The organism is Haladaptatus sp. DYF46, assembly GCF_021083305.1.
GTDB lineage: Archaea > Halobacteriota > Halobacteria > Halobacteriales > Haladaptataceae > Haladaptatus.
On record NZ_JAJFAY010000002.1, the window covers coordinates 166,721 to 277,439 of the forward strand.

115 protein-coding genes, 4 tRNA genes and 1 pseudogene (1 of these 120 only partly in view) are annotated in these 110,719 nt (G+C 61.6%); 53 read left to right on the forward strand and 67 right to left on the reverse strand.

Annotated features, from left to right (window positions below; genetic code table 11):
- The first annotated feature begins 673 nt into the window (after positions 1-673).
- From LJF34_RS11945 to LJF34_RS11980, 8 genes are all read left to right on the forward strand, one after another.
- A tRNA-Gly gene (locus LJF34_RS11945) sits at positions 674-744 on the forward strand.
- Positions 745-953: 209 nt separating this feature from the next.
- Positions 954-1,403, forward strand: a complete 450-nt coding sequence (locus LJF34_RS11950; RefSeq protein ID WP_231185239.1) for a pyridoxamine 5'-phosphate oxidase family protein — start codon at positions 954-956, stop codon at positions 1,401-1,403.
- Between the two features lie 74 nt (positions 1,404-1,477).
- Entirely contained in the window at positions 1,478-2,110 is a 633-nt protein-coding gene (gene dps, locus LJF34_RS11955; protein ID WP_231185240.1) for a DNA starvation/stationary phase protection protein Dps, read from the forward strand.
- A gap of 88 nt (positions 2,111-2,198) precedes the next feature.
- A complete protein-coding gene (locus tag LJF34_RS11960) occupies positions 2,199-2,510 on the forward strand; it encodes an MTH1187 family thiamine-binding protein (RefSeq protein WP_231185241.1) in 312 nt (103 codons plus the stop codon).
- Between the two features lie 50 nt (positions 2,511-2,560).
- Positions 2,561-3,493, forward strand: a complete 933-nt coding sequence (mch, locus tag LJF34_RS11965) for a methenyltetrahydromethanopterin cyclohydrolase (RefSeq protein ID WP_231185242.1) — start codon at positions 2,561-2,563, stop codon at positions 3,491-3,493.
- A complete protein-coding gene (locus LJF34_RS11970) occupies positions 3,490-3,975 on the forward strand; it encodes a hypothetical protein (RefSeq protein WP_231185243.1) in 486 nt (161 codons plus the stop codon). Before mch ends, LJF34_RS11970 begins: the two co-directional genes overlap by 4 nt.
- A 333-nt stretch (positions 3,976-4,308) precedes the next feature.
- Positions 4,309-5,088, forward strand: a complete 780-nt coding sequence (locus LJF34_RS11975) for an NAD(P)-binding protein (protein WP_231185244.1) — start codon at positions 4,309-4,311, stop codon at positions 5,086-5,088.
- Positions 5,089-5,180: 92 nt separating this feature from the next.
- On the forward strand, positions 5,181-5,858 hold the full coding sequence (locus LJF34_RS11980) for an HAD-IA family hydrolase (protein WP_231185245.1): 678 nt from the start codon (positions 5,181-5,183) through the stop codon (positions 5,856-5,858).
- 221 nt (positions 5,859-6,079) lie between these two features.
- Here LJF34_RS11980 and LJF34_RS11985 read toward each other — a convergent pair whose 3' ends face one another.
- The 6 genes from LJF34_RS11985 to LJF34_RS12010 form a co-directional block, all read right to left on the reverse strand.
- A complete protein-coding gene (locus LJF34_RS11985) occupies positions 6,080-6,637 on the reverse strand; it encodes a dihydrofolate reductase family protein (protein WP_231185246.1) in 558 nt (185 codons plus the stop codon).
- A 102-nt stretch (positions 6,638-6,739) separates the two neighbouring features.
- Positions 6,740-8,386 carry a GTPBP1 family GTP-binding protein gene (locus LJF34_RS11990; RefSeq protein ID WP_231185247.1) on the reverse strand — a complete coding sequence of 549 codons (1,647 nt, stop codon included), beginning with the start codon at positions 8,384-8,386 and terminating at the stop codon, positions 6,740-6,742.
- Between the two features lie 90 nt (positions 8,387-8,476).
- The gene (locus tag LJF34_RS11995; RefSeq protein ID WP_231185248.1) at positions 8,477-9,460 is read right to left on the reverse strand and encodes a restriction endonuclease; all 984 of its coding nucleotides are present in this window, start codon (positions 9,458-9,460) and stop codon (positions 8,477-8,479) included.
- A gap of 67 nt (positions 9,461-9,527) precedes the next feature.
- Positions 9,528-10,940, reverse strand: a complete 1,413-nt coding sequence (locus tag LJF34_RS12000; protein WP_231185249.1) for a BGTF surface domain-containing protein — start codon at positions 10,938-10,940, stop codon at positions 9,528-9,530.
- Positions 10,941-11,104: 164 nt separating this feature from the next.
- The gene (locus LJF34_RS12005; protein WP_231185250.1) at positions 11,105-11,632 is read right to left on the reverse strand and encodes a DnaJ domain-containing protein; all 528 of its coding nucleotides are present in this window, start codon (positions 11,630-11,632) and stop codon (positions 11,105-11,107) included.
- A gap of 80 nt (positions 11,633-11,712) precedes the next feature.
- Positions 11,713-12,219, reverse strand: a complete 507-nt coding sequence (locus LJF34_RS12010) for a GNAT family N-acetyltransferase (RefSeq protein ID WP_231185251.1) — start codon at positions 12,217-12,219, stop codon at positions 11,713-11,715.
- Positions 12,220-12,353: 134 nt separating this feature from the next.
- Here LJF34_RS12010 and hmgA point away from each other — a divergent pair, with 134 nt between their 5' ends.
- The gene (gene hmgA, locus LJF34_RS12015; RefSeq protein WP_231185252.1) at positions 12,354-13,565 is read left to right on the forward strand and encodes a hydroxymethylglutaryl-CoA reductase (NADPH); all 1,212 of its coding nucleotides are present in this window, start codon (positions 12,354-12,356) and stop codon (positions 13,563-13,565) included.
- 115 nt (positions 13,566-13,680) lie between these two features.
- Entirely contained in the window at positions 13,681-13,821 is a 141-nt protein-coding gene (locus tag LJF34_RS12020; protein ID WP_231185253.1) for a hypothetical protein, read from the forward strand.
- 42 nt (positions 13,822-13,863) lie between these two features.
- On the opposite strand, the gene LJF34_RS12025 is transcribed toward LJF34_RS12020, so the two are convergent.
- Positions 13,864-14,385, reverse strand: a complete 522-nt coding sequence (locus LJF34_RS12025) for a DUF5817 domain-containing protein (protein WP_231185254.1) — start codon at positions 14,383-14,385, stop codon at positions 13,864-13,866.
- A gap of 25 nt (positions 14,386-14,410) precedes the next feature.
- A complete protein-coding gene (locus LJF34_RS12030) occupies positions 14,411-14,992 on the reverse strand; it encodes an NUDIX hydrolase (RefSeq protein WP_231185255.1) in 582 nt (193 codons plus the stop codon).
- 170 nt (positions 14,993-15,162) lie between these two features.
- On the opposite strand from LJF34_RS12030, the gene LJF34_RS12035 reads away from it, so the two are divergent.
- On the forward strand, positions 15,163-16,884 hold the full coding sequence (locus tag LJF34_RS12035; protein ID WP_231185256.1) for a hypothetical protein: 1,722 nt from the start codon (positions 15,163-15,165) through the stop codon (positions 16,882-16,884).
- Between the two features lie 32 nt (positions 16,885-16,916).
- On the opposite strand, the gene LJF34_RS12040 is transcribed toward LJF34_RS12035, so the two are convergent.
- Positions 16,917-17,621, reverse strand: coding sequence for an SDR family oxidoreductase (locus LJF34_RS12040; RefSeq protein WP_231185257.1), 705 nt, complete (start codon positions 17,619-17,621; stop codon positions 16,917-16,919).
- Positions 17,622-17,685: 64 nt separating this feature from the next.
- Positions 17,686-18,408 carry a hypothetical protein gene (locus tag LJF34_RS12045; RefSeq protein ID WP_231185258.1) on the reverse strand — a complete coding sequence of 241 codons (723 nt, stop codon included), beginning with the start codon at positions 18,406-18,408 and terminating at the stop codon, positions 17,686-17,688.
- A gap of 147 nt (positions 18,409-18,555) precedes the next feature.
- Here LJF34_RS12045 and LJF34_RS12050 point away from each other — a divergent pair, with 147 nt between their 5' ends.
- Positions 18,556-19,272, forward strand: a complete 717-nt coding sequence (locus LJF34_RS12050) for a class I SAM-dependent methyltransferase (protein ID WP_231185259.1) — start codon at positions 18,556-18,558, stop codon at positions 19,270-19,272.
- Positions 19,273-19,508: 236 nt separating this feature from the next.
- Here LJF34_RS12050 and LJF34_RS12055 read toward each other — a convergent pair.
- Both LJF34_RS12055 and trmY read right to left on the reverse strand, forming a co-directional pair.
- Positions 19,509-19,581 (reverse strand) — tRNA-Pro (locus tag LJF34_RS12055).
- Between the two features lie 50 nt (positions 19,582-19,631).
- Positions 19,632-20,228 carry a tRNA (pseudouridine(54)-N(1))-methyltransferase TrmY gene (gene trmY, locus LJF34_RS12060; RefSeq protein WP_231185260.1) on the reverse strand — a complete coding sequence of 199 codons (597 nt, stop codon included), beginning with the start codon at positions 20,226-20,228 and terminating at the stop codon, positions 19,632-19,634.
- A gap of 137 nt (positions 20,229-20,365) precedes the next feature.
- Between trmY and LJF34_RS12065 the strand changes: the two genes are divergently transcribed.
- Positions 20,366-21,019 carry a hypothetical protein gene (locus LJF34_RS12065; protein ID WP_231185261.1) on the forward strand — a complete coding sequence of 218 codons (654 nt, stop codon included), beginning with the start codon at positions 20,366-20,368 and terminating at the stop codon, positions 21,017-21,019.
- On the opposite strand, the gene LJF34_RS12070 is transcribed toward LJF34_RS12065, so the two are convergent.
- Positions 21,020-21,928 (reverse strand): glycosyltransferase, encoded by a 909-nt coding sequence (locus tag LJF34_RS12070; RefSeq protein WP_255666006.1) that lies wholly within the window; start codon positions 21,926-21,928, stop codon positions 21,020-21,022.
- Positions 21,929-22,166: 238 nt separating this feature from the next.
- Between LJF34_RS12070 and LJF34_RS12075 the strand changes: the two genes are divergently transcribed.
- The 3 genes from LJF34_RS12075 (at position 22,167) to rnhB (ending at position 24,585) form a co-directional block, all read left to right on the forward strand.
- Positions 22,167-23,462 carry a tRNA pseudouridine(54/55) synthase Pus10 gene (locus LJF34_RS12075; protein WP_231185263.1) on the forward strand — a complete coding sequence of 432 codons (1,296 nt, stop codon included), beginning with the start codon at positions 22,167-22,169 and terminating at the stop codon, positions 23,460-23,462.
- A 164-nt stretch (positions 23,463-23,626) separates the two neighbouring features.
- Positions 23,627-23,836, forward strand: a complete 210-nt coding sequence (locus LJF34_RS12080) for a hypothetical protein (RefSeq protein WP_231185264.1) — start codon at positions 23,627-23,629, stop codon at positions 23,834-23,836.
- An 83-nt stretch (positions 23,837-23,919) separates the two neighbouring features.
- Positions 23,920-24,585 (forward strand): ribonuclease HII, encoded by a 666-nt coding sequence (rnhB, locus tag LJF34_RS12085; RefSeq protein ID WP_231185265.1) that lies wholly within the window; start codon positions 23,920-23,922, stop codon positions 24,583-24,585.
- Position 24,586: 1 nt separating this feature from the next.
- Here rnhB and LJF34_RS12090 read toward each other — a convergent pair whose 3' ends face one another.
- The 4 genes from LJF34_RS12090 to secF all read right to left on the reverse strand — a co-directional run bounded on the left by LJF34_RS12090 (position 24,587) and on the right by secF (position 28,881).
- Positions 24,587-25,780: an ATP-grasp domain-containing protein gene (locus LJF34_RS12090; RefSeq protein WP_231185266.1), complete on the reverse strand. Its 1,194-nt coding sequence runs from the start codon at positions 25,778-25,780 to the stop codon at positions 24,587-24,589.
- Positions 25,777-26,349: a low molecular weight protein-tyrosine-phosphatase gene (locus LJF34_RS12095; RefSeq protein ID WP_231185267.1), complete on the reverse strand. Its 573-nt coding sequence runs from the start codon at positions 26,347-26,349 to the stop codon at positions 25,777-25,779. The genes LJF34_RS12090 and LJF34_RS12095 overlap by 4 nt, the downstream gene beginning before the upstream one ends.
- A 121-nt stretch (positions 26,350-26,470) precedes the next feature.
- Positions 26,471-28,024: a preprotein translocase subunit SecD gene (locus LJF34_RS12100; RefSeq protein ID WP_231185268.1), complete on the reverse strand. Its 1,554-nt coding sequence runs from the start codon at positions 28,022-28,024 to the stop codon at positions 26,471-26,473.
- The gene (gene secF, locus LJF34_RS12105; protein ID WP_231185269.1) at positions 28,021-28,881 is read right to left on the reverse strand and encodes a protein translocase subunit SecF; all 861 of its coding nucleotides are present in this window, start codon (positions 28,879-28,881) and stop codon (positions 28,021-28,023) included. Before secF ends, LJF34_RS12100 begins: the two co-directional genes overlap by 4 nt.
- 131 nt (positions 28,882-29,012) lie before the next feature.
- Here secF and LJF34_RS12110 point away from each other — a divergent pair, with 131 nt between their 5' ends.
- Entirely contained in the window at positions 29,013-29,366 is a 354-nt protein-coding gene (locus LJF34_RS12110) for a hypothetical protein (RefSeq protein WP_231185270.1), read from the forward strand.
- On the opposite strand, the gene LJF34_RS12115 is transcribed toward LJF34_RS12110, so the two are convergent.
- The 3 genes from LJF34_RS12115 to LJF34_RS12125 form a co-directional block, all read right to left on the reverse strand.
- Positions 29,363-30,250 carry a carbohydrate kinase family protein gene (locus LJF34_RS12115; RefSeq protein ID WP_231185271.1) on the reverse strand — a complete coding sequence of 296 codons (888 nt, stop codon included), beginning with the start codon at positions 30,248-30,250 and terminating at the stop codon, positions 29,363-29,365. The two genes, LJF34_RS12110 and LJF34_RS12115, sit on opposite strands and share 4 nt — an antisense overlap.
- Positions 30,251-30,323: 73 nt before the next feature.
- Positions 30,324-31,142 carry a DUF63 family protein gene (locus LJF34_RS12120; protein ID WP_231185272.1) on the reverse strand — a complete coding sequence of 273 codons (819 nt, stop codon included), beginning with the start codon at positions 31,140-31,142 and terminating at the stop codon, positions 30,324-30,326.
- A gap of 99 nt (positions 31,143-31,241) precedes the next feature.
- Positions 31,242-32,201: a ribose 1,5-bisphosphate isomerase gene (locus tag LJF34_RS12125; protein WP_231185273.1), complete on the reverse strand. Its 960-nt coding sequence runs from the start codon at positions 32,199-32,201 to the stop codon at positions 31,242-31,244.
- On the opposite strand from LJF34_RS12125, the gene LJF34_RS12130 reads away from it, so the two are divergent.
- A complete protein-coding gene (locus LJF34_RS12130) occupies positions 32,200-32,352 on the forward strand; it encodes a hypothetical protein (RefSeq protein ID WP_231185274.1) in 153 nt (50 codons plus the stop codon). The two genes, LJF34_RS12125 and LJF34_RS12130, sit on opposite strands and share 2 nt — an antisense overlap.
- 63 nt (positions 32,353-32,415) lie before the next feature.
- Positions 32,416-33,051 carry a deoxyribose-phosphate aldolase gene (gene deoC / locus LJF34_RS12135; protein ID WP_231185275.1) on the forward strand — a complete coding sequence of 212 codons (636 nt, stop codon included), beginning with the start codon at positions 32,416-32,418 and terminating at the stop codon, positions 33,049-33,051.
- A gap of 31 nt (positions 33,052-33,082) precedes the next feature.
- Here the strand turns inward: deoC and LJF34_RS12140 are convergent, their stop codons facing one another.
- Positions 33,083-33,814, reverse strand: coding sequence for a hypothetical protein (locus LJF34_RS12140; RefSeq protein WP_231185276.1), 732 nt, complete (start codon positions 33,812-33,814; stop codon positions 33,083-33,085).
- Positions 33,815-34,117: 303 nt separating this feature from the next.
- Complete coding sequence (locus tag LJF34_RS12145) at positions 34,118-35,329, reverse strand: PQQ-binding-like beta-propeller repeat protein (RefSeq protein WP_231185277.1); 1,212 nt, start codon at positions 35,327-35,329, stop codon at positions 34,118-34,120.
- 117 nt (positions 35,330-35,446) lie between these two features.
- Between LJF34_RS12145 and LJF34_RS12150 the strand changes: the two genes are divergently transcribed.
- Together LJF34_RS12150 and LJF34_RS12155 are read left to right on the forward strand one after the other, a co-directional pair.
- Positions 35,447-36,700, forward strand: a complete 1,254-nt coding sequence (locus LJF34_RS12150; protein WP_231185278.1) for a tRNA (N(6)-L-threonylcarbamoyladenosine(37)-C(2))-methylthiotransferase — start codon at positions 35,447-35,449, stop codon at positions 36,698-36,700.
- A 528-nt stretch (positions 36,701-37,228) separates the two neighbouring features.
- A complete protein-coding gene (locus LJF34_RS12155; RefSeq protein ID WP_231185279.1) occupies positions 37,229-38,191 on the forward strand; it encodes a hypothetical protein in 963 nt (320 codons plus the stop codon).
- 67 nt (positions 38,192-38,258) lie between these two features.
- On the opposite strand, the gene LJF34_RS12160 is transcribed toward LJF34_RS12155, so the two are convergent.
- The 3 genes from LJF34_RS12160 to LJF34_RS12170 form a co-directional block, all read right to left on the reverse strand.
- A complete protein-coding gene (locus tag LJF34_RS12160) occupies positions 38,259-38,723 on the reverse strand; it encodes a plastocyanin/azurin family copper-binding protein (protein ID WP_231185280.1) in 465 nt (154 codons plus the stop codon).
- Between the two features lie 83 nt (positions 38,724-38,806).
- The gene (locus LJF34_RS12165; protein WP_231185281.1) at positions 38,807-39,760 is read right to left on the reverse strand and encodes a cation diffusion facilitator family transporter; all 954 of its coding nucleotides are present in this window, start codon (positions 39,758-39,760) and stop codon (positions 38,807-38,809) included.
- Positions 39,761-39,815: 55 nt separating this feature from the next.
- Positions 39,816-40,352, reverse strand: coding sequence for an HIT domain-containing protein (locus LJF34_RS12170; RefSeq protein WP_231185282.1), 537 nt, complete (start codon positions 40,350-40,352; stop codon positions 39,816-39,818).
- A gap of 51 nt (positions 40,353-40,403) precedes the next feature.
- Here LJF34_RS12170 and LJF34_RS28960 point away from each other — a divergent pair, with 51 nt between their 5' ends.
- From LJF34_RS28960 to LJF34_RS12185, 4 genes are all read left to right on the forward strand, one after another.
- Positions 40,404-40,529, forward strand: a complete 126-nt coding sequence (locus tag LJF34_RS28960; RefSeq protein WP_255666007.1) for a hypothetical protein — start codon at positions 40,404-40,406, stop codon at positions 40,527-40,529.
- A gap of 79 nt (positions 40,530-40,608) precedes the next feature.
- Positions 40,609-41,286, forward strand: a complete 678-nt coding sequence (locus tag LJF34_RS12175) for a TrkA family potassium uptake protein (protein ID WP_231185283.1) — start codon at positions 40,609-40,611, stop codon at positions 41,284-41,286.
- A gap of 1 nt (position 41,287) precedes the next feature.
- On the forward strand, positions 41,288-42,961 hold the full coding sequence (locus LJF34_RS12180) for a potassium transporter TrkG (RefSeq protein ID WP_231185284.1): 1,674 nt from the start codon (positions 41,288-41,290) through the stop codon (positions 42,959-42,961).
- Between the two features lie 205 nt (positions 42,962-43,166).
- Positions 43,167-43,367: a hypothetical protein gene (locus LJF34_RS12185; protein ID WP_231185285.1), complete on the forward strand. Its 201-nt coding sequence runs from the start codon at positions 43,167-43,169 to the stop codon at positions 43,365-43,367.
- A gap of 95 nt (positions 43,368-43,462) precedes the next feature.
- Here the strand turns inward: LJF34_RS12185 and map are convergent, their stop codons facing one another.
- Together map and LJF34_RS12195 are read right to left on the reverse strand one after the other, a co-directional pair.
- Positions 43,463-44,359 carry a type II methionyl aminopeptidase gene (map, locus tag LJF34_RS12190; protein WP_231185286.1) on the reverse strand — a complete coding sequence of 299 codons (897 nt, stop codon included), beginning with the start codon at positions 44,357-44,359 and terminating at the stop codon, positions 43,463-43,465.
- A 65-nt stretch (positions 44,360-44,424) separates the two neighbouring features.
- The gene (locus LJF34_RS12195) at positions 44,425-45,309 is read right to left on the reverse strand and encodes an isoaspartyl peptidase/L-asparaginase family protein (RefSeq protein WP_231185287.1); all 885 of its coding nucleotides are present in this window, start codon (positions 45,307-45,309) and stop codon (positions 44,425-44,427) included.
- Positions 45,310-45,584: 275 nt separating this feature from the next.
- On the opposite strand from LJF34_RS12195, the gene icd reads away from it, so the two are divergent.
- Entirely contained in the window at positions 45,585-46,850 is a 1,266-nt protein-coding gene (gene icd / locus LJF34_RS12200) for an isocitrate dehydrogenase (NADP(+)) (RefSeq protein ID WP_231185288.1), read from the forward strand.
- 199 nt (positions 46,851-47,049) lie between these two features.
- Here icd and LJF34_RS12205 read toward each other — a convergent pair whose 3' ends face one another.
- The 5 genes from LJF34_RS12205 to LJF34_RS12225 all read right to left on the reverse strand — a co-directional run bounded on the left by LJF34_RS12205 (position 47,050) and on the right by LJF34_RS12225 (position 50,282).
- Positions 47,050-47,517, reverse strand: coding sequence for a hypothetical protein (locus LJF34_RS12205; protein WP_231185289.1), 468 nt, complete (start codon positions 47,515-47,517; stop codon positions 47,050-47,052).
- Positions 47,518-47,580: 63 nt separating this feature from the next.
- On the reverse strand, positions 47,581-47,844 hold the full coding sequence (locus LJF34_RS12210; protein WP_231185290.1) for a lipoyl domain-containing protein: 264 nt from the start codon (positions 47,842-47,844) through the stop codon (positions 47,581-47,583).
- On the reverse strand, positions 47,837-48,856 hold the full coding sequence (locus LJF34_RS12215; protein ID WP_231185291.1) for an alpha-ketoacid dehydrogenase subunit beta: 1,020 nt from the start codon (positions 48,854-48,856) through the stop codon (positions 47,837-47,839). The genes LJF34_RS12210 and LJF34_RS12215 overlap by 8 nt, the downstream gene beginning before the upstream one ends.
- The gene (locus LJF34_RS12220) at positions 48,856-49,878 is read right to left on the reverse strand and encodes a thiamine pyrophosphate-dependent dehydrogenase E1 component subunit alpha (RefSeq protein ID WP_231185292.1); all 1,023 of its coding nucleotides are present in this window, start codon (positions 49,876-49,878) and stop codon (positions 48,856-48,858) included. The genes LJF34_RS12215 and LJF34_RS12220 overlap by 1 nt, the downstream gene beginning before the upstream one ends.
- Positions 49,879-49,946: 68 nt before the next feature.
- A complete protein-coding gene (locus LJF34_RS12225; protein ID WP_231185293.1) occupies positions 49,947-50,282 on the reverse strand; it encodes a cupin domain-containing protein in 336 nt (111 codons plus the stop codon).
- A 188-nt stretch (positions 50,283-50,470) separates the two neighbouring features.
- Between LJF34_RS12225 and tgtA the strand changes: the two genes are divergently transcribed.
- From tgtA to LJF34_RS12245, 4 genes are all read left to right on the forward strand, one after another.
- Positions 50,471-51,943 (forward strand): tRNA guanosine(15) transglycosylase TgtA, encoded by a 1,473-nt coding sequence (tgtA, locus tag LJF34_RS12230; RefSeq protein WP_231185294.1) that lies wholly within the window; start codon positions 50,471-50,473, stop codon positions 51,941-51,943.
- Positions 51,944-52,443: 500 nt separating this feature from the next.
- Positions 52,444-52,869 carry an SPW repeat protein gene (locus LJF34_RS12235; protein WP_231185295.1) on the forward strand — a complete coding sequence of 142 codons (426 nt, stop codon included), beginning with the start codon at positions 52,444-52,446 and terminating at the stop codon, positions 52,867-52,869.
- A 123-nt stretch (positions 52,870-52,992) separates the two neighbouring features.
- The gene (gene arcS / locus LJF34_RS12240) at positions 52,993-54,744 is read left to right on the forward strand and encodes an archaeosine synthase subunit alpha (protein WP_231185296.1); all 1,752 of its coding nucleotides are present in this window, start codon (positions 52,993-52,995) and stop codon (positions 54,742-54,744) included.
- A gap of 84 nt (positions 54,745-54,828) precedes the next feature.
- A complete protein-coding gene (locus LJF34_RS12245; protein WP_231185297.1) occupies positions 54,829-55,632 on the forward strand; it encodes a GNAT family N-acetyltransferase in 804 nt (267 codons plus the stop codon).
- 185 nt (positions 55,633-55,817) lie between these two features.
- Here the strand turns inward: LJF34_RS12245 and LJF34_RS28965 are convergent, their stop codons facing one another.
- From LJF34_RS28965 to LJF34_RS12260, 4 genes are all read right to left on the reverse strand, one after another.
- Positions 55,818-55,940, reverse strand: coding sequence for a hypothetical protein (locus LJF34_RS28965; protein ID WP_255666008.1), 123 nt, complete (start codon positions 55,938-55,940; stop codon positions 55,818-55,820).
- A 90-nt stretch (positions 55,941-56,030) separates the two neighbouring features.
- Positions 56,031-57,101 (reverse strand): archaeosine biosynthesis radical SAM protein RaSEA, encoded by a 1,071-nt coding sequence (locus tag LJF34_RS12250; protein ID WP_231185298.1) that lies wholly within the window; start codon positions 57,099-57,101, stop codon positions 56,031-56,033.
- Between the two features lie 15 nt (positions 57,102-57,116).
- Entirely contained in the window at positions 57,117-57,536 is a 420-nt protein-coding gene (locus tag LJF34_RS12255) for a VanZ family protein (protein ID WP_231185299.1), read from the reverse strand.
- Between the two features lie 159 nt (positions 57,537-57,695).
- Positions 57,696-58,148 (reverse strand): hypothetical protein, encoded by a 453-nt coding sequence (locus LJF34_RS12260; protein WP_231185300.1) that lies wholly within the window; start codon positions 58,146-58,148, stop codon positions 57,696-57,698.
- A gap of 348 nt (positions 58,149-58,496) precedes the next feature.
- Between LJF34_RS12260 and LJF34_RS12265 the strand changes: the two genes are divergently transcribed.
- On the forward strand, positions 58,497-59,672 hold the full coding sequence (locus tag LJF34_RS12265; protein ID WP_231186318.1) for a PLP-dependent aspartate aminotransferase family protein: 1,176 nt from the start codon (positions 58,497-58,499) through the stop codon (positions 59,670-59,672).
- A gap of 3 nt (positions 59,673-59,675) precedes the next feature.
- Here LJF34_RS12265 and LJF34_RS12270 read toward each other — a convergent pair whose 3' ends face one another.
- From LJF34_RS12270 to LJF34_RS12300, 7 genes are all read right to left on the reverse strand, one after another.
- Positions 59,676-59,945 carry a hypothetical protein gene (locus tag LJF34_RS12270; RefSeq protein WP_231185301.1) on the reverse strand — a complete coding sequence of 90 codons (270 nt, stop codon included), beginning with the start codon at positions 59,943-59,945 and terminating at the stop codon, positions 59,676-59,678.
- A 57-nt stretch (positions 59,946-60,002) separates the two neighbouring features.
- Complete coding sequence (locus tag LJF34_RS12275; protein WP_231185302.1) at positions 60,003-60,467, reverse strand: hypothetical protein; 465 nt, start codon at positions 60,465-60,467, stop codon at positions 60,003-60,005.
- A gap of 215 nt (positions 60,468-60,682) precedes the next feature.
- A complete protein-coding gene (locus LJF34_RS12280) occupies positions 60,683-61,648 on the reverse strand; it encodes an aldo/keto reductase (protein ID WP_231185303.1) in 966 nt (321 codons plus the stop codon).
- A gap of 115 nt (positions 61,649-61,763) precedes the next feature.
- Positions 61,764-62,030: a hypothetical protein gene (locus tag LJF34_RS12285; protein ID WP_231185304.1), complete on the reverse strand. Its 267-nt coding sequence runs from the start codon at positions 62,028-62,030 to the stop codon at positions 61,764-61,766.
- Positions 62,031-62,241: 211 nt separating this feature from the next.
- Positions 62,242-63,048 carry a ZIP family metal transporter gene (locus LJF34_RS12290; RefSeq protein ID WP_231185305.1) on the reverse strand — a complete coding sequence of 269 codons (807 nt, stop codon included), beginning with the start codon at positions 63,046-63,048 and terminating at the stop codon, positions 62,242-62,244.
- 344 nt (positions 63,049-63,392) lie between these two features.
- Complete coding sequence (locus tag LJF34_RS12295) at positions 63,393-63,650, reverse strand: hypothetical protein (RefSeq protein WP_231185306.1); 258 nt, start codon at positions 63,648-63,650, stop codon at positions 63,393-63,395.
- Positions 63,651-63,995: 345 nt separating this feature from the next.
- A complete protein-coding gene (locus LJF34_RS12300; protein WP_231185307.1) occupies positions 63,996-64,751 on the reverse strand; it encodes a helix-turn-helix domain-containing protein in 756 nt (251 codons plus the stop codon).
- Positions 64,752-64,988: 237 nt separating this feature from the next.
- On the opposite strand from LJF34_RS12300, the gene LJF34_RS12305 reads away from it, so the two are divergent.
- A complete protein-coding gene (locus tag LJF34_RS12305; protein WP_231185308.1) occupies positions 64,989-69,863 on the forward strand; it encodes a S8 family serine peptidase in 4,875 nt (1,624 codons plus the stop codon).
- A gap of 36 nt (positions 69,864-69,899) precedes the next feature.
- Positions 69,900-70,037: a hypothetical protein gene (locus LJF34_RS12310; protein ID WP_231185309.1), complete on the forward strand. Its 138-nt coding sequence runs from the start codon at positions 69,900-69,902 to the stop codon at positions 70,035-70,037.
- A 395-nt stretch (positions 70,038-70,432) separates the two neighbouring features.
- Here the strand turns inward: LJF34_RS12310 and LJF34_RS12315 are convergent, their stop codons facing one another.
- Positions 70,433-71,230, reverse strand: coding sequence for a lamin tail domain-containing protein (locus tag LJF34_RS12315; RefSeq protein ID WP_231185310.1), 798 nt, complete (start codon positions 71,228-71,230; stop codon positions 70,433-70,435).
- Positions 71,231-72,528: 1,298 nt separating this feature from the next.
- Between LJF34_RS12315 and LJF34_RS12320 the strand changes: the two genes are divergently transcribed.
- The 4 genes and pseudogenes from LJF34_RS12320 to LJF34_RS12335 all read left to right on the forward strand — a co-directional run bounded on the left by LJF34_RS12320 (position 72,529) and on the right by LJF34_RS12335 (position 75,476).
- Positions 72,529-72,840, forward strand: a complete 312-nt coding sequence (locus LJF34_RS12320; RefSeq protein ID WP_231185311.1) for a hypothetical protein — start codon at positions 72,529-72,531, stop codon at positions 72,838-72,840.
- On the forward strand, positions 72,837-73,340 hold the full coding sequence (locus LJF34_RS12325) for a hypothetical protein (RefSeq protein ID WP_231185312.1): 504 nt from the start codon (positions 72,837-72,839) through the stop codon (positions 73,338-73,340). Before LJF34_RS12320 ends, LJF34_RS12325 begins: the two co-directional genes overlap by 4 nt.
- A 238-nt stretch (positions 73,341-73,578) precedes the next feature.
- Positions 73,579-73,866, forward strand: coding sequence for a hypothetical protein (locus tag LJF34_RS12330; RefSeq protein ID WP_231185313.1), 288 nt, complete (start codon positions 73,579-73,581; stop codon positions 73,864-73,866).
- Positions 73,867-74,684: 818 nt separating this feature from the next.
- Positions 74,685-75,476: pseudogene (locus LJF34_RS12335) on the forward strand (IS6 family transposase).
- Positions 75,477-75,923: 447 nt separating this feature from the next.
- Here LJF34_RS12335 and LJF34_RS12340 read toward each other — a convergent pair.
- Entirely contained in the window at positions 75,924-76,196 is a 273-nt protein-coding gene (locus LJF34_RS12340; protein ID WP_231185314.1) for a hypothetical protein, read from the reverse strand.
- A gap of 1,793 nt (positions 76,197-77,989) precedes the next feature.
- Here LJF34_RS12340 and LJF34_RS12345 point away from each other — a divergent pair.
- A complete protein-coding gene (locus LJF34_RS12345; RefSeq protein ID WP_231185315.1) occupies positions 77,990-78,352 on the forward strand; it encodes a hypothetical protein in 363 nt (120 codons plus the stop codon).
- Between the two features lie 257 nt (positions 78,353-78,609).
- On the opposite strand, the gene LJF34_RS12350 is transcribed toward LJF34_RS12345, so the two are convergent.
- Positions 78,610-78,761 (reverse strand) — tRNA-Met (locus LJF34_RS12350).
- Positions 78,762-78,963: 202 nt separating this feature from the next.
- Between LJF34_RS12350 and LJF34_RS12355 the strand changes: the two genes are divergently transcribed.
- Positions 78,964-80,085 (forward strand): hypothetical protein, encoded by a 1,122-nt coding sequence (locus tag LJF34_RS12355; protein ID WP_231185316.1) that lies wholly within the window; start codon positions 78,964-78,966, stop codon positions 80,083-80,085.
- 11 nt (positions 80,086-80,096) lie between these two features.
- Here the strand turns inward: LJF34_RS12355 and LJF34_RS12360 are convergent, their stop codons facing one another.
- Complete coding sequence (locus LJF34_RS12360; RefSeq protein ID WP_231185317.1) at positions 80,097-80,459, reverse strand: DUF5830 family protein; 363 nt, start codon at positions 80,457-80,459, stop codon at positions 80,097-80,099.
- An 85-nt stretch (positions 80,460-80,544) separates the two neighbouring features.
- On the opposite strand from LJF34_RS12360, the gene LJF34_RS12365 reads away from it, so the two are divergent.
- On the forward strand, positions 80,545-81,189 hold the full coding sequence (locus LJF34_RS12365) for a VTT domain-containing protein (protein ID WP_231185318.1): 645 nt from the start codon (positions 80,545-80,547) through the stop codon (positions 81,187-81,189).
- On the opposite strand, the gene LJF34_RS12370 is transcribed toward LJF34_RS12365, so the two are convergent.
- Positions 81,186-81,308 carry an HVO_2523 family zinc finger protein gene (locus LJF34_RS12370; protein WP_256388496.1) on the reverse strand — a complete coding sequence of 41 codons (123 nt, stop codon included), beginning with the start codon at positions 81,306-81,308 and terminating at the stop codon, positions 81,186-81,188. The genes LJF34_RS12365 and LJF34_RS12370 overlap by 4 nt on opposite strands.
- Before the next feature lie 196 nt (positions 81,309-81,504).
- On the opposite strand from LJF34_RS12370, the gene LJF34_RS12375 reads away from it, so the two are divergent.
- From LJF34_RS12375 to LJF34_RS12390, 4 genes are read left to right on the forward strand one after another with little or no spacing between them, the layout of a single operon-like run.
- On the forward strand, positions 81,505-81,966 hold the full coding sequence (locus LJF34_RS12375; RefSeq protein ID WP_231185319.1) for a PGF-CTERM sorting domain-containing protein: 462 nt from the start codon (positions 81,505-81,507) through the stop codon (positions 81,964-81,966).
- A gap of 3 nt (positions 81,967-81,969) precedes the next feature.
- On the forward strand, positions 81,970-83,445 hold the full coding sequence (locus tag LJF34_RS12380) for a molybdopterin-dependent oxidoreductase (RefSeq protein WP_231185320.1): 1,476 nt from the start codon (positions 81,970-81,972) through the stop codon (positions 83,443-83,445).
- Between the two features lie 40 nt (positions 83,446-83,485).
- Positions 83,486-83,761: a winged helix-turn-helix domain-containing protein gene (locus LJF34_RS12385; RefSeq protein ID WP_231185321.1), complete on the forward strand. Its 276-nt coding sequence runs from the start codon at positions 83,486-83,488 to the stop codon at positions 83,759-83,761.
- The gene (locus LJF34_RS12390) at positions 83,758-84,045 is read left to right on the forward strand and encodes a hypothetical protein (RefSeq protein ID WP_231185322.1); all 288 of its coding nucleotides are present in this window, start codon (positions 83,758-83,760) and stop codon (positions 84,043-84,045) included. The genes LJF34_RS12385 and LJF34_RS12390 overlap by 4 nt, the downstream gene beginning before the upstream one ends.
- A gap of 81 nt (positions 84,046-84,126) precedes the next feature.
- Here LJF34_RS12390 and LJF34_RS12395 read toward each other — a convergent pair whose 3' ends face one another.
- Positions 84,127-87,210: an adenosylcobalamin-dependent ribonucleoside-diphosphate reductase gene (locus LJF34_RS12395; protein ID WP_231185323.1), complete on the reverse strand. Its 3,084-nt coding sequence runs from the start codon at positions 87,208-87,210 to the stop codon at positions 84,127-84,129.
- A 348-nt stretch (positions 87,211-87,558) separates the two neighbouring features.
- Here LJF34_RS12395 and LJF34_RS12400 point away from each other — a divergent pair, with 348 nt between their 5' ends.
- Entirely contained in the window at positions 87,559-87,723 is a 165-nt protein-coding gene (locus tag LJF34_RS12400; protein ID WP_231185324.1) for a hypothetical protein, read from the forward strand.
- Here the strand turns inward: LJF34_RS12400 and trpG are convergent.
- From trpG to trpD, 4 genes are read right to left on the reverse strand one after another with little or no spacing between them, the layout of a single operon-like run.
- Positions 87,696-88,316 (reverse strand): anthranilate synthase component II, encoded by a 621-nt coding sequence (gene trpG, locus LJF34_RS12405; RefSeq protein ID WP_231185325.1) that lies wholly within the window; start codon positions 88,314-88,316, stop codon positions 87,696-87,698. The genes LJF34_RS12400 and trpG overlap by 28 nt on opposite strands.
- Positions 88,313-89,914, reverse strand: a complete 1,602-nt coding sequence (gene trpE, locus LJF34_RS12410; RefSeq protein WP_231185326.1) for an anthranilate synthase component I — start codon at positions 89,912-89,914, stop codon at positions 88,313-88,315. Before trpE ends, trpG begins: the two co-directional genes overlap by 4 nt.
- The gene (locus LJF34_RS12415) at positions 89,911-90,549 is read right to left on the reverse strand and encodes a phosphoribosylanthranilate isomerase (RefSeq protein WP_231185327.1); all 639 of its coding nucleotides are present in this window, start codon (positions 90,547-90,549) and stop codon (positions 89,911-89,913) included. Before LJF34_RS12415 ends, trpE begins: the two co-directional genes overlap by 4 nt.
- Positions 90,546-91,550, reverse strand: a complete 1,005-nt coding sequence (gene trpD, locus LJF34_RS12420; RefSeq protein ID WP_231185328.1) for an anthranilate phosphoribosyltransferase — start codon at positions 91,548-91,550, stop codon at positions 90,546-90,548. The genes LJF34_RS12415 and trpD overlap by 4 nt, the downstream gene beginning before the upstream one ends.
- 165 nt (positions 91,551-91,715) lie before the next feature.
- On the opposite strand from trpD, the gene LJF34_RS12425 reads away from it, so the two are divergent.
- Positions 91,716-91,789, forward strand: a tRNA-Val gene (locus tag LJF34_RS12425).
- A 530-nt stretch (positions 91,790-92,319) separates the two neighbouring features.
- A complete protein-coding gene (locus tag LJF34_RS12430) occupies positions 92,320-92,631 on the forward strand; it encodes a helix-turn-helix domain-containing protein (RefSeq protein WP_231185329.1) in 312 nt (103 codons plus the stop codon).
- A 50-nt stretch (positions 92,632-92,681) separates the two neighbouring features.
- Here the strand turns inward: LJF34_RS12430 and LJF34_RS12435 are convergent, their stop codons facing one another.
- From LJF34_RS12435 to LJF34_RS12455, 5 genes are all read right to left on the reverse strand, one after another.
- The gene (locus tag LJF34_RS12435; protein WP_231185330.1) at positions 92,682-92,834 is read right to left on the reverse strand and encodes a hypothetical protein; all 153 of its coding nucleotides are present in this window, start codon (positions 92,832-92,834) and stop codon (positions 92,682-92,684) included.
- A gap of 165 nt (positions 92,835-92,999) precedes the next feature.
- Positions 93,000-93,182, reverse strand: coding sequence for a hypothetical protein (locus LJF34_RS12440; protein WP_231185331.1), 183 nt, complete (start codon positions 93,180-93,182; stop codon positions 93,000-93,002).
- A 1-nt stretch (position 93,183) separates the two neighbouring features.
- On the reverse strand, positions 93,184-93,807 hold the full coding sequence (locus LJF34_RS12445; protein ID WP_231185332.1) for a hypothetical protein: 624 nt from the start codon (positions 93,805-93,807) through the stop codon (positions 93,184-93,186).
- Positions 93,808-94,035: 228 nt separating this feature from the next.
- Positions 94,036-94,704, reverse strand: a complete 669-nt coding sequence (locus tag LJF34_RS12450; protein ID WP_231185333.1) for a hypothetical protein — start codon at positions 94,702-94,704, stop codon at positions 94,036-94,038.
- A 174-nt stretch (positions 94,705-94,878) separates the two neighbouring features.
- Positions 94,879-95,181: a lycopene cyclase domain-containing protein gene (locus LJF34_RS12455; RefSeq protein ID WP_231186319.1), complete on the reverse strand. Its 303-nt coding sequence runs from the start codon at positions 95,179-95,181 to the stop codon at positions 94,879-94,881.
- A gap of 95 nt (positions 95,182-95,276) precedes the next feature.
- Here LJF34_RS12455 and LJF34_RS12460 point away from each other — a divergent pair, with 95 nt between their 5' ends.
- Positions 95,277-96,419: a CBS domain-containing protein gene (locus LJF34_RS12460; protein ID WP_231185334.1), complete on the forward strand. Its 1,143-nt coding sequence runs from the start codon at positions 95,277-95,279 to the stop codon at positions 96,417-96,419.
- Positions 96,420-96,538: 119 nt separating this feature from the next.
- Here the strand turns inward: LJF34_RS12460 and radB are convergent, their stop codons facing one another.
- The gene (gene radB, locus LJF34_RS12465) at positions 96,539-97,237 is read right to left on the reverse strand and encodes a DNA repair and recombination protein RadB (protein WP_231185335.1); all 699 of its coding nucleotides are present in this window, start codon (positions 97,235-97,237) and stop codon (positions 96,539-96,541) included.
- 87 nt (positions 97,238-97,324) lie between these two features.
- Here radB and LJF34_RS12470 point away from each other — a divergent pair, with 87 nt between their 5' ends.
- Entirely contained in the window at positions 97,325-98,053 is a 729-nt protein-coding gene (locus LJF34_RS12470; RefSeq protein ID WP_231185336.1) for a hypothetical protein, read from the forward strand.
- 62 nt (positions 98,054-98,115) lie between these two features.
- Here LJF34_RS12470 and LJF34_RS12475 read toward each other — a convergent pair whose 3' ends face one another.
- Both LJF34_RS12475 and larC read right to left on the reverse strand, forming a co-directional pair.
- The gene (locus LJF34_RS12475; protein WP_231185337.1) at positions 98,116-98,340 is read right to left on the reverse strand and encodes a hypothetical protein; all 225 of its coding nucleotides are present in this window, start codon (positions 98,338-98,340) and stop codon (positions 98,116-98,118) included.
- Between the two features lie 24 nt (positions 98,341-98,364).
- Positions 98,365-99,744 (reverse strand): nickel pincer cofactor biosynthesis protein LarC, encoded by a 1,380-nt coding sequence (larC, locus tag LJF34_RS12480; protein ID WP_231185338.1) that lies wholly within the window; start codon positions 99,742-99,744, stop codon positions 98,365-98,367.
- A gap of 198 nt (positions 99,745-99,942) precedes the next feature.
- Here larC and LJF34_RS12485 point away from each other — a divergent pair, with 198 nt between their 5' ends.
- Both LJF34_RS12485 and LJF34_RS12490 read left to right on the forward strand, forming a co-directional pair.
- Positions 99,943-102,165 (forward strand): CDC48 family AAA ATPase, encoded by a 2,223-nt coding sequence (locus LJF34_RS12485; RefSeq protein ID WP_231185339.1) that lies wholly within the window; start codon positions 99,943-99,945, stop codon positions 102,163-102,165.
- 305 nt (positions 102,166-102,470) lie between these two features.
- Positions 102,471-102,923, forward strand: a complete 453-nt coding sequence (locus LJF34_RS12490; RefSeq protein ID WP_231185340.1) for a hypothetical protein — start codon at positions 102,471-102,473, stop codon at positions 102,921-102,923.
- 242 nt (positions 102,924-103,165) lie between these two features.
- Here LJF34_RS12490 and phoU read toward each other — a convergent pair whose 3' ends face one another.
- The 5 genes from phoU to LJF34_RS12515 form a co-directional block, all read right to left on the reverse strand.
- Positions 103,166-103,843: a phosphate signaling complex protein PhoU gene (phoU, locus tag LJF34_RS12495; RefSeq protein ID WP_231185341.1), complete on the reverse strand. Its 678-nt coding sequence runs from the start codon at positions 103,841-103,843 to the stop codon at positions 103,166-103,168.
- A gap of 48 nt (positions 103,844-103,891) precedes the next feature.
- Positions 103,892-104,692 (reverse strand): phosphate ABC transporter ATP-binding protein PstB, encoded by an 801-nt coding sequence (pstB, locus tag LJF34_RS12500; protein WP_231186320.1) that lies wholly within the window; start codon positions 104,690-104,692, stop codon positions 103,892-103,894.
- An 84-nt stretch (positions 104,693-104,776) separates the two neighbouring features.
- Positions 104,777-106,459, reverse strand: coding sequence for a phosphate ABC transporter permease PstA (pstA, locus tag LJF34_RS12505; protein WP_231185342.1), 1,683 nt, complete (start codon positions 106,457-106,459; stop codon positions 104,777-104,779).
- A gap of 1 nt (position 106,460) precedes the next feature.
- The gene (pstC, locus tag LJF34_RS12510) at positions 106,461-107,417 is read right to left on the reverse strand and encodes a phosphate ABC transporter permease subunit PstC (RefSeq protein ID WP_231185343.1); all 957 of its coding nucleotides are present in this window, start codon (positions 107,415-107,417) and stop codon (positions 106,461-106,463) included.
- Positions 107,418-107,472: 55 nt separating this feature from the next.
- The gene (locus LJF34_RS12515; protein ID WP_231185344.1) at positions 107,473-108,474 is read right to left on the reverse strand and encodes a PstS family phosphate ABC transporter substrate-binding protein; all 1,002 of its coding nucleotides are present in this window, start codon (positions 108,472-108,474) and stop codon (positions 107,473-107,475) included.
- Between the two features lie 322 nt (positions 108,475-108,796).
- Between LJF34_RS12515 and LJF34_RS12520 the strand changes: the two genes are divergently transcribed.
- On the forward strand, positions 108,797-109,792 hold the full coding sequence (locus tag LJF34_RS12520; protein WP_231185345.1) for a phosphate uptake regulator PhoU: 996 nt from the start codon (positions 108,797-108,799) through the stop codon (positions 109,790-109,792).
- 110 nt (positions 109,793-109,902) lie between these two features.
- On the opposite strand, the gene LJF34_RS12525 is transcribed toward LJF34_RS12520, so the two are convergent.
- Complete coding sequence (locus LJF34_RS12525; protein WP_231185346.1) at positions 109,903-110,280, reverse strand: 30S ribosomal protein S8e; 378 nt, start codon at positions 110,278-110,280, stop codon at positions 109,903-109,905.
- 91 nt (positions 110,281-110,371) lie between these two features.
- Here LJF34_RS12525 and LJF34_RS12530 point away from each other — a divergent pair, with 91 nt between their 5' ends.
- Positions 110,372-110,719 carry the 5' portion of a DUF2240 family protein gene (locus LJF34_RS12530; protein ID WP_231185347.1) on the forward strand. The gene runs 99 nt beyond the window's last position, so only the first 348 of its 447 coding nucleotides appear in the window; its start codon is at positions 110,372-110,374; its stop codon lies beyond the right edge, outside the window.

The window sequence follows — 110,719 nt, forward strand, 5'->3', positions numbered from 1 at the left end:
CGCTGGCAGCAACCACAATACCGTAGCTATCAGTGCGAACGCAATAATTCCATTCCCGGCCCGGACGGTCCACCAGTATGCATCCGTTGTGTGTTTGAGCATGGCTGAAGGATCGTCCCCGCGTAGACCACCGAACAAGGTGGTTCGGGGCTATCGCCCCGTTCTACGCTTCTACCATATTCCAGCGAGCTTCAGGACGAACGCTGCGATGGCAGCGAGTTGAGCGAGGAGTTTCGCCCATCCCTGAATTTCGTTGGGGGGACTTGGTGGAGTCATTCCGACTCCACCTAATACTATACACTATATTCTATTAAAACATATCATTGTGTTGTCTGGAAAGCGGGCGATACATTTTCAAACGTTGCCCGCGAAAAGCGAAACGGACTTGGTGGAGTCAATCGGGGAGGCTTCCCCGGTTTACCCATCACTCAACATCCTCAGAGAGGTTTCTCGGTTGGGCTGCTAACCCGTATGAGCAAGACTTCTATAACCGCTCTCTTGTCACCGGAGAGACGTACGACACCGCTTGTGTTGCCCACGTCTGAGTACGATTACCGCAACCTACCGCGTCGAAATCATGTCGCCTCGAAACCACCCTGTCACCTCGCTTGCGTAATGCATTTATACCCACGCGTGGCAAGATGGTAATGTCGCAACAAGCGACGAACGAAACGCGCTGGTAGTGTAGTGGTATCACGTGACCTTGCCATGGTCACAACCTGGGTTCAAATCCCAGCCAGCGCATTTTTCGAACTCACGACGGCGAGCACCGCGAGTCGTCGGTGAGAAAGATGTGCACTGGATTCGAATGAGACCAGACGCAGGCCTGTGAACGAACGCTAGTGAGTGAGCAGGGCCGTCTGGGCGTAGTTCACAATCCCAGCCAGCGCACTTCTCCCGTTCACGCATTGGACCCGCCAACAATTTTCTACCAGTGAGTAGTACCCACACCCATGCAGGGGCTTCGGTGGGTGCAGATGACGGACGAAGAGCTGAACGACTTCCTCGGAATCGGCGGAACCGGTGTCGTCTCGTTTTCGACGCCCGACTCGGACCCGCCGTTCACGTTACCGATATCGTACGGCTACTACGCCGAGACGGGTGATTTCTACTTCCGGTTCTCGTTTCCCCCGAACAGCGAAAAGGAGGCGTTGCTCGACGACCCGATTTCGTTCGTCACGTACGAGAAGACGGACGGGGGATATCGGAGCGTCGTCGCGAGCGGGTATCTGGAGGAGGTGGCCGACCTGCCGTACGATTCGGCCGTCGCCCAGCGCATGTGGGAGGTGGATATTCCGCTGGTGGACATCTTCGAACGACCGCCCGAGGACGTGACGTTTCGTCACTTCCATCTCGACCCGGACGATTTGACTGGACGCAAGGAAGTGAGCTCGAAGGAGTGACAGTACAAACGTCACAAAACTGCCCACAATACTCTTGCCCGAATCCGTCCTTCTGAGTATCGAGGTGGGGGAGAATGAGTGACACACAAGACGAACGGCCAGCGCGGATGTTCTTCACACAAAACGACATCGCGGACGACGAGCGACGGGCGCTCGTGGAACTGCTGAATCAGACGCTCGCGGACACGACGGACCTGCTGACGCAGACGAAGTACGCCCACTGGAACGTGAAGGGACAGAACTTCTACCAACTCCACCTGCTGTTCGACGAGTTGGCGGACGAACTGTTCGAACACGGCGACGATATCGCGGAGCGGGCGACCGCACTCGGCGGCGAGGCGCGGGGAACGGTTCGGATGGCGGCGACGAACTCGCGGATCCCCGAGATACGGACGAACGCCGTGACCGGTTTGGAGTACGTCGAAGCGCTGGCAAACAACCTCGCGCTTCACGCCGCGAACCTCCGGGGTGGCATCGATGCCGCGATTTCACATGGGGATCAGGATACCGCCGACCTGCTGACCGAACTCTCGCGCGAGGTGGACAAATACCTCTGGTTCCTCGAAGCGCACCTCCAGCGGGAGCCGATACAGTCGACCAACGGGCGGAGGGAACCGGAAGCACCGCCGCAAAACCAAAATCAAAATCCGGAAGCACCGCAACCGGAACCGCGGCGATACGAACAGGGACCGCAATCGACGCGATAGCGGTTCGGTCACGGGTTATTTTTCGCACGTCGTCCGAAGCTCCGGTGCAACCCACACGTTCAGGGAGATCGGGAACGAGGGGGAACGTATGACGGTAATCGCACTGCTGTCGGTCGCACCGGTCACGGAGGGAAGCATGGCGAGCGAAGTCGCGAAGGCGGTCGACGCGCTCGACGAGTTCGACGTGTCCTACGAGACGAATCCCATGGGAACCGTCATCGAAGCCGATTCGGCGGACGAACTGTTCGCGGCGGCACAAGCCGCCCACGAGGCCGTCGACGGCGACCGCGTGAGTACGGTCCTCAAGATCGACGACAAGCGAGCGCGTGACCAACGGGCGCGCGAAAAAGTCGACGCGGTCGAAGCCGAATTGGGGCGGGAAGCGAAACGGGAGCGCTGACGCGGCCGCGAACCCGGAACGGTTTACCGGATGACCACCAATCCCGAGACATGGAGAGTCTCAACCGGATGGCGCTCGAACTCGTGGACGAGACCATCGACTTCGCGGACGAACTGAACGTCGCCGCGTACGAACTGGACAACGAGGCGACCGTTCTCGACTTCGGCGTCGAAGCGACCGGCGGGATGGAGGCTGGACTGCTCCTCGCCGAACTCCAGACGGCCGGACTGGCGACAATACAGACGCGGATGGACGACGTCGCGGGCGCGCCGATACCGCACGTCGAACTCACGACGGACCACCCGGCGGTCGCCCTGCTCTGCTCGCAGAAGGCGGGATGGGAACTGACGGTGGAGGACTTCGAAGGACTCGGAAGCGGTCCCGCACGCGCGTTGGTCGCGGAGGAGGACGAGTACCGCCGCGTGGGTTACACGGACGCGTTCGACTTCGCCGTCCTCGCCGTCGAATCCGACACACTTCCGGCGGAGGACGTGGCGGAACACGTCGCCGACCTCGCGGAGGTAGAACCGAACTCGGTCTACCTGCCCACGTTCGCCACCGGGAGCATGGCGGGAAGCGTCACCGTCGCGTCCCGTGCCGCCGAACTCGCAGTCTTCCGCCTGACCGAACTCGGCTACGACCCGCTCGACGTCCGCTCGGCGATGGGGTCCGCGCCGGTCGCACCCATCAGCTACGACGAGGAGACGGCCATCGGCCGGACGAACGACGCGCTCGCGTACGGCGGAAAGGTCCACCTCACCGTGGACGAGGAGTTCGACCGCTTCGACGAACTGCCATCGACGGCGGGTGACGAGTACGGCACGACGTTCGAGACGTTCTTCGACGAGGAGGGGTGGGACTTCGAGGAGATTCCCGAGAGCGTCTTCGCCCCTGCGCAGGTGACGGTGAACGTGGTAAACGGACCGACGCACGTCCTCGGTGAGACGAACGACGACCTGCTGGCGGAGAGCTTCGACCTGTGAAGTTCAAACCCGTCCCGGAAGCGCCCGAGGACCTCGATTTCGTGAGCGACGTCCAGCGTGCGGTGCCGCTGGTCCCCGGCACGGAGGACGACTGCTGTGCGCGGTTGATGCGACGAATCGGCTTCCAAAGCCGGGACACCGCGCGGACGTGGCTCACGTTTCTGCGGGCGCTCGAATTGGCCGAGGAAACGGAAAGCGGGTTCGTTCGCCTGCGCCGTGACCCGGACGAGGAGAAACTCGCCGAAGCGTTCCGAACGCGCGTGTACGGCGTCTCAACTGTCCTTGGCGCGCTGCCGGAAGACGAACCGCTCGACAGCGACGCCGTCTTCGAGGAGTTCGGCGAGGAGATTCCGACGTGGGAACGCCACAAGGACCCGACGCGGGTGGAAGAAGTCTGGCGCGAACGCGTCGGCAATATGCTGGAGTGGGCGGTGCTGTTGGGTCTCGCGGAGCGGTCCGACGACGGCTATCGGCGTAAGTAGACGGGACGGGAAATCGACGCGAGAGCGGTTCCGCTCGAACGCACCCCAGTGCACCCCGCGTTTCGCGTCCCCCGTCGGGTGTGCACTCCTCATTATACAGTATAATCGGCGTTATAAAATACTGTTTTTGCAGTGAGTACCGTTATACGTGCCCGGTGTAGTCAAACAGTACGTGAATAACAATGCAAATAGGAAGGAATATGGATTAAAAGCAACGACTTGCACGATTTCTGTGAGTCGGATCCTCGATGCCATCGTGACACGATTCCGTCACGTGGGGGGAAGCGGGGAAGAATCGACGAACCAGTCGGAAAAAGACGATAGCACGGCACCATGAAACCCGCATCCATCCCCCTCGGTGCGTTCGTCCGCCGAACGTTGTTACGCCGACTGTTGCGGCCGGTGGCGGCGTTCGCGTTTCTCGTAGTGGCGGGTGTGGCGGGGTTCAGCACGGTTCACGGCGTCGGCGTCGTGGACGCGCTGTTTTGGCTGATAGACCCGACGAGTATCGAACTGCACTTCCAGACGCACGAAGGCCCCGCGACGCTCGTCAAATCTTACGCCATCGTCATCCTCTCCGGCCTCGTCGTCGTCGGACTCTGGATCGGCGAGACGTTCGTTTCGGCGGCGTTCGGTGGGCAGATACACGAGGAATTACGATACATGCAAACCCAACGCGAAATCGACAGCCTCGAAGACCACGTCATCATCTGCGGATACGGGACGTTTGGAAAGACCATCGCCGCCCGACTCGACGCGGACCGCGACGTGGTGGTGATAGAGACGAAGGAGACGGGATACCGGCGGGCCATCGACGACGGGTTTCTCGCGGTCAACGGCGATGCACGGCGCGAGAACGTTCTCGCCGATGCGGGCGTCGAGCGGGCGGAGACGGTTATCGGCGCGATAGACGACTCCAACGTCAACATCCAGATCATCATCGCCACGACCCAACTCGAACCGGGAGCGAAACTCATCGTCCGGGCCGGTGACGAGACGTACGAATCGCTCGCTCGGCAGGCCGGTGCCGACGAGGTGATAATCCCCGAAGTGGTGAGCGGAGAACAGGTATCGATGAGCCTCTCGCGTCGGGAGGAAAAACGGATCCCGTAACATCGACGTCCGCGAGGGATTCCGAGTCCAGACACGAGGCGAGACGAATGCGGCGTCCCCATTTTTACCGACCCGTCGCGTACGTATGGAGCGTGCCTATCGACACGCTGCTCTTCGACTTGGACGATACGCTGTTGGAGTACGAACAACGTTCGGAGGACGTACTCGCAACGTCGTTCGACCGCGTCGGAGTCGACCCGTTTTTCGACGTTCCGACGTACCACGCCCGTTACGACGAGTTTCTCGAAGCGGGACTGAGCGTGGACGAACAGCGAGCAGACTGTTTCGCGGCAATCGCGCGGGAAAACGGCCACGATGACGAGACGGGACGCCGGGTCGCGGCCGCGTTCGCGGATGTTCGAGACCACTCTCGGGTTCGGTATCTGCCGGATGCGTCGGAAACGCTCGACGCGCTGGCCGAGGAGCACGCAATCGGCATCGTTACGAACGGTGCCCCGGAGATGCAACGGACGAAGATGACCGCGCTCGGTATCGAACGGTACGCGGATACTGTCGTGTTTGCGGGCCACGATACGCCGGCAAAACCGAACTCCGACCCGTTCGAGCGTGCGCTCTCCGAACTCGATACCGTACCCGAACGAGCCCTGCACGTCGGAAACTCGCTCGACACCGATATCCCCGGCGCGAAAGCCGCGGGAATCGGCGCGGTGTGGGTTCCAGCGACCCCCGACGTGACGCCCGATCCGGTCCCCGATTTCGCGTTCGAGACGCTTCATCCGCTCGCGGAACGGCCGTGGCGGATGCCGTAGATACGGAGGGTGGCACGGCCCCGATTCGGGGGGTCCGACGGAATTCCAAACAATTTCTCGGCTCGCCCTGTAACGTGATATCGAGCGGTTTCTCGGCCATGTATCGACGGTTCCGTGACCGATCCGTTTTCATGGACCTCGACTCCTCGGACCGAGCGTCATCCTCTCCGGTTATCGGATTCCGAGAGAAGGCGGGACGCCTGACCAAGTAGCTCATCGAGTTACTGCACTTCGTAGGTCAAAACCGCAAAGATGTCACCGTATTGTTCTACGTTCGTCAGTCTCAACGGCGGGTCGGTAATCCTGCGCGGCAGTAGCGGTGCGCCCGAACCGAGCGTGACGGGTGCGACGGTGAGAATGATTTCGTCGAGGAGACCGTTCTCGTGGAACTGTCCGACGAGATCACCCCCGCCGACGAGCCAGACGTTCTTTCCGGCCGCCGCCTCCACCATTTCCGCATGGACGGGGGCAACATCCCCCTGCACGAAGTGAATATTTGCGCCGTCGATCTCCGGCAGTTCCCGACTACTAAACACCCAAGCCGGAACCTCATACGGCCACTGTTCCGGATTCTCCAGTAGATTTTCGTGTTCAATGAGCCACTCGTACGTCACCGAGCCCATCGCCAAGGACCCAACCTGTTCTATGAATTCCGGGTAGTCGTCCTTCGCACCCTCTATCTCATCGATCTCCCCGAACTGGAAGAGCCAGTCGAGTGACCCGTTCTCGTCGGCGAGATACCCGTCGATACTCGTCGATGTGTAGTATTGCGTCTTCATCCTTTCAACCTCCGTTTAAAAGCCGTTCTGACGTATGAAGGCTGCGCTACCGGTGTACCACGTGCTATCGTAAAAACTCCAGAAACTCGACTATGCGTTCGATCACTCGTTCGGATTCACGTTCGTCACGGTGCCGACGCCCTTGCTCTGTCCTTCACGGAAGACGAACCGCTGTCCCTCCTCGACGAGGTAAGGTCGGAACTTGAATCGGACCCGCGTCGTGCCCTTGTCGCCGGGAAGGAGGTGGCCTCCCTCGGGTTCGAAGACGGCGGTTTCGCTGACCGTTTCCAAGTGGACGACGGGTTCGTAGCCCGTTCCGATTCGGGTCGGATGGTTGAGCACCATCACTTCGGCTTCGAACTCGCGGACGGGGTCGGGGTCGGAATCCGGCGGGAGCAGGACCATCCCGCGTTCGATCTCCGGTTCCCGGACGCCCTTCAGCGCGATGCCGACGATTCGACCCGCCTTGGCCTCGTCCACGCGGTGATAGTGCATTTCGATGGAACGGACTTCGACGGTCCTGAACTGCCCGTCCGACATGGGACCGAGGAGCAGTTCGTCGCCCGTCTCGACTGACCCGGAGTTGATGGTTCCGCTGGCGACCGCGCCGACGCCGGTCACGCTGTAGCTTCGGTCGATGTACATCTTGAACTCGCCGCTGTCGGCCGTCGTCTTCGGCAGTCGCTCGAACATCGTATCGAGCGCGTCGAGTCCATCCATCGTGACCGCGCTGGTCAGCAGAATCGGGACGACGTTCTCGTCCACCTCCTCGATTGCGACGTCGACGCCGTGACGTTCGACGCGGAGCGGCACTTTGCCGACCTCTCGGAGCAGGTGTTCGACCTCGCGTTCGACCTCCGTGGCGCGCTCCTCGCTCACCGCGTCGGTCTTCGTGATGGCGACGATGGTCGGGAGTTCGGTCGCGAGCAGGATGCCGAGGTGCTCGCGCGTCGTCTTCGTCGGACCGTCGTCCGCCGCGACGGTCAGCAACCCGTAGTCGAGTTTTTGCCCGACGAGGCCGCGGATGGTGGTGCGAAGCCACGGTTCGTGGCCCACGGTGTCCACGAAGGAGACGAGGCGGTCGCTCTCCTCGACCACCCGCGCGCGGTCGGATTTGCGATGCGGGTTGTCCATGCGGACCGGTCCGTCCTCGTCGTCGAAGCCGTACACCGCGTAGGAGAGATCGGCGCTCAAACCGCGTTGGACTTCGTGCGGTTGCACGTCGAGATAGCCCCGAGTCCCGCCTTCGCCGTCGTCCGCCTGTCCGGTGACGAGACTGCCGACCAGCGTGCTTTTCCCGTGGTCGACGTGACCCGCCGTGCCGACGACGATGTGTTCGCTGTCGATGTCGAGGACGGCCCCTTCCCGAATCGTGGCGACGCCGACCAGTCCGCCGTTCCCGTTCCGCGTCGAGGCGCGGATGCTGGTTTCGTTCGCGTCGATACCCCACGTTTGCACGTCCTCGATATGTGCACCCGCCTCCTCGGCGAGCAGTGACAACACGTCCATCGATTCCGAAAACGCGTCCGGGTCGATACCCGCCAAGCCGCCGTCGTCGGTCACGCCGACGACGTACGTCGCCACGCCGTTACCGGAGAGGACACGGTGACGCAGTTGTGCGGCCAGACTTTCCATTCGCCCGTGGGCGAGGTGGATCTCCCTCGTGAGTCGTTCCTTGAACTCCACGCTGCCGCCCTCCTGCTCTCCTCGGTCGAGAGCGCGTTGTAAGGCGGCGCGGTCGGCGCTCATGGAGGCGAATTAGGGACCACAGGTCAAAAGGGTTGCCCGCGTTACAGGCTGGTTTACACGGCATCGGTACGATGCGCTCGGGAGTTATAGTTAGGTCTCGACGGCCAGCGTTTCGTCGTGGGTGAACTTCGTTCGGACGTGGTCACGTCGGAGTCGCCCCGTCGTGACGATGGTTGCGTTCGTCGCGTCGTCGTCGATGGAGAAGACGAACCACACGCTCACCGACTCGTCGCTATCGAGGACGCTCGGCTGAAACCCCTCGGTGTCGTTGAGTGGCTGGTACCCTCGAAGCGTTCCGTTCGATCGGAGCGCGAAGTCCTGTGGTCGGAGGCCGAGCGAGTCACTCCCCGAGTTCGTGACGTTCATCGAGACGAGGAGGAATTCCTCTCCGTCATCCGGTTTGTACACGCCGTTGCCGCGTTCCGGGTTCACCTTCGAGACGCGTTTCGTGTTCCACCCGACGTCGAGCGCGCCCGTCGCGTCGCTCGGTGCGGTGGAGTTCGCGGTGACGTTCCACCCGCCGCTGGTCCGTACGTCGCCGCCGGTGCCGAGAATCGTGGGCGCAACGACGGCAGCGGCGACGATGGCGAGGACGGCGACGAAGACGCCGGCCACCGCTTTCCGCGGTATTCCGTCCGAAAGCGAAAAGGGAAGTGAGAACCCGTCCTCGTCTCCACCGTCTCCGTCGGAGCCGTCTCCGCCCTCGACGAACCGTTCCACGAGGTCGTGAAGTTCGCGGGCTTCGACGATGGTTCGGAGTTTCTCGCCGTCGACCAACTGGACGCCCGCCTGCTCGCCGATCTTCTCCGCGTCCTCGCTGAACGTTCCCGGCGTGACGACGGCACCTTCATCGACGCCGTACTTCTGGCAGATTCTCACGAACTGCTGGAGGTCCTGTCCGCTGACGTTCTCACCCGTTTCGGGATCGGCCCAGATGAGCCCTTCCCCACCGTTGCGTTGGAGGGCGACGAACGATTTACCGGACTTCTCCGTCACCGTCGTTTGCCAGCCCTGTTTCTTCCAGAGGGCGGCGACGAACTCCGGGAATTCTTCGTCGGGAATCTGTCGTATCATGGTCTGAAGCGGGCCTCCCGTTTTGTGCAGATATGGTCAATCATAGTATAAAAACCATCGGACACGTTCATCGTGTCCGGCGAAGGACGAGAACGGCCCCCGCCACGAGCGCCACGAGCGCGACAGGTACGTCGAATCCCGGCAGGTCACCCTCCGAAACCGACTGTGCGGTGATGGGTTGCTCGGTCTCGACGGGCGGAAGCGCCATTGTCGTGGTAGTCGCCGTCGTCGTGTTCGTGGGAGTCTCCGTCATCGTGGTTGTCGTAGGTTCTGTCGTCGTGGTTGTCACCGTAGTCGTCGTAGTCGTCGTCGCGGACGTCGTCTGTCTTGCGGCGACGACGCCGGTAACGGTCCTGTCTTGGTCACGGAGTTCGATACTGAAGGAGGTCCCCGGTTCGACGCCGCCGAAATCGAACGTCGAGCCGAACGTCCGCTCCTCCGTCACCGTCGCCGTTTTCGGCCAGAAGAACGAGTTCTTGCCCGTATCGTAGGCGGTCACGTTCACCGTCGTCCCCGGCGCGAGATTCGTCGTTCCACCGATTCTAGTTTGATCTTCGACGACCAGCACGTCACCCGAGTAGTCCAACGCGACGCGCCGCTCCTCGACCGAAAACGTCGTCGTCGCCCGCTCCGGTTCCGTCACCAATCCGTTTTCCGCGCCGATTTCGAACGCGACGTCGTACGCATCTCCGGCCTCGATGTCGTGTTCATCCGTGTCGAGAACGAGGTACAACACGTCGTTTTCGTCGTCGAGCATCATCCGCGTCGCTTCGTCGCCGTCGAACTCGTTCGGAACGGTGTTACGATGCGCGTTCGTTTCGCGGAAGTGAACGCTGACGTTCTCCCCGCTCCCGTCGAGCATCGACTTGTGGAGGAACCCCGACATCCCGGACACGTTGACGGCGAGAACGAACTGATCGCCCTTCGCAACCGTCCCGTTTTCCGTCGCTGACGCCGCTTTCCGTAGGTCGTCCGGAGTTTCGAACTCGTCGGGATTCACCGCCTCCGGTGTCGGCAACACTCCCGTCCACGCGTCGCCCGTCTCCCGTTGTTCGACCGTGAACGAACCGATGTCCTGTGTGACCCCACCGATCATGACGTTCATATCGTACACGCCGGGTTGGAGCGGCCCCGATTCCGACGGAATCCGCACGTTCGGCGTTCCCCTGATTCCGCCCTTTCGCAACGAAATCGTCTCGTTCGGGTCGTCGGCCCGGTACGTGTTGAGGTCGAGCGTCGTGGTGCCCTTCGTCACGTTCACCTGCACCCAAAACCCCTGGTCGGGCGACCCGATGTTGACCGTCGCCGCTTTCGAGGCGTGAACGGTGATCGGAATCACGTCGCCGCGGTCGTCGCCGGGGGATCGCGTTTCGAAGGTGGCACTTTTTCCGGCCGCGCCGACGAACGAAATCGGTCCCACGAGGAGCGAGCAGAGGAGGACGGCGACGACGAGCAGTGAAACGGCTCTATGGGGTCGCATCAGATGACAACCTCTCGACAAAGGTTTGGAGGTATCGGATAAAACGACAGATTCCGGCACATACGTGGACCGATGGCCGGGGTCGGTAGTGTCGGCATGGTTTAGTACGAGATGTGTTATGAACCATCCGTAATAAATTCGTCCGTCAGTACCGCGACTGATAATCAGCGGTCGGTGCGAACGCGTTCGTACGCCTTGTTGACACGTTTGAACGCCTCTTCGTTCCCGTCCGCTCGGTCGGGATGAACGCGTTTCACCTTCTCACGGTAGGCCTGCCGGACCGTATCCTCGTCCGCGTCGGCATCGACGCCGAGGATTCGATAGGCCTCCTTCGGACTCGGGCCGGGCCGTCCGCCGACCGTAGCGCGCCCGCCCGTCGCCCTCTCACCGGTCCGTGCTCGACCCCTTCCCGCCGCTTGCCAACGCGCTCGTTCGCGTGCTTGCTGTCGGGCCTGCTCGCGTGCCGCACCGGGCGACGGGCCGAACCCCCGACGCGGTTCTCGGTACGCCTCACGTTCGACCTTCTTCGCGAGTCGCCCCGTGGCGTGATACCACAGGATGGCCGTCGTGATGCCGAACGGGACCGCAAAAATGATGAGAACAGGGTTGTACGCGAATCCCAGCGAAACCATCGAAACCGTGATTCCGGCGAAGACGGCGGCCATGGCGAGCAAGAGACGCGACCTGTGCACGGTTTCGCTACGGGTGGATGGGTGTTAAGCCTCTCGCCGCCAGCAAGTTCGGCGATGACACCCGAAACGACCCGTTTCCCTCATTTCGAAAACTGGTGGTAGTAGACGACCGCATCGCACGTCCCACCCGTGAACAGGTCGACGACGCGCTCTTCGATCCGTTCGAAGCCGCTGGCCTCGAAGAACGCACGTCCGCGTTCGTTCTCGGTGAAGATGGGGGCCGACAACTGCGTGAACCCGCGCTCGCTTACGTGGTCCTCTATCGCGGCGAGGAGGTCGCTTCCCACGCCAGTCCGCCACTCGTCGGGGTCGACGTAGATGCTCCGTATCTCGCTCTCTCCGACGCGTTCGGGGTCGATATCGGTGGTGGCGTACGCGAACCCGACCAGTTCGCCGTCCGTGACTGACGCGAGAAATATCGCATCGTCGTCGCGGAGTTGTGCTTCGAGTCGGTCCGAACCGTACCACTCCTCGAACGCGACGTCCTGTTCCCGTTCGGAGAGGAAGTCGTAGGAGTCGTCCCACGCCGAACGAACGATACGGCGAACGTCGCTCACGTCGTCCACAGTCGCCGGTCTGATTTCCATACGGACAGAACATCCACGACGGATAAAATGGTTGCTGGCCGGTTCTTGGTGACGCTCGAGGATTCGGTCGACCGGCGGCGACCGCCTCGACCGAATGGGCAACTGTTAGGGGGTGGAACGACAACCGGCGAATCATGACCGATGCAGACGACCTCGCGGAGCGGGTACTGGCGGGAGACCTGCGCCTGCACGAACTCGAAGACCACGCGGACCACGACACGGCGGCGGCGACGCGCCGGAAACTCCTCGAATCGGAGACGGATGCGACGCTCGATACCGTCGGGCAGTACGCCTTCCCGGCCGAGGACGCCGAGACTGCCATCGAAAACATGGTCGGGACCATTCAGGTTCCGCTCGGCGTGGCCGGGCCGGTCGCCGTCAGCGGCGGGTCGGCCGACGGCGAGTACCACCTCCCGCTCGCCACGACGGAGGGGGCGCTCCTCGCCAGCGTCAACCGTGGCTGTTCCGTCATCGATTCCGCGGGTGGGGCGGACGCACGGGTGACGAAACAGGGGATGACCCGCGCACCCGTCTTCCGTGTGGAGGGTGTCGCCGAGGCGGAAGCGGTCGTGAACTGGGTTCGGGAGAACCGCGACGCGCTCGCCGAGGTCGCCGAATCCACGACCAACCACGGGGAACTGCTGGACGTGACGACCTACGTCGTCGGCGACTCCGTGTTCCTGCGGTTCGTCTACGACACCAAGGACGCGATGGGGATGAACATGGCGACCATCGCGACGCGAGAAGCCGCCTCGCTCGTCGAAGAGGAGACCCCGGCGAGCCTCGTCGCGCTGTCGGGGAACCTCTGTTCCGACAAGAAACCGGCCGCCATCAACGCCATCGAGGGCCGCGGGCGGAGCGTCACGGCGGACGTCCACGTCCCGCGCGAAACGGTCGAGGAACGTCTTCACACCACGCCGGAGGCCATCGAGGAGGCGAACACGCGAAAGAACCTCGTCGGCAGCGCGAAGGCCGGGGCACTCGGGTTCAACGCCCACGCCGCGAACGTCGTCGCGGCGGCGTTCCTCGCGACCGGACAGGACGCCGCACAAGTGGTCGAGGGGAGCAACGCCATCACGACCGTCGAAGCCCGCGACGATGAACTCTACGCCAGCGTCAGCATCGCCAGCCTCGAAGTCGGCACGGTTGGCGGCGGCACGAAACTACCCACGCAGGCGGAAGCGCTCGACGTTCTGGGCCTCCGCGGCGGCGGTGACCCCGCCGGAAGCAACGCCGACGCGCTCGCCGAAATCATCACGGTCGGCGCGCTCGCCGGCGAACTCTCCCTCCTCGCCGCGCTCGCGTCCCGGCACCTCTCCAGCGCCCACGAGGAATTGGGTCGATAGCGATTTCGACATTAAATACCAAACTGTTATTGCAGGAAATTTATTGTATTGGAGGACGATTATTACTCGGCACCCGTGGGAGCGACTCGCGGCGTGCCACACAATGGTGATTCCAATGGCAACTGCCCCCACCAAGGGGGACGCACCGATAACGAAATCCCGAGCGTATTACGTCCTTCAGTTCCTGAAACTGTTGCTCACCGTCGTCACGTTGCTCGTCGCCGTGTGGAAGGCGCTGACCGGTGCACTCCCCTGAGTCGGGCCGTCCCTTCGACGCCGACGGATACCGGATGCGGGTTCACATCCGACGATATCGCCCGCGGGTCTCGCTGATTTCGCCGCGCCGAGCGAGTTTGGCGAGCGCCGTTTCGACGTACTCGCTCGAAACCCCGCGTTCGCTCGCGTATCCGACCACTTCCCCTTCAGTCGGCCTGTCGAGGGTCGTGACGGCGTCGATAACCACCTGTTTTTTGCTCGTGCCGGTACTTCGACGAGCGTCGCGGTTCGCGGCCTCGGTGACTTCCTCGGAATCGACGCCGGAACGGTCGAGGAACTCCTCGTCGTCCATTCCGGCCTCGTCGGCCCGCGAATCCATCTCGGAGAACGAGTCGAGTTCGGCGAACGCCTCGCCGTGTCCCTGCCGGTTGGCGAGCATGGACGCACGCACCTCGCGAGCGTGATCCTCGTCGTCCGTTTTCACGAACTTCTTCAGTTTCTCGAAGGTTCGACGCTTCCCACAGCGCGGACACCGCGTCGTTTCGGGCCGTCCGTCGACTATCCACAGGTTGCTACAGCCGTTACAACCCACGACGCTGTACATACGTTTCGTTCCGCGTCCTCCCTGTTCAACCCTCCGCTCGCGGTGGGGTCTCGCCTTCGCCGAGGAGTTCGTAGTAGAGGACGCCGAGGACGGTTCGACCGTCGTACACGCCGTCGGCGGCTATCTCCTCGCGGAGCGCCTCGAACGTCGTCGTCCTCGACCGGATGCTCTCGTTGTAATCCAGTTCCTGCTCGCCGCTCGGCACGCAGCCGTACGCGACGAAGAAGTGATGGAGGCTGTCCGCGAACCCATTCGCCGGTTCGACGGTCGTGAGGTGGCGCACCCGCGCCGCCTCGTATCCCGTCTCCTCGACGAGTTCGCGTCTGGCCGCGGCAGCCAATTCCTCGTCGTCGGGTTCCACGCCGCCGACCGGCAATCCTCGCGATATGCGCGACACCGCCTGTCGCCACTCCTCGATGACGACGACGTCACCGTCTTCGGTGAACGGGAGGACGACCACGCTTTCGGGTTCCGTCAGGTAGTCGAAGTCGGTTTCGGTGCCGTCCGGCAGGCGGACCTCCTCGTTTCGAACGTCGAACCCCGGACACGAGTAGGCGACGCCTGATTCGAGCGTCTCCCACGCGAGCGGGTCGTTCTGGGGAGCCATATCGGATTTGTTCCGAGCGAACGCAAAGGCACTTCGGTTTTCGAATGTCGCTGGAACTGTGATTCGCTACGGTTGTCAAAAATTCCCCGGTAAGCCGTCGTTGCGCTCGCCTCGGCGGGAGAACGGTTGTCGTGTTTTATTCGACTCGGCGTGGAATCCTTTCGGGATTCATGAATCTCGAGCGGATCAGCAGACGCGGGGTACTCGCGGTAACGGCCGGGGCAGTGGGGACGGTGGGATCGGTCCGGACGACGTCCACGGCCGAAGCGGGGGGAACGAACGAGAACGGAACGACCAGCCACATCGTCATCTTCGGCGGCAGCCCCGATTCCGTCATCGAGTACGGACTGACGGTGAGCGGGCGACTCCAGAAGAGCGGGCGCAGCGGCGGTGCGTCCATCGCCGACCGATACATCACCGTCGACGGGGAGGATAGCATCTCGAACCGAGGACGGCACGCCAGCGGAGCGGTCGCGGGCGGTGGCGACGCATATCGATTCACGGGACGGATTACCCGATTTCGGGTCTCCCTCTCGTCCGCCCGGCAGAACGAGGTCGGCATCTATCTTGACGGTCGCAAGGTTCGACCGGACGAACTCGGCGACGCGCCCGCCGCAAGAACGCCCGTCGAGTTCCTCGACTGCAACACCGCGCGGGTGACCGGAACGTTCCGAGGGGTTCGGCTACACACCAGTTTCTGGGACGAGGCGGGACTCGGTACGAACTGGCTGTTCCCGGGAGCGGTCAGCGGAACCACCGTTCTGCATCCAACAGCGGAACACGACCCCTATCCGTTCGCGATCGACTCGGTGAGCCTCGATACCCGGAAACTGAAGACGCCGGGGCAACCGGCGAAGTTCACGGCGGTCAATCCGTATGCGGGTCCGTGGTGTCGCGAGGGGGGTGCACCGAGTGGAACACTGCCGAACCACCTCGTCATCTTCGGCGGCAGTCCGGGTACCGTCATTCGGTACGAGTTCGCCGTGAGCGGCCAACTAGCGAAGAGCGGGGACGCCGACGGCGCGCCCATCGCCGACCGGTACGTCACCGTCGACAGTGAGGACGAACTGTCCGGGAACCGCGCCCGAGGAGCGGTCGCGGGCGGCGGAGACGCTTACCGATTCTCCGGGGACCTCACCGCGTTCGAAATCGACGGCGGCGCGACCGTCTACCTGAACGGGCGACGGGTGAACCCGGACGAACTCGGCGGGGGAGGCGGCGGAACGGATGGAGGCGAAGAGGGAGACGGAGGAGGTGACGAAATGGAAGACGAAAACGGAACACGGTCGAAGGGTATCGAATTTCAGGGCTGCGAACGGGCGGTCGTGACGGGCGATTTCGAGCGGGTGACCATCAATACGTCGTGGTACGCGTCGGACGGGCTTGCCACCTCGTACAACGAAATCGGGCCGGTGAGCGGTCGAACGCAAATAGACAGGTCGAACGTCGGTGACGTCGGGGAGTCCGGGTTCGTCATCGTCACCGTCGCCGCCTACGAGTCGGGAAGCGCCGAGCCGACGATATCGAAGCGAAACCCGAACACGGAAGCGTGTAATCGGAAGCTTCGCCCGACGACGGAAACGACCGGGACGGAAACCGAAACGGGGACACAAACCCGGGAAACGACACAGGAGTCGGAAACTGCTCGGCAGCAGACGACCGAACGGACGACGAAATCGCAGGAGACGACCGATGCGTCCAGCACGTCACGAGAGTCGAGTACGTCCGCAGAGAGCACGGCGAACAGCACCCCCGAAGCGACGGACACCGGGGGCGGAACGTCGGGCGAAAGCGGGGACGGAACGAGCGAGAGTGGAGCAGACGCCGGAGGGGGGAGTGCAAGTGGAACGAGCGGGAGCGACAGCAGTGCGAGCGGAAACGAGAGTGCGTGAGTCGCCCCGTCCCCGGCAAAAGAGGGTCGCACTCAGACCGAATCCGTCAGACCACCATCGACGCGGATGTTCTGTCCGGTGACGTAACTCGCAGACGGTGACACGAGGTACGCGACGGTATCCGCGATTTCCGTCGTGGCCGCGGGGCGGTTCATCGGAATCTCCGCCCGTGTTTCGTCGTCCACCTCGTAGCTGTCCACGAAGCCGGGAAGCACGGCGTTCATGCGGATTCCGTCGTCGGCGTAGCGGTCGGCGTACAGTTTCGTGAAGCTCCCGAGTCCGGCACGGAGGACCGAGGAAACCGGGAACTCGTGGCTCGGCTCGAACGCCGAAAAAGTGGAGATGTTGACGATTGACCCCCCTCCCTGTTCCCGCATGACCGGCGTGACGAGCCTCGCCGTTCGAACCGCGTTCAGGAGGACGAGATCGAGTCCGTCGTGCCACTCGTCGTCCGAGATGTCCAGCAGGTCCCCCGTCGCGGGGTGGCCGGTGTTGTTCACGAGCGCGTCGATGCGTCCGTATCGCTCCGTCGCGGCCTCGACCAGCGCGGCGAGGTCGTCGGTGTCCGTCACGGAACCTTCGAATCCGACGCCGCCGAGGTCCTCGGCGACGTCGACCGCGGCACCGGATTTCGACAACAGGACGGGCGTGTAACCGTCGTCAGCGAGTTCTCGTGCGCACGCTTCACCGATACCGCGACCGGCGGCGGTCACGACCGCTACTCTTTCGGAGTTCATAATCGAAACTCATCGGGGATGGATTTGTGCGTTCGGTGAACGGTTGGAAAATTGACGCTGTGGGTTACAACGAGACCTTCGAGAGGTCGGCTTCCAGTTCGTCCACGTGGTCGTTGAACGCCTCCACGAACCCCCTGAAGTCATCCGCGAGTTCCCGGACGTCGGGTGCCGACGGCGGTTCGTACTGCGAGACGAGATACGTGCCGCCCTGTCCGCCGACGCGGAGGTAGGACGCCCTGCTCTCCTCGCGTTTCAACTCCCAGCGCTTGCCGTTGACTCGGGCCGTGAACGTGCCGTAATCGACGCCGTCGTAGCGATGGAGTTCGCCGGCCATCACGTCCGAAACCTCCCGAATCCGCCCGACGACGCGGTTTCGCTCGGAGACGACGGTGTCGGTCGATTCGACCCTCGGGAAGTCCGTCGAGACGTCGTCCAAGACGCCCTCCTTGGATTCGACGTGGGCGTTGTAGGACGCGACGAACGCGTCGTAATCCCGCATCGCCGTCGCGAGGTCGTCCGGGTCCGGCGGTTGTTTCGAGGAGACGACGTACGTCTCGCCGCCCGCCTTCCCCTCGAAGCGGAGGTACTGGATGTCCCCTGCCTCGTACTTGAGCGTCCACTCCCCCGCACTCGTTTTGAACGTCTCCTGCCCGTAATCCCCGCCCTGCAACAGCGCGAGTTCGCGCGCGATGGTCCCCGCGTGGTCCGTGACCGCGGCGACGACTTCATCCCGCTGTCCGGCGATTTCCTCCGTGTTCGTGATGTCGAATTCGATTCCCTCGCTCATGTTGGTGGGACTACGGATGGAGCGGGGTTAACCGTGATGACTCGGTGGTTCGAACCGCTCCGCTCGTCGGTGTCGTTCGTCGATGTGTGAGCACGAACGAATATGAATCGGAACAGTTACGATGGAAACTGACACACGAACGTATCCATGCCGCCCGACGAGAAACCCATCGCGGAGGACGCATACGACGAACTGGGGGAGACGTACGAGAAACACGAAGACGATCCCTACTGCGCGGATCTGGAGTTTCCAGCGATGGTAGCCCTCGTTCCGGAGGTGGACGGAAAACGAATCCTCGATGCGGGATGCGGCTACGGTCGGTACTCGGAGTGGTTGCTCGACCACGGAGCGGACGTCGTCGCCCTCGATGCGAGCGAGGAGATGGTCGAAGGAGCGAAGGAACGACTCGGCGATCGAGCGACCGTTCATCGGGCCGATTTGGATGAGCCGCTCGACATCGCGGACGACGGTTCATTCGACGGTGTCGTCAGCGGGCTTTCACTGCATTACCTGAAAGATTTGCGGCAAACTTTCGCGGAGTTCGCCCGACTGCTCCGACCGGGCGGGTTCCTCGCGTTTTCGACCCACCATCCGCTCGATGACTACCTCGCGTACGAGGGAGTGAACTACTTCGAAACCGAGCGAGAGCGGATGACGTGGGCGACCGACGGTGGGGACGTCGACGTTCCGTTCTACCATCGACCGCTTTCGGAGATCGTCAACCCGCTCGCCGAAACCGGCTTCCGACTGGACGAACTGGTCGAACCGACACCGACGCCGGCGTTCGAGGAGAAGAAGCCGGAATCGTACGAAAAAAGGTTGAAACGACCGACGTTTCTGTGCGTTCGAGCGTCGCGGCGATAGGGACGGTCCGGCGCGAATACATGTGAGCGCATGTAAAACGGTCCGCTCGTCGGCGTTGAGTGTGGGGATAAGAATGGACCGACGCGAATTCGAACCGGACGAGACGTTCCGGGTCGCTCACTCGCGTTCGCTTCCCGGGCCTGCGTCTCGTTTGCTCGAATTCGCTTGGCGATCCACTTTCCCGCACTCGAAACACCTCGCTGTCGCTCGGTGTTTGGTGAGTGCGGGAAAGGTAGTGGGCCGGCGCGAATTCGAATCGCGGTTACGGCCACCCGAAGGCCGAAGGATACCAGGCTACCCCACCGGCCCGCGATTGAAAGATGGAGTCACCCACCTTTAACGGTTGCGAAACGGGGGCGTCAGTAGTCGGCGTAGCCGTCCGTATCGAGGTAGTTATGAGCGACCGTCATGGCGTGATTGCCGTGGAGGAGCGACGGTCCGAGTCTGACCCGCGCGTCGGAGGCTTCCGCCAGCAGGTCGGCCTCCTCGTCGGTGAAGTCGCCGTGGTCGGAGAGGACGAACAACGGATCTTCCGGGGGTTCGAGGTCGACCACGGGCCTTCCCTCCTCGTGCAGTTCGACCACGGTGGCCTTCCCGCTCGCCTCGGAGAGAATCGTCTCGAAATCGCGCTTCGAGACGAAGACGCCGGGCGTGCTTTCGGCTTCCATGTGGCCGATGGCCTCGGATTTCGCCTCCAACGCCGTGCGGATGAGCGCCGCCGTGCTTCGCTCGTCGGGGTTGAGACGGCGGAGTTCACTCCCCTCGAAGCGAATCGTCAGTTCGTCCTGCATGACCAGAAAGAGGCGCACGTCGCTTCGGAAATCGTGCGAGAGGAAGAACGCGCTGTTGACGCACCGACAGAGGGCGTCGAGTCGCCCCGCCGCGCCCGCCAAATCGTCGAGCGAGAAATCGGGCGTCGTCGGAGCGTCGTGACCGAGAACGATGAACTGTCGCATATCCCCACTCGTCCCGGCGAGCGTAAGTCGCTTCTGAACGTCGGTGACGGGCGAGTTTCACACCGCCTCCCTCGTCGGCCCCAGCATTTACGTGACAGATAGTCGTCGTATCGACGCCGGACTCACCTGATGAAACAATGACTGACGAGACACGATACACACGGCGAACGTTCCTCGCGGGAGCGAGTAGTGTCGTCGGTGCGACCCTCGCATCGACGGCGGTAACGGCACAGGACGGAACCACGACCGACACGGCGCGGAACAGAACGACGCGACAGATGGTCGCCCGGCAGTCGAACCTGTTCGAGAACAACTACGCCGGGCAGTTCGTCATCGTTGCCGACGTGAAGAAAAAAGAGGCGAGTCCCGACGTCGTCTCGACGTGCGAGTTCCCGAACTGGAACGCGAACGAAACGCGAGTGTATAACGGCGTCTTCATCGACAACCTCGGCAAGGAGAGCACGTCCCAGCAGTCGGTGCGAACGGACCTCTACACGAATGGAAACAAGGAAGAGATCCAAATCGGACAGCCGTTCATCATCAACAACACGCAGACCTGTTCCGGCAACTACGTCGGCCTCGAAGCGCAGACGATACCGACGTACGCCGCGAACGGCCAGCCGATGGGGGCGACCGTAACCGGGACCGACCAGGAGAGTCCCGGTTCGGGCGGGTCGACTGACTCGGGAGGAAGGAGCGAAAACAACAGCGGTCAGCCCGGGTTCGGCGTTCTGGCCGGCCTCGCGGGCGTCACCGGTTTGGGGCTCAAACGCGCGTTCGACGAGGACTGATTACTCGCCTTCGCCGAAGTGTTCGTAGACCCAGCCCGTCGTGGCGCTGAGGCGTTTCAGGTACGCGATGAAAAAGAGCAGGACCACGTCGGCCTTCGACAGCGAGGTGCTTTCGGTGACGTTTTTGTAGAATCGAACCGGATGCGGCGGGAGGTAGTTTCGTGGGTTGAGAAGGCTCGGTTTCTGTACCCGGCTGGGATGGTAGCGTTGCATCTGCGCCCGGCCACGACCCAGACGGAAGTGCTTTTTCAGGAGCGCGGGAAGCGACGAGCGGGCGGGGTGATACATCGTAATCGCGGGTTGGTAGTGTTGACCGAATCCGGCGTCGTACACCCGATTGCCGAACTCCTGATCCTCGCCGGAGAACAGTCGGTCGTCGAAGTTCCCCACCTCGTCGAACACGGTTCTGCGGACGAAGAGGCATCCGGTTCCCGAGAAATGCTGTTCTTCGATGTACTTCTGGATCGGAAAGCCGAAGATCTGGTTGTATTTGGCGGTGAGCGTGTCCTTGTCCTCTTCGACGTAGATCTCGACGTTACACCCCATGTAGTCCCAGTCGTTCGACTCCATCGACTGAACCGCGTGTTCGAGCCACGTCTCCTCGACGGTCATATCCGCGTCGATGAATCCGAACAGTTCCCCCTTCGCTTCGGCGACCCCCGTGTTCCGAGCGGCCGCGGGACCTTGAATCTCGTCTTCCACCAAGAGTCGCACACGGTCGGGATACTCCTCGCAGTAGCTCCTGATAACGTCCCGCGTCTCGTCGGTCGAACCGTTGTCCACGGCCAACACTTCGTAGTCCGTCGCCGAATATGTCTGATCGAGAACGGCGTCGAGAGTCATCCGAATGCCCCGTGGATCGTTGTAGACAGGAATGATAACGGAGACAAACGGCGGCTCGGAAGGCATATCGTCACACTGCGTCACCACGCATATAGCCCCTTCGATTCCTCACACAGCCAGCGTATACGCCTTGACAAATGAGTTTGCAGCACTGTTTTTTCCGATGTAATGTCATTTTTGACTGATTTACATCATTCTATAGTTGTTGTCAGAATAGTGACACTATAAGGATTCGATGGTCGGGCCGTCCGGTTCGCCGTTCGAATCGGAAACCGGTTTACCGCGTGACTCCCACGGGTGAGACATGGACGTACTTTCGGCGGCGCGGCGGGTCATCGCGGAGGACCCCGTGTGCGATGCCTGTCTGGGTCGGCAGTTCGCCGACCGAAGCTTCGGGTTGACGAACGACGAGCGGGGTCACTCCCTCCGTGTCGCGGTCGCCTTGGAGGACGACGAGGATTTCGAGGAGCCGGACGAGGAGTGTTGGGTCTGTGAGGGACTCACCGACGAGTACGACGACTACGCGGAACGGGTTGCGAAAGCCCTCTCCGACATCGGATTCGAGACGTATCAGGTCGGGACGCGTGCACCGCCGCTGGTCGAGGAGAACGAGCGTCTCCTCCGCGAGTTGGCCGACCTCCCCGAGGACGCCGGCGAACTGTTCAAATCGGAGTTCAACCGCGAAGTGGGCAAACGGGTCGGGCGACTCACCGACACGGAAGTCGATTTCGAGCGCCCGGACGTGCTGGCACTCCTCAACCTCGAACGTGGGGACGTGGATGTGCAGGTGAACCCGGCGTTCGTCTTCGGTCGCTATCGAAAGCTGGAACGCGACATCCCCCAGACGAAGTGGCCCTGCCGGGAGTGCGGCGGGTCGGGAAAGCAACTCGCCGAGGGCGGCGGCGAGGAACCGTGTGACTACTGTGGCGGCAGCGGATTCCTCTACGACGAGAGCGTCGAACAACTCACGACGCCACCGGTCCTCGACGCGATGGACGGCGAGGAGGCCATCTTCCACGGCGCGGGCCGGGAGGACGTGGACGCGCTGATGCTCGGGACGGGCCGCCCGTTCGCCATCGAGGTGAAAAAGCCCCGGCGACGGAACCCGAACACGGACGAGCTCGAACGCGAAATCAACGAGTTCGCGGACGGAAAGGCGGAAGTCGAGGGACTTCGCCTCGCCACGCATGACATGGTCGAGCGCGTGAAGGGCCACGACGCCAGCAAGACCTACCGCGCACAGGTCGAGTTCGACGAACCTGTCACGGAGTCCGCCCTCGCGGAAGCCGTCGAGGAATTGGACGGCGCGACCATCGAGCAGTTCACCCCGAACCGGGTGGACCACCGCCGAGCCAACCTCACCCGCGTACGCGAGGTGTACAGTATCGAAGGGCATCTCGACGACGAGCGCCACGGCGAAGTCGAGGTTCACGGACAGGGCGGCCTGTACATCAAGGAACTCGTCAGCGGCGACGAGGGACGAACCGAACCGAGTTTGTCCGGTCTGCTCGGCGTCGGCGCGGACGTGACCGCGCTGGACGTCGTCGCGGTGGAAGGCGAGGAGGAACCCTTCGACCACGACGATTTCCTGCTCGAATAACGCCGTACGTCTGCGGTCCCAGCGGCCGAATTTTTCACCCAATGACCCACCAAACCGATAGAATTAACTCCTCGCAATATGATATGTCGGACGAAGCAGACGGGGTTCCGCCGAAAGGCCAGTGGTCAGAACACTGACCTCGTGTGCTTCGATAGGCTCGAAGCATGTCCGACAACGAACCTTCTCAAGAAAAGCGTACCGCCATCAAACAGGTCGGCCTCCGGTTCCGCGGTATCGACGCCGACGACGTGGACAAAGAGCTTCTCGGCACGATTCACGCCGTGCTGGACGAGCAGGAACTGCCCGTCAGCAGCATCTCCGTCGAACCGCGCAAGCCGTACGTTCCCCGGCAGTCGGGGTCACACCAGTCCTGAACGGGACCTAAACCGCGTTTTTTCGTCAGTCGCCTCGCCGCATCTCCGGCCGTTCCACACCGTTGACCCAATCAGTAACGACCATGTGGAATGACGACCATCGTCCGAGCGTGTTCGGGGTAGACGAAGCGGGACGCGGGCCGGTGTTGGGGTCGATGTTCGCCGCGGCGGTCGCCATCGACGACCCGGAGGGCTTACCGGACGGAATCGACGACTCGAAGAACCTCTCGCCGGAGCGACGGGAGGAGTTAGCGGCGTCGATTCGAGCGGACGAAACCGTTACGGTCGGCGTCGCGGAGATCACCACGGCGAGAATCGACGACCCCGAGACGGACATGAACACCCTGACCGTCGCGGCCCACGGGGAGGCGATATCCCGAATCGTCTCCGATGACGAACGCGGTATCGTGGACGCCTGTGACACCAGCGAATCCCGGTTTGCTCGGCGGGTCGCGGCGGAAGTCGCCCCCGAGATAGAAATCGAAGCGGAACACGGCGCGGACGAAACCCACGCAATCGTCGGTGCGGCGAGCATCGTCGCCAAAGTCGAGCGCGACGCCCACGTCGCCCGACTCGCCGAACAACACGGCGCGGTGGGAAGCGGCTATCCGAGCGACCCCACCACCCGCGAGTTCCTCCGCGAATACGTCGAGGCGAACGGCGAACTCCCGGACTGCGCCCGCGTCTCGTGGCAGACGAGCAAGGACGCGCTGGCCGCCCACCAACAATCGGGACTCGGCCAGTTCTGACCTATTTTCCGAGGACCGCCGACACCGCCCGCCGCAACGGCTTCGGCTCCGACGGCGCGAACTCCGAGGCGAGGTTCGAAACGTCGCGCCGGAACGGCTCCGGGTCGTCCATCGACAGGTAGTCGAAGTTGGGGTCGGTGAGCAGCGAGCGCAGAACGCGAGCGATCTCCAGCGGGAGCGACGGGCGCTCGACGTGTTCGTAGTCGTCGCGGAGGAGACTCACGAGGTAGACGAGTTCCCCTCGGAGGATGTGACTGCCCGTCCCGACCGTGTAGCCGTAGTCCGGCCTCCGAACGCCGTTGGCCAGTTGGTAGTAGCGATGAGGGAAATCGACCCCCGAGTGAACCGCGAGTTGGAGCGACCCCCAAAAGCGCGGGTTCACTTCGAGCAGTTTGAACCGCTGGTCGCGCGGGTCGCGTCGGAACTCGGCCATGGCGGGACCGTGCCAGTCGAGCGCCGACAGGAGGCGAACGCCGTGGTCGTGGAGGGTCGGGTCCGACACGGATTCGCGGAAGACGCTCGCCCCGCCGGAGTAGGTGTAGCTTCGAACCCGTCGATGCTGGAAGGTGACGACCGGTTCGCCGTGGTCAAAGAGGGCGAAGAAGCCGTACTCGGTTCCATCCGGGATGCACTCCTGCACGATGGGGACGTGGCCCATCTCGTCGGCGAGACGGTCCGCGTCGGGTTCCTCCGAGACGAACCGTACGTCGGGGTATGCCGTCTTGCCGTCGTCCACGCACACCGTGTACCGGGATTTGACGACCGTCCCCTCGCTCCAGTCGTCCCACTCCGTGAGGAGGCCGGTTTCGGGGACGGGAACGTCCGCTTCCTCCGCGCGTCGAAACAGCCGATTTCGGTCGCGTGCGGACCCCATCGTTTCGAAGTCGGGCCACGGCGTCCCGACGTGTTCCGCGAACTCGTCTCGGTGCTTCGAAAGGACGTAACTCTCGGGTTCCCGGAGCGGAACGATGGTCTCCACGTCGGGACGCTCGGCGAGCGAAAGGAGGCCGTCCCGATAGCCGTCGAGGTCCTCCGTCGGCGCGGGAAGGGAGACTCGTTCGTCCACGTACTTCGACGTGAACGCGGGCGAGTCGGGTGATTCACCGGCCGCGATGACCGGAATTCCCTTCCGGCCGAGCGACCTGATGCACGCGAGGCTACTGCCCGCCGCGATGGCCGGGACGACGACGCTCATTCCTCCTCCACCGTCGTCAGAAACGCGTCCACCGCGTCCGTGACTTCGCCGTACACGCGACGGAACGTGTCCTCGTCGGCGTCGTACGGGTCCTCGATTTCGAACTCCGGCGAAATCTCGAACGACCGGACGAAATGGGCCTTCCCGAGCGAATCGGGGTAATCCCGCTTCAGATACCAGTAGTTCCACGCATCCATCAGCAACACGAGGTCGCTCTCCCCGAGGAGCGTCTCGTCCACGCACTGTGAGCGATGGTCGGTCAGATCCACGCCGAACTCCGACGCGACGGTCACGGCGGCGTCGGGACTCGACCGCCCTTCCTTTTCGATGAACCCGGCGGAGTGAACCGACGAGCAGTCGTACTCCGTTTCCTGCAGGCGTTCTCGAAGGTAGCGTTCGGCCATCGGACTCCGACAGATGTTTCCGAGGCAGAGGAAGAGGACCGCCGGTTCGGAGGGGAGCGTGCGCACCGCGCTGGTCGTATCTCGGGGGAGAGCGTCGGGACGCAACCGCAACCGCTCCATCTCCACGGCGAGGCGTCGTCTGCCGTGCTGGAGGTGTTCTAACATCGTCCCGCGTTCGACGTAGTCGCTGTTATAACTCGGCGATCGTTTCGGAAGTAGACGGAGCCTACGGTGTTCGTAGAGGTAGAATACCGTTTCCAAGGAGCGAAAAAAGGTCGCGACGGCGTTACTTGTCCGTCAACAGGTAGCGGAGGATGTCACCGTAGGCCGGTCGCGTGACCAGCACCCCGATGAGGACGCCGAGGATGGTGATGATGGCGAACCCTTGCAGGTCGCCGAGTCCGAGCACCGCCAGCGGACTCATGGCGATGATGGTCGTCGCGGCGGCGGCCCCGATGACCCAGAACGCCTTGCGGAAGCGCGACTGGAAGACGCGCGAGGAATTGACGGCTCCTTCGCTCATCACCTCGTCGGCGATGATGATGAGGTCGTCCACCCCGGTCCCGATGACCGCGATGAATCCGGCGATGTGCGAGAGGTCGAGCGGGAGACTGACGGCGGCGGCAAATCCGAGGAGGATGAACACCTCGGAGAGCGCGGTCAGGATCATCGGCAGCGCGACCTCGGGTTTCCCGTAGCGGAGGAAGACGACGCCGCTGACGGCGAGCACGGCCGCGATACCGGCCAGAAGCGAGTCGAACTTGAACTGGCTCGCGAGGCTCGGCTTGAGGTAGGTCGTGGACCCCGCCTGCGTGTCGAGTGCCGCCGGAAGCGCACCGGCTTGGAGGTTGATCTGGATTTTACGGGCTTCGGAGGCGTTTCTCCCCGTCTCGATGGTGAACGTCGGGTTATTGACGAATTCGCCGTTGTTGATGGAGTCCGCGAGGCTACCCATACTCACGCCGGACACCACCCTTCCGTCGACGACCGTGTAGAGACAGTACCCCGCCTCGTCCGCGGGTTTCTGTGGGTATCGACACGCTTGGATTCCCTCCGAACTGGTGAATCCCCGTTTTTTCATCACGGTGGCGAAACGCTTCGCGGCGTCGTCGGTGAGCGAGACGCTGACGCTCCAGGCGTTATCGACCTGTTGTGCGGGTCCGACGTTGGTGATTCCATTTTGGGTGATCGCGGTCGTGTTCGCCCCCGTTCCGTTGTCGGTCGGGTAGTGTGCGACGATGGAGACCTGCCCGCGCTTCGTGACCAACTCCTCCATCTCGGACTGGTTGGCGTTGGGCATCTCGATTTGGATGAAATGCTCCCCGTTCGTCGCTGTGACCTGCTGAACGCGCCCGCCGGAGAGTCCGGCCTTGGAAATCTTGTCGCTCAACGTGCGGACGATTTCGTCGCGAGTCTGTTCGGTCACGCCCTCGCGGACGGTTTCGTATCCGATGTTCTCCTTTTCGAGCGCCGATTTCAGCTGTCCCGTCGTGACGTTGTCCGCGAACACCTCGATGGTACTCTGGGTGTTCGTTCTCCGAATCCCCACGTCCGACTGGGTGACGCCGGGAATGTCCCCGGCGATGGCCTTCTGGATGTCCGTCCGACTCGTGCCGTTCGGCGGGGTCACCTGTTCGGCGGTGACGCCGTTCACGGGGGCGCGGATTCGCGTCCCACCGGCCAGTTCGAGGCCGTACTTCAGGTTGGTCGGGCCGGTGCTGTTCGCGGCGAGGTTTGCGTTGCCGTTCCCACTCCCACCCTGCGGGACGAAGAGCGCGAACGCGCTTCCGAGCAGGAGGACGACGAGCAGGCCGACGCGCCAGTTGTCACGGAGGCTCATCGCGCCACCCCCTCGAACTTGTACCAGCGAAGGAGGCTCAGATTGAGCATGTACGTGTTCATCAGGTCGGTCGCCAGTCCCATCACGAGGACGGTACCGATGGCCGTGAGCAGGCCGATCTGGAAGATGTACGCCACGATTGTCATTACCGCCATCGCGGCGAGCGACGTGACCGTCATCGTCACGCCGGTCCGCATCGCGCGGTACGTGCTCTCGTAGAAGCCGCCGGACCGACGAAGGACGTGGTTGTTGAGCAGGATGTCGGAGTCCACGCTATACCCGATGAGCATCAGGAGCGCGGCCACGGTCCCCAGCGAGAGTTCGATGCCGAAGACGTTCATCAGCGCGACCGGAATCACGATATCGCTGAACGCGGAGATAACGACGGCGATGGAGGGAACGAACGACCGGAACATGAGAAAGACGATGATGCTCATGCCCGCGAACGCCGCCACGATGCCGTAGATGGCGAGCTGTTGGGAGTTGGACCCGAAGCTCGCGGAGGTGCTCTGTACCGAGAGCACCTCGTATCCGGCGCTGTTCGCTTGGGACGTGAGCGAACTCGTATCCGTATCCTGGAACGTAACGATATATTCGTTGTTTGATGTCGCCGACGGCGTCACCGACGCGACGTCCGAATCAAAAGCAGTCTGAATCTGGGACTGCGACGCGGTCGTCTGCACTCTCATTTCGGTTCCGCCCGTAAAATCGATGCCCGGCGTCACTGGTGCGCCGGTGGCCACATACCAACCGGCGATAACAAGCAACGCCAGCACGAGAATGGCGAGGGGAATCCCCGCAAGTTGCCGATTCGAGTACCGGGTGTAATCGACCTCCGGTACTTGAAACTCTACCATAACCGATGGGTGCGTGACGACCCTGAATAAGCCTTCTTAATTACTACTGGACAACCCATCAGGTAAAACCACCAACACGAAACGTGAAAACCGCACGAAGGCATAATTGCCTCCGGCCCCTTGCACTACCTATGTCGGGGACGAACACGAAAACCGAGCGCGAACCGGAGAGCGAACAGGCGACCCGAGTCATCGTCTCGTATCCGGAGGACTTGAGCGACTGGGGGCGCTTTCAGGTCGGGACGAGACACTTCAAGGCGTACCTCGGGAAGACCAAAGGTGCCGTTCGCGAGGGTGACGTCTGGGAGGAGTTCCTCGACGTCGGCTGTTGTGGCGACACGCTCGACGTGCCGCTTCGCGTCGAACGGGTCGAAGGTGGCGACCGGATGGGACCGGACACCACCATCGACTACGACGTTCGGGAGGCCTGTGGAATCCGCGGTGGGTGGCAGGTCCAGAGCGCGGACGGACCGAACGAGGTCTAATACCGCTCGTCGAGGAACGCCTCGACGCGCTCGGGGGTCGGGGCCGTTCGTGCTCCCGCCGCCATCGCGGTCAGCGCGCCGCAGGCGTTGGCGTACTCCAGCGCCCGCTCGTAATCGTTCGAATCGAGCAACGTCGCGATGAACCCGGCGGCGAAGGCGTCGCCAGAACCGGTCGAATCGACCGACTCGACCCCGAATCCGGGGTGCGTGTAGACGCCCTTCGTCGTATCGACCCGCGCACCCCTGCGTCCGTGCTTGATGACGACGACGCGACCGTGGAGTTCCGAGGATGGGTGTTCCAGATCGCCGTCGAGAATCGTCGCCGCTTCGCGGTCGTTGAGAAACACGACGTCGGAGTAGGCGAGCGCCCGCGAGAAGTCCCGTTCGGCGAGGCGACGGCCGGGGTCGAAGCTCACGGATAGGTCGGCCTCGGTCGCGATTCGTGCGAGTTCGGCCGCCGTCTCCGGGCGTTGGCTGGTGAGATGGAGGTGCTCTGCCCCCGTAACGTACTCGGGGCGGACGTCCTCGGGCGCGATGGTCTCGTTCGCCCCCTCGTTTCCGAGAACCATCACCTCGCCGCCCTCGTCCACGATGAGGTACTTGGTCGTGGTCTCGATACCCGCGACTTCGATGACGTGGGTACAGTCCACGCCGGCGTTCGTGAGTTCGCGCCGAACCAACAACCCGTGTTCGTCGGACCCGATGCTGCCGACTAAACCGGTCGAAACGTCCATGCCCGCGAGCGCCGCGGCGACGTTCGCGGCGCTTCCACCGCCGGAGCGTTGCTGTGAGGTGATGCGCGCCTCGCCGTCTGGTTCGGGCAGGGCGTCCACGCTCAGCGTCACGTCCCAGTTGATGTGGCCCGCGGTTACGACTCGAACCATGACATCCCTCCGGAGCGGTTCGTGGGCGGCATACCGTTCGTGGTACCCATCAGTGGTAAAAAATCCTGCCGACTTAGCCCGTGATGGCGAACAGGATGAGGTTGTGCGCACCGGGTCCCAGTCCGACGGCGGCGACGACGCCCAAGAGGAGATAGCCCTCCGCGGGTTCTTCGGCGACGTAATCCGCGAACAGGAGGACGACGAACTCCGCGATGGCGAGTTTTACGAGGACGAACAGCCAACCGACTCCGACCGAGTTCGATATGGGAAGCGAATGGGCGATTTCGAGGATGGCTTGCGAGAGCGGCGTTTTCTCGCGGAAGTCGAGAACGTCGATGCCGACGGCCGTCGAGACGCCGTCCAACGCGTGGGCGAACAGCGTGAGGGCACCGACCGCACCGGTGATGATGGCGACGTCGGGATAGAAGAACTGCGTCGCCACCCAGAGGACCCCCGTCAGAACCACGGCGACGACGAGCGCGACGAACGGCCAGAACAGCCGGAGACTGCCGTGCTGGATCCCGTACCAGAATGCGACGAGGAGGACGACGACGACGCCCGACATCCCGACGCCGGCGAGGACGCGCGGGACGGGAACTCGAAGCCGATAGAGCGAGAGCAACCAGACGCCCCCGGCCAAAGCGAACGTCGTAAGGTAGACGGCGGGCGTTCCGAACAACGGAAGCAGGACGTCCGGAATCGGCGTGCCCGGAACCTGATACAGCGCGTTCAGTCCCGCACCGACGACCATCCACGGTGCGAGCGACACGATGGTCCGCTCCGAGATGGTCGGTTCCGCACGTCGAAGCGACCAGATGACCGCGACGACGACCAGCAAAAGCGGCAGAAGATACGATAGTGGGGGAAGCGCAAACCCGTCCGGCAGTACCATACTCCGACACGCGAACGGAGGTGTGGAAAGGTTTGCGGTCTGTGTGCTCCCTTTGCAAGGGGCGGAACGAGCAGACGGTCACCGTTTCGTCTGTCGGTTTTACGGCTCGTCCCACGGTTCACCGTTCTGTTGTTCTCCGAACATCTCTCGCATCAGCGTCACGATGCTTTCCGGCGGGAACTGTCCCCGTTCGGTGACGATGGCGTCCACGTATCGCGGCGGGGTCACGTCGAACGCCGGGTTCTCGACGCGGACGTTGCCGACCTTCGACCGTTCGTCGTCGGGAAGGATTTCTCGCGGATCGCGCATCTCGATTTCGACGGTGTGACCCGTCATGGTCCCCGGATGGAGTTTCAGCGTCTGTGCCGCGACCATGATCGGAACGCCGCGTTCGCGGGCGTTCACGGCCAGACCCGAGGTACCGACCTTGTTGATGACGCTCCCGTCCGCCGCGATGGAGTCCGCGCCGACGAGCACGTGGTCGGCGTCGTCCAGATATCGGCGGGCCGCGTTGTCGACGATGAGCGTGACGGGGACGTCCCAGTCGCGCAACTGACGGGCGGTGATGTGGCCCTGTTTTCGGGGCCGCGTTTCCTTCACGATGGCGCTGATTTCCTTGCCGTCGTCCAGCGCGCGGTGGACGCAGGAGAGCGCGTCCGTCGAGTGGCAGTGGGTCATGATGGTGTCGCCGTCGCGGAGGCGGTTCGCGCCGATTTGGCCGAGATTGTCCTGTGCTTGGTCGAGTTCCCGCCGGAACTCGACGACGGTCGAAACGATGCTTTCGCGCAGTTCCTCGACGGTATCCCCCTTCATTCCCCGCAGGACGTAGCGCAGTGCGTTCGGAAGGCTGACCGCGGTCGGTCGGGTTTCGTGGAGTCTCCGGGCGGCGGCGCGAATCTCGGCGCGGAACTCCTCCGGGGAGTCCGCCTCGCTGGCTTGTGCCTGTTCGCCGATGGCCGCCGCCGCGGCGTCCGCGATGGTCGCCGCGCCGCGGATTTCCATCTCGGCGATGTCGTCCGCGGCGGTGGCGACGGAGGGGGTTACGTCGGGGTCATTCATGTGCGATTCTACGGCGTTCGGGATGAAAAAGATGGTCCGGCGGAAATTCTACCTTCACGGCAGTTACACGGGGGACATGGATTTCGACACGACGGTAGCCGTCTCGGGGTCGCTAATGGGCGTCGCCGCAGACCACTTCTCCAAACTTTGAGACCCACCGGGTCGTATCCCGTGGATGGCGGGATTTTTACCGGGGCGGGCCATCCACCCCGCTATGAACGAATCCGAACTCGCTGCAAAAATCGACCACACGGTGTTGGGACCGGAGACGACGCTCGCGGACGTGCAGGAGGTACTGGACGACGCCAAGGAGTACGGGATGAACGCCTGCATCCCGCCGTGCTACGTCGCGGAGGCCGCCGAGTACGCGCCCGACGTGACCCTCGCGACCGTCGTCGGGTTCCCGCACGGGCAGCACGCGACGGACGCCAAGCGCGACGAAGGGGTCGGCGCGTGGGACGACGGCGCGGACGAGTTGGACATGGTCATCAACGTCGGGCGACTGAAGGCCGGCGACCACGACGCGGTGCGGGCCGACATCGAGGAACTCGTCGCCGCCGTGCCGATTCCCGTGAAGGTCATCATCGAGACGGCGCTCCTCACGGACGAGGAGAAACACGACGCCTGCCGCTTGGCCAAGGAGGCGGACGCGGCGTTCGTCAAGACCTCGACGGGATTCGCGGACGGCGGCGCGGAGATCGAGGACGTGGAACTGATGGCGGAGTACCTCCCCGTCAAGGCGAGCGGCGGTATCGGCGACTACGAAAAAGCGAAGGCCATGCTCGACGCTGGCGCGGAGCGCATCGGCGCGAGCAGCGGCGTCGAAATCGTCGAGGACTTCCGCGGGTAGATACCGCTGACCTCCCCGCAGAACTCCCCCTTTAGTCGTCGTCGTCGCTCGGTTGCGGACTCGGAGTGCCCTGTCGAGCCCTGCTCATCCACCCGTCGATGTGCTCGGCGACGTAGTCCCGTCCACCCCACCCGAACGCGATGCCGGCACCGATGGCGATGGCGGCCGCGAAGCCCCACGCGAGGGCGCGAGCGAACAGGTAGAGGATTCCCACGTCGATTCCCATCGTGTCTAGACCGATGACAATGGCGGTGAAGTACAGGAACAGTCGGGTCCCCGTGGCGAACCAATTGGTGTAGTCGGTGTGAGTCGCCGCACGGGTTCGCATGATGGCGTCGCCGATGAAGTCGGCCACGACGAAGCCCAGGATGATGACCAGCAGTCCCGCGACGAGCGCCGGCAGATACGACACCGCCGCCGCCACCCACAACGATAGCCTGGGAATGGCGAGTACGTTCGCCGCCGCGAGGATCGCCAACGCGTAGATGAACCAGGCGGCAAGCTTGCCGAACGCGCCGGACACCGCGCTCTCCGTTCCGCCGAGCATTCGACCCAGCGGCGTGTCGAGCACCATTCTGTCGAGTTCTATCCTGTCTGCGATTCTACGGACGACGGCCGCCGCACCACGTCCGATGACCCACCCGATGAGCAGGATGACGACCGCACCGACGAGGCGCGGAATCAACGCGATGAACCCCGATACGGGGTCCTGAAGCCATCCGGGAAGCCCACCTACTTGTAAGACGATATCGTATTGTGTCATGTTTCGTTCTCTCCCCCACGCAGTCGCGTGGTTCACCTGTTGATTGGACTATAGCCAGTTTGTTGTTGGCCGCCTAAATCGGGAGAAGGACGGAGTAACGTCGAATGAGATCGACCGGTTTTCACGAACGATACTGTCGGAAGGAAAAGACACCCGAAACGAAAATGGCGGATGTCCGACCGTTGAAAGGGAAGCGAGAACTCCCTGAAAAGTCAGCTTTCCCCGGGATTGAGCCGCCTCGGCGTGCGAGGATACGAACCATTACCGTCGGATGTGGGACCGGTGACAGGAGCCGCCGGGCACTCAGTCCTCTCGGAGTGCGTACAGCATCGGCGCGTCTTCGCCCGGATCGGTGGCGGCGAACAGCGTCCCGTCCGCGACGGCGAACGCGTCCCGAACCGGGCCGTCGAGACGGAGTTTCCACCGCTTCGCGCCGAATCGGGTGTCACCGACGCCCGACCCGCCGCTCGTTTTGATGCCGTACATCGTCCCGCTTCCGTCGCCGACGTACACGGTATCGCCCGCAACCGCCGGTGAACACGTGCTGACCTCGGAAAGCCCGAACGACCACCGTGACTCGCCGGAGTTGGCGTTGACGGCGTGGAGTTCGTCGCCGGTAACACCGAAAACCGTCCCGTCGGCGATGGCGAGATGCATGGAGACGTTACCGCCGCGTTCCGTCTTCCACCTCGTGCCGCCCGCTCCCGCGTTGGTGTCGAGACAAAACACCTGTCCCTTGAAACCGGGGACGTACAGCGACTGTTGGATGACTGTCGGTGCGGCGGTAATGACACTTGGGAGTTTCCGCCGCCACATCTTTCCAGCACCATTTAAAATAGAAAAGGAGTACACCTCCCCCCAGTACGTCACGGCGAACAACAGTTGGTCGTGGGCCAACGCCAACGGTGCCTCGATTTCCCCGTACACCTGCTCCTTCCAGCGTTCTTCGTTGGTCTCTAAATCGAAGCAGTGAATCCAACCTTCGTCCCCGGCGGCGAACAACGACTCGCCGTCGGAGTCGAGTCGAGGGGCGGCCGAACCGCTCCCATTCGTCTCGAACCGTCTTCGTTTCGCTCCGGTCTTCAGGTCCAAGGCCGTTATCTCCCCTGAACAAGTCACGTAGACAGTTCCGTCCTTCACGGTCGGTTCCGCCCAGACGTTGTCATCGTCCGGCGGTCGGTACTCCCACAGCTGTTTTCCGTCCTTCGCATCATGGCACGCCAGCCGGTCGGAATTGGGAATCAAAACGTGATTTCCGGCGACGACCGGCGGACCCATCCGCTGGCCGACCCGCGTCTTCCACGCCACTTTCGGTGTCGAACGCGGGCCGCGGCCGTTCGGGTTGTATCCCGTGTTTCGCCCGTCGTGTCCAGCAGTCGGCCAGTCGGTCCGGTCCCCGGCGGCGTAGGCCGCGTCATCCGACCGAGATTCGGTGGACGTACAGCCAGCAGTGGCGGAGATGGTCGCTGCCACACCGAGAGCGGAGAGAAATTCCCGTCGTGATGGAGAGCGCATTACGAATCTTTTTTGATAGGAAATAATAAGTTTTCTCCTCGTCGAACCGTGTACTCATCCCACGGTTTGACCCGCAATCGTCGCCCTTTTGCTCGCGTAGCCGAAATCGAGGAGTGAATGGCCCGGTATCACATCGAAACGTACGGCTGTACCTCGAACCGCGGCGAGAGTCGCCAGATAGAGTCCGCGCTGCGCGACGCTGGCCACTACCGCGTCGAGGGTCCCGAACAGGCCGACGTTGCGATAATGAACACATGTACTGTCGTGGAGAAGACGGAGCGGAACATGGTTCGCCGGGCGAAAGAACTGCAATCGGAGACGGCGGACCTCATCATCACCGGGTGTATGGCGCTGGCGCAGGGCGACGAGTTCCGAACCGAGGACGTGAACGCCCAGATCATGCACTGGGACGACGTGCCGACGGCGGTCACGAACGGCGAGTGTCCGACCCCCGGCCCCGGCGTCGAACCCGTGTTGGACGGCGTGGTCGGCATCCTGCCCATCGCGCGAGGCTGTATGTCCGATTGCTCGTACTGCATCACGAAGCACGCGACGGGGAAGATCGACTCGCCGTCCGTCGAGGAGAACGTCGAGAAGGCCCGCGCGCTCGTCCACACGGGCGCGAAGGAACTCAGGATTACCGGGCAGGACACCGGCGTCTACGGCTGGGACCGCGGCGAGCGGAAACTGCACGTCCTGTTGGACCGCATCTGCAACGAAATCGAGGGCGACTTTCGGGTCCGCGTCGGCATGGCGAACCCGAAGGGCGTTCACGGCATCCGCGAGGAACTCGCGCAAGTCTTTGCTGAAAACGAAAAACTGTACAACTTCATCCACGCGCCGGTCCAGTCCGGGTCGAACGACGTCCTCGGCGACATGCGCCGCCAGCATCAGGTCGAGGAGTACGTGGAAATCGTGGAGACGTTCGACGAGTATCTCGACTACTGGACGCTCTCGACGGACTTCATCGTCGGTTTCCCGACCGAAACCGATGCGGACCACGAACAGAGCATGGCACTCCTCCGGGAAACGCGCCCCGAAAAGCTCAACGTCACCCGCTTCTCCAAGCGCCCGAACACCGACGCCGCGAAGATGAAGGGCCTCGGCGGCACCAAAAAGAAGGAGCGCTCGAAGGCCATGTCCGAACTCAAGATGGACATCGTCGGCGCGGCCTACGGCGATATGGTCGGCACCGAAAAGCGCGTCATGGTCGTGGAGGAAGGCACCGGCGACTCCGTCAAGTGCCGCGACGAGGCCTACCGCCAAATCATCGTCCAGCACGCCACCGACCACGGCATCGAACCCGGCGACTTCCTCGACGTGGAAGTCACCAGCCACCAGACCGTCTACGCATTCGGAACGCCGGTCTGAGACGGAGAGCCGTTTTGCACCACTTTTCCGAAGTCCGTCGCCGAGAGGGTCCCGTGCGATTCGACTTCTGCCATGGCGCACGCTGGCACAGCCCTGAGGACACCTCGTCCGAGGGGCTGTACCGATAGCGTGCGAGGGATGAGCACCGGAACGAAGTGAGGAGCGCAATCGGTTGGGGAGGGAGTGGCTGATGCGGTGCTGTGCTGTCACGGGTGGATTGAAAGGGGCCGTCCGGTCGCGCTTGCATGGTTACTGTGCGGGCAACTATTCTGGCCGAACGTAGCGGAGAGGCCAGAATATCCCGCACAGCGGCCGCGACTGGACGGGGGCTTTCTGGGACGTTAACTCAGTTGTTGCATTCACAGTGAAGTCAAAACCACTGCCTAGCGAGCGGGTGGGGACTTTCGAGGATACCCCATCTCCACCGAAACCATCAGCAACGGACTCACCAGAACGGAACCGAAGGATGCGGTTTCGGGATAGTCACAGACAGAAAACATATATCCAGTTACGTAAAATTCGTGACCGATGCCCTCCAATCGACGTCAACTCCTCGCCGCGGTCGGCGCGCTGTCGGCCGGACTCGCTGGCTGTCTCGGCGGAAATCCGGGCGGAACCGAGGACGAATCTCCTACGCCGACGGACACCAAGACCACATCGACCGACACCGCGAACGAATCGACGACCGACGACTCCCCACCAGACACGACCACCGCGGAAAGTGCTTCGTTTTCCCTACCGGAGTCGTCGGTGAAGACCCTCGGCGAGGTGCGCGTTGCCGTTGCGAACCCGACCGTCGGGAAGGCGATTACTTACGAATCCATCATGGGTTCGGGCGGTGTGTTGCAGTCGGACGGACGCCAGTTCGCCGTCGCCGAGGTACAGAGCCAGCAGGGAAACGAAGTCGATGCCGAAGGCGACCCGGAGTACGACGCCTTCGAACTCGTCGTGGACGGCGATGCGTATTCGGCGGTCGAAATCGAGAAGCGGACGACGGGTGCGTACACGAGTTCCCTCGCCGAGCGCGGAGACATCCGGTACGGCGACACGTATGCCACGGCCGGGACGGTCGGCTGGGTCGTCTTCGAACCGCCGTCGCCGTTGGACGCGAGCGAGGCCGCGATTCGCTGCCGGTACGGCGGCGAGACCGCCGAGTGGTCCCTGCCCGAGGAAGCGGTCGCGGAACTCGCCCGACCCGCGCCGAGATTCGAACTCGAATCGTTCGACGCGACGGTGGAGGAGTACAGCGTGGACGTCTCGTTCGTGGCGAAGAACGTCTCGGAGAACGACGGGGAGTTCCTCGCGGCGCTGTACTGGCCGACGACCGGCATCGCGGACGACGACGAGTCCACGATACTCAGACGCACTATCGCCGCGGGTGAGAAACTGGAGTGGTCGGGGTCGTTCCCGACGGAGTACACCGACGGCGTGGTGGCGGCCCGTCTCGCCGGGAGCGTCACCGGCGAAATCGAAGTCGATTTGGAGAAATAGGCGGGTCGGAAACGGGAGGCAGACAGGTCGGAAACGGGTGGCCAACGGGTTTCGCCGTCGCTTCAGTTCACTTTTCGGTCCCCTTTTGGGTGGTTTCGCTTCCGCCCTTCCCTTCCGTCCCTTTCGTGACGGTGACGCACCCGACCATGCCCGCCGCTCGGTGGGGGTTGCAGTAGTAGTCGTACGTTCCGGGCACGTCGAAGGTGTAGGTGTAGCGATACCCCTGATTGTAGATTTCAGTGGCCGGGCCGGGCGTCCCGTTCCAGTCCGCATCGGTGGGTTGATTCTCAACGACGATGTTGTGGTTGTTTCCCTTCCACTCCCACGCGACGGTCGTTCCGGCGGTGACTTCGACGTTTTCGGGGTCGAACTTCAGACCGCCGCCCGTACCGACGGCGACGGTGACGTCGGCGGGAGAATCGTCCGAACTCGAACCGCCCTGTCCGCCGGCGAGACACCCGCCGAGCGATGCGCCGACGAGGGTCAAACCGGTCGCTTTCAGCATCCGCCGCCTATCGAGAGGGGTGATCATGGCTGTGTACTCGTCGCTACCGGTTCCCGATAGAAAAGCCCGGCACTCGATTCCCGAACGATGAAAACGAAACGGACGAGTGCCTACTCGGACAACTCCTCCGGACGCTCGGACTCCTCTCGCGACGACGTTTCCGCCAGACGGTCGGCCTCGGCGTCGGGTTTCCACTCGCCGAGTTCCTTCGGGTCGACGTGGATGAAGGCGTCGTCCACCCGCGGGATGTCCTGAATGGAGTGCATGACCTCGGTTTCGATGTCGTGGGCCTCGATGAGCGTCCGGTCGCCCTGGACCTCGATGTGCATGCTCACGTCGATTTCGGGGCCGACGTAATGGGCGACGACGTCGTGAACCCCCTCCACGTCGGGGTGGGAGAGCGCCCGCTGGACGATGCTCGCGCGGAGGTCCTCCGGCGGTGCCCGCCCGACGAGATAGTCCACGTTGTCCCGGACGATTTCCCACCCCGTGTAGAGGATGCCGAACGAAACGACGCCCGCCGCGATCGGGTCGAGGATCGGCAGGCCGATTCGAGCGCCGAGGACGCCGACGAGCGCCGCACCGGCCGTCAGAATGTCGTTTCGGTTGTCCAGCCCCGCCGCGACCAAGGCCGGCGAGTTGACGTCCTCGCCGACCCGCAGGCAGTAGCGGAAGAGGCCGTACTTCACGACTCCCGTCCCGACCAGGACGCCCACCGCGAGGAGACTCGTCGTCGACGCGACGTTCCCGGAGAGAATCGAGGTTCCGGCGCGGAAGAGGACCAATCCGCCCGCCGCGAAGACGCCGAGCGCGACGAACAGCGAGACGAACGGTTCGATTCGCTCGTGGCCGTGCGGGTGGTCGAAGTCCGGCGGTTGCGTCGTCAGATAGAGTCCCGCGAGGACGACGAGGCTGTAAATCGAATCCGCGAGGCTGTTGATGGCCTCGGACCCGACCGCGAGGCTGCCGGTCTGGAACCAGACGGCACCCTTGGCGACCGCTAAGAGGAGGTTCGCCGTGAGGATGATGGCACCCGCGGTACGAATCGCCCCCGTCCGATTCATCGTTCACAGTTGGGTCGCCTGCCGTATGGCTATGTCGGCGGGCGGAAGAATCCGTTCAGTCGTCGAAGGAAACCGCCGACTCGGCGTCCGGAACGGTCGCACCCTCCTGTTCGGCGAACGCGGCGTGGAGTTTCCCGTAGGAGTCCTCCAAGCCCTCCACGATGACCTTCGTGTCGGAGATGACGGGCATGAAGTTCGTATCGCCGCTCCAGCGCGGGACGACGTGCGTGTGGAGATGGTCGATCGAACCGCCGCTCCCCTCGCCGATGTTCAACCCGGCGTTGAACCCGTCCGGCGAAAACGCGACCTCCATCGCGTCGAACGTCCGCTGTTTCAGGCGTGCGTGTCCGAGGAGGGTCCCCTCGTCGAGGTTCGCGTAGTCGCGTTCGTGTTCGTTCGGGATGACCATCACGTGCCCCGGATTGTACGGATAGTTGTTCAGCATGACGAACGCGTGGTCGTTGCGTGCGACGATGAGGTGTTTTCGGTCGTCGTCCCGCTTCGGGAACTCACAGAAGACGCATCCGTCGAAACTCTCGTCGCCGTCGCGTTCGACCCACTCCATCCGCCACGGTGCGAAGACCTGTTGCATACCGGGATGTCACGGGGGAGCGGTTTAGGTTTTCAGACTCGATCGGCGGGTATGAAACGGACGGAAGCGTTCGTCCCCGGAACCACGAATTCGGCGATAAACCGGCGTTACGGCACGTTTAATGCGTCCATAATCGTTTCGAAAGGGAGTCTTACTGCGCCGTTCAGCGCCGAGTGATACCCTGTGACGATGTTTCGTTCGTATGGCCCAACAACAGTATCTTTTCAAGCGATGACTTCGGAGAGGCCCATAACGAATGTACCTCATCATCGTCGGTGCGGGCGACATCGGCTCGCAACTGATCAGCATTGCGACACAGAACAGCAACGACGTGGTGGTTATCGAAAAGGACGCGGAACGGGCCGAACGTGCCTCCATGGAGTTCGACTGCCTCGTTCTCAACAACGACGCGACGATCCTCGACACGCTGGAGGAGGCCGGTGCCGACCGTGCGGACGCACTCATCAGCACGACGGATCAGGACGCGACGAACATCATGGTCAGCCTGCTGGGACAGGAACTCGAAATCCCGTCGCTCGTCTCGGTGGTTCACAACCCCGAACACATGAGCATCTTCCGCCAAATCGGCGTGAACGTCATCGAGAACCCGCAGCGACTCATCGCCGATTACCTCTATCGGGCCGTCAAACGCCCGTCCATCAAGGATTACATGAAAGTCGGCGACAAGGCCGAGGTGTTCGAAATCACCGTCGATTCCTACGCCCCGATTTCGGGTCTCACGCTCTCGACGGCGGCGGACGACGGGTTGTTCGACGAGGGAATGCTCGTCGTCGCCATCGAGCGGGACGACGAAGTGATCACCCCGCGCGGGAACACGGAAATCAAGGGCGGCGACCTCATCACCGTCTTCTCCGAAAAGGGTGCAACGCCGGAGGTGACCGACATCTTCGGTCACTACGAGGACCACGACTGAGATGGTTCGACGGAAAACGGTCGCCGGAGTTCCAGCACACCTCGCGACCATCCTGCGGGACGTGGGTGCGCTCGTGCTGATACAGGCGGCGATGATGACGTTCACCGTTCTGCTCGCGTTGGCGTTCCGGGAGTGGTACGCGGCACTCGCGTTTCTCCTCGCCGCGGGAACCACGGCCGGTGTCGGCGGTGCGGCGCGGAAACTCTTCGCGGACGCACCCGACCCGGTGATGAAGCACGGCATGGTCATCGCCGCCGGTGGCTGGTTCGCCACCGCGATTTTCGGGTCCATACCCCTGTTCCTCACGGCGCATCTGACCCCGGTTTCGGTGATGAACACCTACGTTCCGACCGGAGCGGAGTACACACCCATCGGGGTCGGCGGGGCGACGACGATGTCCAGTCTCGCGTACTTCCAGAACCCGCTTCACGCCGTCTTCGAGAGCATGTCGGGATGGACCGGAAGCGGGTTGACGATGGCGGTTCACGAACCGACGCTTCCGCGCGCGGTCCAGTGGTGGCGCTCGCTCATTCAATGGGTCGGCGGCGTGGGTGTCATCGTCCTCACGACGGCGATTCTCGCTCGGCCGGGAAGCGGAAGTTACGCGCTCTACCGGGCCGAAGCGCGGGAAGAGCGAATTCACCCGAGCATCATTCACACCGTCCAGACGGTGTGGCGTATCTTCCTCCTCTACACGGTGATTTCCGTGGCCGCGCTGTTCCTCGCCATCGTCGTCGCCAAGCCGCATCTGCCCCTGTTCGAAGCGTTTTGGCAGGCGCTCAATCAAGCGATGACGGGGCTTTCGACCGGTGGGTTCAGCGTCACGGACAACTCCATCCAGTCCTATAATTCGCCGCTGGTCGAGGCCGTGCTTCTCCCGATAATGACGCTCGGAGCCATCGCGTTTCCGATTCACTACGTCATGCTCCACGATAGGGACGCGAAACCCCTGGTTTCCGACACGCAGACGCGCTGGCTCTTCATCATCTTCGGGGTGGGTATCGTCCTCCTCTCGATACAGAATATCGTCTCGCTTCCCTCCGCCAGCGCCGCCTTCCACCCCATCGGGTGGGCCGGACTCGAAGACATCGGACTGTCGCCGACGGCGGCCGACGCGGCACGGGACTCCACGTTCCAGTTCGTGAGCGCCCTGACGTGTACGGGCTTTCAGTCGTCCAACATCGGCGACTGGGGTCCGGGCGGAAAACTCATCGTCAGTGGCGCGATGGTGCTCGGCGGTGCCGCCGGGAGTACCGTCGGCGGCATCAAAATCATCCGCGGGTACATGATAAGCAAGGGAATCCAGTGGGAGTTCACGCGGGTGTTCCTCCCCTCCTCCGCGGTCATCAACACGCGAATCGGCGACCGGGTGCTCAAACGCGACCAGATGTTCGAGGAGTTCAGCGAGGCGGCCATCGTGAGCATGCTGTGGATAATCCTGCTTATCTCCGGGAGTGTCCTCCTCGTCAACGTGTCGCCGGGATTCAGTTACGCGGACGCCCTGTTCGAAGTGGCGAGCGCACAAGGAAACGTGGGCCTTTCGACCGGCATCGTCAAGCCGACCATGTCCACGTTCGGTGAGGGAATGCTCATTTTGAACATGTGGGTCGGCCGCCTCGAAATAATTCCCGTACTCGTATTCATTCGGTCGGCATTGCTCGGTCTAAACCCCTGAACGAGTATATAAATAATTCGGCTGTTGTAGAGCGTTTCGCCCTCATTAACGATTCAGAGGCGTCTATAAACGAAATGGGACACTCAGAAGGCCCCAAATGGGTAAATCGCAAGACTGCGGTCGAATAAACGGTTCGAACTCCCCCCAACAGAGAGGGGTTTTTATGCTCGTGTCAACGGTTGTACGAACTGAACAGGAAGTCACTATGGCAACAAAAAATCAGGGGTTCTCGGCGATGGTGGAACTGTGCGACGAATGCGGCCGCGAAACGTCACACGAGGTCTTCGTCGAGATACGGACGGAGAGCAAAAAGCGCGAAAACGCCGAGTTTTCGCGGGAACCGTACCGCATTACGCGATGTGAGTCGTGCGGCGAAGAGAAGAGCCAACGGATGAACAACGCGTGACGACGCGTCGTACACACGCTACCTAGTACCGATTCTCGTTCTCCCGGTTCGCCGTCGACGAACGCATCAGTAGAAGAAGACTCAGCGATAGCTGATTATTCGGTGAAGACTTCACAGCCGTCTTCGGTGACGATGATGGAGTGTTCCTTCTGGCTGACCAGACGACCGTCTTCCTCCTTGAGTACCGGGTAGCCGTGAACGATGTCGTTCATCTTCAGGCGGCGGAGTGCCATCTGTGGCCGGGACACGTCCAGCCATCGGGTCGCGAAGGGGAGCGTTCGGAACTCCTCCGTTATCTGTGAGAGCGCTTGACGGGCGCTTCGGTCGCGAACCGAGGATTCGCGTTCGAGGGCGAAGATCTCCTCTTCGGCACCCTCGCCGACCTTTCCGGTCCCGTCCGTGGCGAACGGTTCGATTGCGACCACGTCGCCGACTTGCAGTTCGACGCCGCGTTCGACGTCGAGGTTCGGGATGTTCGGCTCCGTGTGCTGTTCGTAGTGGGCGAGGCCGTGCCCCGAGAGGTTGACGACCGGGTTGTAGCCGTAGCCCTCGATGACGGATTCGATTTCCGCACCGATTTCGCCCGTCTCGACGCCGGGTCCGGCGACTTCGAGCGCCGCATCGAGCGCTTCGGCGCTCGCGTCGGCGAGGTCGTCGTGACCGGAGAGGTCCACGGTGATGGCGGTGTCGGCGAGCCATCCGTCCACGTGTACCCCGATGTCGAGGTTCACCATCTCCTCGCCGAACGTGGTCTCGTCGTCGATGGCCGGCGTCGCGTGGGCGGCCTCCTCGTCGATGCTGATGTTCACGGGGAACGCGGGTTTCCCGCCGAGTTCGCGGATTCGATCCTCCGCGAACTCCGCGACTTCGAGGTGGGTCACGCCGACGGCGACTTTTTCGGCGGCTTCCGCTCGCACCTGTGCGAGGATCTCACCGGCCTCTCGATGCTTTTCGTACTTTTCTGCCGAGAGGTCTACGTCCTGCTCGCTCATGGCTCGTCTTTCGCCCGAACGCCGGAAAGAGTTTGCGTTACGACGAAATCGAACGACGAGCCGAACTACCTGCTGACGCTCGTCTGCATCGCGTCGGTGTTGAACGCGCTCCCGGTGTCCCCGTTCCTGTCGAGGACGATGACGCCCGCCTCCGACCCGGTGAGTTCCGCGAACTCCTCGATGGCCCGGTCCGCCGCCTCCCCCGCGTCGTATCCCGATTCGAGGTGACGAACCGCTCGCCGGGTCAGGGTCGATTTGGCGATGTCCTCGCCGGCACCGGTCGAACTCGCCGCACCCGCCGGGGCCGCGTAGAAGCCGCTCCCGATTTGCGGGACGTCGCCGACCCGCCCGGCGAGCGCGAGCCATCTCCCGCCGGTCGACGTCGCCGCCGCGAAGTCCGTGCCGTCGTACGCCACCGCACCGACCGTGTCGTGGTCTCGCGGGTCGCCCCCGCTCGACTCCTCCGTTCTCCCCCCGAACTTCTCGCGGAGCAAATCGAGGTGCTGGCTCGGCGACCCCTCGGGCGTGTCGTCCTCCGCCCACCGTTCTCGGCTCTTTTCCGTCCAGAGGTCGATGTCCGTTTCGACGCCGAAATCCGCCGCGAGGGAGACGGCGTGTTCGCCGCTGACGAGGACGTGCGGCGTCTCCTCCATCACGACTCGGGCGGCGCTGACGGCGTGTTCGACGCCGGGCATCGAACAGGCCGCACCCGCGTCCCGGTCGCTCGTCATGATTCCCGCGTCGGTTCGGATGTTCCCGTCGCTCTGGACCGCGCCGCCGACGCCCGCGTTGAATCGAGGGGAGGATTCGAGGACGTGAACCGCCGCCTCGACGGCGTCGACGACCGTTTCCTGTTCGCTCCCCGTGGCGGCCGCCTCGTCGAGGACGCCCTGTCGGGGGGTCGGTTCGTCCGGTTCGCCGCCAGCACCGCCGTGGACGATGACGTTCATGCCCACCCTCTCGCGTGTGACGGCATAAAATCACGTCAAACGGCAGTCCAGGACGAACTCGCGGAGGTGACAGCGTAGAATATAACTGAAACCGAACGAAACCGTCAGTCAGTCGAACGATGCCGATGTATGAGCGGGAATACTCTAACGGCCCGAACGACCACTGTTACCCCCGAACCGTCCCTCGAATCCGCCCCTCTTTAAGGGCGTATAAGGCCCATACTGGGGAGAAACGGCAGGCCTTTTATCCTCCTCCTCCGGATGTTCACACGTTCATGAGCTACGAGTACGACAAGGTAGAAGTACCCGCAGAAGGGGCCCAAATCACGTACGACGAGGAGACAGGCGAACTCGACGTACCTGACAACCCCGTCATTCCGATCATCCACGGGGACGGAATCGGAACGGACGTCGGCCCCGCCGCACAGAAAGTGCTCGACGCCGCTGCGAAAGCGACCGGCCGCGAAATCAACTGGATGCGCGTCTACGCCGGTGCAAGCGCCCGCGAGAAGTACGACGAGAACCTCCCGGACGACACCGTCGAAGCCATCAAGCAGTTCAACATCGCCATCAAAGGCCCGCTCACGACGCCCGTCGGAGCGGGATTCCGCAGCCTGAACGTCGCGCTCCGCAAGACGCTCGACCTCTACGCGAACGTCCGCCCGACCTACCACCTCGACGGCGTTCCGTCGCCCGTCAAACACCCCGAGGCGATGGATATGGTCTTCTTCCGTGAGAACACGGAGGACGTTTACGCCGGTATCGAGTGGGAAGCCGGTACCGACGAAGTCGAGGAAGTCAAAGCGTTCGTCGAGGACGAGATGGGCGAAAACGATGTCATCCACGACGGACCGGTCGGCATCGGCATCAAGCCCATCACGGAGTTCGGCTCGAAGCGTCTCGTCCGCGAGGCGATCGAGTACGCCCTCGAAAACGACCGTGATTCCGTCACGCTCGTCCACAAGGGTAACATCATGAAGTTCACCGAGGGCGCGTTCCGCGACTGGGGCTACGAACTCGCGAAGGACGAGTTCGGCGACGTCACCATCACGGAGGACGAACTGTGGGACGAGTACGACGGCGAACAGCCCGACGACAAACTCGTCGTCAAGGACCGCATCGCGGACAACATGCTCCAGCAGCTTCTGACCCGCACGGACCAGTACGACGTCATCGCCACGATGAACCTGAACGGCGACTACATGTCCGACGCCGCGGGCGCGCAAATCGGTGGCCTCGGCATCGCACCCGGCGCGAACTTCGGCGAACACCGCTGTCTCGCGGAACCGGTCCACGGCTCCGCGCCGAAGTACGCCGGTGAGGACAAAGTCAACCCGACCGCGATGATTCTCTCCGGACGTCTCATGCTCGACTACATGGGCTGGAAGGACGCCAGCGAACTCGTCTACGACGCCGTCGAGGAGACCATCTCCTCCGGCAACGTCACCTACGACCTCGAACGCCAGATCGAAGGCGGCAACAAACTCGCCACCAGCGAGTACGCCGACGCCATCGTCGAGAATATCGAAAAACTCTCGTAGAGAGTTTTTCTGACCTTCGCGGCTCCGCCGCGAAGACATCGAAAAGCGGTCTACGACAGCTTTTCGTGCGGCCAGAAATCGAAGATTTCTGGGAATATAGAGAAACTTTCGTAGAAATATTCTCGCGTGCAAACAACCCACCTCGCTATATTTTTACTTTTGGACTCGCCAGAGTCGTAATCAAACTAGAAAATCATCGCTACTCGCTCTCGTTCATCGTCCGGACTCCCTCGCACGGGAGCGTGCCGGTCGTCTGCCAGATATCGACGAACGGACTTCCGTTCTTGGAACCGACCGATAGCAGGAATCCGTAACACGTGGTGTTCGGTTGGTCGAAGTCGAACTGCTCCCAATCGGATTTTGGCTGGTCTTCGACGCGAACGTGGAGCGCGTGCCCGTCCGGTTCCGTCGGATATTCCTCGAAACGGGCGAATCCCGGACCGGATTCGTCGGCCGCGGGAATCTCTTTCGAGACCCAATAGACGGGATTTCCGTCGTCGAGAAAGAGGGCGTGGAGAGTGTGCGGTCGGCGGTCGTGATTGACGGCCTCCAGTTTTCCCAGAAGCGGGGTCGGCGACTGCTCCCCGAACGCGGAACACCCAGCGAGTCCAGCGGTGAACGCCGCCCCGCCGAGTTGGAGGGTTTTCCGACGTGTCAGTCGAGACATGTCGATATAGAGATAGAGCGGTGATAAAATCGTTCTGAAGAACGGACCGAAACCGGCGACGCGTTATGCGGGCCGAATCCGCGCCAACGCGTCGCCGCGTTCGAACTCCGCGTTCTCCCCGACTAGTCGTTCGACCAGTTCGCCCGTCACCGGGGCGGGCACGTCCACACTCACCTTCTCGATCTGGATCTCGGCGATGGTGTCGCCCTCCTCGACGTCGGTTCCCTCGCTGACGAACCAGTTCGCGACGATGGCCTCCTCGACGTCCCGTGCGTCCTCGGGCCAGACCGCAGCCGAATCGACCGCGACGAGGTCGTCCTCACTCATCGTTGATGGATCGGACGGCCTCGATGATGTCGTCGGTTCCGGGGTTGACCTCCTGTTCCAGCGGGCGGGCGTACGGAATCGGCGTGTCCGGCATGGTCACACGCTCGACCGCGGTGAGATCGGAGAGTCCGTTCTCCGCCGCGCGTGCGATGATTTCCCCGGACACGCCGAACGAGCGGTAGTCTTCGTCCACGACGACGAGTCGGCCGGTCTTCGACACCGACTCGACTATCGTCTCGGTGTCCAACGGCACCAACGAGCGGAGGTCGATGACTTCGACGTCCACCTCGTCCGCGAGTTCCTCGGCGGCCTCGATGGCGCGGTGAACGTGCAGGCCGAGCGTGACGACGGTCACGTCGTCGCCTTCGCGCTTCACGTCCGCCTCGCCGAACTCGACGGTGTAATCCTCGTCCGGAACCGGTGTTTTCGGTCCTCCGGGAGCGGGCATCCAGCCGATACCCATCAGGCGCTTGTGGAACATGAAGACGACCGGGTCGTCGTCGCGGATGGCCGCGTGCATCAGTCCCTTGGCGTCGTAGGCGGTGGACGGCACGACGACCTTCATGCCCGGAAGGTGAGCGAACGTACCGTACAGCGTCTGGGAGTGCTGGGCGGCGTCGTTGTACGTGCCGCCGACGGCCGTCATCAACACCATCGGGACGCTCACGCTCCCGCCGCTCATGTAGGTGTTCTTCGCCATCTGGTTGTAGATCTGGTCCATGGCGACGCCGAAGAAATCGACGAACATCAGTTCGGCAATCGGGCGCATGCCGGATTGGGCCGCGCCGACCGCCGCGCCGATGAAGGCGGTTTCGCTGATGGGTACGTCCATGATTCGGTCGTGACCGAACTCGTCGAGAAGCCCCTGCGTGCTGTCGAAGATGCCGCCGTAGTCGGCGATATCCTCGCCCATGACGAACACGTCGTCGCTCTCGCGCATCTCGTGTGCGATGGCGTCCACCATCGCCCGACTCATCGTCAGTTCTCGTCCCTCCCCTGCCGTTTCCGACATCACTCACCACCTCGCAGGGTTTCCGCGTAGCCGTCCGGTGGATTCGTGAACACGTTCTCGTAGGCTTCCCCCGGGTCCGGTTCGGGTTGCTCTTTGGCCCACTCGATGGCGTCCTCGACGCGTTCTTTCGCTCGCGAACGGATTTCCTCGACGGTCCCCTCGTCCGCGCCGGTCGAGCGAAGGTCGGCTTCGAGTCGGTCGATGGAATCGAGGTGCTGTGCCCGTTCGGTGTCCGCGTCCGGGCGGTAGGCCTCGGCGTCGCCCATGAAATGACCCATCCGGCGGTGGACCTGCACTTCCAACAGCGTCGGTCCGTTTCCGTCGCGGGCGCGGCCCACCGCTTCGCCCGCCGCCTCGTAGACGGCCGTCGCGTCGTCGTGGTCCACACGGTGGCCCGGCATGTCGAACCCGTCCGCTCGCTGGGCACCGTTTTCCACGTCCGTCACCCGTCCTTTGGGCATGCTGATGGCCCAGTCGTTGTCCTCGACGACGAACACGACCGGCAGGTCGTGGACGCTGGCGAGGTTCAACGATTCGAGGAACCCGCCTTGGTCGATCGCTCCCTCGCCGAGGAACGCCACGGCAACGCTATCCTCGTTTCGCATCTTCGCCGCGAGTCCGGCACCGACCGCGGGGGGACACCCCTCGGCGATGATGCCGCTGGCCGAGAAGTTCACGTCGGGGTCGAAGAGGTGCATGTGTCCTCCTTTTCCACGACACAGACCCGTCTCACGGCCGAATATCTCGGCGGTCATCCGTTTCAAGTCCACGCCCTTCGCGATGGCGACGTGATGGGGCCGGTGCGGTCCCGTCACAGTGTCGTCGTCGCGGAGGTGCTGGCAGACGCCCGCGCCGGACGCCTCGTGTCCCGCGGCGAGGTGTAGTTCGCCCGGAATCGGTCCGGCCGAGATGTCGAACGCCGGTTGCTTCCCTTCGAGATACTCCTCCTGTAGTCGCTCCTCGTAGTGACGCGCCGTCACCATGTTTTCGAGCATCTCCTCCAGTTCGGTAACTCCTATCATGGCACACTACCACACGGAGCTACGACCATCACGATAATAAGTTTAGTTTCGGGGCGGTGCGAACGACCTCACTTCCACGGCACGTCGAGTCGGGGAGGACTGAACACGTCGATGCCGCGAACCGGCGTGTCGGTCCTGTTCTCCGCCGCGTGCGGTTCGTCCCCCGGAATCGCGTACGAGTCCCCCTTCTCGATGACGAACTCCTCTCCGTCGACGACGAACGTCAGCGCGCTGTCATAGATGAACCCCGTCTGTTCGTGTTCGTGGCTGTGTTCCGGCACGGTCGCGCCGGGTTCGATGTGGAAGTGCTGGATGCTCATCCGCTCACCGGCGGCCAGTTGCGCGAGATACACGCCGTCGGTCACTTCGGTCGCTTCGCGGTCCGATAAGGCAATCGAGTCCATGCTACTTCCTCGCATTCGACCCTCCTAAACCTCCGGGAGAGGGTTTAAATACGAGAACGAGGCCAACGCCCGTATGTCGCTTTCCCGAACCGATTCGTCGGCCACCGATCATGTTCGACGTGACGGTCCCCTTCGTCCGAAAATCGAGAGCGGAATTCTTACACCGCCACCGTGGCTACGCGGCGGTAATGGAACGAGACAACTTCGAAATTCGCACCCAAGACGGTGCGGGGCGAATCGGGGAACTCACCGTCCCGCGTGCGGGCGTGACGGTCGAGACCCCGGCATTGCTGCCGGTCGTCAACCCGCATATGCTGACGGTCGAGCCGTCTCGCCTCGAAAGCGAGTTCGGCGCGGACATCCTCATCACCAACTCCTACATTCTCTACAAGAGCGAGGATTTCCGCGACGAAGCGCTCGAAGTGGGTCTGCACGAACTCCTCGACTTCGACGGGGCCATCATGACCGACTCCGGGTCGTTCCAACTCGCCGAGTACGGGGAAATCACCGTGACGACCGAGGAAATCCTTCGGTTCCAACACGATATCGGTTCGGACATCGGAACGCCCGTGGACATTCCGACGCCGCCGGACGTGGACCGCGAACAGGCCGAAGAGGAACTGGCGACGACGCAAGAACGCCTCGAACTCGCGGAGACGGTCGACGTCGGCGATATGCTCGTCAACGCGCCGGTGCAGGGTTCGACGTATCCCGACCTCCGGGAGGAAGCGGGCCACCACGCGGATGGAACGTCGCTCGACGTGTTCCCGGTCGGCGCGGTCGTCCCGCTGATGAACGAGTACCGCTACGGCGACATGGTGGACGTCGTCGCGGGAGCAAAGCGCGGACTGGGTGCGGACGCACCGGTCCACCTGTTCGGCGCGGGTCACCCCATGATGTTCGCGCTGGCGGTCGCCATGGGATGTGACCTGTTCGATTCGGCGGCCTACGCGCTGTACGCCCGCGACGGACGCTACCTGACGGTCCGCGGCACGGAGCAGTTGGACGACCTCGATTACTTCCCGTGTTCGTGTCCGGTTTGTGCGAATCACACGCCCGAGGAGATTCGCAACGAGGGCGAACGGGAACGCGAGCGACTGCTGGCGGAACACAACCTCCACGTCACGTTCGAGGAAATACGGACCATCAAGCAAGCGATTCGGACGGGGAACCTGTTCGAACTGGTCGAAAACCGCGCCCGCGCCCATCCCGCGATGCTCGACGGCTACCGCGCGCTCGGCGACCACGCCGCGCAACTCGAACGAACCGACCCGGCTTCGAAGGGGGCCTTTTTCTACCTCTCGGGCGAGAGCGCCGCGCGACCCGAAGTCGTCCGCCACCACCAGCGACTCTCGCGGTTGAACCCCGAGGGGAGAGTCCTCCTTACCGAGGGCAACCCGAGCAGTCGCTACGACGAATCGTGGAACGTCGTGCCCCCGTTCGGTCCGTTCCCTCGCGCGCTTTCGGAGACGTATCCGCTCACGGCGGAAATCCCCGACCGGATGGACGCCGCGGGATACGAATCGGCCGCTCGCGGCGTGGCGCGGTTAATCGACGAAAACCCGGAAAACGATTTCACGCTCGCACACGAGGGGTGGCCGGAATCGGCGCTAACCATGGTCCCCGAATCGGTTCGAACCGTGGACCTCACGAGCGTCTGAGGTTCGACGTTCGTCGTCGTTCGCTACCGTATAAATTCCATTAACTCGAAAGCGAAAGCATTGGGGCGCTTGCACGTCTTGGTTCGAGCGCCGGGACGGTATGTTCCGGCACTGGACGAGACTATCTAACGTGCCACGGACTCGCTGTGGAGGGCGTGTGCCGGATTTCGTGGCATTCGTGTCGGCCCATCCGAGCCGATGGCGGCGTCAACTCACCCGGCTCGGCGGCCACACGATTGTTCTCTGGGAGGAAGATTGTTCGTGTCTTTGCCAGCGTCGTTGCTTGAAATGGGATTTCGGCGGTAAGTGGATCGTCCCATCGTGTGCGACGATACGGACGTTTCTCAGTTAGGATGATTCCGCCGAAAATAGGGTTTCTGAACGTTGTATCGGGTGGTTATGACTCGTAAAAGCGGCCTGCTATGGAAACCAAAATTCCCCTTCAGCGCAAGCCTCTAACTATCGGTGCCGGGGCGATCCCGGTGTGAGGTGACTACAATATGAGTTCAAACACTCAATCGGCGCCCTCTCGATGGGCATCAGGAGCGAACGTACTGCTCGGGTTGTGGCTGTTCTTTATCCCGACATTCGTTTGGTCGGCCAACGGATGGGCCTTCTGGAACGACATCATCGTCGGGGCAGCCATCACCATCCTCGGAGCGTTCAGCGCGTACAACGCGATGAACGGCGGGTCGGCACAACAGGGAAGCAGTGGACTCAACACGATACTCGGGTTGTGGATGATCGTCTCCGCGTTCATCTGGGGCACGACCTCGTTGTTGTTCTGGAACGACATCGTCGTCGGCGTCATCGTCGCGATACTCGCCGGGTACGCGACGTTCTCGGCGTCCAGCGGCGAAACCGCCAGCGGAGACACCTCCAGCGCCGAAACGACGACCAACAACCCGACGCCGGGCGATCGCTAAACTCCCGTTTTACCGACTCGACGTCCACCCACGTTTTCGAAATCGGCATCCGGGCGTTTTACGCGACGCTACAACTCACGGAGTTACGCAAGATAGTTCAAGCCGCTTCCCCGAAGAACGGGTATGACCGATTATTTCGAGATTCACGGCCGCGATGGGGCGGCCCGAATCGGGGAACTTCGCCTCTCTACGTCGGTGACGACGCCCGCGCTGGCGGACGAGGTGATTTCCGACGGCGGAAGCCTCTGGTTCAAATCGCGAGAGTTGCCGGAGGGGGACGAGTCGAAACTGACCGTTCTCCCGCATCGAGCGTTCCCGAGCGGCACCGACGACGAAGTGATGGAGTCGTTCGCCGTGGACTATCCGGACGTCGAGTACCCGAGCGCCGCCGTCATCGCGCCCGAGACGGCCGAAGACTACGGCGCTGACACGTACATCCTCTCGGGTGCGCGCGGCGTCGTCGGCCACGGGGCCGGATTCAAGGACGCCATCATCGACACCCGCGAGGCGATTCCCGCGGACAGCGCGCTCATGCTGTCGGGCGTCGCCACGCCGGAAAACGTCGCCACGCTTGCGTACGCCGGAGTGGACCTCGTGGACTCCGATTTGGCCGTCGTCAAAGGAACCCAAGGAAAGTACCTGACGACGGAGGGTCAGCACTATTTGGACGATTTACACGAACTGCCGTGTTCCTGTCCCGCCTGCCAGCGCTCGGTGGACGAGTTCACGCGTGAACACTGCGCCGAACACAACGTCAACGCCCTCCGGGCCGAACTCGGAATCGTCCGCGAACGAATCCGTGCGGGACGACTCCGCGATTACATCGAAGGACAGGCCCGTCACGAACAGTGGCTCACGGCCGCATTCCGGGAGTTCGACCAGCAATGGAGCTACGTCGAGGAGCGAACGCCCGTCATTCGGAACGCGGAACTCGCCGCAGCGACGGCGGACAGCCTTCGCCGGGTGGAGATTCAACGCTTCGCCAACCGGATCACGACGCGCTATCGAAACCGGTTCGACCGCCCGCTGGTGCTCCTGCCGTGTTCGGCGAAAAAGCCGTATAGCGAATCACAGAGTCACGGCCAGTACCACGACGCCATCCAGTTCAAGGCGCACAAGGTGTCGATGACGAGTCCCATCGGCGTCGTCCCGCAGGAACTCGAACTGACCTACCCCGCACAGCATTACGACTCCGTGGTTACGGGACGCTGGAGCGAGGACGAAAAGGAGTTCGTGGCGGAAGTCCTCCGGCGCTATCTGGAGCGAAACGAATACCCGAGAATCATCGCCCACGTTCCCGAAGAAGGCTACCGAGACGTGTGCGAGCGAGTCGAGAACGCCCTTGACGTGGAGTTCGAATATACCGTCGAGGACCATCCGACGACGACGGAATCGCTTTCCAATCTCGCCGGCACCCTGACCGGCGAATCGAAGTACGGCAAGCGTGACCGCCAGCACAACACCGTCCGAGCGATGGCGGACTACCAGTTCGGCGACGGCGCGGGGGACGCCCTTTTCTCCGAACTTAACATCCAGAGTCGCTACCCGAAACTGCGGGTACACGACGACGACGGCGAGCAACTCGCCGCGATGGTTCCCCAGTACGGCACCCTCTCGTTCACGCTCGCAGGTGCCCGACACTGGGTCGAGAGTGACGCACCGGTCAAGCGGGTCGAAATCGACGCGTTCGCGCCGCACGGGAGCGTTCTCGCGCCGGGAGTGGTGGACGCGGACGGCGACATCCGTCCCGGCGACGAAGTCGTCATCGAAGGCCCGAAGGCGTTCGCCATCGGCCGCGCCGAGATGAGCGGCCCGGAGATGGTCGAATCCACTCGCGGCATCGCCACCGAGGTTCGGCACGTCGAGGAAAAATAGATTTATTCGGTCGCGAGTTTATAATCCGAAGCGGGCTTTTTTAGGCGATAAATAATAAATCCCCTCGGAGTGGTACCCATTCCTATGGGAGTGCCCGCCGACCTCGAGTTCGAAGACGCGATTCAGGAACGTATCTACCACCACGTCGAACGGAACGGTTCGGCCACCGTCGAGGAGATTCGTGACGGGGTACGGATCGACTCCCCGTCCGGGTCGAAACCGGCCCGCTCGGGGACGACCGAGCCACAGGTTCGAGTTCCATCCGAGGAGTTCCACGAGTCCGTCGCCGCACTCGTCGATTCGGGACGTCTCGTACAGGACGAAGGTGAACTGCACCTCGCGCTCGACGACGAAGTCGAGACGTACGAGGAGTCGGACCTCTCGTACTCCATCCGACAGGCCCACCAGTTCGATTGGAAGGGCATCGAAACGGCGATTCACGAGGTCGCCGACGAAGGGGCGTCGATTTCCGCACAGCGCGTCGCCGCCGACATCGGGAACGAGGGAGCGCTCCTGCGACACAACGACCGACGCTCGCGGCTGTTTTACGTCGCGACGGTGGACGGCGGCGAGAACGACGACGGAATCGCCGGGTGGGTCCACGTGGACGCGCCGGAACTCGACCAACTGCGCCACACCGCCGAACTGACGGTCGGCGTTCGCGGTCCCTTCCGCGAACACGGCATCGGCGGCCGACTGCTGGAGCGCGCGATGAACTGGGCGCGAGAATCGGGCTACAACAAGGTCTACCAGAGCCTCCCCGCAACCAACGAAACCGCCATCGAATTGCTGGAAGAGTACGGTTGGGAAACCGAGGCCGTCCGCGCGGACCACTACCTCGTCGGCGACGAATTCGTGGACGAGGTCATGATGGCACGAAAGCTCTGAATCGCGACGGCGAGAAGCATCTACACGTCGTCCCGAACATTCACAGTCTACCGGGAAACGAACCGTCCGTTCATCGGCCGTACCCTATCTTCGTCGCCGAGAAACGAGTCGCCATCCGACCGAAGCCAACACCCCGACCACGAAAAGCAGGACGAGCGGCCACATGATGACCGGTCCGGCGTACATCAGCGCCGTACCTCGGTCGGCGAGTCCGTGGCTATCCACTGTGCCGTCCGCTCCGGATGGCGGATCTCCACCCAGCCGTTCGAACAAAACACCGTCTCGTAGGTACCTCCACCCTTCGTCATTCCTTCGGGCTCCCGCCCGTCCCCCCGGACGGTGATTGGCGTGGAGCGTACTTTGTTATCCACGCCGTAGCCCGGGTAAGTTCGCCCTGACTATCGTGCCAGCGGAAGGCTATAGCTCGTTTCCCGCTCCACGACCGCCTCCCACGTGTGCTCACACTCACAGGAGACTTCGGAGAAGACGGAGGGGTCTTGGCGCAGGTCGAAATCCTTGATGGCCTTCTGGACGAGGTCGTCGCACTCGCCGCAGTTGTGCGCGCCACGATCGCTACCGTGTCCGACGGGGTCGGAAACGACGATTGCCGGCGCGTCGGCGGTGTCCTCCAGTACCTCACAGACGCTCCAGAGCCACGGCGGACGGTAGCCGTTGCGGAAGTGAAGTTCGTCGATCATCGTGTAGCGCTGGACGTTGGTCGGGTTCATCGAGACGGTGTGGGCGTACTCGGCGCACTTGCGGATGGACTCCTTCATGTCCTGTACAGCCTCCGCCTCCGAGAGGAATATCGGCTTCATCAGCAGATACGCCTTGACGCCCGCACCGACGGATTCTGCGTTCTCGCTGGCTTGGATGAACTCCTCGAAGTCGAAGTACTTGTTCACGCAGTCGTGACGCACGCGGTCGTTGGCCGTCTCCAGTCCGATGGCGACGTCGGTTTCGAGGCCGACGCCGCGGAAATCCTGCAGTTTCTCCGCCGTGACGAAATCCGGCAGGCTCTCCACGACGATTCGGTCGCGGTCGGCGAACGTCTCCGCGATGGCTCGTCGTGTCTCCGCACCGACTTCGCGCTCGTCCAAGAACGACCCGGACGTGTAGATTTTGATGAGGCCGCTCTTCTCGTCGGCCCCTTCGCGTTCGTGATCGAGACAGACCTCGATCTGGTCCATCAGGGCGTCGTGGCCGACGCTCCCGCCTTCGACGGACTCCGCGACGTAGCCGCACATCGTACAACCACCGGCGCGCGCCCAACGACAGCCGCCAGTGTTGAGGATGATGGTGAGGCTCTGGTAGACGCCGTCGGGCGTGTTGTCCTCGTCCAACCACACTCGCGTCGGTTCGTGCGGGTCGTAGTGTTTCTCCTTTTTCGCGCGAATGTCGCGCATCACGGAGTTGTGGGCGTCCATCCCCTTGCCCCGCTCGTAGCTCTCGGGCGTCGGCGTACTCATTGTCGAAGAAAACGGTTACGAGCGTAAATCGGCTTCGTCTCGGCGGGCGAGGAGCCACCACCCGACCGCACCCACCGCCGCGCCGACAGCGTCCGCGCCGATGTCCAGCGCCGACGTGTGACGGAGCGGCACCGCCAACTGGGCGAACTCCATGGCGATGCCGAACACGATTGCACCGACGAGGGCGAAGAGCAGTACGCGGCCGTATCGGCTACGACCCCGATTTCCGGATGCCGCGATGGCGATGGAAACGGCCAAAACGGCGTACCCCAGCGCGTGATACCACTTGTCCCGGCCAAAGAGGGCGAGCGGCCCCAACCGTTCGACGCCGACGTCGGGCGACGCGAACACCGAAAAGTAGCAGATAACGGCCGCCACGAGGGCGACGACGAGCCACCGTCGTCGCGTGGTCGCTTCGGCACGAACGGAGGTCATTCGTTCGACGGTTGGGTGGAAACCGGTTAAAGCGCGGTGGTTCCCTCCCGTGATAGTTCAGGCGAACGACGACGAACGCACCGCGACTAGGCCACGTTATCGAGCGCCGACGGCACCGTTCGTCCGGGGAGACGTTCCCGCCGCTCGAAGTCGGCCGTTTCACGGGTCGTTCGCGGCCGACCCGACGATGAGGAGCGGACACGTCGTTCCGAACAGGCCGACCACAACCAACCGCAGGACGGTCGGTCCGTCGGGATTCGTCGCCGGTATCGCGGCGAACGCACCGACTCCGAGAATCGCGAGCACGGCCCCGAGGAGGCGGTCGTATCGCCCGTCGTACTCGACGCTTGCGAGCCGAACCCACGGGTTGTCCGCCGGGGCGTCGCTGTACGACCGGCGACGGCGCTCGATGCCGTTCTCGGTCCGCACCGCGTAGAACGCACGACGATACGACACGAGAAGAGCACCGAACAGGCCGCCGGAGAGCAGTCCGACCGCGAGGTCCCCGTCGCCGAAGACGGTTGCAACGACGCCGAGAAAGAGGGAGGGCACAACGAGAAGGAGGCCGGTCTCCAGAATATCGACCTTTGGAGCCCTCGTTTCGGACTGCATCGGTACTCGGGTATCCCTCCGTAACGTGAAAAGGGTTCCGTGGAACGGAACATCGGTTTGGGAAACGACACACGAAGCGGAGGGACCGAACCGTCCTCGAAACGGAATTTCGAACGGTTTTCGACTCCGCGCGTGAGCGAAACCGGCACCGAAATACCCACGCCGCTCGCTGAGTTTAGCTCGAACACGTCCGTAATCTATCACCAGTATGTTTCACGATAATTCACAGGGGACGGCGATTCTCACGGCGCATGGCGACCTCTGCCGCATCGAAAGCTTCTAAGTCTGGTTCTCGAACGGGATGGTGGTATGACCGACGAGTCCGGTGACTCCCCGAAATTCGAAACGATGGCGGTGACGCACGCGGAACAACCGCCGCACCACGACCGAGCGGGCGACGTGACGATGCCCATCCACCTCGCATCGACCTACGAGGCTGGCGGCATCGACCCGGACGTCGGGTTGGAGGATTTGGACCCAGACGAGAACCAGTATCTCTACTCACGGCTCGCGAATCCGACCCGCCACGCGCTCGAAAAGCGCCTCGCGGCCCTCGAAGGCGGCGAACACGGCATGGCCTTCGCCTCGGGTACGTCCGCAATCGTGGCTACGATTACGGCGTCCGTCAGCCCCGGCGACCACGTCGTCGCGTTCGACGACCTCTACGGCGGGACGAAGACGATGCTCAAGGAACTCTTCGACGACCGACTCGACGTGACCGTCGATTTCGTGGACGCCCGCGACACCAACGCCGTTTCCGACGCCGTGTGTGACGAGACGGCGCTCATCTGGATGGAGACACCGACGAATCCCCTTCTCCGACTCTGTGACATCGAAGCCATCGCCTCCGTCGCCGAATCGGTCGATGCGACTTTCGGCGTGGACAACACCTTTCTCTCGCCGTACTTCCAGCACCCGCTCGAACTCGGCGCCGACGTCGTCGTCCACAGCACGACGAAGTATCTGAACGGCCACAGCGACTCCATCGGCGGTGCCGTCGTCACCGACGACGCCGACCTCGCCGACGAAATCGGGTTCCTCCAACAGGTGGGCATGGGCAACATGCTCGCGCCCTTCGACGCCTTCCTGACCCTCCGTGGCCTGAAGACGCTCCCGCTCCGCATGCGCCAGCACGAGTCCAACGCCGCCGAAATCGCGGCGTATCTGGACGAACACGACGCGGTCTCGACCGTCTACTATCCCGGCCTCGAATCCCACCCGCAGTACGACCTCGCCCAGCGCCAGATGAACGGCGCGGGCGGCGTCCTCTCGTTCGAACTCGACGGCGACTTGCCCGAGGTGGAACGCTTCGTGGCCGAACTGGACGAGTTCCCGCTGGCCGTCAGCCTCGGCGGCGTGGAGTCGCTCATCGAACACCCGGCGAGCATGACCCACGCACCGCTGACGCCCGAGGAGCGCGCCGAAATCGGCATCTCGGACTCGTTGCTTCGCGTCTCGGTCGGCGTCGAACACCCGAAGGACCTCATCGAGGATTTGGAAGCGGCGTTCGACGCGCTCGAATAGGGGCTACAGGAACCAGTACGACGCCATTCCCGCGGCGAACGAAACGGCCGCGAGGGCGAAAACCGCGATGGTTTGCGACGTGGACGCCGGTTCGTCGGCGGAGAAGTGACGGGAGTCGCGGTACTGCATGATTCCGATAGCGACGAGAGCCGCTCCGCCGATCGAGCCGAGCGCGGCGTACGGGGTAATGGTACTGGCACTGAGGAGGGACGAGGCGACCATCATTGTCCCGATGACGACGGAGCCGACGCCTCTCATTTCGTGTGTTTCCATACAGAAATGATAGTCGTGTATCAGTTAATCGTTTGGGTTGTTCCGCATCGAGCATCATCAGACCCGTTTCGCGCCGAGCGCACCGGCGACGACGCCCGAAAGGAGAAGACAGACGACCGTTCCGGCGAGTACCGGCGTCGCATCGTCGGCGACGAGCAGTCGGCCGAGTTCCGCGGGCGCGTGGTCCGGACCGACGAACAGGGCGGCGGCACCGCCGAGGAGCGCGAGCGAAACTCCGGTCGTGAGGAGGCCGTGAAGGCCGCCGCGGGTCGAATCCCCTCCGGCGTACCGTCCCGTGACGTAGCTGCCGAGCGGGAATGCGAACGTACTCAGGAGTGCCGACCCGTTCAAGAGGGTATCGAACACCCCGACGAAGACGAGGAAGGCGGGAACGAGATGCGCGCCGAGCGCCACGACCAGTCCGACAGCGATCGCCCCGCCGTCGATGCCGGACCGGGCGGCCTGTCGGCCCTTCGCGCGGCGGACGCGGGCGAGCGGTGCGTCGGTGTCGTCGTCGCTCATGGCTCACGACGGCCGTTGCGACCATAACGGTCGGTGCAGCCGGTGCGGCCGGTGCGGTTGTTGCGGTTAGTACGGCCGGTGCGGTTCCCGTGGGTCTCGACGGGGACGCGGCGCTCACTTGCGATGGCACACGGAACCGACGGCGAACTCCCGGTCATATCGTTGAATCGTTCGCAATCGGTCAAAAACGCTTGGTCCGACGTTCGGCAGACGACTTACGCGGATTTCGCGTCCATCAGTCGCCCGAACTGGTCGTCGGACAGGGACACGTCGGTCGCGGCGAGGTTCTCCTCCAACTGTTCGACGGTTCGCGCGCCGATGATGGGCGCGGTCACGGCATCGTGTTTCAGCAACCACGCGAGGCTGACCTCCGCGGGCGTCGCCCCGATTTCGTCGGCCACGGCTTCGACGACTTCCAGTACGTCGAAGTTCTCCTCGGTGAGGTAGCTGTCGCGGAACTGTTGGTCGGTCGCACCGCGGGTTCCCGCCGCCGGTTCCTCGTCCCGCGAGTACTTGCCGGTCAGGAAGCCGCCGCCCAGCGGCGACCACGGGACGATGCCGATGTCGTAGTCCTCGCACATGGGGATGTAGTTCGATTCGATTTCGCGGTTGACGAGGTTGTATCGGGGCTGTGCGAGGCGGAACGGTTCGTACCCCATCTCGTTCGCCTTGGCGACCTTCCACGCGTTGGGTTCGAGCGTCGAGGTTCCGAGGTAGTTCACCTTGCCGTCGCGGACGAAGCCGTCCAGCGTACGCATGAACTCGTCGGCGGGCGTGTCGTCGTCCCATCGGTGGATGTAGAGGAGGTCCACGTAGTCCGTCCCGAGTCGATCGAGGATGAGGTCGATCTGTCGGCGCAGGTGTTTTCGGGAGAGGCCGCGGCCGTTAGGGTCGTCCTTCCGCGTCGGCCAGTAGATCTTGGACGCGATGACGAAGTCCTCCCGGTCGCGGTCGGCGAGCCAGTTGCCGATGTATTTCTCGCTCTCGCCGTCGCCGTACATGTCCGCGGTGTCGATGAAGTTGCCGCCCGCGTCGGCGTAGGCGTCGAGGAGTTCGTGTGCGCGGTCCTCGCCGATTTCGACTTCCCCCTCGTCGTTTTCGCGGCCGAATCGCCACGTTCCGAACGCGATTTCGCTCACTTTCGTGCCGGTGTTGCCCAACGAGACGGTTTCGAGTCCCATGTCTCGACGTATTCGTGGAGGACGGTTAAATCGAGCGAAGAAGGTGTGACGGAAGTGTGACGGAGGCGTGGTGCGGTGGAGGGCGGCCGAGCGGGAGGTGGGCGACTCCTCTGACTTATTCCTGACCGTAGGCGTGTCCGACGAAGAGCGCGATGATGTTGCAGCCAAGCAAAGCGAGAAAGAGGGTACTCTCGGCGTCAGAGAGACCGTTCAGGAAGAGAAGCGGATAGAAGAATGGGCAGACGACGGCCGACCAAAAGCCAACGAATTGGATCGGCGTCGTCAGCGAGTGCTCGTTGAATCTCGCGTGCAATGCGATCCGTTTCCGGCGGTTGACGGCGGCCGATTCGCCGTCGTTCTCGTAGATTGTTGTTCCCGGCATCGTAGCACACCCGTGCCCGGCTAAATCATTGCCGAGGGATATCTTATAATGGAACGAGCGTTGGTGTGAATTCACACCGTTTACGGTCGATGAACAGACCTGTCTATTCGGATATGGCGGGTACAAATCGTCCCATTCGATTTAAAATCGTTTCTGAGGCGGTAAACTGATCGGGAGTTCAAAGCGACGGGATGATGTGCACTAACTCCGTTCAGATGAACGCTAGCGGCAACATCAGCAGTACGCCGATGGTGAGACCCGAGAGGAGTTCCCGGTAGCCATCGCCTGGGAGGTTTTCACCGACTTCGAGCGCTTCGGGGATGAACTCCGAGAGGACGAGATAGATCATCGCCCCGGCGGCGAATCCGAACCCCATCGGCAGGAACCCGCGGGCGCTTCGCACGAAGTAGAAGGCGATGACGGCACCGATGGGTTGCGGGAGACTGGAGAAGATGGACCACCAGACCATTCGCCACTTGCTCACGCCCATCGCATGGAGCGGAATCGATATCGCCACGCCTTCCGGAATGTTGTGAATCGAGATGGCGAGCGTCATGAATATCGCCAGGAGCGGAACGACGAACCCGGCGAACTGATAGCCGCCCTGAAAACCGAGGTCGGCGAACGAGACGCCGATGGCGACGCCTTCCGGGAAACTGTGGACCGTGAGGACGCCGAGGATGAGAACGAGTTTCTTGAAATCCGCCTGTTCGTACTTCTTCGGGTTCACGTCCGCGCCGGAGATGACGTAATCGCTGACGACGACGAGGGCGACGCCCACCAATATCCCGATGACGACGCCCGACAAACTGCCGCCATTCGCGTCCGAAAGTCCCTCGGAAATCAGGCCGAAAACGGACGCGGACACCATGATTCCGGATGCGAGGCCCCAGAGCGCTACGTTCCAGCGGTCGTTTACGTCCGTGACGAGGAAGAAGGGGAGCGCACCGACACCCGTCGCGAGCGCCGTAATCAACCCCGCGACGAACACCAGCACGAGATTAGCGAGAAGATTCATGGTCGATATTGGGATTCGAAGGAGATAATAGTTATCAATTTAGTTACTATTTTTGGTGAGCCTAAAACGGATTGGACGGGTTTGGGAACTGTAGTTTACGGAATGGGAAAATTTGTTCTATGAATCCGGTTCGTCGCCGGGACACGTGCGACAGCGCGGACGATGTGAAGAGAAAACGGCGACGAGCGAACCAACTACGAGCGGACCCTAAGCGGCGTCCGAGCCCGGTTTCTAATCGTCGAGTAGAAGGGGAGACGGGGTGGAGGTGAGGATTCCGTCCCTGTGAAATCCCGTTGGCGCGGTCAGCGCGTCGTTCAGGGCAGCGACACGCTCGGGGACGGTTCTCAGTCGCGCTTGTAGCCGTGACCGACGACCATCGCGACGAGGTTGAGGACGAAGAGTAGGGCCAACACGTCAGCGGAGTCCGTAATGGAACCACCGTAGAGGAAGGGAAGGTATCCCAGCGGGAGGGTGACGGCAGCCCAGAAACCGATGAACTGAACCGGCGCTAGGAGCTTTTTACCGGCGGTTTCGACGGCGTTCTGGGCGGGGAACTCGAAATCCGATGCACCTTCCTTCTGTATCGTTGGAGGACTCGACATGATTTCTTCGGGATGTATCTCATCCTATGACTGGAGGGGTCATATAACGAGCCGAGAGTAAAGTGTAATTCACGACGTTTTATTCCGACCATGTCGATTCACAGACGTTTCATAAAGCCCTGAAAATCCCTTAGACGTTTCATAAAGTGTTTTTAGACATTTTCTATAATCTCCATGGTACTACCATATCTATTATATATCCTCTGCACTCGGAGGGGGAATTTTGTAGTCGGAGGAATACGACCTCGACCAAATGATATCATTCTGACCATCGATCGCTGCGGATATTCCGACATCTCGGGAGCTTTCGTGGACAGGAACGAAGACGGGGGACGGTCCGGGGCGCTATCGGTTCAAATCCGGTATCGTCTCCACCCGCTGACTTTCGGTCCGATACATCTCGTACGTGGTCTCGGCCCACTCTACCAGATCGTGACTCTCACCGTCCAGACAGGCCCGAAGGTTTCCGAGTTCGTCGAACACCGACAGCAACACGCGTTCATCGTCGAGAATCAGTACCCCGAACGGGAGGCCGTCGGGAACGCGAAAGAGGTCGAAGTTGTCTATCGAACTCGACGGCCGTCCCTCGTTTGACCGTTCCGTCGCCGATTGGAGGCAGGTTTCCGAGGCGAGGAGTTCCACCTGCGTTCCGTTCGCGAGTAGTTCCCGACCGGCGTCCGCGAACAACGGACTGAGGATGGGAGTCATTCCTCGGAGGTGATCGGTCGATGCCGTCGTGAGAACGTCGATGAGATACGTTATCGTTCGATAGGGGTCGTTTTTCGTCGCGGAAACCATCCTCGCCTGTCTGGTGGCGTGTATCGGAAAGGTCTCGTTCGACGCCCCGAGGTACGTGAGGAACTCCTCGTACTCCTCGACCCACTCTATCGTGTGAATCAACTCCTCGTACGCGTCCAAGACGAGTTCACCGGCCTCGGTCAATCGGTACGCGCCGTCGACGCGTCGCGCCCATCCGTAGTCGGTGAACGTCCGGAGGCTTCGATGGACGGTCGAACGTGACATCGAGAGACGCTCTCCGAGCGTTCCCACCGTTTCCTCCGCCTCGCTCCGGAGGGCCTTCAGGAGGCGAATGCGGTTCATCGAACTGGTGAGAAATCCTGCGTATTCGTGTGGTTTCATCCGTCTCCGGTAGAGGTCCCGTTCGTCCGTTTTACGGGAGGACGGGCCGAACGTTGGTTTTCATCCGATGTGAATCGTTGCATAGCGTGGGATGTCGTGTCGTCCTCTGCGGGTCGTGTCGCTTGCCGAGTTAAATTCATGGCCCGGGACATTTATTCAGTACGTAGGTATATATGAATTATGCGAATAATCCATAACGTGTTGCGTAGAAAACAAAAGATACTGGCACTCGCCCTCGTTTGGGTGGTAACGATTTCATGTAGTGCGCCGTTCGTCGGTGCCGCTACAACCGCACAGAACCAGAACAACGCGGCCCTCGACACGCAGGGTCACCTCGGCTCCGTGGGAACGTCGGTTCCCCCCGCCGCCGCGCCGATCGACCCCGCGCTGACGAAAGCGGACGGGGCCGTAACGGTCGTCGTGAGGTTGGACGAAGCGAACCCCTCCGTGACCGCCGACCGCGCCGCGACGATAGAGACGCTGAGAACTCACGCGGAGCGAAGTCAGCGTCCCGTTCTCTCGTACGCGAAAAAGCATACGAAGAGCGTGACCGTTCTCAACCGTTTGTGGATCACCAACGCCGTCGTCCTCCGCGTCGACAAGGCCGACGTCGACCTGAAGGAGATAGCCAAAATAGACGGCGTGAAACGGTTGCACGAGAACTTCGAACTCTCCCTTCCGAAACCGGTCGACTCCAACGGGAACGACACGCCGGTCGGCATGTACGGGGGGAAAGCGGACTCCGTCGGGACGACCGACTACAACACGACCTACGGTCTCGACCAGATCAACGCGACGGACGTGTGGGATTCCTACAACACCAAAGGGTCCGGCGTCAAAGTCGCGGTGCTGGACACCGGCGTGGACGTCGACCATCCGGATATCGACCTCTACACCGAAAACGAGAGCGATCCGACCTACCCCGGCGGGTGGGCCGAGTTCGACGGCGAAGGGAACCAAGTTCCGGGTAGCACCCCCCACGACACGGACACACACGGAACACACACGAGCGGAACCGTGTCCGGCAGGAACGCCAGCGGCGAGTACATCGGCGTCGCACCGGACGTCAGCCTGATGCACGGCCTCGTCCTGTCCAGCGGCGGCGGGTCGTTCGCACAGGTCGCCGGCGGAATGCAGTGGGCGGTCGAACAGGACGCCGACGTCATCAGCATGAGCCTCGGTGCGACCGGCTACTACGCCGACATGGTCGAACCCGTCCGGAACGCCGAATCGGCGGGAACCATCGTGGTCGCCGCCGCCGGAAACAGCGGCGAAGGAACGAGCGGTTCGCCCGGCAACGTGTACGAATCGTTCGCCATCGGCGCGTCGAACGAGGACCGAGGCATCGCCTCCTTCTCCAGCGGCGAGGAGATAGACACCGAGAACGATTGGGGAAGCGACGCACCCGCCTCGTGGCCGGATTCCTACGTCGTTCCCGACGTTTCGGCCCCCGGCGTGGACGTGAAGAGCTCAGTCCCCGGCGGCGGCTACTCGCAGTACTCCGGCACCTCGATGGCAACGCCGCACACCGCCGGTGCGGTCGCACTGTTGCTCTCGGCGTCCGGCGACCTCCAACCGTCGCAGATCCGCGCCGCGTTCCGCGAGACGGCGGAAAAACCGGGGAACTGCTCCCCGAGTTGCACGCCGCGTGACGGAAACGATACCCGATACGGTGCGGGTATCATCGACGCGAAGGCGGCGACCGATACGGTCGCGCTCGAAAACGGAATCACCGGCACCGTCACGAACGGGAGCGGGTCGCCGATAGACGGTGCGACCGTCTCGCTCGGCAACGGACACGCGACCGAAACGAACGCGACCGGCAGTTACACGCTGCTGGAAGAACCCGGGACGTACGACGTCACGGCGAACGCGTTCGGCTATGAAGCGAACACCGCGACGGTGGACGTCGAAAACGGGACGTTCACGCAGCAGGACTTCTCGTTGTCGCCGGCGCTCGACGTACGCATCCTCGACGGCCAATCCGACGCGGTCGAAGGGGGAGATTCCGTCTCCGTGAGCGCCGACGTGCGGAATCTGGACACGTACACCGTCGAACTCACCGGCGACTACGATACGGGGAACGCGACGTTATTCGTCAACGGCGACGAACACGCGTTCGGCGAGGCCATCGACATGGGTGGCTACTCCGGTGAACTCAACGTGACGGTCGAAACGACGTCGGGAACGCACGGGTCGTTCTCGCTCGCCCACACCTTCGAGGGACCGGGCGACACCGTGGAGACGACGACCGGTCCGACGCAGGTCTTCGAGGAGTACACCACCATCGCCGTGGTCGACTCCGACGAGGGCTACGGGGACCAGACCGCTTCTGCTCTCGACGCGTCGCTTCCCGGTAACTACCAAGTGACCGTCGTGCAGGACGAGAACGCGATGGACGCCGTCGGGGAGTACGATTCGTTCGTCATGCAGGACCTCGACCCCTCCCAACTCGACGTGCAGGGGTTCGTCGACGCGACGAACGATCCGAGTACGGGCGTCGTCTGGCTCGAACAGTGGGGTGACGCGAGCGACACCGTCACGTCACGCTCCGACGCCGTCGGCGACCCGGCGGACACGGCGGACGAAGGGTTCGGGGCCGGAAACCCGTACTTCACCGTCACGAACTTCAGCCCCATCTTCGAAGGTGTCGGGTCGGTCGGCGACAACGTCACCATCCACACCGGTAGTTGGAGCGACCACGCGTGGTACGACGACTACAGCGGGCAAACCGTCGCGACGGTCGGCGACGACGACGGCACCAAAGGGTCCGCCATCGGCGTCGACCGACAGTCCGGAACCGTACTCGCGTCGTCCCTCGGTCGAACGTCCTACGTCCAGAACGAGGACTACACCGAGGAGGCGGACATGATTCTGGCGAACGCCGTCCAGTACGTGAGTACCGCCCCGGCAGTCGTCGTCAAATCCGGACAGCCGCGACACGTGAACCCCGGCGAGGAGGTTCAGGTGAACTTGTCCGTGAACCAATTGCGCGACATTCAGGTCGATTTGAGCGAGAACTCCACGCTTTCGGAGGACGAACTCTCGCTCTACATCGACGGCTGGGGACCGATACCGTTCGGCCTCCCCATCCTCGAACGACCACCGGTAACGTCCGACAACTACACCATCACCGTCGTTCCCGACGAGGACGCGGTCGGGTCCTTCTCGCTCGAAACGACGGCGACGGCTGGACCCGACGCGGAACGGGTCACGATTCGAACCGGCCCGACGGCCGTCTACGACGCGCCGATAAACGTCCCCGGAGACGTGGAGTCGATTCAGGAAGCGATAGACCTCGCACCGCCGGGCGCGGAAATCGTCGTCGGTGACGGCACGTTCACGGAACAAGTGAACGTGAACACGCCCAACCTCACCATCCGCAGCGCCGACGGTGCCTCGCCGGTAATCGCGGCACCCGAGAACGCCACCGGAAGCGTCGTCAACGTCTCCGCACCCGACGTGACCATCGACGACGTCACGGTCGATGCGGACGGACGGGCGAGCGGAATCACGATCGATGGCGCGGACGGCGCGACCGTCAGCGGCGTCACGGTCCGTAACGCGACCACCGGAATCGCGGTGGACGCCGGAAACGGTGCGGTCCTCGACGGGAACACCGTTCGAGATTCGTCGGTCGGTATCGCCGCGAACGCACCCGGTGCGTCCGTCACCGACAACACGGTCGAAGACGCGGCGACCGGGCTTCGATTCGGAAACGGAAACGACGCGGCCAGCGCGACCGACGTGCGGGGCAACGACGTCGCCGCCGAAACGGGCGTTCTGATCGACGGCGCGGACGCCGAGTCCGTGTCGCTTCGGCTCAACGACCTCGAAGGGACGGACGTTGCGGTCGAATCGACGGCGGACGAAACGTTCGACGCGCGACTGAACTACTACGGCGACCGCGGTCCGGCGAACACGACGTTCAGCGGGGACGTCGTCCACGAACCGTTCCTGACCGCACCGCCCGAGGACGTCGATACCGACGCGCCGACGCAAATCGGTATCGACCTCGACATGCCCGCGACCGCGGGTGACGGACAGGCGACGTACTACACCGTGGGCATTCCCGGCCCGACGGACCAGACTGTCGGCGATATCATGGGTTCGTTCGACGGAACGGTCTACGGTTACGACGCCGACGCGGGTCAGTGGGAGCAGTTGACCGCCGACTCGTCGGTCGATGCGCTCGACGCGCTGTTGGTCGCGACGACGAGCGACGCACGCGCCATGCTGACCTTCGCGCACACGCAGGGACCGCCGTCCCCGCCGGGACAGGCGTCCCTCGTCGAAGGCTGGAACTTCGTGGCGGCACCGCAGTACGCGGGTGCCGACGACGCGTTCGCCGTCTCCTCCGGGAACCCGACGCTCGTGCAGGAGTACGCGACGCAACCGACGAGCCAACCCGGTCCGCGGAGCGAACTGAGCGGGACGTACGAACTCGGCAGTTCCGAACCCGGCCCGAACGTGAGCGCGTTCTCGGGGTATTACGTCTACTCGGAATCGTCCGGCACGCTCCCGACGTACCTCACGAGCGACCCGACGATGGCGGAACTGTACGACGGACTGAACATCGCGACCGACGACCGCGGATTGCCGGAGAGTGACGCCTCGATGACGACGATGAAGACGGTATCGCCGGCGGACGTCTCGGTCGATGCGAACGGAAAGTCCGTGGAACCGCTCCCGACGCTTCCAGCGACCTTTTACGGAACCGTCACCGTAGATGGCGAACCGGCCGACGCCGGAACGACCGTCACGGTGAAAGTCGGCGGCGAGAAGCGCGGCACGTTCACGGTCGGCGAGGACGGTACCATCGGGGCCGCGAGCGGAACGGCGGAAAAACTCGTCGTCGCCGGAACGAAGGACGATGCGGGGGCACCCGTGACGTTCTCCGTGGACGGCACCACCGCGACGACCGATTCGAAGGTCACGTGGAAACCGGGACAGGTCGAATCGGTACATCTCACCGTCAAGTCGGGCAAGACCCTGCGAACGAGCAACGATTCGGAGGACTCGTCCGACGAGAAGAAGGAAGCGAACGACTCGCTCGAACTCCCGGTCGCCTGATCACCGACGGCGGTGATTTGCACGGCGAGCAGGACGATGGGCGCGGCTACTTTCTTCGCGGATGGAAACCTCCCGAGTCGAAAACGAGGAGCGGAAAGCGACGAGAGACGAACGGGGGTGGATTCGAACCACCGGGGCCACGGTGTGGCCGCCATCGACGACGTGAAATCATGACTGGCGCGCCGATGGTGCTCGTACCGGCGAGCGACCCGTTCTCGCCCCGGAAACCCCCCGGGATCTAACCATCGTGCCATCGAGAACCGTCCGTACGTGGCTGTGACGGACTTTCCGAGGCGGCGATGGTTGCCGACCGTATGCGAACGACGCGACAGGAAGACCGTTTCAGGACGACGTTCGCAAGAGAGCCCACGTCCGGACCGCGTATTGTTATGCGGTCCCTGAAAGCTGAAAAAGGGAGACGGAAGCGACTTCGTGTCACCCCTACGGTCGCACGAACGTGAGTATCCGCCTCGAAACCGAGAATTCAAAAGCCGAATTGAATGGAAAATAGCGGCGGCCGGACCGCCCGAACACACGGAACTCGGTATCGGAAAAATCGGTGGCCGTTCTCAACAGTCGTCGTCGCTCGACTCGTCGGCTTCCGAGTCCGACTCGGAACTGCTCGACATCTGCCCGCTCCCGTCGTCCGACCCACCGGAACCGTCATCGGTGGTGTCGTCCGACTCGTCGCCGCCGGACCCGTCAGTACCGTCGTCAGACGTGGTTTCCTCGCTGGTGGTCGTCGTCTCACCGTCGTCCGTCGAGGTGGTTTTCTCTTCGGTAGTGGTCTCCTCTTCCGTCGTTGTGGTCCCTTCTGTCGTCTCGTCCTCGGGCGTCGTTGTTTCCTCTTCGGTGGTCGTCTCGTCCTCTGTCGTCTCGTCGCCCGCACCGTCGTCACCGTCGCCGCCACTGCTACCACTGTCACCGCCGCCACCACTGCCGAACAGGTCGTCTCCGCTGTTGGCCACTTCGTTGCCGTCTGAATCGAGGAGCGCGATGACGTCGTTACCGTCGGTGTCGATGACCTTCTCGTCGAACGGGTCTTCGACGACGACGCCGTCGTCGGGAGTCTCCCCCGCGCCGGATGCTATCTTTATCGTGTCCCGCGCTTGGACGCTCGTTCCGCTCGGGATGGTTCCTTTCTCGCCCGACCCGTCGCTCCCGTACTCGAAGTCGACGGTCCAACCGGAGAGGTCGACTTCCGCGGTGGTCATGTTAACGAACACGATGTATTCGCCCGTCGAAGATACCTCCAGCACTTGAAACTCCGGGGTGTCGCTTTCCTGCCCGAACGCCTGCGGTGCGCCCACCCCGATGGCGAGCGTTGCTCCGATACCGGTGAGAACTTTTCTCCGAGTGTGCTCCATGATACATCCAGTACAACACAAAATGTAGTCTTAAAATGTGTTGGCGGAACGGATTCATGTTTGTAACAATACCTAATAAATACGTAATTGGCAGTATTATTTAGTAGCACGAGGGAAACTCGTTCGAGTCATCGACAATCACAGTCCGAACTCGCTATACGCAGTGATGTGACGGTGGGACCTCTCTTCGGAAGAACACTTCTATGTGACCGGTTGTCATAGTCATCACGGCGGTGACTGGTATCGTATCCGGGAATTAGGGGAAAAACCCACTATCCGATGCATTCAGTGAATGGAAAGATAATACATCAATCTTACTTTCAGATAGGATCGAAAACCCGGATTCGTTTTTCAATAGTTCCGAAATAGGGGCGGTTCGCGAGCAATTCGGCGTTCCCAGCCGAGACGATTCTCACCGCTCTTCGAATCAGCGTGTCGGGAAACGAAAACATGCCCAGGGAGGGCACGGAACACGAAGTTTCGAATTCCGCTTTAATAGTATAAGTCAACGCCCGATTTCGGCCTCGACCCGCCATCGATCGTCCTCCGAGTAGTACGCGCCACCAGATGCGCCACCGTTCGGGAGGTGATCCGGACGCTCGGGACAGCCGTACCGGTGACCCACTTCGAGGTCCTCGGGGGTGCGGTGCAGCGAGCCCAGCAGGTCGAACAGCGGAACTCGTTCTTGCGTTCAACTGACCGCGTGCAAGGTGAGGCCGGGTAGTCGAGAACGCTCATTCGGAATCATCCTCCGAGCCGTAACGGTGGGTGTAGATCGTGCCCACCTATGTCGAGTGGCCGTACTTCTGGTGGTGTTGAGCGGCAATTCCCATCCCGTTTTTCGCGTCGCCACCGAAGTCACAGCCGTACTGGCAAGTGACGAAGTGTATCAGGCTTCACCTCCATCGACTGCGAGTCCGACTTCTTCGATGCGTTGGAAACATCCGGATATAAAAGAGATCTCCACATGGGGGGAGGACACAACCTTGATCCGGCGATTTGGAGAGTATGTACTGTCCCTATTAGCTTCGCTACTTGCTGCTAGTATCGTTGTGTTCCCCTTCGAGGGAAGTCCAGAACCAGGGAATGTACTGAGGCTGGTTTGGGTCGTTGTATTTTTTACAGTGTTTATACTGCTCATGGCGCGTGACGACCTCGTGGCGACCTGGGACTATTTCCGCCGCGGTGATTGGGATATTCGGATCGCAAATCAGAGTGGGTCATGCCGTCACTAGAACGGGCTGGGCGTGTACTACTGGCAGAACATCTTTTTAGTGCTCTGTGTACAATGTACACGTATGAGCTCGAGCAAACGCGTGCACTTTCGCGCACCCGAGCGACTCATCGAACAAGCCGACGTCCTCGCCGTTGCAGAAGACAAAAACCGAACTGACGTCCTTGTCGACGCTCTCCGCGACTACCTCATGGACGCGAGCGACAAAGAACGTGTTCAGCAATCGATCGCGAACGCCTACTACGAAGACCGACTCACGTTCGACCAGGTAAAGGCGATCGTGGGCACCGAGGCCGCTCAGAATTTCCGGGTGCTCAAACACCAGCTGAATGACGACAGCCTTAGCGACGATCTCGCTGCCGCTCTCGACGAATGAAACTCGTCGCAGATACATCCGGCCTCGTAAGTCTCGCTGCCACGACGGATGCCCGTCGACTCGCGCTTCCGCTCTTCCTCGACGGGTATGACGTTGCCGTCCCACACCACGTTATCGATGAACTGGAAACCATCGCCCAGTATTCGGATGCTCACGCGCAGGCTGCACAAGCGATCCTTGACGAACAGGATAAGATTCTGATCCGTGATAGTGTACTGGACCCGGAGTTTCCGCTCGACGACGGTGAAAACGCGGCCATTCAGCTTACCAAGGAGATCGGTGCCGCGTTTTTCTACTGTGACGAGTACAGCCAACTCGCGCTTATTCATGCCTCGCTTGCCGAGCCACAGCTCGTGACAACCCCGCGTGTGCTCAAAGCACTCGTCGTGCACGGCGATCTCACGAACACCGAGGCGAAAGAGCTCCTCGAGCAGATCAGTCAGGTTCGAAGCTGGGAGACGAACGCGTACGTCCAGCAGGCCGAACAATTGTTTGAGTGAGCGGCCTCAGCATTCATCGTCGCGACAGCCGCTTCGCGTGTCGTCGACGGGCAAGAACTCGGGAATCCCAGAACGGGGGTGACAACGGGAACGGTCTTCCCGGTGGAACCACATAATCACGGTGAATTCCATCCGAATTCGCACGAGCGAAGGCAACGAGTGGCGCTATGACGCTCGAGAAATCGCCCTGATTAGACGGCCAAGCTATACCGGTCGGGACCGTAGCACTAGGCTGGGAATGACCTTCGCGACGATCGATCTCGAGATCGGGAAAGAGGACGCACACGAGATTATCAGTGAATCGGTGGACGGGCTTCGAGTGAAATCGGTGAACGGCTCGATCGAATATCGAAACACTGGGGGAATGTTACTTGCGATCCTCTCAAACGCCGATGGGAGAAACGGAGTGAACGCAACACTCCGGTACCAGACCTCCGTGATCGCTCCGTTTCTCGCCCATGGTCGAGTGAAAGCACGAGAGATCAGAACAGCGGTTGAGGACTACCGCACACCCAATAAGCACTGAACCGCATATTTTTGCACACCTCGCCTAGAAACCTAGTTTCATCGGGTAACTGAAACAGTAGTCAGATATAAAGAGCGTCGTGAACCGTCCGATCAGCTCAATCGAAGCAGTGACGAGTTACTCGCGATCGACTCGATTTGCACACGGAACTCGCGATAGATGTGTGCAATTTCGCGGATTCGTTTCTCGTCTTCTACAACCCCAAGGGGGGTGTGGGGATGCGATAGGGGAACCACCTCATAATAAGTGGAGTAGGCCAACCCCGATACCCTTGTCTCGATCTGTGTACAGTTCGTGGTGCTGATCTACCTAATTATGGTTTGGCTCTGTCCCGTGTCGGGACCAAAGCTGCCATCCCGAGCCAAGCACAATAAGCGAGAAGCAAATAAGAGCAATAACTGCCCAGATATCTCCTTTGCCGATGGTGATTCTATACGCCTGTATAACCGCCGCGATACTGATTGAGACGATGATAAATAGCAGTCGGCGCTGAGATTCGCCGGACATTCTTACTCTAATACTACTACTGACATACATATATATCTACCTCAGTAAAACAATATACACACGCTCTCAGTTCAGCATGAATCCAATTTTCTGCCGCCTGATCTCATAAGCAGTAACAGACCCTCCTCGGGTATCCTTGAGCCGATCACTGTACATTTCGTGGTACATATTTAGCGTATCAACTGCCGTTGATTTGGATGATCGAATTCGGCTGCTCCGAACAACCGGAGGAAAAGTAGTCTGCGTTCTGAGAGTTCGGTGCGTTTGGCACTGTCTAGATAAGGACGAGCAGGTTGAAGAGCTAGTGATTGATGCTACTCTCAAACCTGCTCAAAAAGAGTTTAGAGACGGCTACGCTTGAATGTTGGGAGCGTGAGCGGACGGCGACGCCCTAATGGGCGTCGCCGTCCGGCTCCACGCGACCGGTTGTTCACTCAGGGAAACAAAAGGAATTCTCGCACTCCTCGGCGTAAAACGGTCGCATCAAGCAATTTTCCACTGGGTTCATCGAGTATCTGACAGCGTCTCCGACCCGCCGTCGTTCACGAGAGCAAAGCTCTCGTGTGCCAACCAGAACGCATAGCGTTCTGGTGACGGCATCGCCGACGCGGGTCGCGGTTGACGAAACCGCTGTCAAAATCAATGGCGAGTGGTCTTGGGTGTACGCTGCAATAGACACCGACACAAAGCTGCTACTCGGTATCGAAGTGTTTGATCGGCATGGCACTGATCAAGCGGCTGCGTTTCTAGCTGACTTGGCCGAGAAACACGATCTCTCGGACGTCACCAGAAATCTTTGATTTCTGGTTGGCAGACGAGACGTGAAGCGTCTCGTCAATGCTGTGTTTCTCGTTGATGGCTACGGCTATCGGACTGCCCTCTTTCGAATTGGGTTGAGCGGTCAGCTCAACTATACAGAACGAAACCTGATCGAAAAGTGGTTTCACACGCTCAAGCAACGGATCGACCGCTTCCATACCTCGTGGGTGGGCAGTCAGCCGAGCGTCCAACGGTGGCTTGAACAGTTTGTACATTACTATAACCATCAACGACCGCATCAATCGCTCAACAACCGAACACCTGTCGAAGAGGAGCTAAACTAGACAGTGCCGCTGTTCGTTTCTTGTCAGTCTTGTTGAATACTGTGATGTCACCGGGATTTCCACCGAAGATTCCAGTACAACCGGTGAGTAGCGATAATGCAACAGTAGCGCTCCCACCCATGGCTGTTCGTCGCGTTACGTTGGAGGTGGCTAGCATCCGACTATTCTGTGAGTCCAGGGTTTGATTTTGATTATTTTCCACGCTAAGTTGTCGTACTGAAGAAAGAAAAAATTACTAAATAGGTATGTGCTGACACTATGTCAAACGATTGTACGCGGTTACGGAAACTGCGAGTAAGACGCAAACGGCCGCAATAACTAATGGGATGGAACCATCCGACGATTGGAAGTCCCAACCGAAGAGCAACCATCCGACGACTGCTACTAAGAAGACCGCGGCACCGATGTACTGCATCGCCGTCGATTCTGATCGACCAGCACCGGGCATTATCCATCCACCTTGTTCGTCGTTTTATGTTTGAACATCTTATATTCTTCTACATATCTACAGAATAAAAAAACCCTTCCCTTTAACCCAACATCACTTCTGAACAAAAAAGTGCGTGTAGCGGCGTTTTCACGCACAGATGCAACATCCACAACCGCATCCACCGCCACAGCCAATGATACAGCAGCCACAGCCGCAACCTGGTTCTGTCCCGAGGCAAATGCTACAGCCACAGCCACAATCCGTGCAACAGCTGAGACCACAGCAACCACACTCACAGGACGTTCCTTGCGTAGTTACGGATTGATGTAGATCCTCTGATTCAGTTGTTGGCGACTCTACATACCGATTCCAGTAAGGGACACTCGAGATACCAACTACGTTCTCCAGCGGTGCATGATCATTGCCTATCGACTCAACGAGTTTCGGACTGATCGTTTCTAGACGAGTCGCCATCTGGCCATACAGTACCTCCATCTTTTGGTTGCTATTCTCTGAGTAGTACTGTTGGAGGCCGCGCATTCCTGCGATGTATGCGTTGAGATGGGTCGATAGATCCTCTTCTCTCTCGCTTTCGAACTTCAGAAAGTCAACCGTCTTCTCCGGCAGGTCGTGTGAGACTTGCCCCGACAATGTGGATTCAACGCTCGGGTCCCCATCGACAGTCATGGGACCGTGACCGAGATTGAAACTGAACCCGAATCGAGATTGGTCATCAATGACACCATGCCGAATCAGTTCACCGGTGTCGGAGGAATCGGGCCCGCTTTGCTGAAATGCGCTAGCGAGATTAGCATTGGGAGATTCCGGAACAACATCGACTTCGGCTCGCTGAATAAGCAACGAGTCCACATCGTGGAGTGTTGTGTGATCTCTCGCTTCCATCTTCGCTGGCTTCTTCTTTGTTTGAGTCGTGACCATTTCGTCATCGCGCCAGGTCTCTTGCCTAACGAGCTCTGGTTCGCGTTCGACAGTAACGTCAAATCCGTCACCGTCGGGTCGAATTCTGGCGACACGTGCTTGTAGACCGCTTGGCGGCCTATTTTCAAACGATTTCGGTTCGCTCGCGCCTGCGACTACACCAACTGGGGCAGCCAATGGGACCGCCGCCGCAGACATCGCTTTCGCGAAGCTTCGGCGAGATGTGTTATTTTTGGCCTTTTGAGAATTTTGGGTCTCGTGGTTCTCGTGATCACAATCTTCGCTTTGCTGTTGCCATTGCGCATAGTCGTTGGCGAGCGAACAGAAATCACGGACACCAACTATCCGTATTAGCTTCGGGAGTGCGCGGACGCCTTTTCGACAGCTGCTTCCATCGACGAGATAGAAATCTTCAGACCATCCATTCGGGTGGAAACGTTCTAGCAACTCGTCTGCTTCCGGGTCGCTTAGCGCAACGAGTCGAAGAGGTTTGTCGGCGTATGCCCGTACTTTATACGCCAACTCGTTGCACATTTCGTATTTTGCATCGTAAAGGAGAACCGGTGTCGTTGCGTAATGACTGTTGACTTTCGTTCCGTCGTAAGTCTGCCGTTTACTGTCTGACATACAAACTATAAACACAACCAGAAATTAATAAAATCAATTATTGAGTATTTCTGCATATATTGATTTTTTCGTCACGTAGCGATTTTATATATCTTCTAATATTACTATCCTATTATAATTGTGGGTGCACTATAGAAGTGAGCTCGAGATTCTGAGTGTGAATTCTTGAGTAATAGCACCATCGATGGGAATAGGAAATTTCTCTGCTTACTGGTGGTGTAATTGTTAGATTGGGACATTATCTTTCCGACAGCTGAACTTCACTAGAGATTTGGTGTGTCAACATCTGCTTAGTGCAAAATGGGGTAGTGATACCAGAGTTCTCTATTGAATAAAAGTTGTCGTGAATAAGTTCCCCTCGGAAATTCCATGCCCACCCTTTAACCCTCATTTTTCGGAACCATCGCGTATGACCGCTGACCCGGCTGGCTCTATCGAGAGATTGCGCGATCGCGTCGAAATATCCGACACGATTACCCCACAAGATCGAGAGAACATTCTCGCATTCAGCGACTGAATGGCCTTACTCCGAAGCGAATACTCTGATCAACGCCACGAGAAACTGCTCGGTCACGTCACTCGAATGGCCGAACAAATCGAGAATATCAACGATGCGCTCGACGATCGAAAGAAAGCCGAGGATGTCGTCCGCTGGATCAACCGCAACTACGACAACGAAGAGACGAACAAGGACTACCGAATCGCGTTTCGCGTGTTCGCCAAGCGTGTCACCGACGGTGATGATACACCGGACAGCATCGATTGGATTCCGTCCGGCTACTCGAACAACTATGATCCGGCACCGAACCCGAAGAACATGCTCCGGTGGGATGCCGACGTCGAGACCGGCAGCGCTCCCACGCTTCACGCGGGTTCGTGAATCACACGCGTAGCATCGGTGTACATAGTCTTCGTCGTCTCCGAAGACGCGACAGAAGTGAGAGGAAACGTGGGCGCCACAGTGAAGACACTGATTTTTGTCCCGGTCGGGAACAAGTCGTGACGCCATCTAGAACTCACCCCTCTGTTTCTGGATTGGAAACGAAGGGTTCAGTAGCTGTGGCTGGCTTGTAGGTGAGAATTGGACGGGAAGTCGCCCTCGTCCTTTGAATTTCAGCTCCGGAACGAATGATAATATGCCCGGGGAGGGCTCCGAACCCTCGATCTCCGCATGTCCCAGATTCGAGACCTGGCGGGGCCTCACGGGCGCATGGGAGGCTTCCAAGGCCTGAGCGCCAAATCTCAGAACCCTATGAGTGCGGCGCTATGTCCAGCTAAGCCACCCGGGCTCGATTACGGATAGGCAACTAGTACTCTTTAAAGTTCCCATCTCAATCGGGGACGAGAGGGGGCCGATGGGTGTCGATTGCCACCGCGTCACGCGATTTTGGAAACGAAATATTCGGCGAGGAACTGTTCGAAAAATCACCCGTTTTGTTCTTGTCGTGTGTACCCGTCGGTTTTAAGATATGCGCATGACCATTCCCCATCATGAACGTTCCGGGAATCGTCCAGTCCAGCCTTGGAGACGAACACGTGGCCGCGAAAGTGTCCCTCGGGGGCGAAGATGTCCTCTACGTGACACCGACGCGGACGCTTATCTATCGCGCCGACGGCCTGTTGAGCGACGAATCCGTCGAGGAGTATCCGCACGACGCGGAGCGAATCAGCGTCTCGGAGGGGCGTCGCAAATCGACCATCACGCTCGATTACGGCATCGACGGCACCGAGACGTTCAAGATTCCCACGAAACGGCTTCACGACGCGCTTCATCCCGTCATCGCAGGCGTCCTGAACGGCGCGGGCGTCACCGACTCGAACGAGCAAGTCCTCCAGACCTACCAGTTCAGCGAATTGACGCTCGTCCTCACGAGCGCACGCGTGGTAAAACACGTCGGCGAGGCGATTTGGGACACGGATTTCGAGCAGTTCCACTTCGCCGACGTCACCGGCCTCGACGTGGAGGAGGGAACCGTTTCCTCACAGATCATCATCGAGGCGGAGGGCCGACCGCAGCGGATCAAAACGCCGAGCGAGCGAACGCGAGAAGTCCGTGAACGGATCGAACAGGGACTCCTCTCCTATCACGACGTGGGAAGCTACGCCGAGTTCGAGCAGACGGTCGTTCCCGACGACCCGGACCCGGAACCCGACGAGAACGTCTCGTTCGCCGAGGACGACGACGTGTTCGGCGGCGGCGTCGAACCCCTCAACGCGAACCCACCGGAACTGGACGACGACGGACAGATTGTCGAGACGCCCTCCGCGGACCCGCTGGGCGGCGAAAGCGAGGCCGAAAAGGTGAACGGAGGAGGGGCGGGAAGCGTCGCCGAGACCGCACCCGTCGAGTCAGCACCTGCCGAATCGGTGACGGCCGATCCCGGAATCGCAGCGGGAGCCGCGGCAGAGGAGACGCACGTCGACGGGTCGAACGCCGACGAACCGACCGGATTCGCGGATTCGGGGTTCGAATCGGCGAGCGAGAACTTGGACGATCCGGTGGAAGCGCAACTCGCCGCGTTGACCGAAACGGTCGAGCGGCAGAACGAACTCCTCGAACGCCAGCAGCGAACGATAGAGCGTCTCATCGAGGAACTCAGCCGCGGCCGATAGGTCGGACGATTTTACTCTCGGCCGGTCACTTTCCGGATACAGGACGACCCGAACGGGCCGAGTTCGCCAGCGTCGAGTTTGATGAAGTGGCCCGTCGAGATGCCGGTTCCACAGCGCCGGCAGGTGAAGTCGCCCTCCTTGGTCACGACTTGGCTTTCGAAGCGGACGAACCCGCCGCCCGTGGGTCGAACGATTCCGTTTTCGCGCTCGATGACGCCGCGTTTTTCCGCCTCGTCGAGAATCGTCCGCGTCGTCGTCGGGTCGGTCGTGATGGTTTCGATCCGGTCCACCGCCTCCGCGACCGATAGTTCCGGATGTTCGATCTTGCTCAGCAGTTCGACCCCCATCGCCACGGGGTCGTCGTCCGATTCCATCGTCTACGAATTCGAGCGAAGCGGATTAAACGTTCCGCGCTCGGGTGGAAAGAACTTAGCCCTTCCCCTGACTACCGTCGGTCGAATGGAGTTCGCCGGGAATCGACGACAGGCGGCGGGTATCGGGGTGGTCGCGATGGTCGTCGTCGCCGGCGTCCTCCTCTCGCCGGAGTTCGTCCTGAAGCAGGTTCGGCACGTGACCCATAACCCGCTCCTCGCCTCGGGACTGTTCCTCGCCGTCTATCTCGTCCGGCCGCTGTTCGCGTGGCCGACCACGGTCGTCGCCGTCGCCGTCGGCTACGTGTACGGGCCGGTCGTCGGATTTCCGGTCGCGCTCGGCGGAACCGTGATGAGCGCGTATCTCCCCTTCGCGGCGGCGCGATACTTCCGCATCGACTCGGGGCTGTTCGGCCGTCTGGGGGACTCCGGCGAGCGGTTTTTCGACGCGACCGGCGACCTTCGCGGTATGGTCGCCTCGCGTCTCATGCCCGCCCCCTCCGACGCGGTGTCCGCCGCCGCCGGACTGTCGAACGTCCCGGTTCGCTCGTTTCTCCTCGGCACGGCTATCGGCGAAGTTCCGTGGATGGTCGTCGCCGTGCTCGCCGGAAGTTCGCTCGACACGCTCTCGGTGGACGAAATCGGGGAGAACTGGCTCGTCGTGGCCGTCGTCGGTATCGGCGGACTCTTCCTCTTGGCCGGTCCCGCGTACCGATACGTCACCGACGACTAGTAGAACGTGTCCGCACAGTCGTAGACGACGCCGTGTTGCGGACAGACGTACTTGCAGTGACGGTGGAACATCGACGCACCGCACAGCGGACAGGGCCGTCCCTTCGGCGTCTCCTCCATAGTCGTGTAACGATTTCCCACCCGTATCACGTTTTCCGTCTGTGCGAAGAGGGCCGAATTCGACATCGTCCTTGCACTCCAGTTATGGAACGCATCCCGAGTTTGGAAAAGATTTGGAAGAGAGTGGGTGGGAATCGGGAGAGACCGGGTGAGAGTTCGAAAAACGACTATTTAATACGGAGGGCTCGATTCGGATATGCACTCAAAACGCATACTCGTACTGGCGGTCGTATTGACGATTTGTGCCGTTCCAGTGACGGTAAGCGCGGCGGCCAACGACGTTTCGAACGCGCCACTCGCACAGCAGGAAACGACAACGACGACGGACACCATGGGTAACGGAACGATGAACGACTCCATGACAACGACGACGGATTCGATGGGAGACGACGAGATGACCACGACGGGTACGATGGGCGATGACGAAATGACGACCACCGATTCCATGGACGACGGGACGACCGACGGGGAGATGACCACGACGGACACGATGGACGACGAAACGATGACCGACGACCAGATGACTGATGACGGGACGACCGACGACACGAACGACGGCGGGAGCGGAAACTCGGACACGTCCCTCCCCGGATTCGGCATCGGCGTCGCGTTGGTCGCACTCGTCGCTGGCGCGCTGTTCGTCGCACGGAACCGGTGAACCATGACAGCCGACCAACCATCCGCGTACTCGCTCGTGGACGTGGCGACCGACGGAGCGATCGCCCTCCTCGCCGGCGTCGCCGCCGTCGCCGGTTCGTACGCCGTGGTCGGCTTCACCCCCTCGTTCGTCGTCGCGCCGGTCAGCGCGTTCGTGGTCGAAACCACGCCCAGCGCGGTCATCGCGTGGTCGATACAGACGCTCGGCGACCTCGGCGACCAACTCGGGTTCCTGCTGGCGCTCGTCCTGACGACCCTCCTGTTCGCGGTGACCGCGGCAGTCGGCACGCGGATAGCGGACGCCGCGGACGTTCCCGCCGCGCCGGTCGCCGGCCTCCTCTGTGTCGCACCCGCGTTAGCGTTGACCGGCGCACCCGTTTCCGCGCTGGCCGCCGGAGCGGGTGCCGGAATCGTCGTCGCGGCGGCCCGATTCCGTTCGAGCACGGAGGAGCCGGTGTCCGAAACGCGACGGAGCCTCCTCCGAGCCCTCGTCGGAGCGGTCGCGGTCGGCGGCGTCGGCGGTGCGCTCGGTGCCGGACGCGGCGATGACACGCCGAAACGAACCGGTCCGGTGAGCGGGGACGTCCAGTCGCTCCTCGACGAGGCCGACGCGAAATCGCTCGCCATCGGCGGACTCGAAGGGTTGGTGAGCTCGGAGTTCTATCAGGTGGACATCAACAGCGTTGACCCGGTGGTGTCAGCGGACGACTGGGAACTCACGGTGACGGGAGCAGTCGAGGAGGAGTTGCACTTCACCCTCGACGACCTGAAATCGATGTCCGAAGAACACCGGTTCATCACCCTCCGCTGTGTCGGCGAGTCGCTGAACGGCAAGAAGATGGACAACGCACTCTGGACGGGTGTCCCGATTTCGGCGCTGTTCGAAGGAACGGCGATGCCCGACGAGTGCTGTGTCATGTTCCGCGCCGCGGACGACTACTACGAGGAGTTCCCCCTCGCGGCGCTCGAAGACGGCTTTCTGGCCTACGAGATGAACGGGAACCCGCTCCCGCGGTCCCACGGCCATCCCGTTCGGGCGCTGATTCCCGGCCACTGGGGCGAAATCAACGTCAAGTGGCTCTCGGAAATCGAAGTGCTGGAGCAAGAAGCCGACGGCTACTGGGAGAAACGCGGGTGGCACGGCACCGGGCCGGTCAACACCGTCGCCAAACTCCACGCCGTCAATCATCTGGACGGCGGGCGGGTGCAAGTCGGCGGGCACGCTTACGCCGGCACACGCGGCATCGAACGCGTCGAAGTGTCCACCGACGGCGGGGGGTCGTGGACCGACGCGAAGCTCTCCGAGCCGCTTCCGGGAACGGACGTGTGGCGGCAGTGGGAACACACCTACGAAGCGTCGGGGGCACACGACGTCGTCGTTCGCGCGACGGATGGACGGGGGAACCTGCAGTCGAAGGCCGAAGCGAACGCCTATCCGAACGGGGCGACGGGGTGGGTTTCGGAGCGTATCGAGCCGTAGATATATCTGGCTGCATGACTCCCAACCAAGTGACCGTTCGATGGACAAGGCGCTCTGGTACCTACTCACGGCGACACGTGGCGGTGAGAACCGCGCACGCATCATTCGCGCCCTCTCGGAGCGCCCACGGAACGCGAATCAACTGGCGGAATCGCTCGGCGTGGAGTACAAGACGGTTCGACACCACCTCGACATGCTCGTCGATCACGGCGTCGTCGAACCCGGAGACAACGCGTACGGAAAGCTCTACTTTCTCACCGACCGGTTCGAACACCATCGGGACGCGTTCGAGGAGATAATGGAACAGATAGAATGAACTCGATACAAATCGCAAGCGGGCTCGCGGTCGTGAACATCCTCCTACTGGCAGTGTTGGTCGCCGTGTGGGTACGAAGCTATCTGAAGTTCCGAACCTCGCTCGTCCTCGGCCTGCTGGCCTTCGCCCTCGTGATGCTCGCCGAAAACGCCGTCGCCATCTACTACTTCTTCGGCATGAAGATGTTCTACTCCGGCGACCCCGCGGTACAGCAGGCCGTGTTGGTTCTCCGCGCGCTCCAACTCGTCGCGCTCGTGTTCCTGACGTGGGTGACGGTGAAGTAGCGGGAAACGTAAAATAGGAGAAGAGAAAGCGGGAGAGAGAGGCGGGAAAGCGGAAAACGGACTATTTCCTTCGGAAGCTATTTACGAACACTCGCTCCAGCCACAGGACTCGCAGGTCTTGCAGCCTTCCGAGAAGTACAGCGAGAGCGACCCGCACTCGGGACATTCGGGGCTTTCGCCCGCGTCGATGAGCGACTGCGAGGCGTCCGTTTCGGTCCCCATCTCCACCGCACCGCCGTCGGGTTCGGTTTCGTCCGCCGTCTCTTCGAGCGTCTGCTGTTGCGGGTAGGCCTTCTCGATTTCGCCGTCGAGGTAGCGCCGCATTGCGACGCCGATGGCGTCCGGGATGGAGTTAATCTGTTCGCCCTTGTCCCACGCAACCTTGGGACTGCGGATGCCCTGCAGGTCGGAGGCGATTTCGTTCGGGTCCACGCCGCTGCGGAGCGCGTAGCTGATGACCTTCGCCAACGCTTCGGTGAAGGAGTTGGTGAAGCCGCCGGAGTTGCCGATGGTGGCGAACAACTCGAACGGTTCGCCGTTCTCGTCCTCGTTGATGTTGATGTACATCTTGCCGTAGCCGGTGTCCACGCGCTGGGTCACGCCGTGGAGGACGTCCGGCCGGGGACGTTCCTGGGCGTACGCGCCGCCGGTGACGCCCCCGTCGAACAAGTCGTCGAGTTCGGTACCGAGCGCGGCCCGAACCTCCTCGTTCTCGATGAAGCCTTCGACGCCGCCGAAGACCTCCTCTATCTGCGTCACGATGGTTTCGGCCGCTTCCTCCTCGTCGGCGAACTCGGCGTTGTCGGCGCGCGTGGTGAGTACCTGCTTCGAGCGCGTGCCGTCGCGGTAGACCGTAACGCCCTTGCCGCCGTGGTCGTAGATGTAGCGGTACACCTCGTCCATGTCCTCCTTGCTGGCGGAGTTCGGGAAGTTGCAGGTCTTCGAGATGGCCGAGTCGACGCCCTTCTGGCAGGCACACTGGACCGCGGCGTGTTGCTTGCCGGTCAGGTCGCCCGTCACGACGAACAGTTCGCCGATGGCGTCCGGGACGGTTTCCAGCCCTTCGACGCCGGAGAACCGGTTGTTCGCCATCTGCGTCTGGGCCTCCTCCTTCACCGCGTCCACGTCGATGTCGTTTGCCTCCAGCGTGCGGAGGAAGTAGTCGTCGAACTCGACGAGCATCTCGTCGCCCTGCACGTCGTCGGAGACGTTCTTGTAGTAGGCGACGTTGTAAATCGGCTCACAGCCGCCCGTGGTGTTGCCGACCATCGAGGTGGTGCCCGTCGGCGCGATGGTGGTCGTGTTGTGGTTGCGGACCGGGAAGCCGTCCTTCCACTTCTCGGCGTCGAGGCCGGTCTGGCCCTCGAACCACTCGGCGTACTCGGTCGGGTTCGCGTACTTCGAGTCCTCCCAGTCGTTGAACGAGCCACGCGCTTCCGCGAGTTCGTGGGACGCCCACTTGGACTCGTGATTGATGTGGGTCATCAACTGCTTGGCGATCTCGTTGCCCTCCTCGGAGCCGTACCGGACGCCGAGTTGGATGTAGAGTTGGGCCAGCCCCATGACGCCGAGTCCGATCTTCCGCATGTCCCGGACCTTCCGTTCTATCTTCTCGACCGGGAAGTCGGACATCGTGACGACGTTTTCGAGGAATCGAGTGCCGTACTCGATGCGGTGGTCGAACTCGTCCCAGTCGATTCCCTCGCGAAGGAAGGCGTCGACGGCTTCCGAGCGCGAACCGTAGTCGTCGCCGTTGTTCTCGTACCAGACGCGCCAGTCGGGCGCGTCGACGTCGGCGAGCGTCGAGAGGTTGATGTGGCCGAGGTTGCAGGCCTCGTACTCTTCGAGCGGCTGTTCACCGCACGGGTTCGTCGCCAAAATCCGGTGGTCCGGATGTTTCTCGACGTCGAAGGAGTGCTCCTTGTTCACCCGTTCGAGGTAGATGATTCCCGGTTCGCCGTTCTCCCACGCGCCCTCCACGATGCGGTCCCAGAGGACCGTCGCGGGGATGGAAAGAACCTCGCCCGGCGTGACGTAATCGCCGAGGCCGAACATGTCGTACATCTCCTCGGTGTGTTCGGTGGCGACGTGCGGTTCTTCGGTGCGCGGGTTGGTGAAGACGAACTCCTCGTCGTTGTACAGCGCCTCCATGAAGTCGTCCGTCACGCCGACGGAGATGTTGAAGTTCGAGAGGTGACCCTCGGCGGCGTTCCGGAGGTGTTTCGGGACGCGGCCGTCGTCGTCGATGAGTTCGCGGGCCTCCCCCAGCGCGTCCTTGAACGACGTGTGCGTGTAGTCGTCGGGGTCGTTCAGGCGGAGCGTGTTGGCGAGGCTCACGTCCTTGTTCTTCGAGTGGATGAACTGGATGACGTCCGGATGCGAGACGCGCATGACGCCCATCTGTGCGCCGCGCCGGGCACCGCCCTGCGCGATGGTCTCGCACATCTGGTCGTAGGTGCGCATGAACGTGATGGGGCCGGACGCGATGCCGCCCGTCGAACCCACCGCATCGCCGTACGGTCGGAGTCGCCAGAAGGCATAGCCCATGCCGCCGCCGGACTGGAACACCTCGGCGGCCTCCTTGGCCGTCTGGTGGATGTTCGTGATGTCGTCGTCGGGCGAGTCGACGAAACACGCCGAAAGCTGTTGCAGTTCGTCGCCCGCGTTCATCAGCGTCGGCGAGTTGGGGACGAACGAGAGCTGTCCCATCAGTTCGTCGAACTCGTCCCGGACGGACTCCACGTGTTCGCGGATGTCGTCGGGGAGTTCGGGAACGACCGTCTCGTAGGCGAACTTGTTGACGTTGTAGACGGAAAGCGTCGTCTCCGCGTCATCCTCCGCCGTCGTCCCTTTGCCGAACACCTCGGCCGCGAGTTCGTCGCGCCGCGGGTGGCCGGGTTTCAGCTGTTCCGGCGTGACGGTGAGCGAGACGCCCTGCTTTTCGGCCTCGTAGACGGCCTCCGCGAGCGCGATGTTCTTCGCGACGCGCGGGAACAGGTCGTCTTGGGATTCGACGAGGTTGCCGTCCGCATCCTTCCGGAGATACCGGGCCGGGAGGATGTTGTTGTAGGCGTTGCCCGTCATCCGGTCTTCGAGGGTGTCGCCCTCGGTTCGTTTCACCGGGAGGGTTACGTCGTCGGCGTCCGCCTCGTGCGCGCCGCTCATGTGTGCGCCACCACCGTTCGTTCGCTACTCTGCACGTCGATTCGCTCTTGATTTCTCACGTAGACCCGTTTCATTCGTGACGAAGAATCCATTTACCCCAACCCCAATTAAGTTTACTTTCTTTATTTCAAGTGTGGTTGAATAGTGATGCCTCTGCGTATTTTCTTCGGCCTATCTCTTAGTAAGACGCGGAGGAATATAAGAGTGTTCAGACCGGAGCGAAAGTGACCGGAAAGCCGATATTTCTTGCAGTAATGACGTATTACTTCGCTTCCTTCATGCGATTTTGTCCGCATGAAAAACGACACTACCGATACGTTTACCAATCAGTAGGGATTCATTTCTCGCATGCTACCCCTCGCCATCGAACCCGTCGGAATCGTGGCGGCCGTCGTCGCCGTCATCCTGCTCGTCATGGCCATCCGTTTCGCCATCAGCGTCCTCTTTCGCATCGCCATCGTCGGCGTCCTCGTCGTCGCCGCGCTCTACGGCGCGGGCGTCCTGACGATATAGGGCGCGAGGAAGTTCGCGATCAACTCCCGCCCGCACGCCGTGAGAACGCTCTCGGGGTGGAACTGCACGCATTCGATGGGGTACTCTCGATGGCGGATTCCCATCACGAGGTCCGTCCCGTCGTGGGTCGTCGTCGCGCTCACCTCGAACGGGTCGGGAACGCTCGTCGTGACGAGCGAGTGGTACCGTCCGGCCTGAAAGCCCTGCTCGATTCCCTCGAAAACCCCTTCTCCGTCGTGTTCGACCGGAAACGCCTTCCCGTGGACCGGTTCCGGTGCGCGCCCGATTTCGCCGCCGTACTCGTGAATCGCGGCTTCCAACCCGAGACACACGCCGAGCGTCGGTATCTCGGGGGAGAGTTCGCGGAGCACGGCCGCCGTGACGCCGACGTCGCGCTCGTTCGCCGGATGGCCCGGCCCCGGACTGATGACTATCGCGTCGGGGTCGAAGTCGCGGATGTCGTCCAACGAGGCCGTGTTTTTCACGACGGTCGTCTCGAACTCCTCGCCGCTCGCCCGGAGCGCGTCCTCGGTGTACTCCACGAGGTTGTAGGTAAACGAGTCGTAGTTGTCCACGAACAGCACGCGGATCATTTCGACACCTCCGCGAGTTCCGTCTCCGGCGGTCGTTCGAGCGCCTCCAGCGCGGCGAGCACGCCGCCCATCTTCTGTTCCGTCTCCTCGAACTCGGCGGTGGGGTCGCTGTCGGCGACGATACCCGCCCCCGCTTGCACCGTGATTTCGTCCGTCGTTCCGTGCGAAATCGTCGCCGTCCTGATGGCGATGGCGAAGTCGGCGTCGCCCGTCCACGACACGTAGCCGACGCCGCCGCCGTAGACGCCCCGAGGCGTCCGTTCGAGGTCGTCGATTATCTCCATCGCCCGGATTTTGGGCGCGCCGGTCAGCGTTCCCGCCGGGAACGACGCCCGGACCGCATCGAAGGCGTCGCGGTCGGCCGCCAGCGTCCCAGTCACGGTACTCTCGATGTGTTGAACGTGGCTGTATTTGATGACGTTCATGAACTCCTCGACGCTCACGCTCCCCGATTCCGCGACCCGGCGCACGTCGTTTCGGGCCAAATCCACGAGCATGGCGTGTTCCGACCGCTCCTTCTCGTCGGCGAGCAGTTCGCCCGCGAGTCGGCGGTCCTCCATCGGACTGCCGCCGCGGGAGCAGGTCCCGGCGATGGGGTTCGAGACGATTTCGCCGCCCTGCACCGACACCAGCGTCTCCGGACTCGCGCCGACGATGCTCAAGTCGTCGTGGCCGAGGAGGTACATGTACGGCGAGGGGTTCACGTCCCTGAGCGCCGCGTAGAGCGCTCGCGGGTCGATTCCCGCCTCGACGGTTCGCTTGCGCGAGATGACGCCTTGGTAGATGTCGCCCGCCGCGACGTGTTCGTTCGCCCGCTCCACGGCCGCTTCGTACTCCGCTTGCGGTCCCGCCGTCCCGTCCGTCGGGTCGTAGTCGCCGAACGACGGCGAGTCTGCCGATTCGAGCGCGGCGGCGACCCGCTCGCGTTCCGCGACCAACTCGTCGTAGCGTTCGTCGACGTCGTCGTCCGGCGAGACGAACGGCGTGAACACGAGCGAGAGCGTCTCCTCCGCGTGGTCGAAGACGAGCGTTTTCGTACTCAGGACGAACTGCGCGTCGGGCAGGTCGGTTTCGGGGCGTTCGACGCCCTGTTCGTCCAACCAGAGGTCGTAGACGGCGTTGTAGGCGAGAAATCCGACCAACCCACCACAGAACCCTTCGTCGTTGGGGAACCCACGACGTGGCGCATTCGGGAGCGTCTCGCGGAGCGCGTCGAGGACGTCGCCGTCGGACACGTCGTTCATCCGCCCTTCCTCCCAGTCGTCGTCCAGCGTCGTCACGCGGGTTTCGTCCGGGTCGATGGAAACGACGGCAACGGGGTCGTAGCCGACGAAGGAGTAGCGCGCCCGTCGGTCGTGGTCGGTTTCGGAGCCGCCTCGTCCGGCGTCGAACGCGCCGTAGGGATCGCTGGAGGCGACTTTGTCCGCGCTTTCGAGGAGGTAATCGTACTCGCCGCCGCCGAGCACCGAGTACGCGGTCAGCGGGTCGACGGCCACGTTGAGGTCGGCGGAGACGTGGAGGATGGCACCTTCGTTACTGTTGCCGTCGCTGTCGCCGTTGCTACCGTTCGCAAGTGCGTCGAACTGCTTCCTGTTCATTGGTGAATGGGTGCCTCTCGGCGTCGTTTCGCGTTCGTGACGAAGGATTCGACGGCGGCGTGGTCCTTTCGTCCGCCGCTGGATTCGACGCCGCTCGCGACGTCCACGGCGAAGGGTTCGACCGTCCGAACCGCGTCCGCGACGTTCTCAGGCGTCAAGCCGCCCGCGAGGAGAACCGGCGAGGAGAGCGATTCGGTGAGTTCCCGTGCGCGGTCCCAATCGTGCGTCTCGCCGGTGCCGCCCGTTTCCGCCGCGTCGAGCAACAGCGCGTCGGCCACGCTGTCGTATCGCTCGGGGCGGTCGGTCGCCGCGTCGATGGCACAAACCACGTCCGCATCGGCGTTCGCCGTGAGGTACGCGAGGTCGCCGACGCTGGTTCCGTGAACTTGGACGGCGTCCGGTTCGACGAGTCGGGAGAGTTCGACGGTCCGCTCCGTCGTTTCCGGCATCGTCACGAGGACCGTCGAGACGAACGGCGGGATTTCTCGGGCGAGTTCGGCGGCCCGGGTCGGGGAGATCTCGCGCGGCGAATCGACCGACACGTCCACCAGCAGGCCGATGGCGTCCGCACCGGCGTCGATTGCGGCCGCGAGGTCCTCCTCGTTCGTCAGGCCGCAGATTTTCACGCGCGTCATGCCGAGAGCGCCCCCGTCATGGCGGCAAGTTGCTCGCCCGCGCTTCCCGAGTCGATGGCGTTCCGGGCCCGTTCGACGCCGTCGATGAGCGAATCTGCCCGTCCGGAAACGTAAATCGCGGCCCCGGCGTTCGCCAGCACGATGTCCCGTTTCGCGCCGCCGACGGTTCCCTCCACGATTCCGCGGAGGTCCGCCGCGTTTTCGGACGGCGACCCGCCCGCGACGGCGGACACGTCGTGTTCGCCGACGCCGAGGTCCGCGGGCGAGAGCGTGTACTCCTCGATGGTTCCGTTCTCGACTTCGGCGACCGTCGTTTCGCCGTGAACCGCGATTTCGTCCATGCCGGACCCGTGGACGACGAGCGCGTGGGAAACGTCCATGTGCGAGAGCGCGCGGGCCAGAACGGGCACGAGGTCGGGGTCGTAGACGCCGACGACCTGCGCGTCTGCCCCCGCGGGGTTGGTCAACGGCCCGAGGACGTTGAACACGGTGCGCATGCCGAGTTCCTTCCGCGGGCCGATGACGGCCTTCATGGCGGGGTGGAACACGGGCGCGAGCATGAAGCCGATGCCCTGTTCCTCGATGGCGCGTTCGACCGCTGGCGGTTCGGAGTCGATGACGACGCCGACTTCGTCGAGCACGTCGGCGCTTCCCGAGGAGGAAGAGACCGAGTAGTTGCCGTGCTTCGCCACCGGGACGCCCGCGCCGCTGGCGACGATGGCCGAGGTGGTGGAGACGTTGATGGTGTTGTAGTCGTCGCCGCCGGTTCCGCAGGTATCCACGAGCGGCGTTCGGTCGGGCGAAATCGTCCGCGCCGCCCCGCGCATCCCCTGCGCGAACCCGGCGATTTCGGCCTCCGTTTCGCCCTTGGCGCGCAGGCCGGTGAGGAGCGCGCCGATTTGGGCCTCCGTGGCCCCGTCGAAGACGGCGGACGCCGCCTCCCGTGCTTGTGCTACAGTGAGGTCCTGTCCGTCGGTGACGAGTTCGATGTAATCCTGCATAGTGGGACACCAATGAACGTGTTTGGGTTGTAATGAACACATACGTACATCACCATAAAGGTGTCGTCGGGAGGGGTGTGCGTGAAATCGACAGACAGAACCGCGTTTCGAAACATTCAATTACCCTTGCGGGTAACTCATGAATGCGTTCGAACGAAGCCGACTGGGTTTGTGGTCTAGTTGGTTATGACACCTCCTTGACATGGAGGAGGCCGGCAGTTCAAATCTGCCCAAACCCACTACTTCTGCGCCGAACAACTTCGTGAGGCGCAGGTTCGTTCGTTTGGCAGATTTGAATCAGGGAGTGAAGCGGAGCGAAACGACCGTGGTTCAAATCTGCCCAAACCCATACTTTTCCGCGCTACCAACCGACGAGCGAAGCGAGTCGCGGTAGCGCGGAAAGTCTTCTTTGGGGAGTTTGAACCGGACGAGACGTTCCTGCTCGCTTCACTTCGTTGCGCTCCGCGGGCATGCGTCTCGTCCGGGTTCTACTCTATTCGAACCCGCTTGAAACAGAGGACTAGCAGGAGTGGGCACGCCTTCTTCTAATATAGGAGCGTGATACGCAGGCCGAAACTTTATTTTGATTCACCCGCTTCTTTACACTCACAAAAGTACACATGTCTCAGTCCGTCCACTCCTTACTGGTGTAAGGGCCTCTCAAACCGAGACGCCTGTCAATTCGGCGTTCTCTCGTTTTGCTTCGCATGCCCAATACGGAGGAGTTATTGAATTGAGTATATGTTCTGAAATCAGGAGAAACCAAATCATGAAACAGACGACTAACCAGAATACGCGGAAAAGCGCGACCCTCGACCGGATATTCGATGTGTTTTCTCACCAAAGCCGACGTCGAATCCTCTCGAAACTCGCTACGGACAGTCCGCGTGACGAAGGAGAGTTCGAGGGAAAGAACGAGGAACTGGAACGGTCCCTCATCAGCAACACTCACGTTCACCTCCCAAAGTTGGCCGATGGTGGATTCATCGAATGGAATCGGGAGGAAGGCACCGTCGCGCATGGCCCACGTTTCGAGGAAATTCTACCCCTCCTTGAAACGATAGAAAACCACGAAAACTAATCGTCCTGCGCTCGTTTTCAATCGGAGACTGTTGTCGAACCAACCGAACCCTAAATCGGCATCCGATGGCCGCACGGCCACAGATACATGTACTCGGGGTCTTTGACCGTTATCATCGAGACAGGTTCGTCACAGTACGGACAGTCGTCGATGAGCGTTCGCTTTGCGGTACGCTTTTCTTGGGGAGAATCATTGTCGGACATGCTTCGAGCCTATCGAAGCAAGCAGGGTCGGAGCTTCCATCTCCGGCCGTTTGGCAAAACCCTGTTGCTTCGTCCGACATATCATAGTACGAGGAGTTAATTCTACTGGTCGCGAACGAGCCGGAAAACGACGGGTGTGCGAGTGAACGGCGGAAATCACGGCTCCTACCCCTCGGTGTAGCCGATGTACAACTGCGGGACGATGACGGCCACGAGGATCATGGCGGCACCGCCGACCCACGTGGGGAGGTCAAACCAGTAGTCGTTGATCAGCCGGAGCGCTCCGAGCGTCACCGGGAGAGCGACGAGGATGGCGAACAGGATGACCTTGTTTTCGTGCGAAACCATGTTAGCTCGGAACCGTGGTTCCCTGTCGAACGCTTCGTTTGTGGACTTCGTGCATCAGGCCGCCACCGATGGCACCGAACACGACGGGGTAGACGGCACCGACGAGGACGGCGCTGTACAGGATGTTCGGGCGCATCGGAAGTCCGATGGTGACCACGAAGAGGAAGCTCCCGGCGACGGCAGCGGGGAAGTAGCCGAGGAATATCAGCGCGCCGGAGTAGCCCGTGTGCCAAATGGTACGGCCGTAAGAACCGTGGGCCGCCAGCGCGCCCGCGAGGACGAGGGCCACCGGCGGGACGAGTCGAAGCAGGGAGAGCGACCCACCGGCGTCGCTGATGATGTTCGGCTGGACGGGACCCGAAAGGGAGACGAAGTGGGCGCTGTAGAACAGCCACCCGACGCCCTTCCACGTCGGAACGCTCGCGCCGTGATTCGCGAGGAACTGCGCGAATGTGGGAGGAGTCGAGGACAGTTTTGCGACGAGAAACTCACCGAAGATGGACTGGAGACGACCGGCACCCCAGAGGAACGTGAGGAGGTAGCCGACGAGGAACGCCGGGATTCCGAGCGCTCCCTTCAGGCGAGCGGGATATCGCACCGCGTCGTCTTTGTTTAGGGACGGCATGATTGGATTTTTGTGGTTCGTGGTATCAGCTTTGTGGAAATGATACTGATTCTGAAACATCCCCTTTGCCGCGCTCACGGGGAGGCTACCGTTCGATAACGAGGGTTTCAGGGAACAGGTATGACTCGAAATCCCGTTTCTATACGTCGTTTCGAGACGTCAACGGTCGCGTATCGAAGTGGAAAAGCGGCCGCTAGTGAGTGGGGAGGAAGGGAGAACCCGGCCATCTTACTCGTCCGCTATTTCCGGTGCCTGTTCGCCGGTCGACGGCGTGCGTCGTGCATCGTAGGTGTGCGCTATGGCGACGACGGTGAACGCGACGACGACGAAAAGAGCGAGTCCGATGTCACCGATTCCTGCGAGCGGAGGCACTTCGAGCCACGCCGCGGTAAGGAGTGCAAGTCCGACGCCCGCAATTACGAGGTAACGTTTACACCACGAGATGTCGTCCCGCGTGTTGGTTTCGAGATATGGGTCGAGTTGTTCTGCCGCCGTGGAGAGTTCCACGATACCCCTGTTTTGGTTGTAATCCACGATTCCTGCGTCGTCGAGTTTCGGGAGGTGGGACTGGTAGAGAGCGGTGTAAACCCGTTTTCGTTCGGCCGCCGAAATCGCGCCGACGGTGGTGTCGTTCTCCCACGCGGCGACCTGTTCTGCAAGGTCGCTCAACTGGACGGTTTCCTCCGCCTGTTTCAGATAGTGAAGGGCGTACCGTCGTCGCTGGTTTTTCAGTACGTCGAAGACCATGTCGCGCGAGAGCGGCGTTGCACGTTCGTCGTGCGAACCGTTGGAGTCGAGGATATCCGAGACCTGCTTGGCAACCGTCGAGTCCGAGTCACCCGTTTCGTTATCGATATCGTTGTCACCCGCGCCGGAGGAGTCACCGATTGTGCTCATTACTACGCCACCCCGTGTTCGTAACCCAACATGGATTCAAACATTGCCGGGTTTGTTCTTTGTTATTCACCATTTACCAGCAGTAAACGGGTGGTTACAAACGACGGAAAAAAATTCGCACCTCGTCGCCGTCTGGTGGTAATGGGCAATTACTGGCCGATTCTTCAAGAATTCTCAACGGTGATGCAGGTTCTCGTGAATCCCCAATACGAGGGCCGGAACGACGACGATGAAGATGTGTTCTTCGAGGGGGATACCGATCAGTTCGATGCCCGTTCGAAGCGGAATGGCGAACACGCCGATCGTAAGGGTGTACCAGTCCCAGACGTAGGCCAACGGATACAGAACGAGGATGGTTTTGCCGGCGCGGGGGAGGGCATCCGCTCGAACGAGCAGCCAAAGGGCGAACGCTCCGAACACCAGTTCGCTGACAATATACGTGTAGGGGCCGAAGGCCGCGCCGATGTCGGGGAGCACGTTCGATGGTACGACGTGCGCCACAAAAAAACCCGACCGAAATGCCCATCCCGCGACAAAGTTCAAGACGAATGGCCGCGTATTTCAAAACGCCGATGGATATCTCTGACATTGCGACCACCGATTACTTCGAAATCGAAGCGGAAGAGCGACTGGGTAAGGCCCGCTCGATGTTCGAAGAGGAGAACCCGAAAGGGATCGTGGTCACCGAAGCGGGCACGTACAGCGGTGTCATCACCCAGAAACAACTCCTCCAATCGCATATCGAGGACCAAACGAAGGTGGCGACGCTGACGAAACCCGCGCCGAAGGTGCACCGCACCGACGACGTGCGCGACGTCGCCCGCGCACTCGTCGAAGGCGGGTCCAAGGTCGCACCCGTCTTCGAGGACGGCCAACTCTGGGGCATCATCGACGAGGACACGATTCTCGAAAGCGTCCTCGAAAACCTCGACGCGCTCACCGTCCAGCAGATTTACACCGAAAATCCCGTCACGATTTCGGAGGACGAGACGCTCGGCCGCGTCATCAATCTCATGCGCGAACACAGCATCTCCCGACTCCCCGTCGTGAACGAAAACGGCTTCCTCACCGGGATGGTCACGACCCACGACATCGTGGATTTCGTCACCCGGAACATGGACAAGCCGACGCGGGGCGAGCGGATGGGTGACAGCGACCGAATGCTCGACCTGCCGGTCTACGACGTGATGACCAGTCCCGTCGAAACCATCTCGCTCGGCGACAGCGTGCAGGACGCGGTGGAACGCATGTTCGAAAAGGACTACGCCGGACTGGCCGTGACGTCAGAAGACGACGACCGCGTGGTCGGCGGCATCCTCACGAAAACCGACGTGCTCCGTGCGCTCACCTACACCGAGGAGGACCACATGGACGTACAGATCACGAACATCGACCTCCTCGACACCATCTCCCGACAGGCGATCCGGGAGGGCGTCGAGGAGATCACGGACAAGTATCAGGACATGCAGGTGCGCCACGCGCACGTGCGCTTCCACGAACACAAGGAGAAACTCCGCGGAACGCCGCTCATCCAGTGTAAAATCCGCCTCCGTACCAACCGCGGTCAGGTCGCCGGATCCGGCGAGGGTTACGGTTCCGAACAGGCGTTCAACGTCGCCCGCGACGTGTTGGAACGCAACGTCCTCGAACTGAAGGGCATCCGGAGCGACCGCGAGTACGAGGGTCAACTGCTCCGAAAGCTCAACGAACTGTAACTCGAAAACGACGAGACGACACGTAACCGGGGAGTCGTCCCGTCCGATCGGTCGGCCCGCTCTCGTTCACCGCTTTTCCCTTTCCCCGCAATGCGACCTCTCGGAGGTCCACCCGTTATTCAAACGCTTTCCTGTGCCCCTTCGAGTCCCGTGTCCGTGATTCGGAACTGGGTGCGGCCACCGGCGGGTTTCGACCGGTGTTTTTCGAGGGTCGCACGACGGTTGCCGCCCCGGAAGCGGTCCACGCGAAGGACGACGCCCGTCCAGTGTTCGAGCGTGTGCCCTCCGAGCGGTCGGGTGCCGTCCGAATCCGGGTCGGTGTACACCTGATTCGTCAGCAGAACTGCGATGTCGTGTTTGCGCGCAAGCGAGAGGAGATGCGTCACTTGGCGGGCGACCCCGCGAAGCGCCTCGCCGCCCTCTCGGTCCTCGCCGCGTTCGAGGCGATAGAACCCGGTCGCGCTGTCGAGGACCACGAGATCCGCCCGTTCCGCGAACTCGGAAACGTCCTTGACTGCCTCCTGCTGTTCCGCGAAATCGAGGGCCTCCTTGATGACGATTCGGGACGCGACTTCGTCGATATCGTCGGCGCGCGCAGCGGCTATCTGTTCGAAGCGGTCCACGGACAGTCCCTCGGTGTCGATGTACACCACGGTACCGCCGTCCCGTGCGGTCTCGACCGCGGTCCCCAGCGCGACGTTCGTCTTCCCGGCGGCGGGCGGACCGTACACCTGTGTCACGGTTCCGCGCTCCAAGCCGCCCCCGAGCAAGTCGTCCACCGGCGGGCACCCTGTCGTCAGTTTCTCGGCGTCGGTCACATGCCGGGATTGGCGCTTCTCACGCAAAAGGTTCCGGTTTTCGGGGAGACCGAGGCGACTTTATTCCACCCGTTCGAAGGGAGCGTAGTGACAGTCGTCGTTGCGACGGAGGACTTCGAAGTGTACCACGACGTGGTGGGCGAGCTACGCGACAGGGGCGTCCGGTTCACGACGGTCGAACCGAGCGGCGAACTCCCCGACGGCGCTCGGATCGTCATTCGCGGTGCGGACGACGAGGTGGCCACCGAACTGCCGACGGTCGTGGCGGACCCGAACCGCCCCCGAAAGGCGGTCGAGGAGGCGTTGGCCGTGCTCCGCGGCGAGAAGGGGCGCACCGTCATCGGCATCGACCCCGGAACCCGGCCCGGCATCGCCGTGCTTTCGGGGGACATGGTGGTCGCGTCGTTTCACGTCCCCATCGCCGACGCCGCGGACGTGGTTCGAGCGGAAGCGAAGGACGCCATCGACCCCGTGGTCCGAATCGGCGACGGCGCGCGCCTCCAGGGCGCACAACTCATCCGCGAACTCGAAGACGTCCGGGTCGAACTCGTGGACGAGACCGGAACCACGCCGTATCTCGGCACCGGTGCGCGCGGCATGGGCGACGTCCTCGCCGCGGTCAACATCGCCAGATTGGACGGCGAAATCGTCGAGGACCGGGACATCGAACCCACGCAGGGCGAACTCGGCGTCATCAAGCGCCGGTCCCGCGAACACTCCGCCGACAACCGCGAAATCGACGAGGAGTTGGCCCGGCGGGTCGCCGCCGGGGAGTTGACCATCGAGGAGGCGTTAGCGGAACACCGCGAGGAGTAGGGAGAGAAGCAGAGAGACCGGAAGAAAGGAAGACGGGAGAAGGGAAGACGGGAGAAGCCGACTCAGAGTTCCACCAGAACCGTGTACCGATGCGTTTCGTCCGTCGGGCACTGGAGGTGTTCTTCCTTCACGATGGTGCCGGAGAGCAGTTGCTTGCCGATTTTCTGGAACCTGTCGACGTCGACGTGTCCCTTCTCGCGGGCGATGACTTCGCTGTCGGGGTCGGTTTCGAACTCGTCCATCCCGTCACATCCCTCGTACGGACACTGGACGCGAACGCGGGCCATGTTCAAAATACGGCCCGTCGTCGGTTATAGGTTTTCGTGAATCGCCGCTTCCGCCCGCTGCATGACCTCTCGAACCGCGATCCCGGTCTCGTTCGCCACGGCCGACGCGTCCTCGAACTCCGCGCTCACGTCGTAGACTGAGCCTGACTCGTCGCTCGCCAGTTTGACGGTGACTTCGTACTCCTTCCCTTCGATGTCCAGCGTCGCCGTCTCGAACTCCCGACGGGCGATCCATCGGTGGCTGGCACCCGCCTCGCGGACGCCGAGCGTTCCGGTCTCCTCGGCGAGTTTCCACGCGACCCGTTCGGCGTCCTCGGGTTTGACGATGACCTTCACGACGTGGCCCGGGCGCGCTTTCTTCATCGTGGCGGGGAGAATCGAGACGTCACGTGCACCCGCGTCCGCGAGGGTCTCCTGAAGCCCGCCCAACACCTCCGGCGACGCGTCGTCCAGATTGGTTTCGAGGACGGTGACGTCGTCGCGCACGAGACTACCGCTCGATTTCCCGGCGAGGACGCGCAACACGTTCGGATGTTCGGGGAAGTCGTAACCGCCCGCGCCGTATCCCGAGCCATCGACGTTCAGCGTGGGCAGGGTCTCGACGCCGTCCGCGAAGTGGGCCAAAATCGCGGCACCGGTCGGGGTGAGCAGTTCCGCTTCCACGGGACCGCCGGTCAGTGACCAATCCGCACCCGCCGCGATTTCCACGACCGCGGGTGCGGGTATCGGGAACGTCCCGTGGCTCATCCCGACTTCGCCGCCGCCGGTCGCGAGGGGCGTCGTGACGATTCGGTCGGCGTCGAGGTCGGCGAACAGCAAGGATGCACCGACGATGTCCGCAATGGCGTCGTCTGTCCCGACCTCGTGGAAGTGCGTCGAATCGAGGTCGGTGTCGTGGACGCTCGCCTCCGCCTCGCCGAGAGTACGGAAGACGGCCTTCGCGTCGCGTTCGATGCGGGAGTCGAGCGCCATGGATTCGAGCACGTCGATGACCTCGCGGTAGGTCCGGACCTGACCAGCGCCTTCCGCGTGTTGGTGGGAATGGTCGTGCTGGTGGGTGTGGTCGTGTTCGTGAATGTGGTGATCCTGATGCGCGTGATGACCCCCATCGTGGTCGTGGTCGTGTTCGTCTCCGTGATGATGGTCGTGCTCGTGACCATGGTCGTGGTCGTCGTCGTGTGCGTGAACGTGCCCGTCTTCCGATTCATCCCCGTCGTCGGTCAGAAGGACGGTGACGCCCGTCGCCGAAATCCCGTTTTTGACGACCGATTCGACGTCGTACTCCACGTCGAGGGCGTCCTCGACCGGTTCGAGCGCGTCCCGCGTCGCTCCCGTATCGAGCAGCGCTCCGAGGATCATGTCCCCGCTGGCTCCCATTCGTCCGTCGAACGCAAGCGTTCTCATACCACGTCCCTGTTCCGAAGCGCGAAAACACCTGCGGTCATGTCGGCACCACTATCCCTTTGTACTGCCCCCACGTAGTGTCAGCCATCGCACGCGGGTACTGTTCATCGCGGCCGGTGGGGTGGCCAAACCCCCCGGTAGCACAGGACTTATGCCTCGCGAACTATCACCCACAACTATCCCCGTGACTGAACAATCATGAACGAAGTGCAACTGGAGGTGGCGAAGGCGTATCCGAACGATTCGGGACGCGGTATCGCCCGTCTCGACCCGGACACGCTCTTGCATCTGAAGCTGAGCCCCGGAGATATCATCGAGATAGAAGGAGGAGATACGACTGCGGCCAAGGTCTGGCGTGCCGACCGGCAGGACTGGAACACCGATACGGTTCGTATCGACGGTTTTACCCGCCAAAACGCCGACGTCGGTATCGGCGAACGCGTCGAGATTCGTAAGGCGGAGGCCGACAAGGCCGACAAACTCGTACTCGCACCGCCCGAGGAGGCGAGCGTCCAGTTCGGCAGCGACGCCGCCGGAATGGTCAAACGACAGATTCTGAAACGACCCGTCGTCGAACGCGACATCGTGCCCGTCATGTCGAGCACGAACCACCCGTTCATGCGCTCGCCGGGACAGGCGATTCCGCTCATCGCGGTCGAAACCGACCCGCAGGGCGTCTGCCTCATCACCGAGGATACGGAAGTCGAATTGCGGGAAGAGCCGATTTCGGGCTTCGAGAAGACCGGCGGCGGTATCACCTACGAGGACATCGGCGGTCTCCAGAACGAGATCCAACGCGTCCGGGAGATGGTCGAACTCCCGATGAAGCACCCGCAGATCTTCCAGAAACTCGGCATCGAGCCGCCGCAGGGTGTGCTCCTCCACGGTCCACCGGGAACCGGGAAGACGCTGTTGGCGAAAGCCGTCGCCAACGAGACCAGCGCGAGTTTCTTCTCCATCGCGGGACCGGAAATCATCTCGAAATACTACGGCGAGTCCGAACAACAACTCCGTGAAATCTTCGAGGACGCCGCCGAGGAATCCCCTTCCATCATCTTCATCGACGAACTCGACTCCATCGCGCCGAAACGCGAGGACGTGACCGGCGAAGTCGAACGTCGGGTCGTCGCCCAACTGCTTACGATGATGGACGGATTGGAAGCGCGCGGACAGGTCATCGTCATCGCCGCGACGAACCGCGTCGATTCGGTGGACCCAGCGCTCCGCCGCCCCGGCCGCTTCGACCGCGAAATCGAAATCGGCGTGCCGGACGAGGAGGGACGGACGGAAATCCTGCAGATACACACCCGCGGGATGCCCCTGTCCGACGACGTGAACCTCCCCGGCCTGTCGAACGACACACACGGGTTCGTCGGTGCCGACATCGAGAGCCTGACGAAGGAGGCCGCGATGAAGGCACTCCGGCGCTATCTGCCGGAAATCGACTTGGACGAGGAGTCCATCCCGCCGTCGCTCATCGACCGGATGATCGTCAAGCGCGAGGACTTCCGCGGCGCGCTGAACGAGGTGGAACCCTCCGCGATGCGCGAGGTGCTCGTCGAACTCCCGAAGGTGTCGTGGGACGACGTCGGCGGCCTCGAAGACCCCAAGAGTCAGGTCAAAGAGAGCGTCGAATGGCCGCTCTCCTCGCCGGAGAAGTTCGAACGCATGGGAATCGAACCGCCGTCCGGCGTCCTGCTCTACGGGCCGCCCGGAACCGGGAAGACGCTCATGGCGAAAGCCGTCGCCAACGAGACGAACGCCAACTTCATCAGCGTGCGCGGCCCGCAACTGCTGTCGAAGTGGGTCGGCGAGTCGGAGAAGGCCATCCGGCAGACGTTCCGCAAGGCGCGGCAGGTCAGCCCGACGGTCATCTTCTTCGACGAACTCGACAGCCTCGCCCCCGGACGGGGACAGGAGGTCGGGAGCAACGTCTCGGAGCGCGTCGTCAACCAGCTCCTCACCGAACTCGACGGCTTGGAGGACAAGGGCGACGTGATGGTCATCGGCGCGACAAACCGCCCGGACATGATCGACCCGGCGCTCATCCGCTCCGGTCGCTTCGACCGCCTCGTCATGATCGGCCAACCCGACGAGGAGGGCCGCGAGCAGATCCTCAAGATTCACACCGAGGACAGTCCGCTCGCGCCCGACGTGAGCCTCCGCGAACTCGCGGAGATGACCGACGGCTACGTCGGCAGCGACCTGGAATCCATCGCCCGCGAGGCCGCAATCGAGGCCCTGCGCGAGGACGACGACGCGGAGGAAGTCGAGATGCGACACTTCCGCGCCGCGATGGAGAGCGTCCGCGCCACGGTCACGGAGGACCTCCTCGACTACTACACCGACATGGAACAGGAGTTCAAGGGCGGGTCGTCCGGTCCACAGCGCCAGACCGGCGGCCGCATCGGCTTCCAATAAGAACGACCTTTTACGACGGTCGCAAGCGGAAACGGCGACGACCGTCGCCGTTTCCGCTGGCTTCCTGTAAAAGCTCGACCAAAAGCACTTCGTCACCCTACTTAGTCACGGAGAAGAACTCGCGGAGCGAGTTCTTCTCGTTCCTTCGAGGGTTTCTCGGCCCGGAAAATCTCCGATTTTCCGGTGACGAACTGGTGCCCCAGCGGTTGACCAGCCCGCTGATTCTCGGCGGTTGGCTCGTTTGTTCTTCTGTTCTCGAAACCAGTATAGAGAAAATATTTACTCGACCGATACAGACACAGGATATGAAATCCCCGTCCCGACGGTCCCTCCTCCGACGATTTGGTGTCCTCTCCGCGGGCGGTGTGATCGGTGGGTTGAGCGGTTGCTCGGCGCTCGCTCGACCCGAAACGGCGCGTCTCGCGGAACTGATACTGCTCAATCTCGATGAACCCCCACACACTGTTCACGTTCGGATTTCTCGGGACGGTGAACGGGTTCATACCGCAGACTACACTCTTGACGAGGGTTCGGAGTTCGGAACCCATGAAAATCCGGCACCGGTCATACAGGAGGAGTGGATGTCGACGCCGGGTAAATACACCGTCGCGGCACGAGTCGATGACCAGTCCGACTGGTACGAACATCGATTTCCGGCAAAGACCCGGCAGGGAGACTGTTTTTCCGTGACCATCCGTATTCGTCAAGGCGGTTGGCTGGATATGCCGTCGAACGAAACGGATTCCTGTGGCGAGTGAGCGAATGCTGCATCAAAAGTAGGGAATCGGCAGGGGCACAGCCGCCGGTCGCTAGAATTCTCACCGCGAACGAGGCGAACGGCGAAGCCGTGAGCCGAGTGAGCGGACTCGGCGCGGACTGACGAGGCGCTTCGCGCCTCGGAAGGAGCACCGAGGTTTTGGTGCAGATTTTTCCAGGGAGACGGACGAAGCCAGCGCGAATCGCGCTGGCTTCGTTTCTCGACCGCAGAAAAAGGTGCGTTCTAGTAGATCAGCTCGTCGTCGTTTTCGACCATGTAGAAGGTGCGAGCGGCGATGTTGACGGCGTGGTCACCGATGCGTTCCAAGTCGCGGATGGTCAGGAGGAGACGCGACACGTCCTGCAGGAGTCGCTCGATTTCCTGTTCCGTGTTCTCTTCGAGTTCGGTTTCGATGAGGTCACGGACGACGAGGGTGCTGGCGCGTTCACAGAGGTCGTCCAAGTCCTCGTCCCGGTCGGCGACGGCGTAGCAGTCCTCGGTGTTCTCGTTGTCGTAGGCCTCCATCGTCACTTCGAGCATGTCGAGCGTGACGGTCCCGAGTTCCTGAATGTCGACTTCGGGGAACCTGTCTTGGTCCGCTTCGAGCGTGTACTCCCCGAGGTTGACGGCGAGGTCGGCGATGCGTTCGAGGTCGGTGATGATCTTGAACGACGCCGCGATCATGCGGAGGTCGGTGGCGACCGGTTGCTGGAGCGCGAAGAGGTCGATACAGTCCTTTTCGAGTTCGAGGTAGAGTTCGTTCACCTCGTAATCGCCCTCGATGACCTCGTGGGCGAGTTCGCGATCCTTCTGTTCGAGCGCGTTGAGGCCGAGACGGAGCCGTTCCATCACGACCTCGCTCATGTACAAGACGTTCTCTCGAAGGTCGGTCAACTGCTGCTGGTAATTTTTACGTGCCATGGTGTGTATGATCAGGTTTCCGTATTTGAATTATGTGGCAGGGAGAATCTACCCGAACTTTCCGGTGATGTAATCTTCGACGCGTTGGTGTTCCGGATTCTCGAATATCTTCTGCGTGTCGTCGAACTCCACGAGTTCGCCGCCGGTCAGGAACACCGCCGTCTTATCGCTGATACGGGCCGCCTGTTGCATGTTGTGGGTGACGATGACGACGGTATAGTCCTCGGCCAGTTCGGCGATGAGGTCTTCGACCTTCGAGGTCGCGACGGGGTCAAGCGCGCTGGCCGGTTCGTCCATCAACAGAATTTCCGGGTCGGGTGCGATGGCGCGGGCGATACAGAGGCGCTGTTGTTGCCCGCCGGAGAGTTCGAGGCCCGACTCGTCCAGTCGGTCCTTCACCTCGTCCCACAGGGCGGCACGTTTCAGCGACTTCTCGACGATTTCGTCGTAGTCCCCGTCCTTGTTCTGGATGTTCAACCCGTACGTGACGTTGTCGTAGATGCTCTTCGGGAACGGGTTCGGCTTCTGGAACACCATCCCGACTCGTCGGCGGAGCGCCACCGGGTCGACGTCGTCGTCGTAGACGTTCTTCCCGCGCAGCGTGAGTTCGCCCTTGACGCGTGCCGCGTCGATGAGGTCGTTCATGCGATTGATACAGCGGAGGAACGTGGACTTCCCACAACCGGATGGACCGATCATCGCGGTGACGCGGTTCTCCGGGATTTCCATGTCGATGCCCCGCAGCGCTTGGTCACTGTCGTACCAGACCTTGACGTCCCTCGCCGTGATGATGGGACGCGTATCCGCACGGCGGACACCTTCGGAGTCCACCTCCGTTTCGATGACCATCTCGTTGGCCCTCGAATTTGATGATTTGTCTGTACTCTCTTTCCGTCCCGATTCCTCGTTCTGCATGTTCTCTTGACTCATTGTTTAGTTGCCTCTCTGAAACTTGTTGCGCAGTGCGATAGCGACGGAGTTCATCGCCAGCATGGCGATCAGCAAGACGACGACACCTGCCGGAACAACCCGGTTGAAGAATTCGTCTGTAGCGAACGCCCCTGCCCACGCGTAAATCTGCATCGGCATCGCAGCGACGACCGACTCGAACGTGCGCGGAACGGGAGCGATGGCCGCCGCACCGATCATTATGAGCGGTGCGGTCTCACCGATTGCACGTCCGAGTCCGAGAATCGTTCCGGTGAGGATGCCGGGGAATGCCCGGGGAAGGACGACGTTTTTCACCGTCTGCCATTTGGTCGCTCCCATTCCGTAGGATGCCTGTCGCATGTCGTCCGGAACCGCCCGAATCGCTTCCTGCGATGAGATAATGATAATGGGCAGGATGAGGAGCGAAAGTGACAATCCTCCCACGACGATAGTACCGGAACCAAACAGGCTACCGGCGACGTATATCGGCGAGAGGCCAAGCGGGTTCGCGATTGCTGGTGGAAGCACCGGAATACCGGGACCGAGATAGGTGACGAAGACACCTGCGGCGAGTAGTCCGTACACGACGCTCGGAACACCAGCCAGATTCGAGACATTGATAGTAATAATTCTGGTCAATTTGTTGTCTGGTGCGTACTCCTCAAGATACACTGCAGAACCGACGCCGACCGGGAACGAAACGAGAGCGACGACGAACATCAACAACACCGAACCAACGATTGCGGGATACAGACCTGCGTCCGCTGCCGTGCTCGAACTGTTGCCCGTGACGAACGCCCAGTCGAGCCACGATTGTGGTCCAGCGAACGAAAACACGTTGACGAGGAACGCCCCAAGGAATGCGCCGCCGATGATGACGGCAGGCAGCGCGAGTCCAACGTTGTTTTCGGGATGATGGGCCATCGTGTCTGCGACGTAGAGTCCGACCGGGACGAGGGCCACCGTCGTCAGAATCGGCGCGGGAACCGCGCCAACACCGACAACGGGGCCGATAAATGCCGAGAGCATCGTCACAAGGAGGATGATACCGGCCGCGATATCGCCGGCTCGCTCCTCGTTCCATCGCTTTCCCACGTAGCTTCTCCCGACAAGTGCCGCCACCGAGCCGAAGGTGAGTGCCATCGACATGCCATCGGTCGGGATGTAGAGCAGACGGAGGATACCGTACGGCACGAGCACGAACGATGCGGCGAACGTGAGCACCGTGATACCCAACCATCCGAGGAACGGAATATCGAAATCGCTGCGGCTCAATCCGATGGCGAACACAGTGGGGATCGCGAACGCGACGAAGTACGCGAACCATATGAGGGGGTACACCACGTCGATAAAGACCGTCGAGATACCCGCCGCGAATATCGAACCAACGAGTGGAATCCCGAGTGCGGTCACTCCTGTCGAAAGCGACTTTTGGTCTGTTCGGTTCAGATACCAGCCGACGGCGACGGTCGGAAGGACGAACGTCGTGAAGAATACGAGATACCATCCGGGGTCGGCAGTAAGGGGTTGGATGGCGTCGTTCGTCACGTATAGCAACAGGACGCCGAGTGCGACGATTCCGACGAGCGTCGCGACTAACAGTAGGTACTTGAATACCGTCCCGGTGATTCGGCTAACTCGTGAAAACTGTTCCGTCGATTCGTATCCACCAGTGTCCGTTGCCATCTCAGTATTCCTCCCGGTAGTGTTTCGCGATGAGGTCGCTGACAACGTTCATCACGAGCGTGATAATAAACAGGGTTAGACCGAGGGCGAACGCGCTCCGATACGCGATACCGCCACCGGCGAAGTCACCCGTGAGCGAGTGCACGATTGCCGCCGTTATTGGCTGGTTCGGATTGGTGTATTCGAGCGGATTGAGCGGATTCCGGAAGAACGAGACACTCCCTGCCGCGATAGTTACCGCCATCGTCTCCCCAATTGCCCGCGACAGCGCGAGGATAAACGAGGAGAAAATGCCCGAAATCGCCGCAGGAATGACGATTCCGACCGATACGTCGAACTTCGTCGCACCCATTCCGTATCCGGCCTGGCGAAGGCTGTCCGGAACAGCGCTCATCGCATCCTCGCTGATGGATGCGACCATCGGGATGATCATGATACCGACGACGATGCTCGCCGACAGCATGTTGAAAAACTGCAAACCGATAAAAATGTCGAAGAACGGTGTAATATAGATGAGTGCGAAGAATCCGTATACCACGGTTGGGACCCCGGCGAGAATTTCGAGTGCTGGTTTTAACACCGACCGTGTCCGTGGACTCGCGTACTCGCTGAGAAAGAGTGCGGTTGCGACACCCAGCGGCAACGCGATGAATGCTGAACCGATGGTCACCATGAGCGTCCCAGTCAGCGGTGCCAACACACCGAACTGGCCGTTACTGGGTCGCCACGTCGTTTGAGTGAAGAAATCGATGATAGACGTTGTTTCCCCGCTGACGCCCATCAATCCCGCAGTTTCGCTGAAAAACCGCAGCGATTCGTTGAATAACAGAACGACGATACCAACGGTCGTGATTATCGACAGGAGTGCGCAGGTGAAGAAAAACAGACGCGCTAATAGCTCCCGTGACGAATTTCCTGTTCGTCTTGTAAGGCTTTGTGTTATCCGATCAGTACTCATTGTTCGTATTCTCCAGTCGTGTTCGAAAAGGTCTTCGTTTGCCGATTCGGTCGTTTTAGTTACCGTTTACCTTCTCGATGGCGGTTTCGAGGGTGTTCATCTGCTCTTTCTTTTCGGATTCGTCGAGCGGGACGTATCCGACGCTATCCGCTACGATTTCCTTGCTCGTCGCGTTTTCTATCCAGAATTTCGCGAACTCGGCGACATGGTCTTCACTGAGTGCCGACTGCTTCGGGTACGTGAACAGCGGGCGCGAAAGTGGTTTGTACTTGCCGGACTTGGCGGTTTCCAGCGATGGTTTGACACAGCCGTTTCCATTGTCGATGCCGAGCGCTTTCACCTTGTCTTTGGATTCGGTATAGTACGAGAATCCGAGGTATCCAAGTGCATATTTACTCTTTTCGACCCCGCTAATGATACTGCGGTCGTTCTCGCTTGCCTGGTGATCCATTCGGTGTTCGTTGTCTTCGCCGACGATTGCTTCGTGGAAGTAATCAAGCGTTCCGGAGGCCTCCGTTGGTCCGTAAAGGATAATTTTCTCGTCTGGCCACTCCGAGTTCACGTCGCTCCACTTCGTGACCTTGTTGTTGCCACCCTGCCAGATTTGCTTGAGTTGGTCGACGGTCATGCAGTCGACAAAATCGTTGTTCTTGTTGACGATGACCGTTAGGGCGTCCGTCGCCACCTTGAGTTCGACGGGAGTGATGTTGTTTTCCTTGCAGGCGGAAATCTCCTCCTTCTTGATTGGTCGGGAGGCGTTATTGAACTCCGTCTTTCCCGGACAGAAATGGTTTGCAAAACCGCCACCGCTTCCGGTCGATTTGATGTCGATGTTCACGTTTTCGTGTTTTTCAACGAATTTCTCTTGAATCGCCTGTGCCAGCGGAAACACGGTGGAACTGCCGGAGATGCTAATCGAACCGCTCAGTCCACCGTTTCCCTCGGAACCGGTAGCTGCCGGATTTTTCGTGCAGCCTGCGAGCGCGGCTACCCCGGTTATACCCGCTCCCGCAAGGAATTTGCGTCGCGAAATTCCGCGTGACGACTTACCTGACATACACTGAATCCCAAGAACAGAACGTAATAATACGTTGCTATTATTTCTATATACTGCTATGTATGGTACCCTTCTACGGGTGTCTAACCGTAACACACCGACGACGACAGCGCACTATTCGGTGATATCCGGGGTTTTCAGCGAATTTCATCGCTTTGCACCCCGTATGTATTCTATAATTTTGGCTCATTGAGCTGTTGAAAAGATATCTTATCGGGGATAGTTCGATGGGATACCATAGTATCTTCGGAAATCATCTCTGTTCCGAACGAGTATATAGAGATAGTTGGATTTATAGTGTCCGCCGAACCAAGCAGTCGGTATGGAGACGCGCAAAGTCCAGGTGACGGGCGGTTCGACGTACACCGTTTCGCTTCCGAAGACGTGGGCGACGGACAACGGCGTCGAGGCCGGGAGCGTCGTCGAGTTCTATCCCGAGTCCGACTCGTTGTTGCTCACGCCGAAAAGCGAACGCGGACAGTTGGAAGGCTCTATAGATATCACGAAACTGCAGGACGAGGAACTTCGACGTGCGGTGTTCACAATGTACGTGAGCGGGTTCGACATCATCACGCTGGAGGCGACCCGCATCACGACCGAACAGCGCCGGACCATCAGCGCCGCGACCCAGAGCCTCGTCGGCCTGGAGGTCCTCGAAGAGACCGGGAACAAGGTCGTGATTCAGGACCTTCTGGACTCCTCGGAGCTCTCGATTCACAACGCGGTCACGCGCATGCGACTCATCGCCCTCTCGATGCTGGACGACGCCATCACCGCCATCGCCGAGAACGACGACGACATCGCGCGTGACGTCATCGAGCGCGACGAGGACGTTGACCGCCTCTGGTTCGTCGTCTCGCGCATCTTCCGGGCGACGCTCCGCACGGCGAAGGCGACGGAGGAACTCGGGATGAGCCGCGAGGTGTGTTTCGACTACCATTCGAGCGCCCGCCAGCTCGAACGCATCGCCGACCACGCCGCGAAAATCGGGCGGCTCACCCTCCAGTTGCCGGAGGTGGACTCGGACGTCATCCGGAGTTACGAGGAACTCCACGAGGACTCCACCGCGGTGATCGACACGGCGATGGACGCGCTCCTGATGGACGACAGCGAGAAGGCGACCGAAATGGCCAACGAAGCGCGCGAATCCATCCTCCACCTCGACGAACACGCGCGCGCGATCGACAAACTCCTCCGGGACCAGGACCCACAGCAGGCACAACTCCTCGGACTGGTCGTGGACTCGCTGTCCCGGTGTGCCGACTACGGCGGCAACATCGCCGAGACGGCGCTCCAGAAGGCCGCACCGCGTCCCTGAGAGCGGGCGACGGATTTTCACCTCGTATCGGCGCTCGCGTATCGACTCCATTCCCAAACGGGAAGAAGTGCCGTCGCTCCGCGGTTCGTGAATCGAAAAAGCCGGATCGATTATTCGTCGTCGACGAGGACGGCGTTGACCTGACCGGTCTGGCCGGGACGCGAGGTCACGCGGGCCTTCCCTTCGGTCGTGACGATAACGGCGCCCTTCGTGATGATGTTTCGGCGGGCGTAGTTCGGGTTCGCGCCGTTTTCGAGGACGTCCTGAATCGTCGCGCTGACGGTTTCGTCGCCGGTGGTGACGTTGGCGACGTCGGTCGTGAGCGCGCGAATCTTCGAGTTACGGCCGCGGGCGTCGGTCGTTCGGTAGCGCGGTTCGCCGACCTGCGTCTCGGTCGGTTCTCGGCCGAGTTCGTGCTTTTTCTTCTTTCGAAGGTCCTTCAGTCGTCCACCGGTCCGCTTTCGCGTGGAGCGTCCTTGGTCTTTCATATCGGGAAAGTAGCCTACGAAATACTTCAATGACTCGGTTCGCAATCCCACATCGGCAGATTTAGGCCGCCGTGTCCAGTTTCGCCGGACGATGAGTTTGCGGATCGCCGTCGCCGCGCCGTTTCAGCAGAACGGCCGCGGACGAATGCGTGAAAGCGAGTTCGTGGTATCGCTATCGCTCGACAGGGACTGGTTTTCTCCCGACCAAGCCAAGCGGCTCGTGGACGTCGCCAGCGGACAGGGACTGCTGTCCCAGGAGGACGGCGAACTGGTCGCCGAGTTCGACACGGCGAGCGTCGAGATTCCCGACGACTTCGTCCCCGACGAGAGCCTGTTGCAGGAGCAATCGACGTTCGAAAAGGTCCTGGACAAGGTCGTCTCCGACGGGACGAGCAAACAGACCGCCGTCGCCGAAATCAACGAACTCCAGCGGGAGGCC

Coding starts and splice junctions, on each gene's coding strand:
- LJF34_RS12175 (WP_231185283.1), top strand. CDS start 40,609: ATGTACCTCATCATCGTCGGTGCGGGCGACATCGGCTCGCAACTGATC.
- LJF34_RS12330 (WP_231185313.1), top strand. CDS start 73,579: ATGACCTTCGCGACGATCGATCTCGAGATCGGGAAAGAGGACGCACAC.
- LJF34_RS12255 (WP_231185299.1), bottom strand. CDS start 57,536: ATGACCTCCGTTCGTGCCGAAGCGACCACGCGACGACGGTGGCTCGTC.
- LJF34_RS12475 (WP_231185337.1), bottom strand. CDS start 98,340: ATGGCCCGCGTTCGCGTCCAGTGTCCGTACGAGGGATGTGACGGGATG.
- LJF34_RS12385 (WP_231185321.1), top strand. CDS start 83,486: ATGGACAAGGCGCTCTGGTACCTACTCACGGCGACACGTGGCGGTGAG.
- LJF34_RS12065 (WP_231185261.1), top strand. CDS start 20,366: ATGACTGACGAGACACGATACACACGGCGAACGTTCCTCGCGGGAGCG.
- LJF34_RS12070 (WP_255666006.1), bottom strand. CDS start 21,928: ATGCCTTCCGAGCCGCCGTTTGTCTCCGTTATCATTCCTGTCTACAAC.
- LJF34_RS12165 (WP_231185281.1), bottom strand. CDS start 39,760: ATGAATCGGACGGGGGCGATTCGTACCGCGGGTGCCATCATCCTCACG.
- LJF34_RS12080 (WP_231185264.1), top strand. CDS start 23,627: ATGTCCGACAACGAACCTTCTCAAGAAAAGCGTACCGCCATCAAACAG.
- LJF34_RS12310 (WP_231185309.1), top strand. CDS start 69,900: ATGGGCGCGGCTACTTTCTTCGCGGATGGAAACCTCCCGAGTCGAAAA.
- LJF34_RS12450 (WP_231185333.1), bottom strand. CDS start 94,704: ATGAGCACAATCGGTGACTCCTCCGGCGCGGGTGACAACGATATCGAT.
- LJF34_RS11950 (WP_231185239.1), top strand. CDS start 954: ATGCAGGGGCTTCGGTGGGTGCAGATGACGGACGAAGAGCTGAACGAC.
- icd (WP_231185288.1), top strand. CDS start 45,585: ATGAGCTACGAGTACGACAAGGTAGAAGTACCCGCAGAAGGGGCCCAA.
- LJF34_RS28960 (WP_255666007.1), top strand. CDS start 40,404: ATGAAACGGACGGAAGCGTTCGTCCCCGGAACCACGAATTCGGCGATA.
- LJF34_RS11985 (WP_231185246.1), bottom strand. CDS start 6,637: ATGAAGACGCAATACTACACATCGACGAGTATCGACGGGTATCTCGCC.
- map (WP_231185286.1), bottom strand. CDS start 44,359: ATGAGCGAGCAGGACGTAGACCTCTCGGCAGAAAAGTACGAAAAGCAT.
- LJF34_RS12460 (WP_231185334.1), top strand. CDS start 95,277: ATGGATATCTCTGACATTGCGACCACCGATTACTTCGAAATCGAAGCG.
- phoU (WP_231185341.1), bottom strand. CDS start 103,843: ATGGCACGTAAAAATTACCAGCAGCAGTTGACCGACCTTCGAGAGAAC.
- LJF34_RS12140 (WP_231185276.1), bottom strand. CDS start 33,814: ATGACACAATACGATATCGTCTTACAAGTAGGTGGGCTTCCCGGATGG.
- LJF34_RS12180 (WP_231185284.1), top strand. CDS start 41,288: ATGGTTCGACGGAAAACGGTCGCCGGAGTTCCAGCACACCTCGCGACC.
- LJF34_RS12440 (WP_231185331.1), bottom strand. CDS start 93,182: ATGGTTTCGCACGAAAACAAGGTCATCCTGTTCGCCATCCTCGTCGCT.
- LJF34_RS12415 (WP_231185327.1), bottom strand. CDS start 90,549: ATGACGCGCGTGAAAATCTGCGGCCTGACGAACGAGGAGGACCTCGCG.
- LJF34_RS12300 (WP_231185307.1), bottom strand. CDS start 64,751: ATGAACCGCATTCGCCTCCTGAAGGCCCTCCGGAGCGAGGCGGAGGAA.
- LJF34_RS12100 (WP_231185268.1), bottom strand. CDS start 28,024: ATGAGCCTCCGTGACAACTGGCGCGTCGGCCTGCTCGTCGTCCTCCTG.
- LJF34_RS12115 (WP_231185271.1), bottom strand. CDS start 30,250: ATGGTTCGAGTCGTAACCGCGGGCCACATCAACTGGGACGTGACGCTG.
- LJF34_RS12525 (WP_231185346.1), bottom strand. CDS start 110,280: ATGAAAGACCAAGGACGCTCCACGCGAAAGCGGACCGGTGGACGACTG.
- LJF34_RS12170 (WP_231185282.1), bottom strand. CDS start 40,352: ATGCAACAGGTCTTCGCACCGTGGCGGATGGAGTGGGTCGAACGCGAC.
- LJF34_RS12095 (WP_231185267.1), bottom strand. CDS start 26,349: ATGTTAGAACACCTCCAGCACGGCAGACGACGCCTCGCCGTGGAGATG.
- LJF34_RS12090 (WP_231185266.1), bottom strand. CDS start 25,780: ATGAGCGTCGTCGTCCCGGCCATCGCGGCGGGCAGTAGCCTCGCGTGC.
- LJF34_RS12025 (WP_231185254.1), bottom strand. CDS start 14,385: ATGTACAGCGTCGTGGGTTGTAACGGCTGTAGCAACCTGTGGATAGTC.
- tgtA (WP_231185294.1), top strand. CDS start 50,471: ATGGAACGAGACAACTTCGAAATTCGCACCCAAGACGGTGCGGGGCGA.
- LJF34_RS12155 (WP_231185279.1), top strand. CDS start 37,229: ATGCCCTCCAATCGACGTCAACTCCTCGCCGCGGTCGGCGCGCTGTCG.
- LJF34_RS12365 (WP_231185318.1), top strand. CDS start 80,545: ATGGAGTTCGCCGGGAATCGACGACAGGCGGCGGGTATCGGGGTGGTC.
- LJF34_RS28965 (WP_255666008.1), bottom strand. CDS start 55,940: ATGACGAAGGGTGGAGGTACCTACGAGACGGTGTTTTGTTCGAACGGC.
- LJF34_RS12210 (WP_231185290.1), bottom strand. CDS start 47,844: ATGAGTGAGGACGACCTCGTCGCGGTCGATTCGGCTGCGGTCTGGCCC.
- LJF34_RS12445 (WP_231185332.1), bottom strand. CDS start 93,807: ATGCCGTCCCTAAACAAAGACGACGCGGTGCGATATCCCGCTCGCCTG.
- LJF34_RS12245 (WP_231185297.1), top strand. CDS start 54,829: ATGGGAGTGCCCGCCGACCTCGAGTTCGAAGACGCGATTCAGGAACGT.
- LJF34_RS12485 (WP_231185339.1), top strand. CDS start 99,943: ATGAACGAAGTGCAACTGGAGGTGGCGAAGGCGTATCCGAACGATTCG.
- LJF34_RS12400 (WP_231185324.1), top strand. CDS start 87,559: ATGCTACCCCTCGCCATCGAACCCGTCGGAATCGTGGCGGCCGTCGTC.
- LJF34_RS12000 (WP_231185249.1), bottom strand. CDS start 10,940: ATGCGACCCCATAGAGCCGTTTCACTGCTCGTCGTCGCCGTCCTCCTC.
- LJF34_RS12295 (WP_231185306.1), bottom strand. CDS start 63,650: ATGTCGAGTCCTCCAACGATACAGAAGGAAGGTGCATCGGATTTCGAG.
- dps (WP_231185240.1), top strand. CDS start 1,478: ATGAGTGACACACAAGACGAACGGCCAGCGCGGATGTTCTTCACACAA.
- LJF34_RS12430 (WP_231185329.1), top strand. CDS start 92,320: ATGAAACAGACGACTAACCAGAATACGCGGAAAAGCGCGACCCTCGAC.
- LJF34_RS12360 (WP_231185317.1), bottom strand. CDS start 80,459: ATGGAATCGGACGACGACCCCGTGGCGATGGGGGTCGAACTGCTGAGC.
- LJF34_RS12195 (WP_231185287.1), bottom strand. CDS start 45,309: ATGAACGTCATCGTCCACGGCGGTGCTGGCGGCGAACCGGACGAACCG.
- LJF34_RS12050 (WP_231185259.1), top strand. CDS start 18,556: ATGCCGCCCGACGAGAAACCCATCGCGGAGGACGCATACGACGAACTG.
- LJF34_RS12375 (WP_231185319.1), top strand. CDS start 81,505: ATGCACTCAAAACGCATACTCGTACTGGCGGTCGTATTGACGATTTGT.
- LJF34_RS12275 (WP_231185302.1), bottom strand. CDS start 60,467: ATGAGCGACGACGACACCGACGCACCGCTCGCCCGCGTCCGCCGCGCG.
- LJF34_RS12150 (WP_231185278.1), top strand. CDS start 35,447: ATGGCCCGGTATCACATCGAAACGTACGGCTGTACCTCGAACCGCGGC.
- LJF34_RS12380 (WP_231185320.1), top strand. CDS start 81,970: ATGACAGCCGACCAACCATCCGCGTACTCGCTCGTGGACGTGGCGACC.
- pstA (WP_231185342.1), bottom strand. CDS start 106,459: ATGGCAACGGACACTGGTGGATACGAATCGACGGAACAGTTTTCACGA.
- LJF34_RS12290 (WP_231185305.1), bottom strand. CDS start 63,048: ATGAATCTTCTCGCTAATCTCGTGCTGGTGTTCGTCGCGGGGTTGATT.
- LJF34_RS12185 (WP_231185285.1), top strand. CDS start 43,167: ATGGCAACAAAAAATCAGGGGTTCTCGGCGATGGTGGAACTGTGCGAC.
- LJF34_RS12120 (WP_231185272.1), bottom strand. CDS start 31,142: ATGGTACTGCCGGACGGGTTTGCGCTTCCCCCACTATCGTATCTTCTG.
- LJF34_RS11960 (WP_231185241.1), top strand. CDS start 2,199: ATGACGGTAATCGCACTGCTGTCGGTCGCACCGGTCACGGAGGGAAGC.
- LJF34_RS12285 (WP_231185304.1), bottom strand. CDS start 62,030: ATGCCGGGAACAACAATCTACGAGAACGACGGCGAATCGGCCGCCGTC.
- LJF34_RS12045 (WP_231185258.1), bottom strand. CDS start 18,408: ATGAGCGAGGGAATCGAATTCGACATCACGAACACGGAGGAAATCGCC.
- LJF34_RS12515 (WP_231185344.1), bottom strand. CDS start 108,474: ATGTCAGGTAAGTCGTCACGCGGAATTTCGCGACGCAAATTCCTTGCG.
- LJF34_RS12280 (WP_231185303.1), bottom strand. CDS start 61,648: ATGGGACTCGAAACCGTCTCGTTGGGCAACACCGGCACGAAAGTGAGC.
- LJF34_RS11990 (WP_231185247.1), bottom strand. CDS start 8,386: ATGAGCGCCGACCGCGCCGCCTTACAACGCGCTCTCGACCGAGGAGAG.
- LJF34_RS12020 (WP_231185253.1), top strand. CDS start 13,681: ATGGCAACTGCCCCCACCAAGGGGGACGCACCGATAACGAAATCCCGA.
- trpG (WP_231185325.1), bottom strand. CDS start 88,316: ATGATCCGCGTGCTGTTCGTGGACAACTACGACTCGTTTACCTACAAC.
- trmY (WP_231185260.1), bottom strand. CDS start 20,228: ATGCGACAGTTCATCGTTCTCGGTCACGACGCTCCGACGACGCCCGAT.
- rnhB (WP_231185265.1), top strand. CDS start 23,920: ATGTGGAATGACGACCATCGTCCGAGCGTGTTCGGGGTAGACGAAGCG.
- LJF34_RS12125 (WP_231185273.1), bottom strand. CDS start 32,201: ATGAATGACCCCGACGTAACCCCCTCCGTCGCCACCGCCGCGGACGAC.
- LJF34_RS12270 (WP_231185301.1), bottom strand. CDS start 59,945: ATGGAAACACACGAAATGAGAGGCGTCGGCTCCGTCGTCATCGGGACA.
- LJF34_RS12220 (WP_231185292.1), bottom strand. CDS start 49,878: ATGATAGGAGTTACCGAACTGGAGGAGATGCTCGAAAACATGGTGACG.
- LJF34_RS12075 (WP_231185263.1), top strand. CDS start 22,167: ATGGACGTACTTTCGGCGGCGCGGCGGGTCATCGCGGAGGACCCCGTG.
- LJF34_RS12010 (WP_231185251.1), bottom strand. CDS start 12,219: ATGGAAATCAGACCGGCGACTGTGGACGACGTGAGCGACGTTCGCCGT.
- LJF34_RS12225 (WP_231185293.1), bottom strand. CDS start 50,282: ATGGACTCGATTGCCTTATCGGACCGCGAAGCGACCGAAGTGACCGAC.
- hmgA (WP_231185252.1), top strand. CDS start 12,354: ATGACCGATGCAGACGACCTCGCGGAGCGGGTACTGGCGGGAGACCTG.
- LJF34_RS12030 (WP_231185255.1), bottom strand. CDS start 14,992: ATGGCTCCCCAGAACGACCCGCTCGCGTGGGAGACGCTCGAATCAGGC.
- mch (WP_231185242.1), top strand. CDS start 2,561: ATGGAGAGTCTCAACCGGATGGCGCTCGAACTCGTGGACGAGACCATC.
- LJF34_RS12490 (WP_231185340.1), top strand. CDS start 102,471: ATGAAATCCCCGTCCCGACGGTCCCTCCTCCGACGATTTGGTGTCCTC.
- LJF34_RS12320 (WP_231185311.1), top strand. CDS start 72,529: ATGAGCTCGAGCAAACGCGTGCACTTTCGCGCACCCGAGCGACTCATC.
- LJF34_RS12435 (WP_231185330.1), bottom strand. CDS start 92,834: ATGTCCGACAATGATTCTCCCCAAGAAAAGCGTACCGCAAAGCGAACG.
- LJF34_RS11995 (WP_231185248.1), bottom strand. CDS start 9,460: ATGATACGACAGATTCCCGACGAAGAATTCCCGGAGTTCGTCGCCGCC.
- LJF34_RS12040 (WP_231185257.1), bottom strand. CDS start 17,621: ATGAACTCCGAAAGAGTAGCGGTCGTGACCGCCGCCGGTCGCGGTATC.
- pstC (WP_231185343.1), bottom strand. CDS start 107,417: ATGAGTACTGATCGGATAACACAAAGCCTTACAAGACGAACAGGAAAT.
- LJF34_RS12160 (WP_231185280.1), bottom strand. CDS start 38,723: ATGATCACCCCTCTCGATAGGCGGCGGATGCTGAAAGCGACCGGTTTG.
- LJF34_RS12215 (WP_231185291.1), bottom strand. CDS start 48,856: ATGTCGGAAACGGCAGGGGAGGGACGAGAACTGACGATGAGTCGGGCG.
- LJF34_RS12370 (WP_256388496.1), bottom strand. CDS start 81,308: ATGGAGGAGACGCCGAAGGGACGGCCCTGTCCGCTGTGCGGTGCGTCG.
- LJF34_RS12390 (WP_231185322.1), top strand. CDS start 83,758: ATGAACTCGATACAAATCGCAAGCGGGCTCGCGGTCGTGAACATCCTC.
- arcS (WP_231185296.1), top strand. CDS start 52,993: ATGACCGATTATTTCGAGATTCACGGCCGCGATGGGGCGGCCCGAATC.
- LJF34_RS12035 (WP_231185256.1), top strand. CDS start 15,163: ATGAATCTCGAGCGGATCAGCAGACGCGGGGTACTCGCGGTAACGGCC.
- LJF34_RS12260 (WP_231185300.1), bottom strand. CDS start 58,148: ATGCAGTCCGAAACGAGGGCTCCAAAGGTCGATATTCTGGAGACCGGC.
- LJF34_RS12520 (WP_231185345.1), top strand. CDS start 108,797: ATGGAGACGCGCAAAGTCCAGGTGACGGGCGGTTCGACGTACACCGTT.
- LJF34_RS12110 (WP_231185270.1), top strand. CDS start 29,013: ATGTCGGGGACGAACACGAAAACCGAGCGCGAACCGGAGAGCGAACAG.
- trpE (WP_231185326.1), bottom strand. CDS start 89,914: ATGAACAGGAAGCAGTTCGACGCACTTGCGAACGGTAGCAACGGCGAC.
- secF (WP_231185269.1), bottom strand. CDS start 28,881: ATGGTAGAGTTTCAAGTACCGGAGGTCGATTACACCCGGTACTCGAAT.
- LJF34_RS12130 (WP_231185274.1), top strand. CDS start 32,200: ATGTGCGATTCTACGGCGTTCGGGATGAAAAAGATGGTCCGGCGGAAA.
- larC (WP_231185338.1), bottom strand. CDS start 99,744: ATGAGAACGCTTGCGTTCGACGGACGAATGGGAGCCAGCGGGGACATG.
- LJF34_RS11975 (WP_231185244.1), top strand. CDS start 4,309: ATGAAACCCGCATCCATCCCCCTCGGTGCGTTCGTCCGCCGAACGTTG.
- pstB (WP_231186320.1), bottom strand. CDS start 104,692: ATGGTCATCGAAACGGAGGTGGACTCCGAAGGTGTCCGCCGTGCGGAT.
- LJF34_RS12235 (WP_231185295.1), top strand. CDS start 52,444: ATGAGTTCAAACACTCAATCGGCGCCCTCTCGATGGGCATCAGGAGCG.
- LJF34_RS12395 (WP_231185323.1), bottom strand. CDS start 87,210: ATGAGCGGCGCGCACGAGGCGGACGCCGACGACGTAACCCTCCCGGTG.
- trpD (WP_231185328.1), bottom strand. CDS start 91,550: ATGCAGGATTACATCGAACTCGTCACCGACGGACAGGACCTCACTGTA.
- LJF34_RS12315 (WP_231185310.1), bottom strand. CDS start 71,230: ATGGAGCACACTCGGAGAAAAGTTCTCACCGGTATCGGAGCAACGCTC.
- LJF34_RS12265 (WP_231186318.1), top strand. CDS start 58,497: ATGGCGGTGACGCACGCGGAACAACCGCCGCACCACGACCGAGCGGGC.
- LJF34_RS12145 (WP_231185277.1), bottom strand. CDS start 35,329: ATGCGCTCTCCATCACGACGGGAATTTCTCTCCGCTCTCGGTGTGGCA.
- LJF34_RS12355 (WP_231185316.1), top strand. CDS start 78,964: ATGAACGTTCCGGGAATCGTCCAGTCCAGCCTTGGAGACGAACACGTG.
- deoC (WP_231185275.1), top strand. CDS start 32,416: ATGAACGAATCCGAACTCGCTGCAAAAATCGACCACACGGTGTTGGGA.
- LJF34_RS12345 (WP_231185315.1), top strand. CDS start 77,990: ATGGCCTTACTCCGAAGCGAATACTCTGATCAACGCCACGAGAAACTG.
- LJF34_RS12205 (WP_231185289.1), bottom strand. CDS start 47,517: ATGTCTCGACTGACACGTCGGAAAACCCTCCAACTCGGCGGGGCGGCG.
- LJF34_RS12325 (WP_231185312.1), top strand. CDS start 72,837: ATGAAACTCGTCGCAGATACATCCGGCCTCGTAAGTCTCGCTGCCACG.
- LJF34_RS12250 (WP_231185298.1), bottom strand. CDS start 57,101: ATGAGTACGCCGACGCCCGAGAGCTACGAGCGGGGCAAGGGGATGGAC.